General features: G+C 59.6%; 111 protein-coding genes, 1 tRNA gene and 4 pseudogenes (2 of these 116 only partly in view). 63 read left to right on the top strand and 53 right to left on the bottom strand.

Annotated features, from left to right (window positions below; all coding sequences use genetic code 11):
• Positions 1-183 carry the 3' portion of an acyltransferase gene (locus AB4Z52_RS08125; protein ID WP_442217407.1) on the top strand. It extends 351 nt beyond the left edge of the window, so 183 of the gene's 534 nt are visible here — the last part of the coding sequence; its start codon lies off the left edge, out of view; the stop codon is at positions 181-183.
• A gap of 45 nt (positions 184-228) precedes the next feature.
• Here the strand turns inward: AB4Z52_RS08125 and AB4Z52_RS08130 are convergent, their stop codons facing one another.
• Entirely contained in the window at positions 229-1,332 is a 1,104-nt protein-coding gene (locus AB4Z52_RS08130) for a COX15/CtaA family protein (protein WP_442217408.1), read from the bottom strand.
• A gap of 124 nt (positions 1,333-1,456) precedes the next feature.
• On the opposite strand from AB4Z52_RS08130, the gene AB4Z52_RS08135 reads away from it, so the two are divergent.
• Both AB4Z52_RS08135 and AB4Z52_RS08140 read left to right on the top strand, forming a co-directional pair.
• Positions 1,457-1,666 (top strand): DUF2842 domain-containing protein, encoded by a 210-nt coding sequence (locus AB4Z52_RS08135; RefSeq protein ID WP_442217409.1) that lies wholly within the window; start codon positions 1,457-1,459, stop codon positions 1,664-1,666.
• A 131-nt stretch (positions 1,667-1,797) separates the two neighbouring features.
• Positions 1,798-3,051 carry a GNAT family N-acetyltransferase gene (locus AB4Z52_RS08140; RefSeq protein ID WP_442217410.1) on the top strand — a complete coding sequence of 418 codons (1,254 nt, stop codon included), beginning with the start codon at positions 1,798-1,800 and terminating at the stop codon, positions 3,049-3,051.
• Positions 3,052-3,062: 11 nt separating this feature from the next.
• Here the strand turns inward: AB4Z52_RS08140 and AB4Z52_RS08145 are convergent, their stop codons facing one another.
• Positions 3,063-5,270, bottom strand: a complete 2,208-nt coding sequence (locus tag AB4Z52_RS08145; RefSeq protein WP_442217411.1) for a GumC family protein — start codon at positions 5,268-5,270, stop codon at positions 3,063-3,065.
• Between the two features lie 189 nt (positions 5,271-5,459).
• Between AB4Z52_RS08145 and AB4Z52_RS08150 the strand changes: the two genes are divergently transcribed.
• From AB4Z52_RS08150 to AB4Z52_RS08180, 7 genes are all read left to right on the top strand, one after another.
• Positions 5,460-6,035: a polysaccharide biosynthesis/export family protein gene (locus AB4Z52_RS08150; protein WP_442217412.1), complete on the top strand. Its 576-nt coding sequence runs from the start codon at positions 5,460-5,462 to the stop codon at positions 6,033-6,035.
• A gap of 6 nt (positions 6,036-6,041) precedes the next feature.
• Positions 6,042-7,187 carry a glycosyltransferase family 4 protein gene (locus tag AB4Z52_RS08155; protein WP_442217413.1) on the top strand — a complete coding sequence of 382 codons (1,146 nt, stop codon included), beginning with the start codon at positions 6,042-6,044 and terminating at the stop codon, positions 7,185-7,187.
• A 79-nt stretch (positions 7,188-7,266) separates the two neighbouring features.
• A complete protein-coding gene (locus tag AB4Z52_RS08160; protein ID WP_442217414.1) occupies positions 7,267-8,823 on the top strand; it encodes an undecaprenyl-phosphate glucose phosphotransferase in 1,557 nt (518 codons plus the stop codon).
• Positions 8,820-10,079 (top strand): O-antigen ligase family protein, encoded by a 1,260-nt coding sequence (locus AB4Z52_RS08165; RefSeq protein WP_442217415.1) that lies wholly within the window; start codon positions 8,820-8,822, stop codon positions 10,077-10,079. The genes AB4Z52_RS08160 and AB4Z52_RS08165 overlap by 4 nt, the downstream gene beginning before the upstream one ends.
• Positions 10,076-11,278 (top strand): glycosyltransferase family 4 protein, encoded by a 1,203-nt coding sequence (locus AB4Z52_RS08170; RefSeq protein WP_442217416.1) that lies wholly within the window; start codon positions 10,076-10,078, stop codon positions 11,276-11,278. Before AB4Z52_RS08165 ends, AB4Z52_RS08170 begins: the two co-directional genes overlap by 4 nt.
• Positions 11,275-11,565, top strand: a complete 291-nt coding sequence (locus AB4Z52_RS08175) for a DNA-binding protein (protein WP_442217417.1) — start codon at positions 11,275-11,277, stop codon at positions 11,563-11,565. Before AB4Z52_RS08170 ends, AB4Z52_RS08175 begins: the two co-directional genes overlap by 4 nt.
• Positions 11,566-11,658: 93 nt before the next feature.
• Positions 11,659-11,808 (top strand): hypothetical protein, encoded by a 150-nt coding sequence (locus AB4Z52_RS08180; RefSeq protein WP_442217418.1) that lies wholly within the window; start codon positions 11,659-11,661, stop codon positions 11,806-11,808.
• A 20-nt stretch (positions 11,809-11,828) separates the two neighbouring features.
• Here AB4Z52_RS08180 and AB4Z52_RS08185 read toward each other — a convergent pair whose 3' ends face one another.
• The 3 genes from AB4Z52_RS08185 to AB4Z52_RS08195 all read right to left on the bottom strand — a co-directional run bounded on the left by AB4Z52_RS08185 (position 11,829) and on the right by AB4Z52_RS08195 (position 13,914).
• Entirely contained in the window at positions 11,829-12,803 is a 975-nt protein-coding gene (locus AB4Z52_RS08185) for an extracellular catalytic domain type 1 short-chain-length polyhydroxyalkanoate depolymerase (protein ID WP_442217419.1), read from the bottom strand.
• A 331-nt stretch (positions 12,804-13,134) separates the two neighbouring features.
• A complete protein-coding gene (locus AB4Z52_RS08190; RefSeq protein ID WP_442217420.1) occupies positions 13,135-13,461 on the bottom strand; it encodes a hypothetical protein in 327 nt (108 codons plus the stop codon).
• 376 nt (positions 13,462-13,837) lie between these two features.
• Positions 13,838-13,914, bottom strand: a tRNA-Pro gene (locus tag AB4Z52_RS08195).
• Positions 13,915-14,276: 362 nt separating this feature from the next.
• Here AB4Z52_RS08195 and AB4Z52_RS08200 point away from each other — a divergent pair.
• A pseudogene (locus AB4Z52_RS08200) lies at positions 14,277-14,635 on the top strand (DUF3597 domain-containing protein).
• A 121-nt stretch (positions 14,636-14,756) separates the two neighbouring features.
• A complete protein-coding gene (locus tag AB4Z52_RS08205; RefSeq protein ID WP_442217421.1) occupies positions 14,757-15,104 on the top strand; it encodes a hypothetical protein in 348 nt (115 codons plus the stop codon).
• Positions 15,105-15,170: 66 nt separating this feature from the next.
• Here the strand turns inward: AB4Z52_RS08205 and AB4Z52_RS08210 are convergent, their stop codons facing one another.
• Positions 15,171-15,461, bottom strand: a complete 291-nt coding sequence (locus tag AB4Z52_RS08210; protein WP_442217422.1) for a hypothetical protein — start codon at positions 15,459-15,461, stop codon at positions 15,171-15,173.
• A gap of 178 nt (positions 15,462-15,639) precedes the next feature.
• On the bottom strand, positions 15,640-15,990 hold the full coding sequence (locus tag AB4Z52_RS08215) for a CAP-Gly domain protein (RefSeq protein ID WP_442217423.1): 351 nt from the start codon (positions 15,988-15,990) through the stop codon (positions 15,640-15,642).
• A gap of 300 nt (positions 15,991-16,290) precedes the next feature.
• On the opposite strand from AB4Z52_RS08215, the gene AB4Z52_RS08220 reads away from it, so the two are divergent.
• Positions 16,291-16,662, top strand: a complete 372-nt coding sequence (locus tag AB4Z52_RS08220) for a response regulator (protein ID WP_442217424.1) — start codon at positions 16,291-16,293, stop codon at positions 16,660-16,662.
• A gap of 10 nt (positions 16,663-16,672) precedes the next feature.
• On the opposite strand, the pseudogene AB4Z52_RS08225 reads toward AB4Z52_RS08220, so the two are convergent.
• A pseudogene (locus AB4Z52_RS08225) lies at positions 16,673-16,898 on the bottom strand (Crp/Fnr family transcriptional regulator); the annotation flags it as partial.
• A 283-nt stretch (positions 16,899-17,181) separates the two neighbouring features.
• On the opposite strand from AB4Z52_RS08225, the gene AB4Z52_RS08230 reads away from it, so the two are divergent.
• Complete coding sequence (locus AB4Z52_RS08230; protein ID WP_442217425.1) at positions 17,182-17,436, top strand: hypothetical protein; 255 nt, start codon at positions 17,182-17,184, stop codon at positions 17,434-17,436.
• 5 nt (positions 17,437-17,441) lie between these two features.
• Here AB4Z52_RS08230 and AB4Z52_RS08235 read toward each other — a convergent pair whose 3' ends face one another.
• On the bottom strand, positions 17,442-17,909 hold the full coding sequence (locus tag AB4Z52_RS08235; protein ID WP_442217426.1) for a YbaK/EbsC family protein: 468 nt from the start codon (positions 17,907-17,909) through the stop codon (positions 17,442-17,444).
• Positions 17,910-18,022: 113 nt separating this feature from the next.
• Between AB4Z52_RS08235 and AB4Z52_RS08240 the strand changes: the two genes are divergently transcribed.
• Positions 18,023-18,211 carry a hypothetical protein gene (locus AB4Z52_RS08240; RefSeq protein WP_442217427.1) on the top strand — a complete coding sequence of 63 codons (189 nt, stop codon included), beginning with the start codon at positions 18,023-18,025 and terminating at the stop codon, positions 18,209-18,211.
• A 72-nt stretch (positions 18,212-18,283) separates the two neighbouring features.
• Here AB4Z52_RS08240 and AB4Z52_RS08245 read toward each other — a convergent pair whose 3' ends face one another.
• From AB4Z52_RS08245 to AB4Z52_RS08255, 3 genes and pseudogenes are all read right to left on the bottom strand, one after another.
• Entirely contained in the window at positions 18,284-18,457 is a 174-nt protein-coding gene (locus tag AB4Z52_RS08245) for a hypothetical protein (RefSeq protein ID WP_442217428.1), read from the bottom strand.
• 193 nt (positions 18,458-18,650) lie between these two features.
• On the bottom strand, positions 18,651-19,763 hold the full coding sequence (locus AB4Z52_RS08250; protein WP_442217429.1) for a porin: 1,113 nt from the start codon (positions 19,761-19,763) through the stop codon (positions 18,651-18,653).
• A gap of 222 nt (positions 19,764-19,985) precedes the next feature.
• Positions 19,986-20,826 (bottom strand): annotated as a pseudogene (locus AB4Z52_RS08255) (hypothetical protein); the annotation flags it as partial.
• Positions 20,827-21,352: 526 nt separating this feature from the next.
• Here AB4Z52_RS08255 and AB4Z52_RS08260 point away from each other — a divergent pair.
• The gene (locus tag AB4Z52_RS08260) at positions 21,353-21,712 is read left to right on the top strand and encodes a response regulator (protein WP_442217430.1); all 360 of its coding nucleotides are present in this window, start codon (positions 21,353-21,355) and stop codon (positions 21,710-21,712) included.
• Positions 21,713-21,749: 37 nt separating this feature from the next.
• On the opposite strand, the gene AB4Z52_RS08265 is transcribed toward AB4Z52_RS08260, so the two are convergent.
• The 6 genes from AB4Z52_RS08265 to AB4Z52_RS08290 all read right to left on the bottom strand — a co-directional run bounded on the left by AB4Z52_RS08265 (position 21,750) and on the right by AB4Z52_RS08290 (position 26,229).
• Positions 21,750-22,289, bottom strand: coding sequence for a MerR family transcriptional regulator (locus AB4Z52_RS08265; protein WP_442217431.1), 540 nt, complete (start codon positions 22,287-22,289; stop codon positions 21,750-21,752).
• A gap of 187 nt (positions 22,290-22,476) precedes the next feature.
• Positions 22,477-22,815: an integration host factor subunit alpha gene (locus tag AB4Z52_RS08270; protein ID WP_442217432.1), complete on the bottom strand. Its 339-nt coding sequence runs from the start codon at positions 22,813-22,815 to the stop codon at positions 22,477-22,479.
• A gap of 109 nt (positions 22,816-22,924) precedes the next feature.
• Positions 22,925-23,896, bottom strand: a complete 972-nt coding sequence (locus AB4Z52_RS08275) for a beta-ketoacyl-ACP synthase III (RefSeq protein WP_442217433.1) — start codon at positions 23,894-23,896, stop codon at positions 22,925-22,927.
• Between the two features lie 19 nt (positions 23,897-23,915).
• Positions 23,916-24,962 carry a phosphate acyltransferase PlsX gene (gene plsX / locus AB4Z52_RS08280; protein ID WP_442217434.1) on the bottom strand — a complete coding sequence of 349 codons (1,047 nt, stop codon included), beginning with the start codon at positions 24,960-24,962 and terminating at the stop codon, positions 23,916-23,918.
• Between the two features lie 103 nt (positions 24,963-25,065).
• Positions 25,066-25,626: a YceD family protein gene (locus tag AB4Z52_RS08285; RefSeq protein WP_442217435.1), complete on the bottom strand. Its 561-nt coding sequence runs from the start codon at positions 25,624-25,626 to the stop codon at positions 25,066-25,068.
• 9 nt (positions 25,627-25,635) lie between these two features.
• Complete coding sequence (locus tag AB4Z52_RS08290; protein ID WP_442217436.1) at positions 25,636-26,229, bottom strand: ubiquinol-cytochrome C chaperone family protein; 594 nt, start codon at positions 26,227-26,229, stop codon at positions 25,636-25,638.
• Positions 26,230-26,449: 220 nt separating this feature from the next.
• On the opposite strand from AB4Z52_RS08290, the gene AB4Z52_RS08295 reads away from it, so the two are divergent.
• Positions 26,450-26,959, top strand: a complete 510-nt coding sequence (locus AB4Z52_RS08295; protein ID WP_442217588.1) for an outer membrane protein assembly factor BamE — start codon at positions 26,450-26,452, stop codon at positions 26,957-26,959.
• A 70-nt stretch (positions 26,960-27,029) separates the two neighbouring features.
• Here the strand turns inward: AB4Z52_RS08295 and AB4Z52_RS08300 are convergent, their stop codons facing one another.
• The 3 genes from AB4Z52_RS08300 to ribH all read right to left on the bottom strand — a co-directional run bounded on the left by AB4Z52_RS08300 (position 27,030) and on the right by ribH (position 30,417).
• Positions 27,030-29,165, bottom strand: coding sequence for a sodium-translocating pyrophosphatase (locus AB4Z52_RS08300; RefSeq protein ID WP_442217437.1), 2,136 nt, complete (start codon positions 29,163-29,165; stop codon positions 27,030-27,032).
• 310 nt (positions 29,166-29,475) lie between these two features.
• On the bottom strand, positions 29,476-29,958 hold the full coding sequence (gene nusB, locus AB4Z52_RS08305) for a transcription antitermination factor NusB (protein ID WP_442217438.1): 483 nt from the start codon (positions 29,956-29,958) through the stop codon (positions 29,476-29,478).
• 3 nt (positions 29,959-29,961) lie between these two features.
• Positions 29,962-30,417, bottom strand: coding sequence for a 6,7-dimethyl-8-ribityllumazine synthase (gene ribH / locus AB4Z52_RS08310; protein ID WP_442217439.1), 456 nt, complete (start codon positions 30,415-30,417; stop codon positions 29,962-29,964).
• A 182-nt stretch (positions 30,418-30,599) separates the two neighbouring features.
• On the opposite strand from ribH, the gene AB4Z52_RS08315 reads away from it, so the two are divergent.
• Positions 30,600-31,103: a cupin domain-containing protein gene (locus tag AB4Z52_RS08315; protein ID WP_442217440.1), complete on the top strand. Its 504-nt coding sequence runs from the start codon at positions 30,600-30,602 to the stop codon at positions 31,101-31,103.
• Complete coding sequence (locus AB4Z52_RS08320; RefSeq protein ID WP_442217441.1) at positions 31,100-31,654, top strand: GNAT family N-acetyltransferase; 555 nt, start codon at positions 31,100-31,102, stop codon at positions 31,652-31,654. The genes AB4Z52_RS08315 and AB4Z52_RS08320 overlap by 4 nt, the downstream gene beginning before the upstream one ends.
• Here the strand turns inward: AB4Z52_RS08320 and AB4Z52_RS08325 are convergent.
• The 7 genes from AB4Z52_RS08325 to AB4Z52_RS08355 all read right to left on the bottom strand — a co-directional run bounded on the left by AB4Z52_RS08325 (position 31,635) and on the right by AB4Z52_RS08355 (position 38,481).
• A complete protein-coding gene (locus AB4Z52_RS08325; protein ID WP_442217442.1) occupies positions 31,635-32,255 on the bottom strand; it encodes a riboflavin synthase in 621 nt (206 codons plus the stop codon). The genes AB4Z52_RS08320 and AB4Z52_RS08325 overlap by 20 nt on opposite strands.
• Positions 32,255-33,364: a bifunctional diaminohydroxyphosphoribosylaminopyrimidine deaminase/5-amino-6-(5-phosphoribosylamino)uracil reductase RibD gene (ribD, locus tag AB4Z52_RS08330; protein ID WP_442217443.1), complete on the bottom strand. Its 1,110-nt coding sequence runs from the start codon at positions 33,362-33,364 to the stop codon at positions 32,255-32,257. Before ribD ends, AB4Z52_RS08325 begins: the two co-directional genes overlap by 1 nt.
• Before the next feature lie 3 nt (positions 33,365-33,367).
• Positions 33,368-33,844: a transcriptional regulator NrdR gene (gene nrdR / locus AB4Z52_RS08335; RefSeq protein ID WP_442217444.1), complete on the bottom strand. Its 477-nt coding sequence runs from the start codon at positions 33,842-33,844 to the stop codon at positions 33,368-33,370.
• Between the two features lie 9 nt (positions 33,845-33,853).
• Complete coding sequence (glyA, locus tag AB4Z52_RS08340; protein WP_442217445.1) at positions 33,854-35,152, bottom strand: serine hydroxymethyltransferase; 1,299 nt, start codon at positions 35,150-35,152, stop codon at positions 33,854-33,856.
• 481 nt (positions 35,153-35,633) lie between these two features.
• Positions 35,634-36,938: a L,D-transpeptidase family protein gene (locus tag AB4Z52_RS08345; RefSeq protein ID WP_442217446.1), complete on the bottom strand. Its 1,305-nt coding sequence runs from the start codon at positions 36,936-36,938 to the stop codon at positions 35,634-35,636.
• Positions 36,939-37,396: 458 nt separating this feature from the next.
• Positions 37,397-37,912, bottom strand: a complete 516-nt coding sequence (gene ldtR, locus AB4Z52_RS08350; protein WP_442217447.1) for a transcriptional regulator LdtR — start codon at positions 37,910-37,912, stop codon at positions 37,397-37,399.
• 131 nt (positions 37,913-38,043) lie between these two features.
• The gene (locus AB4Z52_RS08355) at positions 38,044-38,481 is read right to left on the bottom strand and encodes a DUF6163 family protein (RefSeq protein ID WP_442217448.1); all 438 of its coding nucleotides are present in this window, start codon (positions 38,479-38,481) and stop codon (positions 38,044-38,046) included.
• A gap of 303 nt (positions 38,482-38,784) precedes the next feature.
• On the opposite strand from AB4Z52_RS08355, the gene hemB reads away from it, so the two are divergent.
• The 5 genes and pseudogenes from hemB to AB4Z52_RS08380 all read left to right on the top strand — a co-directional run bounded on the left by hemB (position 38,785) and on the right by AB4Z52_RS08380 (position 41,861).
• Complete coding sequence (gene hemB / locus AB4Z52_RS08360; RefSeq protein WP_442217449.1) at positions 38,785-39,801, top strand: porphobilinogen synthase; 1,017 nt, start codon at positions 38,785-38,787, stop codon at positions 39,799-39,801.
• A gap of 73 nt (positions 39,802-39,874) precedes the next feature.
• On the top strand, positions 39,875-40,333 hold the full coding sequence (locus tag AB4Z52_RS08365) for an RDD family protein (protein WP_442217450.1): 459 nt from the start codon (positions 39,875-39,877) through the stop codon (positions 40,331-40,333).
• Between the two features lie 141 nt (positions 40,334-40,474).
• Positions 40,475-41,239: an arginyltransferase gene (locus AB4Z52_RS08370; protein WP_442217451.1), complete on the top strand. Its 765-nt coding sequence runs from the start codon at positions 40,475-40,477 to the stop codon at positions 41,237-41,239.
• A gap of 13 nt (positions 41,240-41,252) precedes the next feature.
• Positions 41,253-41,474: an AbrB/MazE/SpoVT family DNA-binding domain-containing protein gene (locus AB4Z52_RS08375; protein WP_442217452.1), complete on the top strand. Its 222-nt coding sequence runs from the start codon at positions 41,253-41,255 to the stop codon at positions 41,472-41,474.
• Positions 41,471-41,861: pseudogene (locus AB4Z52_RS08380) on the top strand (type II toxin-antitoxin system death-on-curing family toxin). Before AB4Z52_RS08375 ends, AB4Z52_RS08380 begins: the two are co-directional and overlap by 4 nt.
• Before the next feature lie 23 nt (positions 41,862-41,884).
• On the opposite strand, the gene parC reads toward AB4Z52_RS08380, so the two are convergent.
• Positions 41,885-44,140 carry a DNA topoisomerase IV subunit A gene (gene parC / locus AB4Z52_RS08385; protein ID WP_442217453.1) on the bottom strand — a complete coding sequence of 752 codons (2,256 nt, stop codon included), beginning with the start codon at positions 44,138-44,140 and terminating at the stop codon, positions 41,885-41,887.
• A 227-nt stretch (positions 44,141-44,367) separates the two neighbouring features.
• On the opposite strand from parC, the gene AB4Z52_RS08390 reads away from it, so the two are divergent.
• Complete coding sequence (locus tag AB4Z52_RS08390; RefSeq protein WP_442217454.1) at positions 44,368-45,561, top strand: hypothetical protein; 1,194 nt, start codon at positions 44,368-44,370, stop codon at positions 45,559-45,561.
• Between the two features lie 78 nt (positions 45,562-45,639).
• Here the strand turns inward: AB4Z52_RS08390 and aspS are convergent, their stop codons facing one another.
• Positions 45,640-47,430, bottom strand: a complete 1,791-nt coding sequence (aspS, locus tag AB4Z52_RS08395) for an aspartate--tRNA ligase (protein ID WP_442217455.1) — start codon at positions 47,428-47,430, stop codon at positions 45,640-45,642.
• Positions 47,431-47,654: 224 nt separating this feature from the next.
• On the opposite strand from aspS, the gene AB4Z52_RS08400 reads away from it, so the two are divergent.
• From AB4Z52_RS08400 to AB4Z52_RS08420, 5 genes are all read left to right on the top strand, one after another.
• On the top strand, positions 47,655-48,893 hold the full coding sequence (locus AB4Z52_RS08400) for an MFS transporter (protein ID WP_442217456.1): 1,239 nt from the start codon (positions 47,655-47,657) through the stop codon (positions 48,891-48,893).
• A gap of 87 nt (positions 48,894-48,980) precedes the next feature.
• Entirely contained in the window at positions 48,981-50,372 is a 1,392-nt protein-coding gene (locus tag AB4Z52_RS08405) for a multicopper oxidase family protein (RefSeq protein WP_442217457.1), read from the top strand.
• Positions 50,373-50,456: 84 nt separating this feature from the next.
• The gene (gene rnd / locus AB4Z52_RS08410) at positions 50,457-51,602 is read left to right on the top strand and encodes a ribonuclease D (RefSeq protein ID WP_442217458.1); all 1,146 of its coding nucleotides are present in this window, start codon (positions 50,457-50,459) and stop codon (positions 51,600-51,602) included.
• A gap of 114 nt (positions 51,603-51,716) precedes the next feature.
• Positions 51,717-52,802 (top strand): adenylate/guanylate cyclase domain-containing protein, encoded by a 1,086-nt coding sequence (locus AB4Z52_RS08415; RefSeq protein ID WP_442217459.1) that lies wholly within the window; start codon positions 51,717-51,719, stop codon positions 52,800-52,802.
• Positions 52,803-52,873: 71 nt separating this feature from the next.
• Positions 52,874-54,232 (top strand): esterase-like activity of phytase family protein, encoded by a 1,359-nt coding sequence (locus tag AB4Z52_RS08420; RefSeq protein ID WP_442217460.1) that lies wholly within the window; start codon positions 52,874-52,876, stop codon positions 54,230-54,232.
• A gap of 389 nt (positions 54,233-54,621) precedes the next feature.
• Here the strand turns inward: AB4Z52_RS08420 and ppx are convergent, their stop codons facing one another.
• From ppx to AB4Z52_RS08445, 5 genes are all read right to left on the bottom strand, one after another.
• Positions 54,622-56,142 (bottom strand): exopolyphosphatase, encoded by a 1,521-nt coding sequence (gene ppx / locus AB4Z52_RS08425; RefSeq protein WP_442217461.1) that lies wholly within the window; start codon positions 56,140-56,142, stop codon positions 54,622-54,624.
• Positions 56,143-56,152: 10 nt separating this feature from the next.
• Complete coding sequence (locus tag AB4Z52_RS08430; RefSeq protein WP_442217462.1) at positions 56,153-58,354, bottom strand: RNA degradosome polyphosphate kinase; 2,202 nt, start codon at positions 58,352-58,354, stop codon at positions 56,153-56,155.
• Between the two features lie 61 nt (positions 58,355-58,415).
• The gene (hdaA, locus tag AB4Z52_RS08435) at positions 58,416-59,135 is read right to left on the bottom strand and encodes a DnaA regulatory inactivator HdaA (protein ID WP_442217463.1); all 720 of its coding nucleotides are present in this window, start codon (positions 59,133-59,135) and stop codon (positions 58,416-58,418) included.
• 1 nt (position 59,136) lies between these two features.
• Entirely contained in the window at positions 59,137-60,264 is a 1,128-nt protein-coding gene (locus tag AB4Z52_RS08440) for an AI-2E family transporter (protein WP_442217464.1), read from the bottom strand.
• A gap of 194 nt (positions 60,265-60,458) precedes the next feature.
• The gene (locus tag AB4Z52_RS08445) at positions 60,459-61,160 is read right to left on the bottom strand and encodes a DNA helicase (RefSeq protein ID WP_442217465.1); all 702 of its coding nucleotides are present in this window, start codon (positions 61,158-61,160) and stop codon (positions 60,459-60,461) included.
• A gap of 381 nt (positions 61,161-61,541) precedes the next feature.
• On the opposite strand from AB4Z52_RS08445, the gene purM reads away from it, so the two are divergent.
• Positions 61,542-62,615, top strand: coding sequence for a phosphoribosylformylglycinamidine cyclo-ligase (gene purM / locus AB4Z52_RS08450; RefSeq protein ID WP_442217466.1), 1,074 nt, complete (start codon positions 61,542-61,544; stop codon positions 62,613-62,615).
• Positions 62,612-63,307, top strand: a complete 696-nt coding sequence (gene purN, locus AB4Z52_RS08455; protein WP_442217467.1) for a phosphoribosylglycinamide formyltransferase — start codon at positions 62,612-62,614, stop codon at positions 63,305-63,307. Before purM ends, purN begins: the two co-directional genes overlap by 4 nt.
• Positions 63,308-63,313: 6 nt before the next feature.
• On the opposite strand, the gene AB4Z52_RS08460 is transcribed toward purN, so the two are convergent.
• The 3 genes from AB4Z52_RS08460 to AB4Z52_RS08470 all read right to left on the bottom strand — a co-directional run bounded on the left by AB4Z52_RS08460 (position 63,314) and on the right by AB4Z52_RS08470 (position 67,438).
• Positions 63,314-64,495 carry an alpha-D-ribose 1-methylphosphonate 5-triphosphate diphosphatase gene (locus tag AB4Z52_RS08460; RefSeq protein WP_442217468.1) on the bottom strand — a complete coding sequence of 394 codons (1,182 nt, stop codon included), beginning with the start codon at positions 64,493-64,495 and terminating at the stop codon, positions 63,314-63,316.
• A gap of 155 nt (positions 64,496-64,650) precedes the next feature.
• A complete protein-coding gene (locus tag AB4Z52_RS08465; RefSeq protein ID WP_442217469.1) occupies positions 64,651-65,247 on the bottom strand; it encodes an NUDIX domain-containing protein in 597 nt (198 codons plus the stop codon).
• Positions 65,234-67,438 (bottom strand): molybdopterin oxidoreductase family protein, encoded by a 2,205-nt coding sequence (locus tag AB4Z52_RS08470; RefSeq protein ID WP_442217470.1) that lies wholly within the window; start codon positions 67,436-67,438, stop codon positions 65,234-65,236. Before AB4Z52_RS08470 ends, AB4Z52_RS08465 begins: the two co-directional genes overlap by 14 nt.
• A 21-nt stretch (positions 67,439-67,459) precedes the next feature.
• Here AB4Z52_RS08470 and AB4Z52_RS08475 point away from each other — a divergent pair, with 21 nt between their 5' ends.
• A complete protein-coding gene (locus AB4Z52_RS08475) occupies positions 67,460-68,338 on the top strand; it encodes a 23S rRNA (adenine(2030)-N(6))-methyltransferase RlmJ (protein WP_442217471.1) in 879 nt (292 codons plus the stop codon).
• Positions 68,339-68,349: 11 nt separating this feature from the next.
• Positions 68,350-68,946: a glutathione S-transferase gene (locus AB4Z52_RS08480; RefSeq protein WP_442217472.1), complete on the top strand. Its 597-nt coding sequence runs from the start codon at positions 68,350-68,352 to the stop codon at positions 68,944-68,946.
• A gap of 265 nt (positions 68,947-69,211) precedes the next feature.
• Here the strand turns inward: AB4Z52_RS08480 and AB4Z52_RS08485 are convergent, their stop codons facing one another.
• Positions 69,212-69,844 carry an outer membrane protein gene (locus AB4Z52_RS08485; RefSeq protein ID WP_442217473.1) on the bottom strand — a complete coding sequence of 211 codons (633 nt, stop codon included), beginning with the start codon at positions 69,842-69,844 and terminating at the stop codon, positions 69,212-69,214.
• A gap of 371 nt (positions 69,845-70,215) precedes the next feature.
• Between AB4Z52_RS08485 and AB4Z52_RS08490 the strand changes: the two genes are divergently transcribed.
• From AB4Z52_RS08490 to AB4Z52_RS08510, 5 genes are all read left to right on the top strand, one after another.
• Entirely contained in the window at positions 70,216-70,983 is a 768-nt protein-coding gene (locus AB4Z52_RS08490; protein WP_442217474.1) for an SDR family oxidoreductase, read from the top strand.
• A complete protein-coding gene (uvrC, locus tag AB4Z52_RS08495; RefSeq protein WP_442217475.1) occupies positions 70,980-73,022 on the top strand; it encodes an excinuclease ABC subunit UvrC in 2,043 nt (680 codons plus the stop codon). The genes AB4Z52_RS08490 and uvrC overlap by 4 nt, the downstream gene beginning before the upstream one ends.
• 108 nt (positions 73,023-73,130) lie before the next feature.
• A complete protein-coding gene (gene pgsA, locus AB4Z52_RS08500; protein ID WP_442217476.1) occupies positions 73,131-73,718 on the top strand; it encodes a CDP-diacylglycerol--glycerol-3-phosphate 3-phosphatidyltransferase in 588 nt (195 codons plus the stop codon).
• A gap of 17 nt (positions 73,719-73,735) precedes the next feature.
• On the top strand, positions 73,736-73,990 hold the full coding sequence (gene moaD, locus AB4Z52_RS08505; RefSeq protein ID WP_442217477.1) for a molybdopterin converting factor subunit 1: 255 nt from the start codon (positions 73,736-73,738) through the stop codon (positions 73,988-73,990).
• A gap of 4 nt (positions 73,991-73,994) precedes the next feature.
• The gene (locus AB4Z52_RS08510; protein WP_442217478.1) at positions 73,995-74,480 is read left to right on the top strand and encodes a molybdenum cofactor biosynthesis protein MoaE; all 486 of its coding nucleotides are present in this window, start codon (positions 73,995-73,997) and stop codon (positions 74,478-74,480) included.
• A gap of 3 nt (positions 74,481-74,483) precedes the next feature.
• On the opposite strand, the gene AB4Z52_RS08515 is transcribed toward AB4Z52_RS08510, so the two are convergent.
• A complete protein-coding gene (locus AB4Z52_RS08515; protein WP_442217479.1) occupies positions 74,484-75,380 on the bottom strand; it encodes a branched-chain amino acid ABC transporter permease in 897 nt (298 codons plus the stop codon).
• A 64-nt stretch (positions 75,381-75,444) separates the two neighbouring features.
• Here AB4Z52_RS08515 and AB4Z52_RS08520 point away from each other — a divergent pair, with 64 nt between their 5' ends.
• Both AB4Z52_RS08520 and AB4Z52_RS08525 read left to right on the top strand, forming a co-directional pair.
• On the top strand, positions 75,445-75,996 hold the full coding sequence (locus AB4Z52_RS08520) for a CGNR zinc finger domain-containing protein (RefSeq protein WP_442217480.1): 552 nt from the start codon (positions 75,445-75,447) through the stop codon (positions 75,994-75,996).
• Complete coding sequence (locus tag AB4Z52_RS08525) at positions 75,993-76,505, top strand: hypothetical protein (RefSeq protein ID WP_442217481.1); 513 nt, start codon at positions 75,993-75,995, stop codon at positions 76,503-76,505. Before AB4Z52_RS08520 ends, AB4Z52_RS08525 begins: the two co-directional genes overlap by 4 nt.
• An 87-nt stretch (positions 76,506-76,592) precedes the next feature.
• Here AB4Z52_RS08525 and ndk read toward each other — a convergent pair whose 3' ends face one another.
• On the bottom strand, positions 76,593-77,015 hold the full coding sequence (gene ndk, locus AB4Z52_RS08530; protein ID WP_442217482.1) for a nucleoside-diphosphate kinase: 423 nt from the start codon (positions 77,013-77,015) through the stop codon (positions 76,593-76,595).
• A gap of 354 nt (positions 77,016-77,369) precedes the next feature.
• Here ndk and AB4Z52_RS08535 point away from each other — a divergent pair, with 354 nt between their 5' ends.
• From AB4Z52_RS08535 to AB4Z52_RS08550, 4 genes are all read left to right on the top strand, one after another.
• Positions 77,370-78,431, top strand: a complete 1,062-nt coding sequence (locus tag AB4Z52_RS08535) for a diguanylate cyclase domain-containing protein (RefSeq protein WP_442217483.1) — start codon at positions 77,370-77,372, stop codon at positions 78,429-78,431.
• A 117-nt stretch (positions 78,432-78,548) separates the two neighbouring features.
• On the top strand, positions 78,549-80,438 hold the full coding sequence (locus AB4Z52_RS08540) for an ABC-F family ATP-binding cassette domain-containing protein (RefSeq protein WP_442217484.1): 1,890 nt from the start codon (positions 78,549-78,551) through the stop codon (positions 80,436-80,438).
• A 78-nt stretch (positions 80,439-80,516) separates the two neighbouring features.
• Positions 80,517-81,413, top strand: coding sequence for a polysaccharide deacetylase family protein (locus AB4Z52_RS08545; protein ID WP_442217485.1), 897 nt, complete (start codon positions 80,517-80,519; stop codon positions 81,411-81,413).
• Positions 81,414-81,541: 128 nt separating this feature from the next.
• Positions 81,542-82,468, top strand: a complete 927-nt coding sequence (locus tag AB4Z52_RS08550; RefSeq protein ID WP_442217486.1) for a Gfo/Idh/MocA family protein — start codon at positions 81,542-81,544, stop codon at positions 82,466-82,468.
• Between the two features lie 84 nt (positions 82,469-82,552).
• Here the strand turns inward: AB4Z52_RS08550 and AB4Z52_RS08555 are convergent, their stop codons facing one another.
• Together AB4Z52_RS08555 and AB4Z52_RS08560 are read right to left on the bottom strand one after the other, a co-directional pair.
• Positions 82,553-83,002, bottom strand: coding sequence for a DNA polymerase III subunit chi (locus AB4Z52_RS08555; protein WP_442217487.1), 450 nt, complete (start codon positions 83,000-83,002; stop codon positions 82,553-82,555).
• Between the two features lie 19 nt (positions 83,003-83,021).
• Positions 83,022-84,518 carry a leucyl aminopeptidase gene (locus AB4Z52_RS08560; protein WP_442217488.1) on the bottom strand — a complete coding sequence of 499 codons (1,497 nt, stop codon included), beginning with the start codon at positions 84,516-84,518 and terminating at the stop codon, positions 83,022-83,024.
• A gap of 196 nt (positions 84,519-84,714) precedes the next feature.
• Between AB4Z52_RS08560 and AB4Z52_RS08565 the strand changes: the two genes are divergently transcribed.
• The 7 genes from AB4Z52_RS08565 (at position 84,715) to rsmA (ending at position 93,222) form a co-directional block, all read left to right on the top strand.
• Positions 84,715-85,485, top strand: a complete 771-nt coding sequence (locus AB4Z52_RS08565; RefSeq protein ID WP_442217489.1) for a phosphatase PAP2 family protein — start codon at positions 84,715-84,717, stop codon at positions 85,483-85,485.
• Positions 85,486-85,593: 108 nt separating this feature from the next.
• On the top strand, positions 85,594-86,769 hold the full coding sequence (locus AB4Z52_RS08570) for an LptF/LptG family permease (RefSeq protein ID WP_442217490.1): 1,176 nt from the start codon (positions 85,594-85,596) through the stop codon (positions 86,767-86,769).
• Positions 86,766-87,851 (top strand): LPS export ABC transporter permease LptG, encoded by a 1,086-nt coding sequence (lptG, locus tag AB4Z52_RS08575; protein ID WP_442217491.1) that lies wholly within the window; start codon positions 86,766-86,768, stop codon positions 87,849-87,851. The genes AB4Z52_RS08570 and lptG overlap by 4 nt, the downstream gene beginning before the upstream one ends.
• Positions 87,851-90,211 carry an LPS-assembly protein LptD gene (locus tag AB4Z52_RS08580; protein WP_442217492.1) on the top strand — a complete coding sequence of 787 codons (2,361 nt, stop codon included), beginning with the start codon at positions 87,851-87,853 and terminating at the stop codon, positions 90,209-90,211. Before lptG ends, AB4Z52_RS08580 begins: the two co-directional genes overlap by 1 nt.
• Before the next feature lie 198 nt (positions 90,212-90,409).
• A complete protein-coding gene (locus AB4Z52_RS08585; protein ID WP_442217493.1) occupies positions 90,410-91,357 on the top strand; it encodes a SurA N-terminal domain-containing protein in 948 nt (315 codons plus the stop codon).
• 12 nt (positions 91,358-91,369) lie between these two features.
• Complete coding sequence (gene pdxA / locus AB4Z52_RS08590; protein ID WP_442217494.1) at positions 91,370-92,395, top strand: 4-hydroxythreonine-4-phosphate dehydrogenase PdxA; 1,026 nt, start codon at positions 91,370-91,372, stop codon at positions 92,393-92,395.
• Positions 92,395-93,222: a 16S rRNA (adenine(1518)-N(6)/adenine(1519)-N(6))-dimethyltransferase RsmA gene (rsmA, locus tag AB4Z52_RS08595; RefSeq protein ID WP_442217495.1), complete on the top strand. Its 828-nt coding sequence runs from the start codon at positions 92,395-92,397 to the stop codon at positions 93,220-93,222. Before pdxA ends, rsmA begins: the two co-directional genes overlap by 1 nt.
• Here the strand turns inward: rsmA and gmk are convergent.
• The 7 genes from gmk to fabD form a co-directional block, all read right to left on the bottom strand.
• Positions 93,219-93,881 carry a guanylate kinase gene (gene gmk / locus AB4Z52_RS08600; protein ID WP_442217496.1) on the bottom strand — a complete coding sequence of 221 codons (663 nt, stop codon included), beginning with the start codon at positions 93,879-93,881 and terminating at the stop codon, positions 93,219-93,221. The two genes, rsmA and gmk, sit on opposite strands and share 4 nt — an antisense overlap.
• A 3-nt stretch (positions 93,882-93,884) precedes the next feature.
• Entirely contained in the window at positions 93,885-94,772 is an 888-nt protein-coding gene (locus tag AB4Z52_RS08605) for a YicC/YloC family endoribonuclease (RefSeq protein WP_442217497.1), read from the bottom strand.
• A 21-nt stretch (positions 94,773-94,793) separates the two neighbouring features.
• Positions 94,794-96,044 carry an endolytic transglycosylase MltG gene (gene mltG / locus AB4Z52_RS08610; RefSeq protein ID WP_442217498.1) on the bottom strand — a complete coding sequence of 417 codons (1,251 nt, stop codon included), beginning with the start codon at positions 96,042-96,044 and terminating at the stop codon, positions 94,794-94,796.
• Between the two features lie 103 nt (positions 96,045-96,147).
• Complete coding sequence (gene fabF / locus AB4Z52_RS08615; RefSeq protein ID WP_442217499.1) at positions 96,148-97,410, bottom strand: beta-ketoacyl-ACP synthase II; 1,263 nt, start codon at positions 97,408-97,410, stop codon at positions 96,148-96,150.
• 112 nt (positions 97,411-97,522) lie between these two features.
• Positions 97,523-97,762 carry an acyl carrier protein gene (locus AB4Z52_RS08620; RefSeq protein ID WP_442217500.1) on the bottom strand — a complete coding sequence of 80 codons (240 nt, stop codon included), beginning with the start codon at positions 97,760-97,762 and terminating at the stop codon, positions 97,523-97,525.
• 293 nt (positions 97,763-98,055) lie between these two features.
• Positions 98,056-98,793: a 3-oxoacyl-[acyl-carrier-protein] reductase gene (fabG, locus tag AB4Z52_RS08625; protein ID WP_442217501.1), complete on the bottom strand. Its 738-nt coding sequence runs from the start codon at positions 98,791-98,793 to the stop codon at positions 98,056-98,058.
• 27 nt (positions 98,794-98,820) lie between these two features.
• Positions 98,821-99,765 carry an ACP S-malonyltransferase gene (gene fabD / locus AB4Z52_RS08630; protein WP_442217502.1) on the bottom strand — a complete coding sequence of 315 codons (945 nt, stop codon included), beginning with the start codon at positions 99,763-99,765 and terminating at the stop codon, positions 98,821-98,823.
• A 190-nt stretch (positions 99,766-99,955) separates the two neighbouring features.
• Between fabD and AB4Z52_RS08635 the strand changes: the two genes are divergently transcribed.
• The 5 genes from AB4Z52_RS08635 (at position 99,956) to rplI (ending at position 103,822) form a co-directional block, all read left to right on the top strand.
• A complete protein-coding gene (locus tag AB4Z52_RS08635; RefSeq protein ID WP_442217503.1) occupies positions 99,956-100,999 on the top strand; it encodes an aldo/keto reductase in 1,044 nt (347 codons plus the stop codon).
• Positions 101,000-101,317: 318 nt separating this feature from the next.
• On the top strand, positions 101,318-101,767 hold the full coding sequence (rpsF, locus tag AB4Z52_RS08640) for a 30S ribosomal protein S6 (protein ID WP_111158624.1): 450 nt from the start codon (positions 101,318-101,320) through the stop codon (positions 101,765-101,767).
• Positions 101,768-101,780: 13 nt separating this feature from the next.
• The gene (rpsR, locus tag AB4Z52_RS08645; protein WP_004122103.1) at positions 101,781-102,029 is read left to right on the top strand and encodes a 30S ribosomal protein S18; all 249 of its coding nucleotides are present in this window, start codon (positions 101,781-101,783) and stop codon (positions 102,027-102,029) included.
• A gap of 214 nt (positions 102,030-102,243) precedes the next feature.
• Positions 102,244-103,224 (top strand): DUF2232 domain-containing protein, encoded by a 981-nt coding sequence (locus tag AB4Z52_RS08650; RefSeq protein WP_442217504.1) that lies wholly within the window; start codon positions 102,244-102,246, stop codon positions 103,222-103,224.
• 19 nt (positions 103,225-103,243) lie between these two features.
• Positions 103,244-103,822, top strand: a complete 579-nt coding sequence (gene rplI, locus AB4Z52_RS08655; protein WP_442217505.1) for a 50S ribosomal protein L9 — start codon at positions 103,244-103,246, stop codon at positions 103,820-103,822.
• A 76-nt stretch (positions 103,823-103,898) separates the two neighbouring features.
• Here rplI and AB4Z52_RS08660 read toward each other — a convergent pair whose 3' ends face one another.
• From AB4Z52_RS08660 to AB4Z52_RS08670, 3 genes are all read right to left on the bottom strand, one after another.
• Positions 103,899-104,963 (bottom strand): HlyD family secretion protein, encoded by a 1,065-nt coding sequence (locus tag AB4Z52_RS08660; RefSeq protein WP_442217506.1) that lies wholly within the window; start codon positions 104,961-104,963, stop codon positions 103,899-103,901.
• Between the two features lie 17 nt (positions 104,964-104,980).
• Positions 104,981-106,543: an MFS transporter gene (locus AB4Z52_RS08665; RefSeq protein ID WP_442217589.1), complete on the bottom strand. Its 1,563-nt coding sequence runs from the start codon at positions 106,541-106,543 to the stop codon at positions 104,981-104,983.
• A gap of 125 nt (positions 106,544-106,668) precedes the next feature.
• Entirely contained in the window at positions 106,669-107,112 is a 444-nt protein-coding gene (locus AB4Z52_RS08670; RefSeq protein WP_442217507.1) for a MarR family winged helix-turn-helix transcriptional regulator, read from the bottom strand.
• Between the two features lie 353 nt (positions 107,113-107,465).
• On the opposite strand from AB4Z52_RS08670, the gene AB4Z52_RS08675 reads away from it, so the two are divergent.
• From AB4Z52_RS08675 to AB4Z52_RS08700, 6 genes are all read left to right on the top strand, one after another.
• Positions 107,466-108,962, top strand: a complete 1,497-nt coding sequence (locus AB4Z52_RS08675) for a replicative DNA helicase (RefSeq protein ID WP_442217508.1) — start codon at positions 107,466-107,468, stop codon at positions 108,960-108,962.
• A gap of 118 nt (positions 108,963-109,080) precedes the next feature.
• Positions 109,081-110,247: an alanine racemase gene (gene alr, locus AB4Z52_RS08680; protein WP_442217509.1), complete on the top strand. Its 1,167-nt coding sequence runs from the start codon at positions 109,081-109,083 to the stop codon at positions 110,245-110,247.
• Positions 110,248-110,314: 67 nt separating this feature from the next.
• Positions 110,315-110,542 carry a type II toxin-antitoxin system ParD family antitoxin gene (locus AB4Z52_RS08685; protein ID WP_442217510.1) on the top strand — a complete coding sequence of 76 codons (228 nt, stop codon included), beginning with the start codon at positions 110,315-110,317 and terminating at the stop codon, positions 110,540-110,542.
• A gap of 60 nt (positions 110,543-110,602) precedes the next feature.
• Positions 110,603-110,848 carry a type II toxin-antitoxin system RelE/ParE family toxin gene (locus AB4Z52_RS08690; protein WP_442217590.1) on the top strand — a complete coding sequence of 82 codons (246 nt, stop codon included), beginning with the start codon at positions 110,603-110,605 and terminating at the stop codon, positions 110,846-110,848.
• Positions 110,848-112,251, top strand: coding sequence for a DNA repair protein RadA (gene radA, locus AB4Z52_RS08695; protein ID WP_442217511.1), 1,404 nt, complete (start codon positions 110,848-110,850; stop codon positions 112,249-112,251). Before AB4Z52_RS08690 ends, radA begins: the two co-directional genes overlap by 1 nt.
• 91 nt (positions 112,252-112,342) lie before the next feature.
• Positions 112,343-112,905, top strand: the 5' portion of a protein-coding gene (locus AB4Z52_RS08700) for a CvpA family protein (protein ID WP_442217512.1). Its footprint extends 73 nt past the window's final position; only the first 563 of its 636 coding nucleotides appear in the window; the start codon lies at positions 112,343-112,345; its stop codon lies beyond the right edge, outside the window.

Consider the following 112,905-nt stretch of genomic DNA (forward strand, 5'->3'; position numbering starts at 1 on the left):
ACCATCAAGGACGGTGTCTGGATCGGCACCGGGGCGATCATCATGCCGGGATGCACGATCGGCGCGGGCAGCGTCATTGGCGCCGGTTCGGTCGTGACGAAGGACACGCAGAGCCACGGACTGTACGTCGGCGTTCCCGCCCGCCTCATGCGGCAATTGCCGACGAAGCTGGTGGATGCCTGAAAAGCTCGCAAGGCCGAGGCCGCGCCGTGTTCCGGTCGTGGCCTGTCAGTGGCGCACTTGCAAGACCGTCTCGCGAGGATACTCGCCATAAAAGCCGCGCCAGTTGGCAATCGCAAAGCCGAAGACGATGAGCGCGCCGGCCTGGTGGGTCAGCGCAAGATCCAACGGCACCTGCATGACCAGGGTCGAAATTCCGAGGCCTGCCTGGATCAGCACCAGGGCAAGGAGAACAGCCGAGCGGCGGGCATGCGTCGTGCGCGCGGCGGCGGCGAGCGATATGATCATGTTGATGAAGACGACGGTCAGCAGGGCATAGGCGCCGAGCCGATGGACAAACTGGACCATCTTCGGGTTTTCAAAGAAGTTGATCCAGGCGGGCTTTGCAGCAAACAGGCCGTCGGGAATGACAGCGCCGTCCATCAGCGGCCAGGTATTATAGGAAAGGCCGGCGTCTAGCCCTGCGACCAATGCCCCTAGATAAATCTGGAACAGTGCCATGAAGGCGATCAGGCCAGCAATTGCTGCCGAATAGCGCGTCGGAGCAGCGTCGCTCGAATGCGGCGACAGCGCCCGCATGATCCACATGCAGGATGCGAAAATCAGACAGGCGGTCACTAGGTGCGTCGCCAGCCTGTATTGGCTAACATCGGTGCGCGCCTCGAGCCCAGACGATACCATCCACCAGCCGATCGCGCCTTGAAGACCGCCAAGAAGGAAAATGCCGATCAACGGCAAGCCCAGGCGCTTTTCAATGCGCCCGGTCAGCCAGAAGAAGATCAGAGGCACTGCGAAGATGACGCCCATGGCGCGGGCGATCAGCCGGTGCGCCCATTCCCACCAGAAGATGCTCTTGAAGTCTTCGACGGTGATGCCCTTGTTGATCAGTTGAAATTGCGGAATTCGCTTGTAGAGGTCGAACTCTTCCTGCCACTGCGTCGCGTTCAATGGCGGGATCACGCCATGGATCGGCTGCCACTGGGTGATCGAAAGGCCGGAGTTGGTGAGCCGCGTCGCCCCGCCGACGATGACGAGACAGAAGAGTGCCAACAGCACGAAACCTAGCCAGATGCGCACGGCCCGCCGATTGCGATCCTGCCGCGCCATTTCGCTAAGGACGGCCTGTTCCGACGTGAAATTTGCGACAGCCATGATGTCTCCTTCGATCCGCCTGTTGATTTGCCTCATAGGGCGGTGCAAAACAAGGGCCACGCCTTTGCGGCATGCCGTCGCGGAGCGAACCGGCAGAGCCGCCGACCACGAGAGAATGCCGCCCATGCCCATTCGCCTGCGCAAATTCATCGGCACGATCCTGTTGATCGTCTTGGTGCTTGCCTATGCCTTCATTGCAACGACGGTGGCGGTCAATGCGCTCGGTACGTCACCTTGGTGGATACATCTCACCTATTTCTTCTTGAGCGGCCTGCTCTGGATCCTGCCGGCGATGCTGCTGATCAAGTGGATGGCCGGTCCCAAACGGCAGTAGCCAAGGTGCCGCCATTAACGCCGGAATAACCCTAGTCTACGGAAATTCCGCGCCGGGCGGGGCGCGTAAACCTTAGATGCGCCCTTGCCGTCTATTATCCGCGCCGAACCTTCCTGATCGGAGACGCCTCGGTGCAGATGTCGCAACTGGATGTCGGGCAGACCGCAATCATCGCTGCGGAAAGTGTCCACGCGTCTGCCGATGACACAGCGTCCGACGCCCTTCAGATCGAGATGTTCGGCAGCATGCAGCCGCTCGAGGCCGAATGGCGGGCGTTGGAGGCGGATGACCTGGCATCGCTGCACCAGAGCTACGACTGGTGCCGGACCTGGGTCGACATCTACCGCAATCCGCTGGCAATCCTTCGTGGCTCGCTCGGCGGCCGCACTGCGTTCATCCTGCCGCTCGAAATCGTTAGCGCCAAGATGGTGCGCTATGCCCAGTTTATCGGCGCCCAGCGCAGCAACATCAACACCGGGCTATTCTCCGCCGATTTTCTTCAACGCTCCGATGACTTGACGGCGTCACATCGCGATCAGATCGTCCGGGCGTTCAAGGGCAAAGCCGACGTCCTCCTGCTGCAGAACGTGCCATTCGATTGGCGTGGGCGGCGCAGTCCGCTTGCGAGCCTTCCAAGCATCGAGAACCAGAACCGCGCATTCCAGCTGCCGTTTCTCGACTCGTTCGAGACGACGCTGAAGCAGGTCAACGCCAAGAGACGACGCAAGAAATACCGCCAGCAGACCCGCATGCTCAAAGAAAAGGGTGGCTATACTCATCTGATCGCAGCGACGGAGACGGACAGACGGCAACTGCTGGATTTGTTCTTTCGACTGAAGACCGAACGCTTCAAGGCTGCGGGGCTTCCTGATGTGTTCCGCTCGCGCCAGACACGCGATTTCCTGCACCGGCTCACGGACATTGAAGGCGCAGACGGAGGCTATTCCGCCCTGCAAATCCATGCCCTGCAGTTGAACGGCGAGCATCAGGGGCACATCTGCGCGATCGCCGGCGTATCGCGCAAGGGCGATCACGTCATCTGCCAGTTCGCAGCGATCGACGAAACGCTCGTTCCTGAGGCGAGCCCAGGCGAGCTGCTTTTCTGGCTGATGATCGAACATTTTCACCACCGGAAGATTGTGCTGTTCGATTTCGGTATCGGCGACCAGACCTATAAGAGGTCCTGGTGCCCGGTGGAGACCGTTCAGCACGATGCGATACTAGCGATCTCGGCGCTTGGCCAGGCTGCCGCGCTCGCGCAGAGAAGCGCTACGCGGGCAAAGGCGGTCATCAAATCCAATCTGCAAATATACGGCTGGATCCAGCGGCTGCGGGCGCAGACGGGCCACCGACCGATCGCGGACGATGCTGCCGACAAGGACTGAGCTCAAGCCACTCAGGCGGCGTGGCGTTCCGACCCCGGCGCGTTCTTGCGCCAGCCAGACATCAGGATCAGATGTTCGTATCCGGCCTTCTGAAATTCCTTCATCGCTTCGATGAACTGCTCTTCGTCCGGATCCGGCATCGAAAGAATGATTTCGGTATCCTTGCTTTCCGTCAGTCGCGCAACACCATCGACATCGGCGGCTCCACACTCGACCAGCACCAGATCATAGGCGGAAGACATCGCCTCCAGGATCAGCGACAGGCGATCAACACCACGCATGGCGCGTTTGACATCACTCGTACCCTGCGGCACAAGATGCGCGTCGGAAAGGCGATCCGGGTGGATGGTATCGCCAAAGGCTGCCTCGCCGCAAAGAAGATCGGTGACACCGGGCAGGCCGGGTTTCTCCGCCATCAGTCGCGTCGGGCAAGCGGTACCGGTCATATCGACGAGAACCACGCGCCGGCCGGCATCGGCGATCGTCCGGGCCAACATGACCGTCGCGGTCGACCCATTGTCGCCCGTCGGCGAAATGGCGAGCACGACGCTCGGATTGTGCTCCATCAGATAATCAGCGACCGACTGGATCGAGAAATCCTCGTCCGGCTCTGCCGGCGGGACTGCCTCGGGCGCAGCGGTCGGGCGCGCAACGACGTCAACGGACTTTTCCATCTCGCGAGCCAGTTCGTCATCGGCGGCAACGGAGAGTAGGCTCGCCGAGGCATTCGGATTGTTGGCTGACCGCGGGGCGGCTTTGCGGGCGCGCAGGGGCTTCGCACTTTCGGACGCCGCCTCCTCGTCCATCAGCCGAACGGGCCGCAGCGCGCGGCCGCTGAAAAGCTCCATCAACATGATTGCGATGGAACTCAGGATGAATGTGGCAAGCGTTGCGACCACGACAATAGGCACGACCTTCGGGAAATAGGGATCAGCGGGCGCGCTCGCAGTCGAGACGATACGGGCGTCCGCTGGGCTTGAATTCTTGTCGGATCTGGACGCCGCCTCGCGGTACCGCGCCAGATAGGTCTCCAGCAACTGCCGCTCGGCCGTCGCCTCACGCTCGAGCGCGTTGAGGCCGACGGTATCTTCGCCGGCCTTGGCGCTATCGGCCTTCAGGGCGTTCGACTGCTGCAGCAGCTGCTGCTCGCGCATCTGCGCCACCTTCGCCTCGTTCTCGATGCTGGCGAGAATCTTCTTGGTTTCCCGGTCGACCTGCAGGCGAATATCGGCAAGCTGGGCACGCAGGCTCTTCAGCTTGGGGTGGCCTTCCATTAGGGTCGTCGAGAGGTCCGATATCTGGGATTCGAGACCGGATTCGGTCGCCTTCAGGCGCTGCATGTTCTGCGACCCCGAGACGTCGGACAACGTATCGGTGGAGCGTCCGGACGACAGCGCGTTTCGCACGGCCTGGGCACGCGCATCGGCGTTGGCCCTTTCACCACGCACCTGGGCGAGCTGGCCCGAAATATCCGTCAGCTGCTGGTTCGAAAACGTGTTTGTATCGCTTGTCTGCAGCAGGCCGTTGGCGGTGCGATAGTCGGCAACTTTCTTCTCCGCCTCGCTGACCTTGTCACGAAGCTTGGCGATTTCCGGTTCAAGCCAGCGGGTTGCTTCGGAATTGCTGTCGAGCTTTGCGCCGCTCTGCATCGAGAGATAGACCTTGGCCATCGCATTGGGCACGCTTGCGGCCAGGTCGGGGTCGCGCGATGTGAAGCTGATGCCGATGACGCGCGACGTGTTGATCTGGTAGACCTGCAGACGCTCGACGAAGGCATCGAGCATCTTCTCCTCAGGCGCCTTTTCTAGCGGGCTCTTTTTGAGATGCAGGACGACGAGAATATCGGAGAGCGCGGAGCTTTTGCCGCTCGCTTCGAATTCCGGCCGGTCATAGAGCTTCAGATCGGTAATGACCTGCTTGATCAGATCCGCCGATTGCAGGATCTGCACCTGGCTGGCAATGTTCAGCTCATCAAGCAGCGAACCGGCATTGGCATCGGTGCGATCAGTCGTCGTCGTTGCGAAGGCAGCCGCCCGCGGCTCGATCAGTATCCTGGTCTCGCTGCGATATTCAGGAGAAATGATCTTGGCGGCAGCAAGCGCCAGGCACGCGCCGACCAGCGTAATAACAAGCACCCTCGCCCGCCGTTGCCAGACGGCGCGAAAGAGTTGGCCAAGATCGATGTCGACATCTTGCTGCTGGTTGCTTGCGCCGGACATACCGCACTCCGAGATATATTTTAGCGGCACCGTAAACGAGTATGGTAACCCAAGCGTTAAAATAGCCGTCTTGCAGGCGTTCCGAGTAAAACGACAAGGCGTCCAATTTCCCGCTGCCAAGTTTACCGCGCGTTAACCCTAACGGATGGATAACGGCGTCTGTGATTTCCACTTTTCTGTGAGCGCATGATGGCCTTCGCAAAGCCAAAATTCCTTCTGGCAGTCTGCATGGCGAGCTTGAGCATCGGCTTGAGCGGCTGCATGAGCTATCAGCCGGCGCCCAGAGCCTTCAGTCAGGCTACGATCCAGCCCTATACGCTCGACAGCGGCGATCGGCTGCGCATCACCGTGTTCGACAGCGAGGGCATGTCCAACACCTACACCGTCGACCAGGCGGGCTATATCTCGTTCCCGCTGATCGGTCAGGTCCCCGCCCGCGGCAAGACGCCGCAACAGCTTTCTGGCCAGATCGCCCAAAAGCTGAAGCAGGGTTACCTGCGAGACCCCGACGTCACGATCGATGTCGATCGCTACCGCTCGGTCTACATCATGGGCGAGGTCGGTCAGCCCGGGCAGTATTCCTATGTACCCGGCATGACGATACAAAACGCCATCGCGGTTGCCGGAGGCTTTTCGCCCCGCGCCTTTCAGGGGAACGCCGATGTCACGCGCAAAATCAACGGCCAGGTCATGACCGGTCGCGTCAGGATTTCCGATCCGGTGCTGGCAGGTGACACGATCTACGTTCGCGAACGACTGTTCTGATCGTTCATGGCAAAGCCGCTGCGCATTCTCCATTGTTTCAGATCGCCCATCGGAGGAATTTTCCGCCATGTGCGCGATCTGGCGGAGGAGCACAGCAAGGCAGGCCATGAGGTCGGCATACTCTGCGACAGCATGACCGGCGGCGACTACGAGGAGGAACTGTTCGATGACATCAGTCCTTTCCTATCCCTCGGCCTGACACGGATACCCATCGCGCGGTCTGCGGGCCTTGCCGATGCGGCGACGTTGTGGAGCGGCTACAAGACGATCAAGAACTTGCGGCCGGACGTGCTGCACGGGCACGGCGCCAAAGGCGGTGTGCTGGCGCGCGTCATCGGCTCAGCCTTGCGGGTGAACAGGTATCGCGTTGCCCGCGTTTATACCGCGCATGGGGGAAGCCTGCATTTCTCCCGCTCCTCCCTGGCCGGCCTGCTCGTGCATTGGTCGGAACGGCGATTGGAGCGGCTGACCGATGCGCTGATCTTCATTTGCAATTTCGAGCGTCAGGCCTACGAGAAAAAGATCGGGGTGCCGACCATCCGCTCCCAGCTGATCTACAACGGCATTGGTGAAAGGGACTTTCGGCCCATACCGACCCGCTCTGATTCAGTCCATTTCATCTACGTCGGCATGCTGAGGGACCTTAAGGGTCCCGATTTGTTTGTGGATGCTTTCGCGCGAACCGAGCGACGGGTCGGACGGCCGCTATCCGCGCTGATGATCGGCGACGGGCCGGACCGGGAGAAATACGAAACGATGATGGTTGAGCGGGGCCTCGGCCGCAGAATCGGCATGCTGCCTGCCATGCGTATCGACGAGGCCTTCGCAATGTCGCGCAATATCGTCGTACCCTCGCGAGCAGAATCCATGCCCTACATCGTGCTGGAGGCCTTGGCGGCAAGCAAGGCGGTGATCGCGACGCGCGTCGGAGGTATTCCAGAAGCGCTCGGGCGAACGAGCGCAGGTCTCGCCGAGCCTGACGATGCCGACGACCTGGCGCGCGTAATGGCGGAATCGATCACGGAACCCGGCTGGCAGGAAAGGGCGATGCCGCAGGTAAAAGCGATCCAATCTGTGTTCTCCGCTACTGTCATGGCACGTGATGTCTTAAAACTGTACAATGAAATACTTGGCTTTCCCGTTGATATCTAAGATTTTACCAATCTCCGTAAGCGGACGTTAGCGGCCTTTTGCTAGACCTTCGCCTGGGCAACGACCAGGTGAAAAGTCCATGACCAAAATCGAAAAGCGCGATCAGTTCGACGTCGACAGCCTGCGCAGGCAGGTGGCGCAAGTTCGGGCCCGCGAGGCTGGAGAAACGGTCGAAGAAGACAACGGCATCAATCCGTTCGCCCGCCAGGTCGCCGATCAGCTTCGGGAAGGCAATTATACGCCGACGATGATCATCGGGCAGTTTCGCCTGTTTGAATTCCTGTCGCTGGTGATCATCAGCCTCGGTGTTTTTCATCTATACGTCGGCTTTGACGCGGAACTCTTCGTCGTGCAGGCGTCGGTCGCCTCTGCGGTCTCGGCACTGTCGATCGCAATCCTCCAGATCGGCGACGGCTACCGGCTAATGGCGTTGCGCGCACGCATGCGCTTCATGCCACGCATCATCATGTCCTGGGGCGTTCCTATCGCCATTCTTGCCGCGGCAGCGACCCTGTTCGGCGCCGGCAATGTCTACTCCTTGCCCATGCTTGGCGTGTGGTTTCTGGTCGGGGCCGCATTTCTTGTCATCGAACGCGTTCTCTTTGCGATCAGCATTCGCCATTGGGCGCGAAACGGCATCATGGAAAGGCGCGCCGTGATCGTCGGCGGCGGACAAGCCGGCAAGGAACTGATCCGCGCGCTCGAAAGTCAGGCAGACAACGATATCCGTATCTGCGGCATCTTCGATGACCGCGGCGAGAAGCGCTCGCCGGTCGTGGTCGCCGGCTATCCGAAGCTCGGCTCCGTGGCCGAGCTCGTCGAATTCGCGCGGCTGACGCGCATCGACATGCTGATCATCGCACTGCCGATGAGCGCGGAGGCACGGATACTTCAGCTCCTGCGGAAGCTCTGGATACTGCCCGTCGATATCCGGCTGGCGGCGCATTCCAACAAGTTGCGGTTCCGTCCGCGCGCCTATTCACACGTTGGCGCCGTGCCGATGCTCGACATATTCAACAAGCCGATCCGCGACTGGGACTCCGTCGCCAAGCGCATCTTCGACGTCGGGTTCAGCCTGCTTGCGCTTGCCCTTCTTTGGCCGGTGATGGTTGGGGCGGCCATTGCAGTCAAGGCGACGTCGAAGGGGCCGGTGTTCTTCATGCAGAAGCGTCACGGCTTCAACAACGAGATCATCAAGGTCTTCAAGTTCCGCTCTATGTATGCCGAGATGGCCGATCCCACTGCACGCAACGCCGTCACCAAGAACGATCCCCGCGTCACGCCGCTCGGCCGCTTCTTGCGCAAGTCCTCGATCGATGAGCTACCGCAGCTGTTTAACGTCCTGCTCGGCGACCTGTCTCTTGTCGGCCCGCGGCCGCATGCCGTTCTGGCGCAGACACAGAGCCGGACCTATAGCGATGTGGTCGAGGGCTATTTTGCGCGCCATCGCGTCAAGCCCGGCGTCACCGGTTGGGCGCAGATCAATGGCTGGCGCGGCGAGATCGACAATGACGACAAGATCAAGTTCCGCACCGCCTATGACCTCTACTACATCGAGAACTGGTCGCTTCTGTTCGATCTGAAGATCCTGCTTCTGACCCCGTTCCGCCTCCTCAACACGGAAAATGCATATTGAGCGCGATCGCCCCCATCCATGCCAGGGTCGCGCAGCCGCAGCTTGCCACGCTGCGGCTAATCGGGACGGCCTGTGTCGCGCTCGGCGTCCTTCTCTCAGGCTTCGTGATTGCGGAACCGGCGCCCTATGAGCTGTGGCTTGCCCTCATCATCGGGCTCTGGTTCATCCTCGGCCTCAAGATTTCGCGCAGCGTCGCACCGCTGCTGGCGCTGTTCCTGACCTTCAATGTCGGCGGGATGCTGTCCCTGACACAGATGCGCGATCTCGGCGGCGGCCATCTCGACGGTCCGATTTACGTTGCCGTGTCAACGTTCCTGGCTCTCAGCGCCGTATTTTATGCCGCGATCATCGAAGACAACGCCAACCGGCTCAAACTGATCTTCAATACCTGGGTCATCGCCGCGATCATTACCGCAAGCCTTGGCATCCTCGGTTATTTTCATGCCTTCCCCGGCTTCGGCATCTTCACGCGCTACGACCGGGCCATGGGGGCGTTCCAGGACCCCAATGTGTTCGGCCCCTACCTGGTGGCGCCGACGCTCTACCTGATCCACGGCATCCTGATCGGCGACCTGAAGAAGGCCCCGCTGAAGGCGTTCGGCCTCTCGATCCTTGCCTTCGGCATTTTCCTGTCGTTTTCGCGCGCTGCCTGGGGCCTGTTCGGCTTTTCGGCCGTTGCGCTCATCTTCTTCATGCTGCTCAAGCACCGCAGCAACAGGTTTCGGCTACGCATCCTGGTCATGTCGCTGGCAGCGATCATGCTGATGGTCGTCGGACTGATCATAGCACTGCAGTTCCATCAGGTGAGCGACCTGTTCTCGACGCGCACCCAGCTGGTGCAGGACTATGACGGCGGCCACCTTGGGCGCTTCGAACGCCACCGGATCGGCTTCATGCTGTCCATGGAGCGGCCGCTCGGCATCGGGCCGCTGGTATTCAGCACCCTCTTTCGCGAGGACGAGCACAATATCTGGCTGAAGACGCTGACCACCTATGGCTGGCTCGGCTTCACCTGCTGGGTCAGCATGATCTGCTGGACCATCTATATTGGCTTCCGCAACCTTTTGAAGGAGCGGCCCTGGCAGCCATTCCTGATGATCGCCTGGATCGTCATCCTCGGCCATGTCGGCATCGGCAATGTCATCGATACCGACCACTGGCGACATCTCTACATGTTGATCGGCATCGTCTGGGGCTGCGGCGCGCTGGAGCAGCGCTACCAGCATCGTCTCGCACAGGGAGGATTTGCGACATGAACGTCAATGTCCGTATCAGGCGGTTGTCGCTGCTTCAGGTGCTTGAACCAAGCGGCGGCGGCTCGGGCCGCCACTTTCTCGACCTGTGCCGGGCGATGCAGCGTCGCGGGCACTCGGTTACGGCGGTCTATTCACCAGTCCGGGCCGAAGAAAAATTCGTTACCGAGCTCGAGGGCATGGGGCTCGATGCCGTGCATCCCGTCGCCATGCAACGGTCTCCCGGCCCGTCCGATCTACGGGCCTGGAGGCAGATCAGGAATATCGTGCGGCGGCACGGGCCTTTTGATCTGATCCATGGCCATAGTTCCAAGGCCGGCGCCCTCACCCGCCTACGCCTGCCCGGTCCGCACATCCCTGTGATCTACACGCCGCATGCCTTCCGAACGATGGACCCCTTTCTCAACTCGAGGGGACAGACGATCTACGGTGGCATCGAACAGCTGCTCGGAACGCATTTTTCAGACCGCATCATCTGTGTTTCCCACGATGAATATAATCATGCCGTGTCGATCGGAATTCCCGAGGATCGGCTTCGCGTCGTCGTCAATGGCGTGGCGTCCCCGCCCGTCGGCCAGCGCGCCGGCATCCGTGCTCGCTACGGTATTCCTCCAGACGCCCTCCTCTTCGGCTTTGTCGGCCGGCTGACGAGCCAGAAGGCACCCGAGCGCATCGTCAATGCCTTTGCCAGGATCGCGAACAGCTTGCCAGACGCCCGTCTGCTGATGATCGGCACCGGCGAGATGGTTGCCGACATCGAAGCGCTGATCGCTCGTGCCGGACTGACCGGCCGCGCGCAGCTGCAAAGCGATATTTCAGGTGCTGCGGCAATCGATGCATTCGACGTCGTCGTCATGCCGAGCCGCTACGAGGCCATGTCTTACGTCATGCTCGAGGCTGCCGCCGGCGGCAAACCGCTGCTGCTTACCGACGTCGGCGGCGCGAGGATGGTTCTCGATCCTGGTCGGAATGGGCTGCTGATCGAAAACACCGACGATCCAGCGCCTCTCGCCAACGCGATGCTTGCTTTTTCCGACCTCGAACGCCTGCGCTCGTTTACGGTGCAAGCCCGAAGTCGCAAGGACCGCTACACGCTCGGCGGCATGGCCGACCAGACGGAAGAAATCTATTTCGATCTGGTGGGTCATCGTGTGCCTGGCCTCTTGCGAAAGTCGGAAAGAGTCCTAGAATTTCACGCATGATCACAGCAGCACAAATTCGTGGCGCCCGCGCCATGGTCGGACTAACTACGGAAGACCTGGCGGCCGACAGCAAGCTGCCTCTCTCTTCCATCGAGATCATCGAAAGCGACATCGCAGCGGCAGACGCTAAGGCGATTTTGGCCGTTCGCGCAGCCTTGGAGGCGCGCGGTATCCTGTTTCTGGCAAGCGGCAGCCAAGATCCAGGCGGCCCGGGCGTACGATTGAAATCCTGGGACGAGGACGACGGCATTCGGCCTGAAGACCTGAACGCCACCAACGACGATTGATCGTCCTCAAGCGATAAACTGTGACGGCGACGGAACGAAAGCGCCGCGAAAGCGTTTCCGTTGCGAAATCATATTGTTATCAGGGGAAAATCATTGAATCGTTCAAACGGGCTTTATCTCATCATCGGTGCACTCGTGGTCGTCGTCATCGGTCTTGGAACCTATCTCTATCGCGACGAAAAGAAGCCCGAGGGAATACAGATGAACATCGACAAGAACGGTGTGTCCGTCCAGCAGAATTGACGCCGGCCGGTTGAGCGGCTTCAGGTCCTGATCAGCTTCCAGGACTTGGCCAGTTCTTCCGTCGTCGAAAGCGGCGCCTGCAGCATGAAGCGCTCGGCATCATTGGCTGGACGTCTTGTCTTTGCGCGAGAGCCAATCGGCATGCCGTGGCCAAAGCCGTCCAGAACAACCGATTCGACGATCGGTGTACCGTTGGCATCCAGCCATTGTTGCCGGATTCCACCGTCGAAGCTTTGTGTTGTCGGTTTGGTTGTTTTCTTCGATCCGTGAACGCCAAGCCACTGCGCCACCGACGCATCCGCGTTGGTAACCGACACAACAGAATCGGCGTTTCCATGCCAAATCGAAACGCTCGGGAATTTTGCAGCATCGGGCGAAACCTGTTTCACCAAATTAACCCATTCCCGCTGAGTCCGGCTCGGAGCATTTTTCATCACGGAAAGGGCCGACATGGCATCGCGCGCAGAGCCGAACGGCAGGCCGGCAACGATAGCCCCGGCCTTGAAAAGCTCCGGATAGGTGGCGAGCAAAGCCGATGCCATGGCTCCCCCGGCCGAAAGCCCAACCACGAAAATCCTGCTCACATCGATCGCGTGCCGCTTGCAGGTGAACTCGATCATCTCCCGAATGGAGCCGAGCTCGCCGCGATCGCGTGCGACAGCGCTTGGACGAAACCAGTTGAAACAAAGATTGGAATTGTTGGACGACTTCTGCTCGGGATAGACAACGGCGAAGCCCCCGGCAGACGCCAGCGCCGTCCAGCCCGCGGCAGCGTCGAAATCCTCCGCGTTCTGCATGCAGCCGTGCAAGACGACGACGAGCGGTGCTGAAGAGGCAATCTCTTCCGGCACATATTCCAGCATGCGCAGATTGCCGGGATTGCGCCCGAAACCAGTCACCTCTTGAAGATGCCGGGCGGCTCTGCGCGGTTTTGCCTTGGGTGCCGAGAGCAAGCCAGGAAAGGCCAATTTCTGAAAGGCCATGGGGTCGGCCATAAGACGCCTCACCTGGCTCGGAATTTTCAAACGCATGAGCGACGGTAACCTCTGAGAGCGGGCACAAACCGACGCCACCGGCAACGGCCTCGAAGGACTTCCCCCGAACCACAACGATATTTGTGCGATGCAGCATCAATAGGGCAATGTGAGGCCCATGAACAGGAAAATGGAAAATTGCCGTTACAAATTCTAGGAGGAACCAATTTTGAAGCTGAGCGTCGAACTCGCCGGCCCTGAGATGCTCCAGGACGCGGGGAGCACGCCGCCTTCTGACGTGAGAGGAAAACGATCCTCTCTCTCCTGTCATCGGCCGGCGCGAAACAGTGTTTCAGGCGCTGGCGGCGAAATAACGTTCCTGTGGAGCGTGCCTGTTCAGTTCGGCGTTCATTTTCCGCAAGACAAACGCGGCGTCAAGAAGAAAGGCGGCAGTCTCGTGGTCGGGAGCACTGGACATTCCCTCAGCCAGACTTTCCAATTTGTTTGCCGCCAAAGATGTCGGTACAGCAAATCTCTCAATATGACTGCGCGCCGCCGCATCCGACAACTCTCCTACCATCACGGCAGCATGACGAACGAGAAATCTTCTTTTGTCGGTCGGCGTGCCCTGAAGATCAGCGGCAGCGTTGAATAAGACTCCAATAAACTCGGAAAGCATACCAAACTCCTGACACAACTCGCCTTACGTTAGGCATCACTACATTACGTAAGGTTAAGCAAAAGTAAATGTGTTTTCTCGCCGCAGTTGGCAACAAAGAGTTTATACTTAATCCGCGGCGTGCGGATTTGTACCGAATTGGGATTACGTCTTATGAATAGTCACCTTTCTCCCGGCTGCAGTGTCCCAATTTGATACACAATTCGTCGCATCGACGAGTTCGCGTTTAGAGAAAAAGCATTTAGGCGGATTTATTTTTGATTGGGGCGTTTGCGGGCGACGCCATTCTTTACGCAGGCAGCGTTCTGCAGAACAGAAGATGCGATTTTGTTCAGTGGCAAAGTATGATTTTAACCAGGGATATCAAGGAGATAAATGGTCGGGGCGACAGGATTTGAACCTGCGACCCCTTGACCCCCAGTCAAGTGCGCTACCGGGCTGCGCTACGCCCCGACCTGCCGAAACGGCTTGATGGCATTAGTATTTTGGGTTTGGGAGCGCAAGCGAAAAATGCGATCGGTGGAATCAAAATGGCGCAAAGGGCGCCAAGACCGTGCCTGCCTGTCCGTAGAATAGCCCGAAGGTCAGAAATCCGCGCCTTTGCGCCGGTTGTAGATCGGTCCATGGGATGCTCGCCCCCACAGGTAAACTTATTCCGTGTTTTTACCCGCTCTCACAACTTTTATCTATCATTCAGGCCTTTGCCTATTGGCAATGCCCGCGGCTGGTCCACATCGTTTTGATGGCGACGGTTGGGAGGCAGACCTCCAGTTACGAGCGCCGCCGCGATGGCTCAAAAAGGAAAGAAGCCTATCATGGGAATTTTCTACAAGATCAAGCGCGCGATCTTCGGGGGTCCGGGGAATGCGACGCAAGCAGCTACTGCGGCAGCTCCGTCGCCATCAACTGCGCCGGCCGCGGTCGATGTGACTGCCATTCTCGATCAGGCGGTCGCCAGCAGCGGACAGAAACTTGATTGGCGCCATTCCATCGTCGATCTGATGAAGGCTCTTGAGATGGACGCGACCCTTGCCGAACGCCGTGAACTTGCCGCCGAACTCCATTATATCGGCGACACGCAGGATACAGCGACAATGAACATTTGGCTGCACAAGGCTCTGATGAAGAGGCTTGCAGACAAGGGGGCAAGGTGCCGGCCGATCTTACCGATTGAGCCAAGCCGGTTATCGGGCAAACATTCAGCCCGGCGCCAAGCGTCAGGCTTTTGAATTGGCATTCACTTTGGAACATTGGAGGCCCCCCATGGATTCCTCCATTCAATGTAGGAGAGAGACATGGCCGACACGACATCAACTATGCGAAAACCCGCGCGCGACGATCTTGAGCAAGACGGCGATAGAGACCGGGAGGTCTTTCACCAGGCAGCTGGCGAGATCCTTGATGAAAGGCCTGCTTCGCCGAGGAAAGGCAACCGCGTCAAGCTCGACGCCCGCTCGCGAGGCTCGCTCGCTCTGGATGCACAGAGCAAGCCCGCAGCGCTTAGGGCCGAAAGGCAAATCAAGAAAGCAACAGTGGGCCGCGAGCCCGCCTCCCAAGTTCCGACACTCGGCAGGGATGTTTTGCTGGCGCTTGCGGCGGGTCTTGCCGGTATCATTGTGGGGGGGTTGCTTGCCAGCCGTTGAAAACGCACATCCTGGTGGACCGCCAGATGTGATCGACGGCCATCCCCACCAACGCCGGCCTGTGCCTTAGTTTGCCGCGCGATTGGTCGTCGCCTTGTGGGAGCCAGTGAGCTCACCCATGACGAAGGCCTTGAACAGGGTCCCGTTGGCGTCGTCGGTACTGTAATAGTCGTCATAACCGTGCGCCTGATGGCCGCGCCGGTGGCAATTGTGGTGGTGGTCGCTGACGTTCAAAACGTGCGAGGGCGTCGGCGCTGCCAAATCGGGCATCGTTATCGCCCTTGCGGGTGCAGCGGATGTCGCGGTGACGAACGCGACGACGATTGCTGTCATTGTCAATCCGGCTCGCTTTTGCATGTCTTTACTCCGTGAACGATCGCGAATGAGAAACGTGGAGAGCGCGGCCAAGGTTCCAGCAAGCGCTTGCACCGGAATTCCGTGATTGGGGCGTTCAGGCCTGGCCGACCAACGCCTCCGATCTCGAGCAGAAGGGATGCAGGGTGGCAGGCAGGTTGTCCGCTGCCGCCCCACGAGTTCAGACTTTTTCTTTTTTCTTTACGGGCGCCTTTTGGACCGGCTCGACGGGGGCATCTGGCTTGGGCGCCAGCAGCTTGCGCAGCGAACTGATCTTGTCCTCCACCAATGGGCGGAAACGGCTGGCGCGATAAGGCATGTCGGCCGCACCATAGCCTTCAGGTCCATCGTCATTGCCGCGATGGATTTCCTCGACCTTTATGCCGAGGAATTCGCCGTCGACATAGTGCTTGTACATGCCAACCCAGCGGATCGTGTAAATCTGTCCCTTGCGAATGATCTGGTCGATGCTGACATTCTTGAACTTGTCATCGATGCAGACGACCTTCTGGCCGACGTAGAAATCATTCATGCTGCGATCCTCGTGTCCTTTTCATCCCCAGGTCATTGCTACATATAGGATGCAGCGGTCAATATTTCCGTACTATCATTCGCAAGGAATGGAGATGCCAGTGACATGCTGCGACCGCGTTTTGCACGGCGGAGGATGGCTTTGAAAGCGCCTTAAATAACCCAGCCTCCATCTACCAATTTTCCAATGTTCCCCTAATTCAGTACGTTGCCGTACAAACTGATGCCGAGAGCCATACAATTTTCGCTTGCTGTGATTGCCCCTGGCCTCAAGCAATCCCACGGTCGAATCGAGCCGACAATGTCAACGGAACGCATCGCAGTGCTGGTGGTTGAGGATGAAAGTCTGGTGCGTATGGACATCGTCAATGCGCTGGAAGAGGCGGGCTTCGAGGTGTTCGAGGCGAATAACGCCAGACAGGCGATCGAAGTGCTGAACCGCAACGATCGGATAGACGCGCTATTCACCGATATCGACATGCCTGGCAGCATCGACGGGCTGAAGCTTGCAGCTCTCGTGGGCGACCGCTGGCCCCCTATCAGGATCATTATCACCTCAGGACAAAAGACGCCCCGAGCGCATGAATTGCCGATAAAGGGGGCATTTCTGCCAAAACCTTACACGCCGCACAAGGTCATCGCGACGATCCGCGAGATGGTGGCCGGATCGTAACGGTCGATCTTTACATCTGACCGAACGGCCGCCGATATTCGGCCCCCGGCGCGCCGAAGGCGTCTTTGGCGAAAGCTTCCATACCTCGGCGGTCTCGGACAATAATGCGGCTGCGCTCCGAGGTTATGAGATGGTATCCCTCCAGCACATGCAGTGGCGCCGTTACGCTTGGCCGCCTGATAGCCAGCATTCAGGAGCTCGTGCGTCAGGGCGATCCGATAGCTATCGGTTCTGTCGTCTGTATCGAAATGGTCTGGGCGAGCGGCTGAGCTGCGTGCGCAAGGCGGCGCTTTTCGCCGGACATCCAGCAAAACTCGGTTTTCTATCCAGTGGCCGTGGCCGGCGACCTGATGAATATCGAATAGGGGTCCGACGACGCCTCCAATACCAGAGCTGTTGGCGAGGTGCGCTATCGAACAAATCGCTAATTCGTGACATTCAATTTCTATTCGCTTGCCGAGCATGGAAGGAACCGATGGCGACCTAGACGGTTTACTCTTGCGTAAAAGGAGCAATCCCATGGCAAGAGACGACAAGACGCTTCGCGCCGGCTTTACGGGCTCTCCCGTTGACAAGCAGGAAGGGTTCAAAGGCAGGGCGAAGAGCGCTGCGGCCTTGGTAAAAAGCGAGGCGGGAGCTGTCAGCGCCGTTGCTGCAGACCATCCTCACACCACGTCTACCTTGCTGATCGGGATAACTGCCCTCGCCTTCGGGCTCGGCTATGTTCTGGGGCGGTCGGCCGGTATCGACAGAGCCCCGCGATCCTGGCGATAGAAGCGTCACGCCAGCGATTGACAGACATCCACCCATCTCGCATCGACCAACTCCGCCATACGGTCAGGCGAAATCCGAACGGCCGCATTGATCGCACCGGCGGCGGGAACAACTTCGCCAAAGCGCCGCAGCGATGTATCGCAATAGATAGGGAGTTCGCATATCAGGCCAAAGGGACAAACGCCGCCAACCGGATGGCCGGTCGCAGCCACCACCTCTTCCGCATCCAGCATCCGGGGCTTGCCACCAAGGACATCCCTGAACTTTTTGTTGTCGAGCCTGGCAATGCCGCTGGTGACAATCAGCATGATCGTCTTGCCAACTCTGACGCAAATCGTCTTCGCAATTTGCGCAGGCTCAACACCATGTGCTTCCGCCGCCAGCGCCACCGTTGCGGAGCTGGAGGTCGTCTCGATGATACTGATGTCAGGGGCGCGCAACGAAAAGAAGGCATGGACCGATTGCAAGCTCATGCCGTGAGAATAACCATGCCTTGTGCCTCCCGCAAGAGATGTGCATGTGATAACCTTCCGGGGAACCTTCTCGCCTCTCACGCGTTATAGTTTCAAATTCGGAAGGTGCGCTTATGACCGAGGCGATTGAGACCAACAATATTGAGGAACCGGTGTTTCGCCGCATCTGGAGTGTCGCGGACTTTGCGCGACGATACCGGCTGGGCAAGGAAGAGGAAATAAAATTGATCGCCCGCTTCGGCCCGTTTGCCAGCGAGCCCGAGCTTTTGAAGACGGCTCGTCGCCCTGCCCCATTTTACTGAATAATTGCGTCACCAATCAATTGGACGACCCGCACCGACGAGCGCGGGTCATGCCAATGCGTCGCACCGGGATCAGTGCTTATTCTTGTTGCTCCGCTGCCCGCCCTTCGATTGCTGGTCTCGGCCACCGGCGCGATGATCGGTCGACTGGTCGCTGGAGCTCGTCTGGTTCTTGTCGACAGCACTTTTGTGGCTCTGCTGACCGGCCTTGACGTGCTGTTCGTGGGTACCGCCTTGATTGGCCATTTCTGCTCTCCTTGGGTTTTGACGTGAGACCGGCACCGGTCTCGGGAATAACAACCAAGGTGCGTTGGCCCGGTTCCAAAATTAATATTTCGTGATCGGCCTGGTCTTCGTTCAAGACGCCGGAGCCGCGAAGAAAAAGACCCGGCGCACGTGGCCGGGTCCTTCCTTCCAACCGAACGGAGGTTTGATTAGGTCAGAAGTTGCGCTCGAACCGCAGTATCCCCGCCCACTGATCGGTGTCGGCAGCGTCCCAATTGGTATAGGACACTTCCGGCTGGATCAGCAGGTTCTTGACCGGATACCATTGAACGTTTGCCGTTGCCGCGAAGATCTTTGAGTCCGTGTAGGCGAACTGGGCGTTTGCGGAGAGCTTGTCGTTGATGGGAGCCGTAAAGCCCGTCCAAAGGGCCCAGTCACCCCAGCCGCAATCGGCGCGGTTGGTTGGGCAAGCCGCTCCATCGGAGTTGAGGTTGGTGCCGGCATATTGGTTCAGCTTGCTGCCTTCGGTGTTCCAACCGGCCATGAAGAAGGCCTTGAAGCCGCCGAACGTGGCATCCAGGCGGGCCTTGATGGCGCCCTCTTCGACGATCGAGTCGTAACCGCCGATGACCTTGATCCCCCAGGTGCCTGCCGAATATCCTGCACCCGCCACGACATCCGGCGCATAGTGATTGCCCTTTGCCGTGACCCAGTCATGCGTCGCGGCAGGGTCGGCATCGCCGAAATAGGTGCCGTTGCTGGCGGAATTGGAATCTTCGAGCGAGATCACGGCGGTGAAACCGTTGCCCGCATCGTAGTTGTAGGTGAGCTGGTTCAGCTCATAGGGTCCGTCATAGATGACGTCGTCGTTGGCGACATTGCCCGCATAGCCGACATAGAGATTATACTGACTATCGAGCTTGCCGACGGTCAAGCCGCCAAGGCTTATATTTGCAAACAGAAGCTTCGAGTTCGTGCTGCCCCCGTCGTTCCACTCCCAACGAAAGATCGTGTTCGTTTTCAGCGGGCCATACTCGGTATCGGTAGCAGTATCGATATTGAGTTCGGTTCGATCGTGCCACATCGTCCCGACATGACTTTTCGCATCATAGGCGTCATACCATTCGCCTTCGGTGCGAACCTTCCCGCCAACCTTGAGGCAAGTCTCGGTGCCTGGAATATAGAAGTAACCCTTGCCGTACGCATCGCAAATGCGAACATATTCGAGCGGCTCAGGTTCGGCGCCAACAATGGCGTCAGCCGCCTGCACACCCGATGCAGCTGCCAAAGCGGCCGCAGAGCCGAAAAGAAGGCCCTTTATGTTCATGATAGCTCCCATTCGAATATCCATCGGGCGTGGGCTTTGCGTCTGAGAAGCGACGTGCCGACCAGTGCCCCGATTTGATGATCCTCTACGGATAAAACGAAGCGCCTTGGCTTCGGCGCCGAAATTGAGCCCGCCCCCTGCGGTTGACAAGTTAATAAGTGAAACGAACTATATGCTGCCTTCGCACTTGGCCGCGCCTGTTGCAAAAACGTCACGTACTTTCTAAGCTGCTAAAATATAACAGTTTCGCCGCGCTTTATGTGGGGCCGCTAGCACTTCCCGTGGCTTATGCGCGAATTGCTCCAGGTTGAACGGCTTGGGCAGGAGCGAGCACCAGGGTCGAGGATGCCGTTGTGAATAATGGCGTTGCGCGGATAGCCAGCTGTGTAGAGAGTCTTGATCCCCAGCACATTATCGGTTGCCATGTCAGCCAACTGGCGGCCATTCATCTCCGGCATGACCATATCGGCAAGTAGCAGGTCCACACGCGGCTGAAGGCCCAGCAGTTCAAGTGCCAACTTTGCGTTCCCGGCAGCGATCGCCGTCCGGCATGGCATCGCGCGGATTAACGGCAAGGTTCAGCATTGCGTTTTCAAGCTGGCTCAGATCGGCATATGTCGACCACGGGCCGGCTGCAAGCACGGTCTCGATCCGGATGTTCTCGCCCCGCGACCGACGCCGGAGCTCGGACTCCCCACCGACAAACCTGTTGGCAGCGACCGTCTCCGGAGCCAGGGGCTGGCGGCGAGAAAATGCCAGGAGCCGCCCGCTCAGAACCGCCCCCCGTTGCGCGCCTGGCATTCTTCAACGACCGAATAAGCTTGGGATCCTCCGTGCCGACAAGCCGGCGTTCAACAAGGTCGATGCCGCCGATTATGATCGCGAGCATATTGTTGAAATCATGCGCGACGCCGCCCGTCAGGTGGCCGATCGATTCCATTTTCAGTTGGTGCACTTGCGCCTGGGAAGCCTCGCGCTCGGCAATCTCCTTCTTCAGCGCCGCCGTCCGCTCTTCAACCATGCATTCCAGCAAGCGATTGAAATCAACAAGCTGGGAACGCAGTTCGGCCTGTTTGCGATGGGAGTTGAGAACTATCTGCAGCACCCCAACCATCTCTATGGCGTTGATGACTACCAAACCCGAGCCACTGATTGGCCCCAATCAGTAAAAAGGAACTAAACGGCGGAAGGAAAAATCTCAGAACAATGAAGCCTGTCAGGCAGGCCACAACAATACCCGGCTCCGGGCCGCACAGAAAGCTCGAGATCAAGAAGGTCAGAAACGGGAAGCCATTGAGAGCCTCACCGATCGCTATTCGTATCGCAAGGTCACCGCGATGACGCAGATAGCGATCGGGTAGCTCAACCACGGGTTCCGGCCTGTGGGATCGGTTGCCGCGATCAGATCCATCTAGCGAAATTCCTTTCCCTACAACCAATAGCATCAAACCAAGCGGGAAATCTTTTGCGTATCACCGGAGCGCGAGCAATATAGGGTTGCAAAAATGCTCGCAAACAATCACAGCAGAGCTTGACGCTGTTGCTTCGGGCGCCAATTAAGGCCGTCGTGCGAGTAGGAGAGAGCAGCCATGGGTGAACTGAACGGAAAAATTCTGATCGTCGAGGACGATGCGCTCATCGCCATGCTGCTGGAGGATATGCTTTCCGAATTGTCTTACGAGATCGCCGGCGTTGCTGGCGGTGTTGACGCGGCCATGGCGCTTGCTGAGCGTGTCGCTTTCGATGCAGCCATTCTCGATGTCTCCCTTGCCGGCGACAGCTCTTTGCCAATTGCCAAATTGCTCGACGAGAAGGGCAAGCCGTATATCTTTGCCACCGGCTATGACAGTCTGCCTGAAGACATGGCTCGGAACGGCCGGCATGTCCTTCAAAAACCCTATCAGCTTGACCAGCTTCAATCCGCTCTTGCCAAATTGCCGATCAATTGAAGACCCGCTGCATGGCTTGCACGGCCTGCGTTGGGCCTCAGCGGACTTGATCGAGCAGGCGTTTGCATTCGAGCAGATCGTAGAGCGCCTCCTGCAACAGGGCGCGATCCTCCTTGCCGACACTCGATTTGCCGATCGATATCTCCGACGCATCCTCGTCACCGCTAACGAAATTGAAGAAGCGCCTGCTGATCGGCGCCTTTGCGCGCCCGACGATCTGATCGTCATCGGGGTTGGCTAAGCGCGGCTCGGAGGAAGTCGCCTCCTGTGCGGCCGCCAATGCCTCGACACTTGCAAGATCACCATGGCCGACGGCGACGACAAACTTGTTGCCGTTGGTCTTCAGGAGCTTCTGGACGCCCTTGATCGTATAGCCGTGGTCATAAAGAAGATGTCGGATTCCCTTTAAGAGATCGACGTCTTCCGGCCGGTAATAGCGCCTGCCGCCGCCGCGCTTCATCGGCTTGATCTGCAGAAAACGCGTCTCCCAGAACCGCAGGACGTGCTGCGGCAGATCAAGGTCATCCGCGACTTCGCTGATCGTGCGAAAAGCATCCGGACTCTTGTCCATCGTCAAACTCCCAACCGGACGTCATCGCACCAGTCGCGCGACGACTCACCATATTTCAACGGTTTGACGGGGGAAATTCAAGTTGTTTGTTGGCGTGTTCACAGCAAAGCGGCGACAGGCACTTTGAAACTATCCGAAAATCAACGGCGCCGTCCCTATTCGAAACAGCAAAAATCTCTTGGTAAAACCATCTTCAGGGAGCGGGAATTGCCGGGCGCGCCTTGGTTTTGCGAACCGTATGAGCCTTCAGAATACGGGTCTTCAGCACGTTCGACGCCTTGAACGTCATCACGCGCCGTGGCGAGATCGGCACCTCTTCGCCGGTCTTCGGATTGCGACCAATGCGTTCATTCTTGTCGCGCACCTGGAAGGTCGCAAAGGATGAAAGCTTAACCGTTTCGCCACGAACGATTGCGTTGCAGATCTCGTCTATTACAGTCTCGACAAGCTCCGCCGACTCAGTCCGGGACAGGCCAACTTTCCGGAACACCGACTCAGCCAAGTCTGCGCGTGTCACTGTCTTCGCAGTCATTGTTCCCCGCCCATATTTAAACGAATATCCAGTAAGTCGCACGAGACTATTGCCCTTGCGCCAAACGGTCAAGCTCTTGTTCGGAATCAGATTTTGGTGGTCGACGCGGTTACCAGCGTAGGAGAACCGCGCCCCAGGTGAAGCCGCCGCCCATCGCCTCGAGCATGACCAAATCGCCCTTTTTGATCCGCCCGTCGCCGGCTGCCGCGGCGATGGCAAGAGGGATCGAAGCGGCCGAAGTATTGCCGTGGAGATCGACCGTAATCACAACCTTTTCGGGTGCAATTCCCAACTTGCGGGCCGACCCGTCGATGATGCGTCGGTTGGCCTGGTGCGGCACCAGCCAGTCGAGGTCGTCGGCGGTCGTTCCGGTTGCATCGAAGGTCGCCTGTATGACATCGGTGATCATGCCGACCGCATATTTGAAGACCTCGCGGCCTTCCATGCGCAAACGGCCAACGGTTCCCGTCGATGACGGCCCGCCATCGACGTAGAGCTTTGCCTTATGGGCGCCATCAGATCGCAGGCTCGCCGTCAACACGCCGCGGTCAGAGGTCTTCCCCTCGCCTTCGCCTGCCTCGAGGATCAGCGCGCCGGCGCCGTCGCCGAAGAGGACGCAGGTCGTCCGGTCCGTCCAGTCCAGGATGCGCGAGAAGGTTTCCGCACCGATGATGAGAACGCGCTTTGCCAGGCCGCCCTTGATATAGGCGTCGGCGGTCGTCACTGCGTAGACAAAGCCGCTGCACACGGCCTGCATGTCGAAGGCAAAACCGTGGTGCATGCCGAGACGATTTTGAATATCGACCGCGGTGGCTGGAAAGGTGTTGTCCGGCGTCGACGTCGCAAGGATGATCAGATCGATATCATCAGGGGTGAGGCCGGCATTGTCTAGCGCTGCCCGTGCTGCCTGCTCGCCGAGAGATGCCGTCGTCTCCCCCTCGCCTGCGACATAGCGTTGCCGGATGCCGGTGCGCTGGACAATCCAGTCGTCGGACGTATCCACAACGCCTTCCATCTCGCGATTGGTCATGACACGCTTTGGAAGTGCCGCCCCAAAACCGCGAACTACTGAACGAATCATTCTAACTTTACCCTGTCGATCATGCTACTTCCGGGCCGACGGTCGGCAGACGTCTTGCATGATATCTCTTGAGATCGTTTTCTATTTTCTGAGTAAGGCCATTCTTAGCCATGTCGTAGCCGACATCGATGGCGGCTGCGAAGGCTTCGGCATTGGCGCCGCCGTGGCTCTTGATGACAATGCCGTTGAGGCCGAGAAAAACTCCTCCGTTGACTTTACTCGGATCGAGCTTTTCGCGCAGCATGTCGAAGGCACCCTTGGCAAAGATATAGCCTATCCTTGCCAGAAGGGTGCGGGTCATTGCGGCGCGCAGATATCCGGCGATCTGCTTTGCCGTGCCTTCGGCCGTCTTCAGCGCGATATTGCCCGAAAATCCTTCCGTCACGACCACGTCCACGGTCCCCTTGCCGATATCATCACCTTCGACGAAGCCAGCATATTCAAGCGATTCGAGGTCAGCCTCGCGGATCAGGCGGCCGGCGTCCTTGACGTCTTCCTGGCCCTTCATCTCCTCGACACCGACATTCAGCAGACCAACGGTCGGACGGTCGATTTCGAACAGGGCGCGGGCCATTGCGCCGCCCATCAGCGCGAAATCCAGCAGCTGCTGCGAATCGGCGCCAATCGTCGCGCCGACATCGAGCACGATGCTCTCGCCGCGCAACGTCGGCCAGATCGCCGCGATAGCCGGGCGTTCGATATTGGCCATTGTGCGAAGACAGAATTTGGACATCGCCATCAGCGCGCCGGTGTTGCCCGCAGATACGATGACGTCGGCGTCGCCCGTCTTCACCGCTTCGATCGAGCGCCACATGCTGGACACGTAGCGGCCGCGACGCAGTGCCTGGCTCGGCTTCTCGTCCATCCCGACCGCGACGTCGCAATCGTGAAAGACGGATTTTGCCTTGAGTTTCGGGTATTTGTCGAGGACCGGTTCGCACTGTTCCTTGAGGCCGTACATCAGGAACGTCATGCCGGGATGTCGCTCCAACGCCTTGGCTGCGCCGGGAATGACGACCTCCGGTCCGAAGTCGCCACCCATAAGGTCGAGAGAAATTCTGATCACGCGTCTCTGATCCTTTTTTTCCACCACAGCCGGCGAAATTTGGGCCAAAATACCGTTTTCCCTTCGGGTTACAACTGAATTTTGTCTAAACCCCAAGCGAAAGCTATTCCTTCTTCCAGGCCTTCAAAGCCGCAAAAGGTGACGGCTTGCGATCATCTTCCGCGGTGTCTTCGATATGGGGTTCGAAGTCGAGACCGGGCTTGCGGGGATAGGGATCGATGCCCAGAGCCGCGAATTCCGTAACAACGACGCCGGCGTCGATGGCGTCCCCTTCGAAGGTCTCTGGAATATCAGGACCATCCGGATCGAGGACGATTTCAGCCGTATCGGCCGACGGCGCACGCGCGAGTTTCGATCCCTCGGGAACGAACAACTCGTCGAATTCCTCGTCGATCTCAGATTCGACCGGATCGAGCGATACGACGCAGGCCTGGACCACCTTTGCCGTAACGCGCCCCTTGACGCGGACGCCGTCACGCTTCCAACGCGAAAGCTTGATATTCGCGTCCAGGCGCTCGACGGAGAGCACGCCCCAGAGCGTTGCCAATCCTTGCAGCTCTTGTGCGTTGGCCTTCAGATGCATTTCGACGGGACCGCCCGAAATGCGCCCGACTTTCACCGGGTGCGAAAATGGTCGTTCCGCGTCAACTTCAATGTTCTTCATTTGCGCCTCCTATTCAGGCTTTGGCAGCGTCGCGGAGCCGGTGGCAATGTCCGCTTCTGAAATTGTGGCAAGGTGCGCCTCGGCAGACATCACCCAAGCGGCCAGACCGAGCATTGCCGGAGCACTCTCGTCCGGCTCGGGGTGGATGTTGCGCCGAAGCGCGTCCGCCAGTGCATCAGGATCGTTGCGATCCATTGCAGCGGAGTAGGATTCCAGCCGGCCATAGAACATGCCGGCAAGTTTCTTCATGCGCTTTGGCACGCCGTTGTCACCAATTCCAAGTTCGCGGATCGAATAGTCGATATCCTGGAAAAAAGCATCGACTATTTCCTGGGCGATTTCCTGCCCGCTGGTTTCGGACGATCGCGTGCGGCGAAAAAACAGGATCATGACCAAAGACAACATCTCGAAACGGCCCATGACCGTGTCCGGGACATCGAGCTCGGCATAGAAAGCCTGAAAGCGCGCCGCAGCGTTCAGTGTGGCATATTGCCTGTCGACGATTGCGCGATTGTGATTTCTTTTGCCAAAGAGCCCAAAGATCATGAAAATTCCCGGAATTGGCTCATTCTGATCGCGCTCGAGCGCGTGGCCGTGTTGCATCCATTAGAAAGCTGGTTTACCGAAGCAGGCGCGAATTGCAATGCCGATTGTGCCCGCTTCTGGACCCGCCCCGACCTGTCGTCACGCACCTGCCGCGATTGGTAATGAAGAGTGCCCAACAAACATCGATGGACGTTCCGCTAATCCCGGAAAGGCCATAATGATGTGCACAGCAAGGTATACGGTCGTTCCGGCCATAGGATTGAATACATTAGGGGAGATGTCGTTGAAGCGACGGGATTTCAAGTCTGACAGAACTTTCATCAGCAGTGCCGCCATCGCCTTGATGATCGCCACCGCAGGGCTCACAGGATGCCAGACCGGAGAGGTCCTGAACGGGGGTTACATCTTCGATCAGCAATCGCTCGATCTGGTTCCGGTCGGGTCGAGCCGCGAGCAGGTCCTGCTTTCGCTCGGCACGCCCTCGACCACCGCCACCTTCGACGGCGAGGTCTTCTATTATATCTCCCAGAAGCGCGATCGCCCCGTGGCCTTCATGAAGCCGAAGCTGATCGACCAGAATATTCTGGCGATATATTTCGACAAGGACGGCGTCGTGAAGTCCCGCGCGAACTATTCGCTCAAGGACGGCAAGGTGTTCGACATGGTTTCGCGCACGACCCCGACAGGCGGCAAGGACCTCACCTTCCTGCAACAGATCCTGCTCGGCAGCGGCAACGGCGCAAACGGCGCGAAGAACTTGCTCAACAATCTCAATCCGGGCCAATAACCCGCTCTGGATGGAATGAAAAAACCCGCGAGTTCACCTCGCGGGTTTTTTATTGGCTGCGGGATGCGTCTCAGGCGAGGATAGCGAGCAAAAGCAGCGCGACGATGTTGGTAATCTTGATCGCCGGATTGACCGCTGGACCCGCCGTATCCTTGTAGGGATCGCCGACAGTGTCGCCGGTGATGGAGGCCTTGTGGGCTTCCGAACCCTTCATGTGGCGGACGCCGTCCTTGTCGACGAATCCATCCTCGAAGGATTTCTTGGCATTGTCCCAGGCGCCGCCGCCCGAGGTCATCGAGATTGCCACGAACAGGCCGTTGATGATGACGCCCAAGAGTGACGCGCCAAGCGCTGCAAAGGCTGAGGCCTTGGAGCCCGAGATCAACAGAACGCCGAAATAGACTTCGAGCGGGGCCAGAACCGGCAACAGCGAGGGGATGATCATCTCGCGAATGGCGGCCTTTGTCAGTATATCGACGGCGCGGCCGTAGTCCGGACGTTCGGTGCCCTGCATGATGCCGGGCTTCTCGCGGAACTGCCGGCGGACTTCCTCGACGATGGCGCCTGCCGCACGGCCGACCGCGGTCATGGCGATGCCGCCGAAGAGATACGGAATGAGGCCGCCGAACAACAGGCCGGCCACGACATAGGGGTTCGACAGATCGAAGGAAATCTCACCGATGTTGGCGAAATAAGGAAACTGATCGCCATGTGCTGCGAAATATTTGAGATCGTTCGAATAGGCGGCGAAGAGGACAAGCGCGCCGAGGCCGGCAGAGCCGATAGCGTAGCCCTTGGTGACAGCCTTGGTGGTGTTGCCGACGGCATCGAGCGCGTCGGTCGATTTACGCACTTCAGGCGGCAGGTGAGCCATTTCGGCAATGCCGCCGGCATTGTCGGTGACGGGACCGAATGCATCGAGCGCGACGATCATGCCGGCGAGACCAAGCATCGCGGTGACTGCAATGCCAGTGCCGAACAGGCCGGCAAGCTGATAGGTCAAAAGGATGCCGCCGACGATGACGAGTGCGGGCAGCGCGGTTGATTCAAGCGACACCGCCAGACCCTGAATGACGTTGGTGCCGTGGCCGGTGACCGACGCCTGGGCGATGGACACCACCGGCCGCTTGCCGGTGCCGGTATAGTATTCGGTGATGACGACGATCAAAGCGGTGACGAGCAATCCGACCAGGCCGCAATAGAACAAGTGCGTACCGGTCACGTCAGCGCCGCCGACTGTGCCGATCGAACCCCAGCCGATGGTGAGCGACGTGGCGGCTCCCAATCCGAGGATGGACAGCAGGCCGGTTGCAATCAGTCCCTTGTAGAGCGCGCCCATGATCGAGCCGTTGGCGCCGAGCTTGACGAAGAAGGTGCCGATGATCGAGGTGATGATACAGGCGCCGCAGATCGCCAGCGGATAGACCATCGCGGAGGCAAGGATCGGCGTGCCGGCAAAGAAGATCGAGGCAAGGACCATGGTCGCGACGACGGAGACGGCATAGGTCTCGAACAGGTCGGCCGCCATGCCGGCGCAGTCGCCGACGTTGTCGCCGACGTTGTCCGCAATCGTTGCCGGGTTGCGCGGGTCGTCTTCCGGAATGCCGGCTTCCACCTTGCCGACCAGATCGCCGCCGACGTCTGCACCCTTGGTGAAGATACCGCCGCCAAGGCGGGCGAAGATCGAAATGAGCGAAGCACCGAACCCGAGCGCCACCAGCGCATCGACGACGGCACGAGACCCGACGGGATAACCGACCAGGTTGGTCAATACGAAATAATAGATGGAGACGCCAAGCAGCGCGAGGCCGGCAACAAGCATGCCCGTGATCGCGCCGGACTTGAAGGCGATCTCGAGGCCAGCAGCCAGGCTGTGCGAGGCGGCCTGGGCTGTGCGGACATTGGCGCGAACGGACACGTGCATGCCGATAAAGCCGGCCGCACCGGACAGCACAGCGCCGATCAGGAAGCCAATCGCGGCGGCGCCCGAAAGCAGGAGCCAGGCGGCGATGAAGACGACGATACCGACAATGGCAATGGTTCTATATTGGCGCGTCAGGTAAGCCTGCGCTCCCTCACGAATATATCCGGCAATTTCCTGCATGCGAGCATTGCCCTGATCGGCAGCCAGCACTGATTTGGTTGCCCAGGCGGCGTACAGCACCGAAAGCAGGCCGCACGCAATAACGCCCAACAATATGATCATTTCGCTCTTTCCTCCAATTGGCCGGTAGCTCACTCCTTCCCGGCAGCAAGCAACATCAGCCCGTCTCCTCCTCCAAGGACGGCGGGTTTTTGTGCAAGGCGAGATTGCGTGCGGGAAAACGTCGCGTCAAGACTGCCCGCGAGCAAAACTCGCTAGGTTTCAAAAGAATATTGGGAAATGCGTCGCTCGACGAAGATGCTGCAATCTCTGCGTTTTCGCGATGGTGCCCTACATCCGAAAACGCCTTGCAGGATCGCGCCGCTCAACCTGGAGCTGACGCGATGGCAGCGATAAGAATCACTGCGAAACGCTATTTCCTGGTCTCGCCGCGGACCTGTTTGGCGATGCGGTCGAGAACGGCGTTGACGAGCTTCGGCTCGTCCTCGTCGAAGAAGGCGTGTGCGATCTCGACATATTCCGTGACGATGACAGGGACAGGGACATCCTTGCGATCGAGGATCTCGAAGGTGCCGGCGCGCAAAATGGCGCGAACCGTACTGTCGAGCCTGGAAAGCGCCCAGTCATCCTGCAGCGCCGAGCCGATCAGCGGGTCGAGACGGACCTGCTCGCGCACGACACCTGAAACGATTGAGCGGAACCAGGAGGCATCGGCCTTGAGATAGGTCTCGCCATCGAGCTCCTGGCCGAGGCGATGGGTTTCGTATTCGGCAACGACTTCGAGCACGCCGGTTCCGCCGACATCCATCTGGTAGAGCGCCTGCACGGCGGCAAGACGCGCTGCGCCCCGCTGGTTCGCTGTTTTGGCCGGCCGCTCGATATCGTCGTTGCTCATCTCTTATGCACCCAATTTTTGCTTCAGCGCGATCATGGTCAGCGCAGCGCGGGCAGCAAAGCCGCCCTTGTCCTTTTCCGTCCGACGCACACGCGTCCATGCCTGCTCGTCGTTTTCAACGGTCAGGATGCCATTGCCGATCGCCAGCGACTCGCTGACCGACAGGTCCATCAAGGCACGCGAAGACTCGTTCGAGACGATATCGAAATGATAGGTCTCCCCGCGAATAACCATACCCAACGCCACGAAGCCATCATACTCCGTTCCGCCGTTGTCCGCACCATCAAGCGCCATGGCGATAGCGGCGGGGATTTCGAGCGCACCGGGAACCGTGACGATGTCATAGGTGGCGCCGGCTTCTTCGAGCGCGACCTTGGCGCCGTCGAGGAGTGCATCCGCCATGTCATCATAAAATCGCGCTTCAACGATCAAAATATGCGAGTTGGAAGAACCGGACATATGACACCTGAATGTGGGAGGGGGCTGGGGAATGCCTGCGGCGGGTCAAACCATGCCGCACCGCGCTTGGCAAGTGTTTTTCAGCCTTTGTGAGCCATTAGGAAGATTTGGATCGCGCAATTTGCGTCTTCCTCCGAACCATTCGCTCAGGTAACAATCAACCCCCATGATGGAGGCACCTTGTGACAGACACCGTCAAATCCACCGTCAATATCGGCGAACTCCAGCTTGATCACTGGCGCCAGGGGGAGTTCTACGAAGGCCGTGACGTCTCCTTCGGCGCTCTTCTCGGGCTGAAGGATCTCGGCATCAGCTATAACGAGGTGCCGCCCGGCAAATCCGGCTGCCCGTTTCACAATCACCATGTCGAGGAAGAGCTGTTCTTCATCGCCGCGGGAGAAGGCGAATATCGCATCGGTGAAAGGCGCATCCCTGTCGCGAAGGGCGACGTTCTCAGCGCTCCGGCCGGCGGCCCAGAGACGGCGCATCAGCTGATCAATACCGGCGCGGTGCCGCTCGTCTATCTCGCCATATCGACCACGGCAAAGACCGAGATCGTCGAATATCCCGATTCCGGCAAGTTCCTCGCCAAGACCAATCGGGGCGCTGACGGAAAATCGCATTTCCGTTTCATCGGTCGCGACCACGTGTCCGTAGACTACTGGGACGGGGAACCAGGCGCTTGACTAGGGATATCGGACCTCTCGACGCCGAGGCGGGACTTGTCTCCATTCCCACCATCAATACCGAGCGCCTGATCCTTCGACCGCATCGGCTCAGCGACTTCGAGGCCTGCGCCGCACTTTGGGGCGATCCCGATGTGGTGCGTTTTATCGGCGACGTACCGTTCAAGCGCGAGCAGAGCTGGGGGCGGCTGCTTTGCTACAGGGGTAGCTGGCATTTGCTTGGCTTCGGATTTTGGGCGATCGAGGAACGAGGTAGCGGCACCTTCATTGGCGAGGCGGGGTTCCTGGAGGCAAGGCGGAATATGACGCCGTCGATCGAAGGGACGCTTGAGACCGGCTGGGTGTTGCGGCCGGCCGCTCATGGAAAAGGCTACGCCACGGAAGCACTGAGCGCGATCGTCGACTGGGGCCAGACACGCTTCCCGGAAAAGACGATGAACTGCATCGTCGATCCTGAAAACGCTGCGTCGCTTCGCGTCGCGGCGAAACTCGGCTTCCGCGAGGTTACGCGCGCAAACTACAACGGCGAGGTCATCCTTTTGTCGCGCTAGGAAACTCTGCGAGCCTTGCGGCATAGCGGGCCATGGTGTCGACTTCGAAATTGACGAAATCGCCCGCGCGCCGTTCGCCCCAGGTCGTAACCTCGAGCGTGTGGCGGATGAGGAGGACGTCGAAATCGGTGCCGTCGACCGCGTTCACCGTCAGCGATGTTCCGTCGAGCGCAATCGAGCCCTTGGGAGCGACGAAGCGAGCGAGATGCTCTGGCGCCCGCAGACGATAACGCGTGGCCTCGCCTTCTTCCGTCACCGACAATATCTCGGCTTTACCGTCGATATGACCGGAGACGATATGCCCGCCGAGCTCGTCGCCGATCTTGAGCGATCGCTCGAGATTGACGTGCGTGCCGGATGCCCATGTCCCGATGGTGGTCAGACGCAGCGCTTCTTCCCAGGCTTCGACCTCGAACCAGCGATCGTTGCTGCCATCCTCCGGCAGGCCGGTCACGGTCAGGCAAATGCCGGAATGGGAAATCGACGCGCCCATATCGATCGTCTTTGGATCATAGCTTGTCGCAACGCGCAGCTTGATGCCCTCCTTCATCGGAGACACCTGTTCGACCGTACCGACGTCAGTGACAATTCCGGTAAACATCAATTCTCTCTTTCGTATTCGTCGCAACGATCTTCGCCATAAAAGCGGGTGCCGACGGAAGTGAAACCCGACGGGATATCGGTTCTGGTGACGGGCGATTCAATACCACCCTCGCCGATCGTTCCCGGTCCTTGAAAGAGCAGGATGCGGTCCACTAGCCGGGCGTCGAGGAAATTGCGCGCAGCCCGCGCGCCGCCTTCGATCAGCAGCGAGGAGAGGCCGCGAGAGCCGAGTGCCGTCAGAAGATTGCCCGGCTGCCTCGAATCGCATTGCAGCACCTCGACGCCAGCCGCATCCAGAGCGGCGCGCCGCGCCATGAAGGCCTCGTCCGTGCTATCGTCGAAGGAGGGTGGCTCGGCTGCGACGGCAATGACGGGCACCTGCCTAACTGTTCGCACCAGCCTGCTTGTTAGCGGCAACCTCAATTCGTCATCGAGGATGATGCGGATCGGCGATCGGTCCTCGAGGCGCGGCAGACGGCAGGTCAATTCCGGATCATCCGCTATCGCGGTTCCGATGCCGACGAGGATCGCGTCGCTTTCGGCGCGCAGGTGCTGCACTGCTGAGCGCGACTCGACGCCGGTGATCGGCACCTGCCCCTCGCCTATCCGGCCGATCATTCCATCTGACGAAACGGCAAGTTTCAGAGTCACATAGGGACGGCCGTTCGTCTGGCGCATGAGATAACCGGCGAGCGAGCGACGACCCTCCTGCTCGAGCACGCCGGTAACAACCTCGATGCCTGCCTTGCGGAGCATATCAAGGCCGCGGCCCGCCACCCGCGCGTCAGGATCGATGACGCTGACAACGACGCGGGCAACGCCGGCGGCGATCAGCGCATTGGCGCAGGGCGGCGTCTTGCCGAAATGGGAGCAGGGTTCGAGTGTCACATAGGCCGTCGCGCCGCGGGCGCCCTTGCCCGCTTCGGCCAGCGCCTGTGGCTCGGCATGCGGTCTTCCGCCGACGGCGGTCACGCCACGGCCGATCTCGATGCCGTCTTTGACGATGATGCAGCCGACGGAGGGATTGGTCGACGTAAGACCAAGGTGTTCCAGGCCAAGGGCGATCGCCTCAGCCATAAACCTTTCGTCATCAGCCGCGCTTGCCATCGGTCATGTGTCCAGCGGATCGCGGGCGATCTTGGCATTGATCTCGTTGATGACGTGTTCGAAGTCTTCCGCATGGGAAAAGTCGCGATAAACCGAAGCATAGCGCACGAAGGCGACGTCATCCAAGCTCTTCAACGCTTCCAGCACCTGGAGGCCAATCTGTTCCGAGCTGATTTCGGTTTCGCCGGAACTCTCGAGCCGGCGCACGATGCCCGACACGGCGCGATCGATACGATCGCGGTCCACCGGTCGCTTGCGCAGCGCAATCTCGAAGGAACGCACCAGCTTGTCCCGGTCGAAAGCCACCTTGCGGCCATGCTTCTTCATGACCATCAGCTCGCGCAATTGCACGCGCTCGAAGGTCGTAAAGCGTCCGCCGCAATCCGGGCAGATCCGCCGCCGGCGGATGGAGGTGTTATCCTCCGCCGGGCGCGAATCCTTTACCTGTGTGTCTTCCGTCCCGCAATATGGGCAGCGCATCCGTTCTCCTCAGGCCATGTAGCCATACATGGGGAAGCGGTTGGTCAATGTCATCACCTTTTCGCGGACAGCAGCTTCAACGGCAGCGTTGCCTTCGTCGGAGTTGGCAACCTTCAGGCCGTCGAGCACCTCGATGATGACATTGCCGATCTCGCGGAACTCGGCTTCCTTGAAGCCGCGCGTCGTGCCGGCCGGCGTGCCGAGGCGAACACCTGACGTGACGAAGGGCTTTTCCGGATCAAAGGGAATGCCGTTCTTGTTGCAGGTGATGTAGGCCCGGCCGAGCGCCTGTTCGGCGCGCTTGCCCGTCGCGTTCTTCTTGCGCAGGTCGACGAGCATCAGATGGTTGTCGGTGCCGCCCGATACGACGTCGACGCCGCCGGCCATCAGGGTTTCGGCGAGCGTCTTGGCGTTCTTGACGATCTGTGCGGCATAGTCCTTGAAATCGGGCTTCAGCGCCTCGCCGAGCGCGACCGCCTTGGCAGCGATGACATGCATCAGCGGGCCGCCCTGCAGGCCTGGGAAGACGGCCGAATTGAACTTCTTTGCCAGATCCTCGTCGTTGGTGAGGATCATGCCGCCGCGCGGGCCGCGAAGCGACTTGTGGGTGGTGGTGGTGGCAACGTGGCAATGCGGAAACGGCGACGGATGCTGGCCGCCGGCCACCAGGCCCGCGATATGGGCCATGTCAACCATCAGGTAGGCGCCGACGCTGTCGGCGATTTCGCGGAAGCGCTTCCAGTCCCAGATGCGGGAATAGGCCGTGCCGCCGGCGATGATGAGCTTCGGCTTGTGCTGTTCGGCCTTGGCGGCAACGTCGTCCATGTCGAGCAGGTTGTCGCCTTCGCGCACGCCGTAGGAAACGACGTTGAACCATTTGCCGGACATGTTGACCGGCGAACCGTGTGTCAGGTGACCGCCAGAATTCAGATCAAGACCCATGAAGGTGTCGCCCGGCTGCAGCAGCGCCAGGAAGACCGCCTGGTTCATCTGGCTGCCCGAATTCGGCTGGACATTGGCGAAATCGACGCCGAAAAGCTGTTTGGCGCGATCAATCGCCAGCTGTTCGGCAATGTCGACGAACTGGCAGCCGCCATAATAGCGCTTGCCCGGATAGCCCTCTGCATATTTGTTCGTCATGATCGAGCCCTGCGCTTCCAGCACGGCGCGCGAGACGATGTTTTCCGAGGCGATCAACTCGATCTCGTGACGCTGGCGGCCGAGTTCCTTTTCGATCGCGCCAAAAATATCGGGATCGGTGTCGGCAAGCGAGCGATTGAAAAAGGTTTCTGTGGACGCGTTTGTCATCGGGAAAGCTCCTGAACGGGAATGCCTGACGGTATTAGCGTTGCGGTCGCCGGAGAGCAATACGATCAGCGACATTTGCTAGGCAAACTACGGTGCGGGGTCGGTGGAGATGGGAAAGCGGCTCCCAGGGCCGCTTGACGGAGACCTTTGAGAAGTTGCGGTCTCGCCAGAGTTTTCAGACATCGGCGGCTCCTTGATCCCGATCAGTCCTCAAAACCTATCCCATAGACAAGGCCGCATTGTTTCCGATGCGACCGCTTTCAGTAATTTTCGGGCCCTCAGGCGCAGCTTTGCATTGGGTTGCACAAGCTCATCCGGCTGACGCTGCCACAGTGGCGGGGGTCGGCACCGCGTCAAGCACGCAAAGCAATTCGATCTTGCCGACGTCAATCTCACCAGTAAGCCGTCAAGTGGCCAAGACGAAAATAAAAAGCCGCACCCGAGGGCGCGGCTTCAGCAAAAGATACGATTAAAGGTTGGATTACTGGACCGGCTGCTCCATACCAGCGGTCGTGTCGAGGGCGAGCTGGGCATTGCCGTCGAGCTGATAGATATCGTCGCGGAACTGGACGACGCCGTTGCCTGCACCCCAGGCGGAGATATAGGCGAGGTAGACAGGCACTTCTTGTGGCAGTTCGATCGGCGTGTTGACGCGGGTGGCGATGACGCTTTCGACGCGCTGGCGCGACCAGTCCGGGGATTCGGCGAGCAGCCAGACGGCAAGGTCGCGCACGTTCTGCACGCGGACGCAGCCCGAGCTGTCGAAGCGCATCAGCTTGTTGAACAGGCCCTGTTCCGGCGTGTCGTGCATGTACTCGTTGTTGGGATTGTGGAAATTGATCTTGGTGGAGGCCATGGCGTTGTTCTTGCCCGGATCCTGGCGGAACATCAGGTTCGGCGCCTTGTCGGCATTCCAGTCGATCGACTCGGGCGCGACTTCCGTGCCCTTCGGGTCGAAGAGGCGGATATTGTTCTTCGTCAGGTAGGTCGGATCCTTGCGCATCAGCGGCACGATATCCTTCTCGACGATCGAGCGAGGCGCCGTCCAGTACGGATTGAGGATGACCTCGAAGATCTTAGAGTTGATGATATGTGTCGGGCGCGACAGGCGACCGACGATCGCCTCATGGCGCAACGCAACCTGACCGTCCTGAACGGCTTCGACATAGGTCGCCGGAATGTTGACCATCAAGTGGCGACGGCCGAGATCTGCCGGGAAAGTCTGAAGGCGAACGAGATTGGTATTCAGCTGCTGCAGTCGAACTTCAGCGGGGATATTGAGGGCCTTGACCGTGTATTCGCCAAGGACGCCATCCGGCGGCAGGCCATGACGCGCCTGAAAACGCTTGACGGCGCCGTCGACATAGCTGTCGAAGGAAGGGGACATTCCGGCCTCGCGACCGAGGTCGCCTGTGATCGCCAAACGTTGGCGCAGCGCCTGGACGGCAGGGTCGCTAACGCCAAGCTGCAGCTTGGTCTGGCCCGGATTGATCTGAGGCCAGCCGCCGTTCGCTGCGATGCTCTGATACTGTGCGATCGCCTGCTGAATGTTGGGAACTGAACTTGGGCTGAGGATTGGCGTGTTGGAGACCGCGATCGACGCCGTGCGAGACGCCGCCTTGGCATCGAACTGTTCGTCCCAGTTTCCGCGCGATGGAGCGCTGAGAAGATCGTTGAGCGCCGATTGGGCGAGGGCCGGAGCTGCTACAGCCGCCGCACCGAAAGTAGCCGCTGACCGCAGGAACGAGCGGCGCGAGAAAGGTTCAATTCCGTTTTTCTTCGACATATCCCTACCATTCAACGCTGAGCCAACCATCATCCGCAGCCAGGGGGACAAGCGACGCGCGACCCGTGCAATATCTAAACGCAGTTCACTACCAATTTCTTGCGGTCACACCATGGAACTTCACGCCGGGGCATCACAATATTGCGAGCCCAGAGCGCAGATGACATGAGATTGACCTGCTGAAATGCGCCGTTTGCCGTGCCTTTTCGCTGTCACACCAATATGGCCAATTCGTGTCGCCAACCATTTCAGACGCGCCAGGCACCCCAATTGCCCACAGGCGTTGAAAAGTCGCGACATGAACGACGCTAGATAGCGTCAAGCGGTTTGGCGTCAATCGCCAATGTGGCGCAGGCCAGGGTTGCACCGCAACATCGTGCCGCCAAGTGGCAAAAAGCCCACAGGCCGGATACGCAGGGAATGCGTCCGGCCCGGGCGACTGGAGGGGATGCAGCGCCTTAGAGGCGATACAAGATCTGGTCGTTCCAGAAGCGGTCGAGGCGCTGGAGGAGCTTGTTCATCTGGGTGAACTCGTCGGTGCCGATGCCGCCGACCTTGTCGATCGAGGCGATGTGACGCTCGTAAAGCTTGGCGACGGTTTCAGCGATGTCCTGGCCGGTTTCAGTCAGACTGATGCGGACCGAGCGGCGATCGATACGCGAGCGCTGATGGTTGATGAAGCCGAGGTCGACGAGTTTCTTGACGTTGTAGGAAACGTTGGAGCCGAGATAATAGCCGCGTGAGCGAAGTTCGCCGGCGGTCAGCTCCGAATTGCCGATGTTGAAGAGGAGAAGAGCCTGGATGGCATTGACGTCGCTGCGACCCTGGCGATCGAACTCGTCCTTGATGACATCGAGGAGACGGCGGTGCAGACGCTCGACCAGGTGCAGGGATTCCATATAGAGATCCCGGATTTCTCCGACCTTGAGGTCACGCGGGTTGGCAACGGCCTGCGGCTTGATTTTCGTGTTCATGATGACTGCCTCACTGTTTTGTTTGGCGGTGTTGGTTTTCTTCCCGCCTTGAGTGAGACCCTATCGAATACACATAAAATTCTACTTAAACTGCAGGCTTAACAGCGCCTTACCAATAACGCTCAGTTGTATCAGGGTAAATCAACCCTTACTGGCTCGCGCCGGCGCCTTTTCTCGATGAAAAGCACGATCCGGAATATGCAGTAAAGCACCGCCACGCCGGAATGAAGAATGATGATCAGCGGATTAAAGCCAAAGATCACCGGCCAGACGCCGTACATCAGGCACTGGACGGCAGCGGCCAGCACCCAGATGACCGGTCCCCAGGACACAGTCAACCACAGCCCGAGCGCTGCGACGGGGAAAAGGACGGCAAGCGTCGTGCTCGCCACCTTCCACGGCAGATCGAGCAGATCGAAGCGGGCATGGCCGTTCAGCGAATAGCCGACCAGCATCGACCAATATTGCATGCCGAACCAGAACGACGAGATCGCGATCAGTCGCAGGAAGACCACGAACAGGATGTTGGTCAGAGATCGTTTCGGAATAGTAGAAGAATCAGGTTCCATGGGCGAACCATACGTGCGACGTCCCGGTCTCGCCATAGCGATCGAGCGCGCTTGCCTTGTGAAAAAGCAGTGTCAACGACCAGCATCCATCGATCGAAACGCTATCCATCTCTCTTTCCTCGATACCATTGAGGCAGAAGGCTGGCATGCCGCTGCGGCCTTTCGCCTGGTTTTGCATCATGGCGCGAGCGTGATAAGCACGGCGCCAAGAGACTAAAGCTTTTGCATTCATGCATGCCGCCCAAAACCGCGGCGCGGTTTTGGCCGGCATGCATTATAGTATCCAAAAAGGACGACGGGACCATGCAGGACAAGACGCACCTCGTTGACGAAATCACCGGCCATCGTCGCATGCGCCGCAACCGCAAGGCCGACTGGACGCGCCGACTGGTACAGGAAAACCGATTGACGGTCGACGACCTGATCTGGCCTATTTTCCTCATTCCAGGCAGCGGGATTTCCGAGCCCATTCCGGCGATGCCCGGCGTCAACCGCATGACGATCGACAGGGCCGTCGAAGCAGCGAAAGAGGCGGCCGATCTCGGCGTGCCGGCGCTTGCGACCTTCCCCAACATCGAAATGCATTTGCGCGACGAGACGGGCTCCAACAGCCTTGAGCGCAACAACCTGATCAACCTTGCGACTGCGGCGATCAAGAAGGCAGTGCCAAACATCGGCGTCATCACCGATGTGGCGCTCGACCCCTTCACCAGCCACGGCCATGATGGCATCCTGCGCGGGTCGGAAATCGTCAACGACGAGACCGTCGAACAGGTGGCGATGGCAGCCGTCATCCAGGCGGAGGCTGGGGCCGATATTATTGCACCATCCGAGATGATGGACGGGCGCATCGGTGCGATCCGCTGGGCGCTCGATGCGGGCGGCCATCAGAATGTGGGCATTATGAGCTATGCGACGAAATTCAGCTCCGCATTCTACGGCCCATATCGCGAGGCGATCAGCACCGGCGGCCTTCTAAAGGGCGACAAGAAGTCCTACTATATAGATCCCGCCAACGGCACCGAGGCGTTGCGCGACGCGGCGCTCGACGTGGAGGAAGGCGCCGACATGCTGATGGTCAAGCCGGGGCTGCCCTATCTCGACATCTGCTGGCGGATGAAGGAAGCCTTCGGGCTGCCCACATTCGCCTACCAAGTTTCAGGCGAATATTCGATGATCAAGGCCGCGGCCGCCAATGGCTGGATCGACGGCGAGCGCGTGATGCTCGAGACGTTGCTCGCCTTCAAACGCGCCGGCTGCGATGGCATCCTTACCTATTTTGCACCTGAAGTCGCAAAACTACTGGCGAAGAAGGGATAGCTGGGCCAACGCTTATTGTATTCCCCCCGGCTTCCACCATATCTCGTTTATGTATCCCGAAAGGACGAAAATAATGAGCCTGAACCAAAACCCGCTCTATGCAGCTCCGGACGATTGGCGCGCTTATAGCGGCGTGTTGAGCCGGCGCGTCTTCGCCTTCCTGCTCGATTACATCATCATTGCGCTGCTTTGCATTCCCGCTGCCATCATCTTGTTCTTCCTGTCAATCGTAACGCTTGGACTGGGCTTTTTCCTGTACCCGGCTCTCTACGTCATTGTCGCTGGCATCTATTTCGGCCTCACGGTCGGCGGGTCGGGCCAAGCCTCGCTCGGCATGCGGGCGATGGGCGTCTCGATGATGCGGGTCGATGGACAGCGTATCGATTTCCTGACGGCGATCGTGCACCTGGCCCTGTTCTGGATTCTGAATTCGGTACTGACGCCACTCGTTCTGCTTGCCGGGCTTTTTACCGAACGCAGCCGCCTGCTACATGACCTCTTGATTGGCACCGTGACAGTCCGCGCCCTTTGAGCGCGGATTGGCTTGCTTGGCACATTTTGCCGAATAAAGCGCGAATGCCTATCGGTCAAACCAGTCATGTAGTTGACGTTTTCTAATCTTACGCCATGCTTGCAAGAGCATCACGTCGAGCGAAAGGTTGATCGACGGCAAATGAACACGCAGGCGACGCCATCTCCCCAGTTTTACCTGACGGCTCCCGCGGCTTGCCCGTATCTGCCGCACGAGATGGAGCGGAAGGTTTTTACGCATCTGGTCGGCCCGCGCGCTGCCGAGATGAACGACATCCTGACCCAGGGCGGTTTCCGCCGTTCTCAGAACATTGCCTATCGTCCCGCCTGCGAAGCCTGCCGTGCCTGCGTCTCTGTGCGCATTCTCGCGCAGGAATTTCAGCCGACCCGCTCGATGAGGCGAATTCAAACCTCGAACTCGGATATCATCGCCACCGAATTTTCAGCCCAGCCCTCCAGCGAGCAATATTCCCTTTTCCGCCGCTATCTCGATTATCGCCACCAGCAGGGTGGCATGTCCGATATGACGGTTCTCGACTATGCAATCATGGTCGAGGACACCCACGTCAATACGCGCATCATCGAGTATCGCCTGCGCGAGGAAGGTTCGGGGCTTGAAGAGCGTCCGAAGGGCGAATTGCTCGCAGCGGCGCTAACCGATGTCATGAGCGACGGACTGTCCATGGTCTATTCCTATTTCAATCCCGATTATGAACGGCGCTCGCTCGGGACTTACATGATCCTCGATCACATCAAGCGCACCCGCACCCTCGGCCTTCCCCATGTCTATCTCGGATATTGGGTCAAGGGTTCGCGCAAGATGGACTACAAGACGCGCTTTCAGCCGCAGGAGCATTTGACCCCACGCGGATGGGAACGGCCGGATCCTGCGGACCTGCGGGATTGACCGCTTTCGGCGCATGAACGTGGTCATTCGAAAGATCGGCAATTCGGAGGGGGTTATTATTCCTAAGGAGATTCTTGATCGCTTCGGCTTAAAGGCCGGAGATCAGCTTGAAATTATTGCGAAGAACGGCGGCATGCATCTGCAACCGGTCGAAGAAGACTTTTCGAGGCAGATGGAGCATGCCAGGCGGTTTATGGACAAGTATAAAGTTGCGCTCAAAAAGCTTGCCGAATGATCGAAATCCGCTTCCTTTCGCGACCACTTGTTGAAGAACTTCACAAATATCAGATCGAGCGCTTCGGCGGGTCCCATGGCCTAAGAGACGAGGGAATGCTGGAATTCGCGCTTGCGCGCCCAATAAACAAGGCTGCCTGCGGCTGCGAGGATATTGCCGAACTCGCAGCTGCTTATCTATACGGTCCAGTCAAAAACCATGCCTTTATCGACGGCAACAAGCGTCGCGATTTCGGCTGCGGCTGTCTTTTTGATGGACAACGGCTATGAGATCGAGACGAGCGATGTCCGCCTCTACACGTTTGTCATTGCCGTTGCCGCTGGCGAAATTGACGAGGACAGGGCATTTCGCTTTCTGAAGGACGTGACCATTACCCTCCCCGGCTGACATCTAAGTCAACCTGGAACTCATCACCCCGAAAATTTACCCGTCCGCGGGAAACCCTTCGGTACCAATCTGCCAGCCGACGCCCTATCAGCAAGCCATTCGGTCAGTTCTTCCCGTGTCTTGGTAAAGGTGCGGCCGGCGCTGTCGGCCCAGGTCAGGCCGTCGGCCATGGAGAAGAAGCGGACGTCGGATATGCCGCCATCCTTGAAGCGCTGCAAGCGGACACCCTTGCCACGCGACATTTCCGGGATCTGAGCGACTGGAAAGACCAGCATCTTGCGGTTTTCACCGACGACAGCGAGATGATCACCCTTGACCTGCAGCAGGAGTTTCGCCTCGTCGGGCATGGCGACGTTCATGATCTGCTTGCCCTTGCGGGTATTCGCCGCCATTTCCGTTTCGCCGACGATGAAGCCGTTGCCTTCTGCCGACACGACCAGCATCTTGCGGGCCGGATCGTGGACGAAGGCGGTCAGCACGTCCTGGTCGTTTTCCATGTCGACGATGATGCGCAACGGCTCGCCGTGGCCACGACCGCCAGGCAGCTTGTCGGCACCGAGCGTGTAGGCCTTGCCGCCGGTTGTGAAGATCAGGATCTTGTCGGTCGTCTGCGCAAAGAAGGCGACCTTCAGCGCGTCACCCTCCTTGAATGTCAGGGTCGACTTGTCGGCGATATGCCCCTTGAGAGCGCGGATCCAGCCTTTTTCCGAGACGACGACGGTGACCGGCTCCTTCTCGATCATTGCCTGCTGGATGGCTTCGAGATCGGCTTCCGGCGCGTCGGCAAATTGCGTGCGGCGCCGGCCGAGTTCGGTCGCCTTGGCGAATTTCTTCTTCACTTCGCCGATTTCCCAGGCGACGGTCTGCCATTGTCGATCGTCGGAGGCGAGCAACGCCTCGATCTCGGCCTTCTCCTTGGTCAAGGCGTCGAATTCAGTGCGGATCTCGAATTCTTCCAGCTTGCGCAACGAGCGCAGCCGCATATTGAGGATCGCCTCGACCTGATTGTCGGTGAGGCCCCAGCGCGCCATCATTATCGGTTTCGGCTCATCCTCCTCGCGGATAATACGGATGACCTCATCGATGTTGAGATAGGCGACGAGGAAGCCCCCGAGGATCTCCAGGCGCTTGTCGATCGCAGCAAGCCGGAAGCGCGAGCGGCGCTGCAATACTTCACGGCGGTGATCGAGCCATTCCTTCAGCACTTCGTTGAGCGCCATGACCCTGGGGATGCGGCCCATCGACAGCACGTTCATGTTGAGCGGGAAGCGGCTTTCGAGCTCCGTCAGCTTGAACATCGATTCCATCAGGATCGTCGGATCGACGGTGCGGCTCTTCGGCACCACCACGACGCGGACGTCTTCGGCGGATTCGTCGCGAATATCTTCGAGCAGCGGCAACCGGCGCGCAATCAGCAGCTCGGCGATCTTTTCGATCAGGCGCGACTTCTGCACCTGGAACGGGATTTCCGTGACGATGATCTGGTAGCCGCCGCGACCGAGGTCCTCGATCTCCCACTTGGCACGGACGCGGAAGCCCCCTCGCCCGGTCTTGTAGGCGTCGATGATGCTTTCGCGATTGTCGATGATGATGCCGCCGGTCGGGAAGTCCGGCCCGGGAATAAACTCGACGAGCTTTTCGACGGTTGCATCCGGGTTCTTGATCAGATGCAGCGCCGCGTCGCAGAGTTCGTGGGCATTGTGCGAAGGGATCGAGGTCGCCATTCCGACGGCAATGCCGGACGAACCGTTGGCAAGAAGGTTCGGGAACGCGCCTGGAAGCACGATCGGTTCGTTGTCTTCCTCGTTATAGGTCAGGCGGAAGTCCACCGCATCCTGATCTATGCCTTCGAGCAGCAGCGAGGCCACTTCCGTCATGCGGGCTTCGGTGTATCGATAGGCCGCAGCGCTGTCGCCGTCGATATTGCCGAAGTTCCCCTGACCATCGACGATCGGATAGCGCTGCGAGAAATCCTGCGCCAGACGTACGAGCGCGTCGTAGACCGACTGGTCGCCGTGGGGGTGAAACTTCCCGATGACGTCGCCGACGATGCGGGCGCATTTCTTGAACGAGGAGTTGGAGCGTATGCCCATCTCGCTCATCGCATGAATGATGCGCCGATGCACGGGCTTCAATCCATCGCGAACGTCGGGCAGCGCACGATGCATGATCGTCGACAGTGCATAGGCCAGATAGCGCTCTTCGAGCGCCGCCTTCAGGTCAACCGGAAGAATGCTGTCATCGTCGCCACCGCCGGGCGGCAAAATCTCTTGTCCCATAGGCTCTGCCTAGCCGAGAAGCCGCGCTCGGGCAAGGAATCGCTGCAAGCGGACTGTGGATGAAGCGCCATTTGGACAAAATTTGGAGATCGATGTAACTCTATCGCAATTGCAACCATTTCTAACTCGGCCTTCATTGGAATTTTAGGAAAGGGCGATTAGAACGTCCTCCTAATGCAGATTAAACTCCGCACCGATTTCACCAGGCTCAACGAGGAAATATCATCATGACTTTCTACCGGACAACGCGGCTCATGCTGTCGAGCGCTGCCATCCTGTCATTTGCCAGCTCGGCATTCGCGCTGGACGGGGCCGATCTTCTGAAGAAGATCAACGCCGCCTATACCATGCAGGGTGGATCCATTGCAGCTGACGGCGTCGATGTCGACGGCACGACCGTGACGCTGAAGGGCGCCAGCTTCAAACCATCAGGCGCCACCGGCGCCGGTGCCCAGCTAGGCAACGTCACGATGACCGGCGTCGAAGAAGATGAAGACGGTGGCTATACGATCGAGCAAGTCGCATTCCCCGACGTCTCGGTCACCAACGAAGGCGTATCGGTCAGCGCCACCGACATGTCGATCGGCGGCGTCTCCGTTCCTGCCGATGCGAGCGCCGAGGGGCTCGACGGCATGCTCCTCTACGAAAAGGCCCATACCGGCCCGATCCGCATCGTCAAGGACGGGCTCGAAGTCTTCTCCCTGAAAGGCGTCGATGCCAATCTTACTCTTCGTGACGATAATTCTGCTTTCGACTTCGATTCGAATATCAGTGAGATCAAGGCCGATCTTTCCAAGGTCAATGATCCGAGCTCCCAGGATACGATCAACAAGCTGGCGCTGCAGCACGTTGACGGCAATGTCACCATGAAGGGAAGCTGGGCCCTGGAACCCGGCACGATCGACATCAAGGATTTTGGCATCGACCTCAACAACATCGGCCGCCTCGACCTCGCGTTCGGCATTTCGGGCTATACGCTGCAATTCACGAAGTCGCTGCAAGAAGCGATCAAAGCGTCCTCGGCCAACCCGGACAAGGCTGCAGCCCAGCAGGCGACCGGCCTTGCCATGCTCGGCCTGATGCAGCAATTGACGCTTAACAACGCGGAAATCAGCTTCAAGGATGCGTCGATTACCAAGCGCGCGCTCGACTATGCAGGCTCGGCGCAGGGCGTATCCGGTGCTCAGATGGCCAATACGCTGAAGGGCCTGACCCCGATCATGCTCGCTCAGTTGAACATCCCGGAACTGCAGACCGCCGTATCGGCAGCCGTCAATAGCTATCTCGACAACCCGAAGAATTTCACCATCACCGCAGCTCCGGCCAAACCGGTTCCCTTCCCGATGATCGTCGGTGCCGCCATGGGCGCGCCGAACACCATCCCATCGGTCATCGGCCTGAAGGTCTCGGCCAACAACTGATCGGGAAACATCCCGCCGAAATGAAAAACGCGGCGATTTTGAAATCGCCGCGTTTTTTATGTAAGGGTTCTTGAGACCTCAGTCCTTCTTGACCGGCGGCAGCGGCCGGATTGCGAGTTCGCGAAGCTGGGCCTGACTTGCCGGCGAGGGCGCGCCCATCAGGAGATCCTGCGCCTGTTGGTTCATCGGGAACAGCGTGATTTCGCGCAGGTTCTTGGCGCCGACGAGAAGCATGACGATGCGGTCGATGCCGAATGCCGCGCCGCCATGTGGAGGCGCGCCGTACTGGAAGGCGCGATAAAGGCCGCCGAACTGGTCTTCGACCTCCTGCGCAGACTTGCCCGTCAGCTCGAACGCCTTGACCATGACTTCCGGCAGCTGGTTGCGGATCGAACCCGAAGCGATTTCGAAGCCATTGCAGACCGCGTCATATTGGAATGCCTTGATCGTCAAGGGATCCTGGCTTTCCAGCGCCTTCATGCCGCCCTGCGGCATGGAGAAAGGGTTGTGCGCGAAATCGACCTTCTTTTCATCTTCCAGCCATTCGTAGAACGGAAAGTCGATGATCCAGCAAAGCTCGAAGCGATCACGGTCAACGAGGTTCAGTTCCTCGCCGGCGCGGGTGCGGGCTTCGCCGGCGAACTTGTAGAACTTGGCTGGGTCGCCGGCGACGAAGAAACAGGCATCGCCGTCGTCGAGGCCGAGTTGGTTGCGGATTGCCTCGGTGCGCTCTTCGCCGATGTTCTTGGCGAGCGGGCCGGCGCCTTCGAGCTTTTCGCCTTCCTTGCGCCAGAAGATATAGCCAAGTCCCGGCTGGCCGGTCGACTGTGCCCAGGCGTTCATGCGGTCGCAGAAGGCGCGGCTGCCGCCGGTTTTGGCGGGGATCGCCCAGATCTCGACCTTGGGGTTCGCGGCAATCATGCCGGCGAAAACCTTGAAGCCGGAACCGGCGAAATGGTCGGTAACCGCCTGCATGACGATCGGGTTGCGCAGGTCCGGCTTGTCGGATCCGTACTTGCGGATCGCTTCGTCATAGGGAATGCGCGGCCATTCCTTGGTGACCGGCTTGCCATCGGCAAACTGCTCAAACACACTGGTCATCAGCGGCGCCATCGTGTTCCAGATATCTTCCTGCTCGACGAAGCTCATTTCGAGGTCGAGCTGGTAGAATTCGCCTGGCAGACGGTCGGCACGCGGATCTTCGTCGCGGAAGCACGGTGCGATCTGGAAATAACGGTCGAAGCCGGCTACCATCAACAGCTGCTTGTACTGCTGCGGCGCCTGCGGCAGGGCGTAGAAATTGCCCGGATGAATGCGGCTCGGGACAAGGAAGTCGCGCGCGCCTTCCGGCGAGGAAGCAGTCAGGATCGGCGTCGAATATTCGGTGAAGCCGATCTCGCCCATCTCACGGCGCATGGCCGAAATGACCTGGGTGCGCTTGACGATGTTCCTGTGGAGCGTCTCGCGACGCAGGTCGAGGAAGCGGTACTTGAGACGGATGTCTTCCGGATAATCGGGCTCGCCGAAAACCGGCAGCGGCAGTTCCTTGGCGGCGGACAGGACTTCGATTTCCTGTGCGTAAAGTTCGATCTCGCCGGTCGGCATCGCCTTGTTGACTGTGTCCTCGGTGCGGGCCTTCACGAGGCCGTCGACGCGGACGACCCATTCGCCGCGCACGGCCTCAGCCTGCTTGAACGCGGGCGAATCCGGATCGACGACGATTTGCGTCATGCCGTAGTGGTCGCGAAGGTCGATGAACAGCAATCCGCCATGGTCCCGGACGCGGTGTACCCAGCCGGAGATGCGGACAGTCGACCCGACGTCGGACTTGCGCAGAGCGGCGCATGTGTGGCTGCGATAGCGATGCATTTTATCATTCCTGGACTTGGCGGACGGCGGTCGCAGAGGGCTTGAAGCCGCTTGCTCCCCGTCAAGAAAATCGGGCGGAAAAGCGCATGACCGGCCTGATTTGTCAAGACTTGCCACAGCCCGTCGCGTTTGAGGCTGTCTTTATAACCAAAGCGTGCGTAGAAAGACAATCATGCTTCGCGGGGGATCGATTCCCGCTCTGACGTCGCACAGGCCCCTCCCCGATGAGCCATATCAAACCGCTAATTCCGCTGCTCGTCACCGCCGGCATCCTGATTGGCGGCAACGGATTGCAGGCCACCTTCATTTCGCTTCGAGCGCTGCAGGAAGGCTTCTCGGCCTCCACCATCGGCCTAGTCGGCACGGGATATAACATCGGCTTTGCCGTCGGCTGCGTCTATGTCACCCGCATCATGCGCTCGATCGGCCATATCCGCACCTTTTCCGCCCTGGCTGCAATCGCGTCTGCCGCTTCCATTGCCATGGTGCTGTTGATCGTGCCGCCATTCTGGTTCCTTATGCGCCTTGTGCAAGGTCTTTGCTTTGCCGGGCTGTTTGCCGTCGTCGAAAGCTGGCTCAATGCGCGGGTGACGAATTCAAACCGCGCCCGCACGCTGTCCATCTACCGCTTCGTCGACCTTGGCTCGGTGACGCTGGCGCAATATCTGATCCCGTCGGTCGGGATCGACGGTTTCCAGCTCTTCGCCATCATCTCAATGGCGCTTTCTCTCTCGCTGGTGCCGATCTCCTTTGCCGACCGCTCGAGCCCAGGCGCACCCGAGGATATCCGTTTCGACATCAAAACGCTCTGGAACATATCGCCGCTCGCGACCATTGGCTGCATTGTCGTCGGATTGACAAACTCCGTCTTCCGATCGCTGGGGCCGGTCTACGCCAAGGGCATTGGCCTTTCGGTCACGGAAATCGCCACCTTCATGAGCGTCGGCATCTTCGCAGGCATCGTGCTGCAATATCCCCTCGGCGTCTATTCGGACCGGCTGGACAGGCGGCTGATCATCCTGATCTCGTCGCTCGGTTCGCTTGCCGCCTGCCTGTTCCTGTCTTCTCTCGCCGGCAGCAACGAATGGCGCAACTTTGCCGGCATCTTCGTCTTCGGCGCATTCTGCATGCCGCTTTATTCGCTCTGCTCGGCCCATGCCAATGATCATGCAGCAAAGGGCCAGCACGCCCTGGTCTCTGCAGGCACGCTGTTCTTCTGGTCGGTCGGGGCAATCGTCGGTCCGCTCTTTGCGTCCTTCATGCTCGATATCTTCGGACCGCGCGTGCTCTTTGCCTATATGGCGGTCGTGCTGTTCCTGTTCATGGTCTACACGCTGCAGCGCATGATGGTGCGCGAAGGCGTGCCGACCGAGCGGCGCAGCATGCGGTTTCGCAACCTGCTGCGCACCTCCACCTTCTTCAACAAGCTGGCAACCCCACCCTCCGAGCGGGACGGACAATAGATCGCCTGCACCTCGGCGAATCGCTATTGCTGAACACTGAACTCAACTTTAAACAGGGACAAGGAATTTGCCCTGTCCGGAGTTCGCATGTCCGTCTTCACACGTCGCAATCTGCTCAAGGCCTCCGCAGTCGCCGGTGTCTACGGTGCCGGATTTGGCCTTGCCGGCAGGTTCAGTCAAGCAGAGGCGGTGCCGGAGCCGCAGATCCTCAAGACGACGAAGATCGATGCCAACCTCACCGGCACCGGGGCAACGAAGGATGTTCTGAGCTACGGCACCGACGGAATGCCGCCGGTGTTGCGAATGCGCCAGGGAGAAGCCTTCGCTGCCCGGTTGATCAACGGCATTGACGAGCCGACGACGATCCACTGGCATGGCTTGCGCATCCCCAACAACATGGACGGCGTGCCCTTCCTGACGCAGCCCTACGTCTATACCGGCTGCAAATTCGACTACGCCTTCACCCCGCCCGACGCCGGCACCTTCTGGTATCATCCCCATTGCAATACGCTGATCCAGATGGGTCACGGCATGACCGGCGTCATCGTCGTCGAGAATCCCAAGGATCCTAAGTTCGATTCGGAGATCGTCATCAATCTCCGCGACTGGCGACTTGGCGGCGACGGGCAGTTCATCGCGCAGTTCCGTCCGCGCGACACCGCAAAATCCGGCACCTACGGAACCGTCCGAACGGCCAATTGGCAGCTGGAGCCACAATACGACGCCCCTGCCGGCGGACTGGTGCGTCTGCGGCTCGCCATTACCGACGTCACCCGCATCTATTCCTTCAGGATGGAGGGCGGCGAGGCGACGGTCATCGCCATCGACGGAAATCCAGTTCCGAAGCGCTTTCCACTCGACCTGCTGCAGCTCGGACCCGGCCAAAGGCTCGAGCTTGCCGTGCGCATGCCCGACAGCGAAGGTGCCGTCGCGACGCTCGTTGATGTTCGGAGCTCCAACCCGAAGACGCTCGCAACCCTGCGGGCCGTCGGCAACTCGCTGAAGCACGATATCGGTGACCTCGCACCGCTTGAGGCAAATCCGGTAAAATCCGTCGATCCGTCATCAGCCGAGCATATTCAGCTGATCCTGAGCGCGACGGCCGAAAATACCGCTGAAAACAGCATCTGCGGTTCGCTCGGCTACAGCTTCTGGGCGATCAACAAGGTCCCATGGCAGGGCGATACGTCGGATCCGACGGCGCCGCTCTCCGAGCTGAAGCTGGGCAAGAGCTATGTCTTCGACATGGAGAACGTCACTCCGCACGCCCACCCGATCCATCTGCATGGAATGAGCTTTTCCGTGCTCTCGTCGTCTGTCCGGGATGTCATGCCGTTCGTATCGGACACCTATCTCATTCAACCGGACGAGAAGGTGCAACTGGGTCTCGTCGCCGACAATCCGGGCGATTGGCTGCTGCATTGCCACATCATAGAGCATCAAAAGACTGGTATGACGAGTTATCTGCGTGTGGTTTAAGTGTGTGACGCCGCAATGATATTGACTTCTCCAACCGAAAGAGGAAGGAAGGTTAACGAAGTATTTTCCGATGAATGTGTCCAGATGATCGAAACAACTGCCGAATTGGAGGCGGCCTGCAAAGAGCTGGCCAAGTCAGAATTCATTACCATCGATACCGAATTCCTCCGCGAGACGACGTTCTGGCCGGTGCTGTGCCTGGTCCAGATGGCGAGCATGACGACCGAAGTTCTGGTCGATCCGCTGGCCCCCGGCATCGATCTCCAGCCGCTCTTCGATCTGATGGCAAACCCCTCGGTGCTGAAGGTCTTCCATGCATCGCGCCAGGACATCGAAATCATCTACAATCGCGGAAACCTGATCCCGCACCCGATCTTCGATACGCAGGTCGCCGCCATGGTCTGCGGCTTCGGCGACTCGGTCTCCTACGACCAGCTCGTCAGCCGCATCAAGGGCGAGCAGATCGACAAGTCGTCCCGATTTACGGACTGGAGCCGCCGTCCACTTTCGGAAAAGCAGCTTGACTACGCGCTGGCGGACGTCACGCATCTGCGCGACGTCTATATATCGCTTCGCGACCAGTTGGAGCGTGAAGGCCGCGCCTCCTGGCTTCAGGAAGAGATGGCGATCCTTGAATCGCGCGATACCTACGACATTCACCCTGACGATGCCTGGCAGCGCCTGAAAATGCGTCTGCGCAAGCCGCAGGAGCTGGCGGTCGTCAAGTATGTCGCAGCATGGCGCGAGCGAGAAGCACGCAGCCGCAACGTGCCGCGCTCGCGCGTCCTCAAGGACGATGCGATCTACGAAATCGCCCAGCAACAGCCGAAGGATATCGAAGCGCTGAGCCGCTTGCGCACCATTCCGAAAGGCTGGGAACGATCGTCTTCGGGTACCGCCGTGCTCGAGGCCATTAACGAGGCGCTGGCCTTGCCGAAGGCGGACATGCCGCATGTCCCGCGCCACAACCAGGCCCCCGAAGGGACTGCTGCTGCAGCCGAGCTCTTGAAGGTTCTCCTGAAGTTGATCGCCGAAAAGCATGGCGTCGCGCCGAAGGTCATCGCCAATAGCGAAGACATCGACAGGATCGCCGCGGAAGGCGAGAAGGCCGATGTCGCCGCCATGCATGGCTGGCGTCGCGATCTTTTCGGGGAAACGGCGCTGCAGCTGATCCAGGGCGAGGTCGCGCTGCGTTTCGTCGGCAAGAAGGTCGAAACGGTCAGCCTCTAGGTGGCAGTCTGTCGGATCACGGTGTCGTGGCCCCGTGATTGAATCCGCTTGACGGCCTTATTATAGCGGAAACAATAGGACCACAGGCGTCAAAGGCCGCACGGAGCCGCAACGATGAGAAACCTATCCTCGGCGCTGAGCTGGATCTTCATCGCGATCTTCGTCGCCGCATCGGGCGTGCTCTACAATCTGCTGTTTCAGGAAACACCCCACATCTATACGGGGGCGATATTCGCGCTTTTCTGCGGCTTGCCGATGCTGGCCTTCGAACGGCGCCTGTTATTTGCGCCCGTTCACAGCTGGATACATCGGCTGCCGACACCGCTCTATATTGCTTGCGCGTTGGCTATCGATTTCGGGTTTATCAGCGTTGGATTTGCAAGCGCAGGCTCGTTGCTGAAATGGATGGGCATAATCGCCGGCACATGGGCGCAGGTGACGATATTGCCGCTCGACGTGTTTCTTTATGCTTTAGCGGTAACGGCCCTGCTTGTCTTTGTGCTGCGGGTGCGGGAGCTTCTTGGGCGCGACGTGTTCTTCAGCCTTCTTACCAGCCGCTATCGCAACCCTGTTCCCGAGGAGCGGGTATTCCTTTTCATCGACCTGGCGGGCTCAACCGCATTTGCCGAAAAGTACGGCGATCTCAGGACCCAGCAATATCTGGGCTCGCTGTTCAGTGCCTATGCGGAACAGGTCTGGCGGCATCGGGGCGCCATTGACGACTATATCGGCGATGCTGCGATCATTACCTGGCCGCTCGAGCGCGGTATCAAGAATGCGCGCTGTGTCCGCTGCATCTTTGATATCCTTGCCGACATCGAGAAGAAATCGGATTTCTGGCTGGAGACCTATGGCCAGGTGCCTAGGGTCCGGGCAGCCCTGCATGGCGGGTTCATCATCACCGCCGAAATCGGCGTCGACCACCACAAGATCACCTATTTCGGCGACACGGTGAACACCACGGCCAGGCTCGAGACGTTGTGCAAGACGCTGGAGAGACCGGTGCTGATATCGACTGATCTCGTAAACCGGCTGACGCTTCCCCAAGACGTTATTGCCGAAAATCTCGGCGAACATGCGCTCAAGGGCCGCGGTCAGTCACTTGGCGTTGTTGCACTGGCTCGCGCAGAGCCTGCCCTCTCCAATCAATCGAATCTCCGACGCCTTGGCGTTGTGCACCGTCACGGAAGCTTCACCTGACCGTCAACCGTTCGACATCACTCGCCTGCTAACCGGGATTGCTTGCCAATCCTAATTAACAAGGTGACATCATGATCCAGCGGTTTATTGCCTCAACGGCGCTTCTCATTTTGATTGCAGCTTCGGCGTCGGCCGAGGAAAAGGCCTTCCCCGCCAGGCTCGCTGCCCAAGCCATACTTCCGGCAAACACGATCATCGCCGCTCCTGCCGATGCACCTGAGGTCTTGAAGACGTCGGGCAAATTCACGACGCCTGATCGCAAGCGCGCGCAGGGCCTCGGCACTGTTCCGGGCATGGACGGCATTCGACCCACCGGCCTGCCGCTGCCGTTCGACGGCCAACCTGTCCAGGGCTTCTCCGGCATCAAGACGATGCCCGACGGCACGTTCTGGACGCTCACCGACAATGGCTTCGGTTCGAAGGCGAACTCCAGCGACGCCGCCCTGGTGCTGCATCTGATCAAATTCGATTGGGGTAACGGCAAGGTGGAGGTTGTCAAGAACCTGTTCCTCTCCGATCCCGACATGAAAGCACCGTTCCCGACTGTCCTACAGGGCACGGACAAACGCTATCTGACCGGCGCTGATTTCGACATCGAATCGATCCAGCCAGTGGCAGACGGCTTCTGGATCGGTGACGAATTCGGCCCCTACCTGATTAAGATCGACACCGAGGGAAAACTAACTGACGTTATCTCGACAACGGTCAATGGCAAGCCGGTGCTTTCACCCGACAATCCGCTGATCAGCCTGCCTGCCAATCCAACGCTGAAAATGCCGGCTTTCAACCTCAAGCGTTCGGCCGGTTTTGAAGGGCTTGCCATGTCCAAGGACGGCAGGACGCTTTATGCCCTTCTCGAGGGCGCGCTCTTTCAGGACGACGGCACGGTTGAAACGGTCGACGGTCACCCTGCCCTGCGCATCATCGAATTCAATGTCGCCTCGAAGAACTGGACCGGGCGGACCTGGCTCTATCCGTTCAGCGACCTTGGCGAATCCATCGGCGACTTCAATATGCTGGACGCAACGACAGCGCTCGTCATCGAACGCGACAATGGTGAAGGCACCGCCGACAAAGCCTGCGCCGATCCGAAGGCACCGAAGCCGGATTGCTTTGCCACGCCCGCCAAGCACAAGAAGGTCTACAAGATCGAAATGAATGACGCGAATGTCGGTAAGGCGGTGCGCAAGATCGGCTATATCGACCTAATGCATATCGACGACCCAGACAACAAGAAGCATCAGGGCGGCGGGCCGGGCTTCTACGACATGCCGTTCGTCACGATTGAGAACGTCGACCGCGTCGACGATACGCATATCGTCGTTGCCAACGACAACAACCTGCCCTTCTCGGCGGGTCGTTCGCTGAACAAGCCCGACGACAACGAGTTCAACCTGCTGGAAGTCGGCGATTTCCTGAACGCCAAGTAGCTTTGCGAACAGCCACTTTAGCAAGCAACCTGCCGCGCCTTTGACCCGAAAGCGCGGCAGCCTGCTACGGGTTAGCCGGAAGCCGACTGAAATGCGTAGGCCGGATCCTGACCCTTATCGAATGCCCCGATCGTCCGCGCGGAAGCCACCGACGAACACTGAACGACGCGCGGTGATGCTCCAAGACGTACGCTCTAGATTTTGCTGTTATCCGGCGTCGCGGCAGATCTATTGGCCAGCGCGATGTCGCCGGGCCTCGTCTCACATATATCGAAGCGGCCTTGCCGTGGCCGCCAACGGTCGGGCAACCCTCAGAACTTTCCAACCGCTCACGGACGTACTGCAACCTTCTTCGCCAATGGCTAACCAACCAGAGATTGCATATGAGGTTATTCGAACTGAAAAATCAACCTTTTATTGGTGAGTCTTCCGAGTTGTTGCAACCTTCCGTCGAGACGCTCGCCGGCAAAATCGTGATATTCCGGAGGAACGACAAATTCCAGGTCGACATCGGGGCTTGAAGAGCGCCGGAAGGTCAGATTTCGCACCACGCCAGGCATCGATGCCGAGAACAGGTAGACGACCCTTAAAAGACCACCGAGAAGCTTGGCGCGCTCGATGAGTTGGGGAGTTGCAATCGTCGCCAGCGGGCCAGTCGAGCTATCGTCGCTCAACCCCTCGTAACGATAGTAGTTCGATAAGGCGATAAAGGCGCGGCCGGCATGGGTGATGCCGACAAAGGACGAGTGAGCAATGACGTTCAGCGACTGCAGGCCTCGATAATCCGGGTGGGCGCGCCAGCTGATATCGGCGAGAAGACAGGCGGCCTGGCGATATCGGCTCTCTTCTTCCGTCTCGGTGACGCCGAAAAACGGCATCATGCGGCCAGTCCACTCGGCAAGTTCGCGCGCGTGTTCCGGCGAGCGGGCTCTCAGGATCGCCAGCTCGCCTGCTGCGGCAAGCAGCGGGTCGGAATGGCGCTCGTGTTCGGTCAGCAACGAATAGAGATAGCCTTCTCGAACACCCTGCGCCGAGAAGGAGACCATCGCCGGCTTCATCGACATCAACACTTCCTGCATGGCGATGGCGCCGAACGGCAGCAGCGAACGTCTATGCTTCGACACGGCCTGAAACGCCGGTTCCTTGCTGTCCTTGGCAAGCGCCACCTGATCGAGAAAACGCAGCATCTCCTCGAGGGGCAGTTCGTAGCCCTGCATCATGTGCAACGGATATTTGCGGATTTCCATGTGCAGCTTGGCGATATTTCGCCACGTGCCACCGACGGCGTAGAAGGTGCGTCCCTCGCCCTTGGCGAGAAATCTGGCGGTCTTGACGTGCTTGCGGGCAAAACTGTGCGCCTTCGTCAGAGACCCCGCTGCATATTCGGACAGGCGCAATCCGCCAAGCGGAAGCGTTATGCCTTTGCCGATCTCCTTGCCCTTGATGTCGATCAACTCCAGCGAGCCGCCGCCAAGGTCGCCGGCGATGCCATCGGGACTGAAAAAGCCGCTGATGATGCCGAGCGCGGAAAATCGCGCCTCCTCTTCACCGGACAGCACGCGAACCTTGCGGCCGAGGATCGTCTCGGCTTGATGGATGAAATCGGGTCCGTTGCTGGCTTCACGGGCTGCAGCCGTTGCCAGGACATACATGGTGCTGGCGCGGGCCTGATCGGACAGCGCCTTGAACCGATGTAGGGCGCCCAGCGCACGCAGGACGTTGTCTTCGTCCATCTTGCCGGTCAGTGCTATGCCCTTGCCGAGGCCGCAAAGCACCTTCTCGTTGAAAAGAATGGTGGGCGACCGGGACAGACCTTCATAGACGACCAGGCGGACGGAATTCGACCCAATGTCGACGACGGAAACAGGGGCAATTCCGGGAAGGCGCCCCTGAGCTTCTGATTCCACCATGCAATTCCAGTTATGTCTTGCGGCCCGACAACAGTCCGGCAATGAGTTCGGGCGCACTGGATTTCAAGGCTTCACCGCGGCCGGAAAGGCTCGGATTGGTCATGAAATACTGCTGCGCGTTGAACGGCTCCTCACCCTTGCGCACTTCCATGCGCCGGGACGTACCATCCGGCAATATCTCGTAGCTCTGCTGGTTGTCAATCAAGTTGCCCAGCATGATTTGTGACAAAACCTGCTCGTGAACGGTCGGATTGGTCAGCGGAACCAGCGTCTCGACACGCCGATCGAGGTTTCTCGGCATCATGTCGGCAGAGCCGATGTAGACCAGCGCCTTGTCGGATGGAAGACCGTGGCCGTTGCCGAAGCAGAAGATCCGGCTGTGCTCAAGGAAGCGGCCGACGATCGACTTGACGCGGATGTTCTCGGAAAGTCCTGCGACCTGGGGCCTCAGGCAGCAGATGCCACGGATGACGAGGTCGATTTCGACGCCGGCCAGGCTCGCGCGGTAAAGTGCGTCGATGATCTCCGGATCGACCAGCGAGTTCATCTTCATCCAGATTGCGGCGGGCACGCCGTTTTCCGCGTTGACGATCTCTTCCTCGATGTGCCTGACGATGCGGCTGCGCAACGTATAGGGCGAAACCGCGATCTCCATTCCTTCCTCCGGTTCGCCGTAGCCGGTGATGAAGTTGAAGATATTCGCCATATCATGGGCGATCTTCGGATTGCAGGTGAAGAAGGACAGGTCGGTGTAGATCTTTGCCGTTACCGGGTGGTAATTGCCGGTGCCGAGGTGACAATAGGTCCGCAGCTTGCCTTCCTCGCGGCGAACAACCAGCGACATCTTCGAATGCGTCTTCAATTCGATGAAGCCGAAGACCACCTGCACACCGGCGCGTTCGAGGTCGCGCGCCCAGCGGATATTGGCTTCCTCATCGAAGCGCGCCTTGAGTTCGACCAGCGCGGTCACCGACTTGCCCATCTCGGCCGCGTCGATCAGGGCGCGCACAATCGGGCTGTCGTTGGATGTGCGGTAGAGCGTCTGCTTGATCGCCAGGACGTCGGGGTCACGCGCTGCCTGAATCAGAAACTGGACCACCACGTCGAAAGATTCGTATGGATGGTGAACCACCATGTCCTTTTCGCGGATGGCTGCGAGGCAATCGCCGGCATGTTCGCGGACGCGTTCGGGAAATCGCGCATTATAGGGGTGAAATCGAAGGTCATCGCGCGGCGCCTTGGTAATTTCGGACAGCGTGTTGAGTGCGAGCAGACCCGGCAGAACCGCGACGCGATTATCGGGCACGTTGAGTGCGGTGACGACGAACTGGCGCAGCGACGCCGGCATCTCACTATCCGTCTCGATGCGGATCACCGAACCTCGGCGACGGCGCTTCAGTGCAGTCTCGAAGAAGCGCACGAGATCCTCGGCCTCTTCCTCGACTTCGATATCGCTGTCGCGGATGAGGCGGAACGTTCCCGAACCCTTGACCTCGTAGCCGGGATAGAGCCGGTGGATGAAGATGTTCACCACATCCTCAAGCGTAATGTAGCGAATGACGCTGCTTGCGTCTGGCAAGCGCACGAAGCGATCCAGCGCCGGCGGCAGGCGCAGCAGGGCCGTCATCGGCTCGCGGCCGTTCATGCTGGTCAGTTGCAGGCCGATGGAAAAGCCGAGATTGGGGATGAAGGGAAAAGGATGCGCCGGATCGATCGAGAGCGGCGTCAGAACCGGAAAGATCGACTGGTCGAATTCGGTTGCGAGCCAGCTCCGGTCGGCTTCTGAAAGCGCTGCCGGGCGGACGATCAGGATGTCCTCCTTGGCGAGATATTGCTGTAGTACCGCGAGCGAGGCCTGCTGCTCCATCTGCAGATTGTCGATCTCGCGCAGGATGTCGTCGAGCTGCTCTGCCGGCGTCTTGCCGTCGGGGCTGCGCATAACGATGTTCTGGCGCACCTGGCCTTCGAGGCCCGCCACGCGCACCATGAAGAATTCATCGAGGTTGGCGGCCGATATTGAAAGGAACCGGACGCGCTCAAGCAACGGATGCGCCGTGTTCAGCGTCTCTTCAAGGACGCGGCGGTTGAACTGCAGCCAGGAGAATTCGCGATTGATGAAGCGTTCTGGGCTCGAAAGAAGCTCGCTGATGGCAGGCTTCGGCACTGGCGCCAGTAAGCTCGTATCTTGATGTTCCGCCACTGACGAATCCATGTCCACCTGCCTTTATTGCTTTTCTTGCGAGTATATCAGTTTGACGACGGAACTGTGACAGTCAATCCGATCGATCGGAATTATCCAATTCATTCAATACTTCTGCCGCGAGCGCACGCGTGATGCGGGTCCCGCGCGCAAGCGCCAGGCGATCCAGCCGGTCGACGATCGTCTGGGCGGCATTCAGCGAGCGCTCCATCCTGGAGACAACATAGAGTATTAGTTTGTCATCAATATAAAGCTGCCGGTCGGCAAACAGCTTGACGATGACTTGCGAGAGCAGTTCCTCGTCCGGCTTGCCGATTTCGACGACCGTCGCCGCTTTCAAGCGGGACAACAGGTCGGGCAATTCGACCGGCCACGACATCGGCCAGAGGCGGCTTGTCATCATCAGGCTCGTGGCGTTTTCACGGACGCTGTTGATGACGTGGAAGAGTTCGGTGTTGTCAAAGCCTTGCCGGTCGACATCCTCGAACACGACCGGGCCTTTCGCCGCTGTCGCGGCAGCGCCCGAACCCGAAACGGGGTGTATGGAGGCAGCGCCGCTGTGCTCCCGCCAGATGCTCGCCAGATGCGATTTGCCGGAGCCGATCGGCCCCGTCAATATGACCACGGGAGACGGCCAGTTCGGCCAGGAATCGATGATCTTGACTGCAGCGCTCAGCGGCTCGGACACCAGAAGGTCATCCCGACCGCTCGCGGTATCGTGCGTGAATGCCAGAGGTAGCTGCTCAGCGCCCTTCCGCCTCGGATAGGCGTCGTTGGGGTCGTTCGGTTCCATGTTATTTCTCAGGAGTGCGGGCCTTCGTCCGGCGTGCCGGACCGGTCGCCGAGCGGCCGTAATAAAGGTCGCTTTGAAGGTAACGCGAAAGTGCGAAGCGGACAAGCACACCGCAGGCCGCCGCTGCCGGAACCGCAATCAGCAGGCCGACGAAGCCAAACAATGCGCCGAAGGCAAAAAGGGCGAACATCAGCCAGACAGGATGCAGGCCGACGCTGGAACCGACCAGCTTCGGCTGAAGAACATTGCCCTCGAGGAACTGGCCGATGAAGAAGACCGCCAGCACCAGGCAGACCCAGAGGTAATCCGGCCAGAACTGCACGATGGCGATGCTGACAGCCAGAAAAAGGCCGACCAGCGAGCCGACATAGGGAATGAAGCTGATCATGCCGGCAAAAAGCCCAATCAGAAGCCCGAAGTTGAGACCGACCAGCGACAGGCCGACGCCATAATAGATGCCGAGAATAATGCATAGCGAGCCCTGCCCGCGGATGAAGCCGGCGATCGCCTGATCGATCTCGCTGGCAATCTGGCGCACGGTCGCCACGTGATCGCGCGGGATCCAGGCATCAACCTTGGCGATCATGCGATCCCAGTCGAGCAGGATGTAGAAGGCGACGACCGGGGTGATGACCATCAGCGATATGATGTTGATCAGCGCCTTGCCCGAACTCCAGATCTGCGCGAACAATCCGGCGACGAAGCCAAGGCCATCCGACATGATGGTCGAGAGATTGTTCTTCAACGCACCGGCCTGGCTGCGTATCCACTCCGGGACGATCGTGTTCTGTGTGTTTGTTATAAACTGTTGGAATTGCTGCACATATCCAGGAATATGCATCATGAAATCGTTGAACTGGCTGATGATGACGGGGATCAGCAATGTCAGCGCCAGGGCAAATACCAAGACGAAGACGATCAGGATCACCAGTGTCGCCATCATCCGGCTGAGGCCCAGCAGCTCCAGCCGATCGGCTACCGGATCAAGGAAATAAGCAATCGCCATGCCGGCGATGAACGGCAGCAGGATCGAACTGAAGAGGAAAAGAAAGCCGATCACCAGCACAAGCACGATCAGCCAGAAGATGACCTGCTGCCGGAGACCCGATCCGCTGAGTTTCTGCTCCATCATTTTCCCCGATTGCCTTGCCGTTCGCCTAAGCACATAGGATGGCGTCTTTACTAAGGTCAACCGGTTTATCTGCCCTGCGCAGATAGGGGAAGCACCCGGAGAATGGGCGGAACATCTGGATATCACGCCGTGTTCCGCCCCTGTTGCGGGCGATCATAGAACCCGCAACACAATAGGATCGAACCGAAGCGTCAACCCGTCGCTTGGAACTGAATTTCGCCGTCGTTCAAAAAGCAGGTCTTGTTGAACAATCCCAGATCCAGCGGGTTCGGCAACCGAACGTCATTGAGATCAGGGCACGACTTGCGCGACGGATCGTATGATCGATCGATCTGGGAGATGAAGACCATGATCAGCCCCCTGTCGCGCGCGAAGGATTTCAGCGCGCGAACCTGAACCATCAGCTCCGGGTTTTCCCGCTTCTGATCGAGCAGCTGCAGATAGTCGATGACCACCAAAGTGCCCGGCAGTGCGAAAGCCAATCTCTCCATGACGTAGTCGGCGGCCATAACATCGGAGTTGTCGAACTCGAACAGACCGGCGAAACGCGTCGCATCAATGCCGATATCTCTGAAGCGATCAGCGATATCTCTTTGCGTATATTCCAGCGTAAAGAACACGCTTCGCTTGCCGGACCTCATAGCCTCCGCTGCCAATTCAAGGCTTAGCAAGGTCTTGCCGTGACCCGGCCGGGCGCCCACCAGCACCATGTCACCCGGTTCCATCCGGGCATACAATCGGGTGGTGGCCGTGGCCGCGGGTGCCTTGGCGATGAGCAGGCCCCAACTGCCGAAGCCCTCCTTGAGGGCGATGCGGCCAAGAGCTTCGTGCAGCGGAATCTTTTCTTTGATGGCTCTTCGTTTAAGATGATAAACAGGCGCAGACAGTTTCATCCAGAAACCTCCTATTGCGAGCAATTATCGCAATCCCTCCTGATGCTTTGTGCTCGAACAGTCGGTTCAAAAGACAAGTCGCCCGACATGAAATATGCTTTCCCGGGCGGAGGGGGGAGGCGTGGGCTGCGCCAGAATCAAATCATAGCCCAATCTTTGCCGTTATAGAATTGCGGCGATGGCGTTTGCGCGAAAATTGGCTGCGCTCATCTCAGTTGCAAGGTATCCTCGTCCCATTCAAGAGATACGAGGAACTCTGACGAAGCGGGGAAAATACCGTCCTTTCCTTGGCAATGCCTTGCATAAAGGGTCTTGTCATGCAATTGCGACCCGATCAAAACCATATGCCAAGGCGCGCGCGCGAGCATCGGAGGCGGAAGCATGAGCCAGTCGGGGAAAAACGGCCTGACCTATAGCGACGCTGGCGTCGACATCGACGCGGGCAACCTTCTCGTCGAAAAGATCAAGCCTGCGGTGCGCTCGACGCGACGCCCGGGCGCTGACGGCGAAATCGGTGGGTTCGGCGGATTGTTCGACCTCAAGGCGGCGGGCTTTACCGACCCGGTGTTGGTGGCTGCCAATGACGGCGTCGGCACCAAGCTGAAGATCGCCATCGACGCGGATTATCACGATACGGTCGGCATCGACCTCGTGGCCATGTGCGTCAACGACCTCGTGGTCCAGGGCGCGGAGCCGCTGTTCTTCCTTGATTATTTCGCTACCGGAAAGCTCGACCCGGATCAGGGTGCGGCGATTGTCGGCGGCATTGCCGCCGGTTGCCGCGAGGCTGGCTGCGCGCTGATCGGCGGCGAAACTGCAGAAATGCCTGGCATGTATTCGGATGGCGACTACGACCTTGCAGGCTTTGCTGTCGGCGCCGCCGAACGCGGCCAGTTGCTGCCCAAGGGCGACATATCAGAGGGCGACGTCATTCTCGGCCTCTCCTCCTCCGGCGTGCATTCCAACGGATTTTCGCTCGTGCGCAAGATCGTGGCGCTGTCCGGCCTCGACTGGAAAGCTCCTGCCCCATTTGAAGCGGGCAAGACGCTCGGCGAGGCCCTGCTGACCCCGACCCGCATCTATGTGAAGCCGCTGCTGAAGGCGATCCGCGAAACGGGAGCGCTCAAGGCGCTTGCCCACATCACCGGCGGCGGGTTCCCCGAGAACATTCCGCGCGTGCTTCCGAAACATCTGGCAGCCGAAATCGACCTTGCGGCCGTGAAGGTTCCGAGCGTCTTCTCGTGGCTTGCCAAGTCCGGCGGCGTCGAGGCCAAGGAGATGCTGCGCACCTTCAACTGCGGTGTCGGCATGATCGTCGTTGTCGCCAGGGAGGATGTCGGGGCCGTGACCAAGGCGCTTGAGGCCGAGGGCGAGAGCGTGGTAGCGCTCGGGCGCATGATCGCCCGCGCCGAAGGCGCTGCTGGTACGGTCTACAAGGGTACGCTCGCACTATGACGACAGGTTCGGCGCGCAAACGCGTCGTCGTCTTTATCTCAGGCGGCGGCTCCAACATGATGTCACTGGTGAAGGCTGCCTCGGCTGCGGACTATCCGGCTGAGATCGTCGGGGTCATTTCTGACCGGGCCGATGCCGGTGGTCTTGCCAAGGCCGAAGCAGAGGGCATTCCCGCCTTCTCCTTCGTTCGGAAGGATTTTCCGAGCAAGGAAGCGCATGAGCAGGCAATCCTTGCCAAGCTCGATCAGCTACAGCCGGATATTCTTTGCCTGGCCGGTTATATGCGTCTTCTAACCGGCGCCTTCATCAAGCGGTACGAAGGCCGGATCATCAACATCCACCCTTCCCTGCTGCCGCTTTTCCCGGGCCTTCACACGCATCAGCGGGCCCTCGACGCAACAATGAAAATTGCCGGCTGCACCGTGCATTTCGTCACGGAAGGAATGGACGAGGGACCCATCATCGGGCAGGCCTCGGTGCCGATCCTCGTCGACGACACGGCCGAGACGCTTGCCGCGCGCGTACTAACCGTCGAGCACCAGCTCTATCCGCTGGCGCTGACGCTGCTTGCGGAAGGCAAGGTCCGGATGGAAAACGGCGCAACCGTTGCCACGATCGAGGCCGGCGGCACGCTTGTCCCGCCTGCGCTGAAGCAGTTGATTTCGCTGCTGGTCTCTCCTGACAAGTCGTAAACTGCCTTACGCAGCCAACGCGCGATGCGGACGCAGGGGATGCAGCGTGCCGTCGCTGTAGACCACGCGGCCGCCCCTGAAGGTTGCCCGGATGCGCGGCACTTCGCCAGCCTCCACCACGATCAGATCGGCCTTCTGGCCAATGGCGATCTCGCCGCGGTCCATCAGCCCTGCCGCCCTTGCCGGGTTGCGGCCGGTCATCGCGACGGCCTTGGCAAGGTTGCCGCCGGATACTTCGGCAATCTTCAAGGCGCCGAGAAGGAATGCTGCCGGGTGGTAATCGGCCGCAAGGATAGTCAAAAGCCCGGCGCGTGCGGCGTCAAGCGCGCTGAGGTTTCCCGACATAGAGGTGCCGCGCAACGCATTGGGCGCGCCCATCAGGGTCCAGAGCCCGCGGCGACGCGCCTCTTCGGCGGCTTCCAACGTCACCGGGAATTCGCTGATCATCACGCCGAGGTCGTGCATCTCTGCAACCTTTTCGACGCTGTCGTCGTCATGCGAGGCGAGCGACAAATTGTGCCTCAACGACAGGCCGACAATGTCGCGCAGCCTGGCATCGACCTCGGCCGAATCGTGGCGAAGCGCAATCCGGCGGGCAACGATCTCTTCCGCCATCTCCCAGGTGATGGCACGGCGCTCGGAGATGCTGGCGATGTAGCTGTCGAGGTTGTTGTACTGTCCCTGCCCCGGCGTGTGGTCGGTCAGCGACACCATGTCGACAAGGCCGTTCTGCAGCAGTGCTTCGAGCGCGGGCGCCGCGTCGATATTGGTGATCTCGTAGCGGGCATGAACCCGGTGGTCGATCAACAGGTTGCCATTGAGGCGTTTGATACCTTCGATGATGGCACGGGTGTTTTCCAGCGATCGGATGTGGCCATAGACGCTTTCCGTGGCGAAGGAGACCGCCGCATAGGCAGTGGTGACGCCTGCCGAGGCCAGTTTCTTATCCAGCTCGTGGACGCCAAAATCGATCGGCATCATCGCATTCGGCCGGGGAGCAATCTCGCGCTCCACCATGTCGCCATGCAGATCGACGAAACCGGGCATCAGCAATCGCCCGCCGCCATCGAAGGTGGGCTGGACGACCGGACCCGCCCGGATCTCGGCAACCTCGCCATCCTCTATCCGCACCGAACCGCCCTCGATGATCTCGTCGGCAAGCACGAGGTTAAGGTTGCTGAGCCACATGCGCTTCTCCTGACGCCGGTTCGGTCAAATTTATATATCGGCGGGAGGGCTAATCCGCATTCGTGACAATTGAATGAAGGCTTTGATCACGCTTGCACCTATCGGCGAAATTTTCGCCCGACGCACCCAAAGAGCGTCGCTCCGGCGATCCCTAGTCACGCCGCAAGCAGATGCCGGTTCAACATGGCCCATTGCAGCAGGATGACGGTCTTGCCGTCGAATATCTCTCCTCGCTCGATCATCGCCATCGCGTCAGTGAGTGGCAAGACCATCACTTCGATGTCCTCGTGCTCGTCCGCCAGGCCGCCGCCCAAAGCTACGCGATCCGACGTATCGACGGCCGCGGCGAAGAAGTGGACGACCTCGGTCACGGCGCCCGGGGACATCAAGAGCTTGAACAGCGGCCGCACGCCTTGTACCCGATAGCCGGTTTCCTCGATCGCCTCGCGGCGGATCGCCTCTTCGGGATGTTCGCCGTCGAGCAGGCCGGCGGGGGTCTCGGCCATCCATGCCGCGTAGCCCTCGAGATAGGCCGGCAAGCGGAATTGCCGGACAAGAACGACAGTCTCTTTGACGGGATCGTAGAGCAGGATCGTCGCCGCTGGCGTGCGATGATAGATCTCGCGCTTCAGCCGATGCGTCTCGCCTTCGGAATCGGTGTAGTCGACGTCGAACATGCTCAGCCGCGTCCATTCGTCGGCAAGCGTCTTTTCGCCGACGATTTCGACATTCGCCTTCTCAAATTTCGTCATGCACATCCCTGCGAAGCCAAACCTTGTTATCGTGTACGGCGGCGCCGCCATAGGGCGCGACCGGATCGGCGCCAGTCAGCACGTTGATGCCCTCGCCGTCGACATGCGCCTTGTTCGGCCAAAGACCTTCGGCGATCAGCACGCCCGGCTTCACCTCGGTCGTCACACGCGCATGCAGCCGGATATCGCCGCGTTTATTGCCGAGCCGGACAAGGTCGCCGTCGCCGACATCGTTTTTCAAGGCATCCTCGGGATTGATCATCACTTCGGGACGGCCTTCCTTCAGGCGGGACGTCTTCGTCTCCGAAAAACTCGAATTCAGGAAACTGCGCGAGGGAGAGGTGGCGAGACGGAAAGGATGCTCGGCGTCGGCGACTTCGATCACATCGACCTGATCGGGAAAGTTCGGCAGTTCATCATGCGGGCCAAGCAGCCCAACCGAGCGCGGCGGCCTGTTCGGTGCCGGCTGGGTTGCCCAGTCGGGACGGAAGTGGAATTTGCCATCCGGATGGGCGAAGCCATTGATGAAATGGGCATCATCGAATTCGGGCTGGCGGGAGAACCACTTGTTTTCGAGGAAATAATCGAGATCCGGCAGGCCGCTCGATCCGAGGATACGTTCGACCATCTCCCGCGCCGTAAAGCCGAAGCCTGGGCGGTCGGCGACACCGAGGCGCTTTGCCAGTTCCTCGATGACGAAGAGGTTGGTGCGTACCGTGGGCGGCGGTTCGACGAGCTTCGGTCCAAGCAGGATATGGTTCTGGCCGCCGGCGCGGTAGATGTCGTCATGCTCGACGAACATGGTTGCGGGGATGACGATATCGGCCATTTCTGCGGTGTCGGTCATGAACTGCTCGTGCACGGCGACGAAGAGGTCGTTGCGGGCAAAGCCGCGTTTGACCAGCCGCTGTTCCGGCGCGATGTTCACCGGATTGGTGTTCTGGATCAGCATCGCCGTGACCGGGCCGCGACGGCGAAGCGCCACGGCATCGCCGGTGAGCGCCCTGCCGATCTGCGACTGGTCGATCATCCTGACACCGTCATCCTTCATGGCGCGGCCGGTCAGTTCAGCGCTGTTCATCTGGAAGATGTCGCTGTTTGAATGGAATGCCCCACCGCCCTCGTATTGCCAGGACCCCAGAACGGTCGCGATGCAAGCTGCGGCATGCATCGCAATCGCGCCATTGCGCTGGCGCGTGAAGCCATAACCGAGCCGGAAATATGTTTTCTTCGTCGTGCCGACAAGCGCTGCAAAAGCCTCGATCTCATCGACCGAAAGGCCAGTTATCGACGCGGCCCATTGCGGTGTCTTCGTCTGAAGATGGGCTTCAAGACCAGCCGGATCGTCCGCATATCGCGCCATATAGGCACGGTCGGCATGGCCGTCGCGAAAGGCGATGTGCATGACGGCGCAGGCAAGGGCTGCGTCGGTGCCCGGCTTGACGATCAGCCGCATATCCGCCTGCTTCATCGTCGGGTTATCGTAAATATCGACGACAACGATCTTGGCGCCGCGTTCCTTTCGCGACCGGATCGCGTGGGTCATGACGTTGACCTGCGTCGAGACCGCATTGGTGCCCCAGATCACGACGCAATTGGTTCGACCCATTTCGTGGGGATCCGGCCCGCGCAGCACCCCGGTCGCCATGGTGAAGCCAGTCCAGGCAGGGTTGGTGCAGATCGACGAGAAGAAGCCGGAGTAGCGCTTGGCGTGGCGAAGGCGATCGATCGAATCGCGCTGTACCCAGCCCATCGTGCCGGCGTAGAAATACGGCCAGACGGCTTCGCTGCCGTCCTTGGCCTCGGCCTTGACGAACTCATTGGCGATCTCGTCGAGCGCTTCATCCCAGGAGACCTCCTGCCAGCGCCCCTCGCCCTTGGCGCCTGTACGGCGCAGCGGCTTCATCAACCGGTCGGGATGATAGAGCCGCTCGGCATAGCGGGCGACCTTGGCGCAGATGACGCCCGCCGTATAGGAGTGATCGCCGGCGCCGCGAACCCTGCCGATGCGCCCATCCTCGGTGATCTCGACGTCGAGCGCGCAGGTGGACGGACAGTCATGCGGACAGGCGGTATGGCCTATTCTCGCCTTCGCCCCGCCGAGGGCCTGAATTGGGGTCGCAATGTTCATCGCATGTGTATATTTGATGCCGTGCCCGGCCAAAAGACAAAAACAGGCCCATCGCAACATTTCATGCAGGCTTCACCAACAATGAACTATCGGCATATCTACCATGCAGGCAATTTCGCCGATGTGCTGAAGCATGCGGTGCTTGCCCGGCTCATCCGCTACATGCAGAACAAGGACAAAGCGTTTCGCCTCCTCGATACGCATGCGGGCATCGGTGTCTACGACCTGTCGTCGCAAGAGGCCCAGAAGACCGGCGAGTGGCTCGACGGCATAGGGCGCGTCATCGCCGCTGACCTGAAACCCGACGTTGCAGCGCTGCTGGAGCCATATCTGACGGCGGTTCAAGAGCTTAACCCCGATGGCGGCTTGCAGTTCTACCCTGGCTCGCCAAAGCTTGCGCGCATGCTCTTCCGGCCGCAGGACCGGCTTTCGGCCATGGAGCTGCATCCCGAGGATCACAATCGCCTTCACCGGTTGTTCGAAGGCGACCATCATGTCCGCGTCACCGAGCTCGACGGCTGGCTGGCTCTGGGCGCCCATCTGCCGCCGAAGGAAAAGCGCGGCATCGTTCTGGTCGATCCGCCCTTCGAAGAGGAAGGCGAATATGATCGCCTCGCCGACGGGCTGGCACGAGCCTATCGTCGCTTTCCTGGCGGCACCTATTGCCTCTGGTATCCGTTGAAAAAGGACGCGCCGGTCAAAGCCTTCCATGAATCGCTGCAGGCGCTCGACATTCCGAAAATGCTCTGCGCCGAGCTCGTCGTGCGCAGCGATCGCGATACGACGGGGCTCAACGGTTCGGGTCTCGTCATCGTCAACCCTCCCTTCACTTTGAAGGACGAGCTACATGTGCTGTTGCCGGCGCTGAAAGAAATCCTGGCGCAGGACCGCTTTCCCTCGCACCGTGCCTTCTGGCTTCGCGGCGAGCACAAGTCAGCAGTCGATACCGAAAACGATTGAAAGGTAGATCCATGAAGCTTCTCTGCGCGCCGACTTCGCCGTTCTCCAGCAAGGTTCGAATGGCGGCACGCTATCTCGAGCTTGAGATCACCGAGATCAGGGTCGACAGCAATGCCGGCCCGGCGATTCTCGTCGACAACAATCCGCTTGGAAAGATCCCGACGCTGCTGACCAAGGATGGCATATCGATCTTCGACAGCCGCGGCATCATGCACTATTTCGACCGGATGAAGGGCAAGCGGCTCTACCCCGCCAAGCAACGCAAGCGAACGGAAGCGGAGGTGCTGGAGGCTCTTTGCGACGGCGCCTGCGACTGCCTGCTGTCGATCGTCTACGAGCGCCGCTTCCGCACGGAGGAAAAGGTCTTCCAGCCCTGGATCGACCGGCAGTGGGCGAAGGCCAAGCGGACGCTCGACCAGCTGAGCGCCGACGTTCCCAAGCTCGGCAAGAAGCTGCATGGCGGGCACTTCGCGCTGGCTGCGATGCTCGGTTATCTGCAATTGCGCTTCGAAGGACAATGGGAAGAAGAGCACAGCGACCTCATCGGCTGGCTCCGCACCTTTGAAAAGAAGTTTCCGGACTATCCGGCCATCAAGCCGCAAGTCTGACACGGTAAGGAAACGACGGAGCAAGCGCCCTCGCCCTTCGAGGCTCCGGCCTTAGGGCCTACGAGCCCCTCAAGGTGAGGTCTGAACACAGCGCCGGCGGGGCCCCTCCAGTCCTCATGATGAGGTGCGCGCTGCCGGAGCGAAGCGGAAGGCGGCGGGCCTCGAACCACGAGGACTGGCCCCGGGCTCGATGGCAACCAGGGCCCATCCGGCCATGAAAAAAGCCGGGCGAACCCGGCTTCTTTCAATGGTCTGACAGTCGATCTTAGAACTTGACGCCGATACCGAGCTTGACGCTGTTTTCGTCGAAGCCGCGCGAGACGCGGCCGGAATCGAGGTTGAAGTCCTTGCTGCCGTAGTCCGTGTAACGGTATTCGACACGAGCCGTGATGTTGTTGGTGATCATCGTTTCAGCGCCGACACCTGCGGTCCAGCCGACAGCCGTGTTCGAATCATGCGACGTGCCATCCGAAGCCTTGACGCGAGCAGCTGCGATACCAGCCGTTCCATAGAGCAGGAATGGGTTCAGGTCGTAGCCGAGGCGGCCGCGGAGCGAGCCGTTGGTGTCGTTCTTCGTGGTGATGCCGTTGCGGGTGTTGTCCGCGCCGGAATAACCTGCATCGCCTTCAACGCCATAAACGATGTTTCCGCTCTGCCAGTTGTAGCCGGTGTAAAGCGAGCCACCGAATGCATAGCCATTGCCACCGCCATGGGTGAACTTGTCCATGTTGTAGGTGCCTTCGGCGCCGAGGTAGTAACCAGCCCAATTGCTGACTGCCGGGGTTTCCTGTGCGACGGGCGCTTCCGGCACCTGTTCGACAGCGTCTGCGGCTTGAGCTGCAGTGAAGCCGGCGATGGCAAACGTGGAAGCCATGAGGGTCATCAAAATAGTACGCATACTTTCAGTCTCCTTATCAGTCTCGTGTTGTTCGTCGACTTTTTGTCGGCTTGTTGAAGCATCACGAGAAATTAATAAATGTCCCTCCCGGATCGAGGTGGAATTTGGAACTCAATTGAGGATTTGGAAGAGCCAAAATATGAAATCATTGTGGCATCGACATGGCTGAATTTCGATGTTGCTTTGCGGCAACAGAAAAATCATTAACCATAACGAGTTATTAAAGCAACAATACTTATTTTAAGATAACTATAACTGAAGCTTTACCCACAGCAACCCGGGGCCTCGCTTTGCAGCGACACCTTTTCAGATGGTCTATCGGCGCCCTATATGAGTGGCTAGATGGGTTATGACTGCGAAAAGGCAATAAGTTGAGCGAAGAAAAGCTACGCACCGCCCTCATAACAGGGGGATCGAGAAGAATAGGCAGGGCGATCGCGCTCGATTTGGCCGCGAACGGGTTTGCTATCGCAATTCACGCCAACGCGTCGCTCGCCGAGGCGGACGCGCTGGTGGCGGAATTGCGGCAACGCGGCAAAAGGGCAATTTCGGTCAAGGCGGACCTTCGAAATTTATCGGAGACCGCAAGCCTGATCGAAAGGGCGTCTGCCGCCCTTGGACCGATCGATCTCTTGATCAACAATGCCTCGACATTCCAGAACGACACCGCCCGGCGGTTCGATGCCGAGGCGTTCGACGCACATTTTGCCGTTCATGTGCGCGCGCCATCAATCCTAGCCGCCGCCTTCGCCGACCAGTTACCGACAAGCGTCCCCGGGCTCATCGTCAACATGATCGATCAGCGCGTCTGGGCGCTCAATCCGCGCTTCTTTTCCTATACCCTGTCGAAGTCGGCGCTCTGGACGGCAACGCAAACCATGGCGCAGACCTTCGCTCCGCACATCAGGGTCAATGCCATCGGTCCCGGGCCGACAGTGCCGAGTGTCCGGCAGACGCCTGAAGATTTCCAGGCGCAGATCGACGGGCTGATCATGAAGGCCGGACCCGGGCTCGATGAATTCGGCCGAACGATCCGCTTTCTTTTTGACACTCCATCGATCACGGGCCAAATGGTTGCCCTGGACGGCGGCCAGCACCTGAGATGGGAGACGCCCGACGTGGCGGAGAGCATGGAATGAACGGACGAAAGCTACCGGATGGCGGCGTTCTCTACGACGAATCAGACGAACCGGAAGACGACATCGAAGTGGACAGTGGCGATGTCGCCGCGGTCGCATCGAACGTGCCGGCGGTCGATTGGAACGAAGGCTGGAAGAACGAGACCGGGCTCAAGGGCGCCGATCTGATCGGCGAATTCGTCAAGCGGCTGCCGAACGCGCCGGGCGTCTACCGGATGTTCAACGAGGCGGGCGACGTGCTCTATGTCGGCAAGGCACGTAGCCTGAAGAAGCGCGTCAACAATTATGCGCTGGGCCGTGGCCATTCGAACCGGATCGCTAAGATGGTGCGCGAGACGGCGAACATGGAGTTCGTCACTACCCGCACCGAAACCGAAGCGCTGCTGCTCGAAGCCAACCTGATCAAGCGTTTGCGGCCGCGGTTTAATGTGCTTTTGCGCGACGACAAGTCTTTTCCCTATATCCTGATCACAGGCGACCACCGAGCTCCGGCGATCTTCAAGCATCGCGGCGCACGTTCGCGCAAAGGGGAATATTTCGGGCCGTTCGCATCTGCGGGCGCCGTCGGGCGGACGATCAATTCGCTGCAGCGCGCCTTCCTGATCCGCACCTGTGCCGACAGCGTCTTCGAAACACGCACCCGCCCCTGCCTGCTCTATCAGATCAAACGCTGTTCGGCACCGTGCACGCATGAGATCAGCGATGCGGGCTACGCCGCGCTGGTGCAGGAGGCGAAGGACTTCCTTTCCGGCAAAAGCCAGAACGTCAAGGCGCACATCGCCGAGGCGATGAACGGTGCGGCCGAGGACCTCGATTTTGAGAGCGCTGCCGTCTACCGCGATCGTCTGGCCGCACTTTCGCATGTCCAGAGCCACCAGGGCATCAATCCGGCCGGCGTCGAGGAAGCGGACATTTTCGCCATCCATCATGAGGGCGGCATATCCTGCATCCAGGTGTTCTTCTTCCGCACTGGCCAGAACTGGGGAAACCGCGCCTATTTCCCGCGGGCTGACCCTTCGCTTTTGGGTGCCGAAGTGCTGAATTCATTCCTTGCGCAGTTCTACGACGACAAGCCGGTGCCGCGGCAAATACTGCTGTCGGAGCCGGTGGAGGAAATGGAATTGCTGGCTGCGGCCCTTGGCGAAAAGACAGGACACAAGGTTTCCATCCTCGTGCCGCGGCGTGGAGAGAAGAAGGATCTGGTGGATCACGTCGTCGGCAATGCCCGCGAGGCGCATGGCCGCAAGCTGGCAGAGACCGCCTCGCAGTCTCGCCTGCTCGAAGGGTTCAAGGAGACCTTCAAGCTGCCCTATGTGCCGCAACGCATCGAGATCTACGACAATTCGCACATTATGGGCACGAACGCGGTCGGCGGCATGGTGGTGGCGGGGGCCGAGGGGTTCGTCAAAAGCCAGTATCGCAAGTTCAACATCAAATCGACCGAGATCACGCCGGGCGACGACTTCGGCATGATGCGCGAGGTGATGACGCGTCGCTTCGCCCGACTGCTGAAGGACGAGGGTAAGCCCGACCGGACGAAAGCCCCGGTGGAGGACGCGGACGATGCGCCCTTCCCCGCCTGGCCGGATGTCATCCTGATCGATGGCGGCCAGGGGCAGATGACAGCTGTGCGCGCAATCCTCGAGGAGCTCGACATTACCGACAGCGTCATCGCAATCGGCGTTGCCAAGGGCGTCGATCGTGATGCCGGTCGCGAACGTTTCTTCCCGCCATCCCGGGACAACTTCACGCTGCCGCCGCGCGACCCGGTGCTTTATTTTATCCAGCGGCTGCGCGACGAAGCGCACCGTTTCGCCATCGGCTCGCATCGGGCCCGGCGCAAACGGGAAATGGTGAAGAATCCGCTGGATGAGATCGGCGGCATCGGGCCCTCTCGCAAGCGCGCGCTCCTGCAGCATTTCGGGACCGCCAAGGCCGTATCGCGGGCTGCGTTTTCGGATTTGCTCGCCGTCGAGGGCATATCGGAAGCGGTGGCGAAGCAGATTTACAACCACTTCCACGACGACGCCGCGAAATAGGCTTGGCGGGTCGCAAATTCCACGCAATGACGATGGAAAAAAGAAACAATGTTGACGGTGCCGGTCAAACACCGTCATCTGTCCGGACGCTCCAACGAAATGATTTCCATGGCTTCCCGCGCATATAATATCCCCAACCTGCTCACCTATGGCCGTATCCTGGCCGTGCCACTGATCGTTCTCTGCTTTTTCGTCGAGGGCAAGCTTGCGATCAGCAACACCGCCCGATGGGTTGCGCTGTGGATATTCGTCATCGCTTCGCTGACCGACTTTCTCGACGGCTATCTCGCGCGCATCTGGAACCAGACGTCGAATATCGGCCGGATGCTGGACCCTATCGCCGACAAGCTGCTGGTCGCCTCGATCCTGCTGCTGGTGGCGGCGGACCAGACAATCGCCGGCTGGTCGCTATGGGCGGCGATCATCATATTGTGCCGCGAGATCCTGGTTTCGGGCCTGCGCGAATATCTGGCCGCCCTGAAGGTCAGCGTTCCGGTAACGAGGATCGCCAAATGGAAGACGACCGCGCAGATGGTCGCCATCGCTTTCTTGCTGGCTGGACCGGCAGGTGACGAGATTTTCCCTTATACGACCTCGCTTGGTATATTGTTGCTCTGGATCGCGGCGCTGCTGACGATCTACACCGGCTACGACTATTTCCGCGCCGGACTGAAGCACATCGTGGACGATGAGTGACTGACAAGGTGAGAGCGATGACGAAGCTGGTCTATTTCGCCTGGGTGCGCGAACGTATCGGCAAAGGAGAGGAAGAGCTAACCCTGCCCGAAAGCGTCGTGACGGCGGGCGATCTGCTGGCGCATTTAAAAACGCTCGGCGAAGAATACGAGATGGCGCTTCAGTTTCCCGAAGCGATCCGCGTCGCCATCAACATGGAACATGTCGATCATGACGAACCGATCGGCGATGCCCGCGAGATCGCGCTTTTCCCTCCAATGACTGGGGGGTAAGCAGATGGCTCACGCCTCGAAGGCCGTTTTGCCAAAAGTCAGCGTGCAGCGCGAGGACTTCGACCTTCAGAGCGAAGTCAAAGAGCTCTCGGCCGGACGCCACGATATCGGTGCGGTGGTTACCTTTTCCGGTCTGTGCCGCGATGAGGGCGGCAGGTTGGAGGCCCTGGAGCTGGAACACTATCCCGGCATGGCGGAAGCCCAGATCATCAGGATTGCCGGTCTCGCCATCGAACGCTTTCAGTTGAACGGACTGACGACCATCCATCGCTATGGCAAGATCCTGCCGGGCGAGAATATCGTTCTGGTCGTCACCGCAGCTTCGCATCGCCAAGCCGCGTTCGACGCTGCCAATTTCATGATGGACTATCTGAAGACTTCGGCTCCATTCTGGAAGAAGGAACACGGGCGCAACGGCAAGGCCGGCGATTGGGTGTCAGCTAGGGACGCCGACGATGCTGCTCAAGCCAAATGGACCGAAGAAAGATAGCTCTCAGGGAATGGCGCGCTCGCGGCGGCTGAGAATTAGCAGGAAGACCAGCAGCGAGAAGACTACCAGGTCGCGCCAGACCAATGGGCCGTAGGCGCTCCAGATGGTCTCGACCACGCCAAGGCCGGCCGCCCCGCCTGCGGACTTCAAAGGGTCGGAATAGCCGCCGACCGCCGCGATCAACAGCACCTTGAGGCCGAACATCAGGCCGGCGCCAAAATCCATCGTTCCATAGTAGGAAGTCGACAGGATGCCGCAAAGCGTGGCGACGAGGGCGGACGAGCCGTAAGCCATGAGGAACACGCGGCTAGCACTGGTGCCGCAGAGTTCAGCCGCCAGCGCGTCGTCTGTCACCGCCCGCCAGATCCGACCCCATGAGGTGAAGCGTAGGATCGCGCCGCCCGCCACGACGATTACCATCATAAACCCTATGTTTATCAACTGGATTTCGGTGAGCGTCACCTGGAAGCCGCCATCCTGCCAGAAGACGACCGAGGCATTTAGGAACGGCGGCAGCCAGAGCACCCGCATATTCGCGGCGAGCCAGGCCGATTCCATCAGGACGATCGTGACCCCGAGGGCCGCGACGATCACCGTGTTGGGGGACTTGGCGACCAGCGGCTGTATGATCGACCGACCGACGAAAAGGCCAACCCCCATTGCGTAGAGAAATGATATTGCCGCGCCGAAGGCCAGCGCTGCCGGCAGGATGAGGATCAGCCTGTTGTAGCCGACATCGGTGAAGAGTAGCAGCATCTGGCCGGAAAAGGCAAAGAGCGCACCATATGTGATGTCCGCCCGCCGCGTGACGCCGAAGGCAATGGAATAGCCGAAGGCAAGCGCTGCATAAAGCGCTGCAAGCGGGACGGCATTTGCCAATTGCTGTAGCAGATAGGCCACGAGAACTCCCAGGACGAGGCAAATAATAACTGGCAAAATTGGTTTTACCAGTTATATTTTCACAATGAGCTTTACCTGGACCCCGCACCGTTTCTCCGGGGGCGCGCTTGCCCTCGACGTCGCCAACAGCGTCATTTTACGCCATGATGACGCGCGCCGGCTCGACCGTTTTGCGGCGCCTGGGCATTTAGACAGCTTTTCGAAGGCGGCGGCGAACTTCTGCGCCGAACGGGCGCTTTTCGGAGATGTCAGGCCTGTACCGCCAGAAAACAAGGCGACGTTCGTCAGGCTGCGCGAGGCGATCGACGGTTATTTTCGCGCCCGCATTCTTGCCGAGGCGGCGGATGGCCTGCTGGCAGATCTGCTCGACGCCTTGTCTAGCACGATGCGGCTGGCCGCCGCGCCGGATGGCCTTGACGCAGCGACGGTGCGCTCGACGCTCCGGCTGCTTGTAATGCCAGAAGAGGATAGGATGAAGATCTGCGGCAATTGCGGCTGGCTCTTCATCGACCGCAGCAAGAACAAGAGCCGGGCATGGTGCGACATGGCGGTCTGCGGCAACCGCGCCAAGGCAACCCGGCATTATCAACGGAAGAAAAGGGAGAACGCGCCATGAAAATTGCAGCGATCACCGCAATGGCATTGTTCGCGACCCTGGCGCTTTCAAGCTGCCAACGCCAAGTGGATAATGGCCCGACGGAACTCAGCGGCCGGATCTTCGTCTTCAACTATCGCGTCTCGATCGCGACCTATGTCGTAACTCTGCGAAAGAAGGCTCCGATACCGGACGGCAGCTATGCGGTCGCGGAATTCGAAAACCCGATGGGCGGCGATCCGCTCGTCGTCAAGGAGAAGATCTTTCCCTTCTGGGACAAGATCACGCTGCAAAGTCCCGCCATCCATTGCGTCCGCAAGGATCGCCCCTATTCGGTCTCGATATCGCTGGTCGATGCCGACGGCAAGACGATACAGTCCATCAAGACCAGCGTGACATCCGATGTCGACCAGACGATGCTGGCGGCAAAGCCGCTGATAATCGGGCCGTTTTACAACAGAAACCCCGAGGTCTTCAAACCCGACGGCAGTGTCGACTTTTCCCCTGAGACCGGTTGTCCTGTTAGCTAGGCTCGCCGACAGCAAAAAGCCGGGCGCAAGCGACCCGGCTTTCGTCATTCATTTCAATGCATTCAGCCGGTTGGCTGCGCGATGGATTCAGCCGACGATTTCGGTGCCGGAGAACCAGTAGGTGATCTCTTCGGCAGCCGTTTCCGGAGCGTCCGAGCCGTGAACCGAGTTTTCGCCGATCGACAGGGCGTGAACCTTGCGGATCGTGCCTTCGGCAGCGTTTGCCGGGTTGGTCGCGCCCATGATCTCGCGGTTCTTGAGGATGGCGCCTTCGCCTTGAAGAACCTGAACGACAGTCGGGCCGGATGTCATCGTTTCAACCAGCTCGCCGAAGAATGGGCGGTCCTTGTGAACGGCGTAGAAGCCTTCGGCTTCGCGCTTGCTCATCCAGACGCGCTTGGAGGCGACGACGCTCAGGCCGGCATCTTCGAGCATCTTGGTGATGGCGCCCGTGAGGTTGCGCTTGGTTGCGTCCGGCTTGATCATCGAAAAGGTGCGTTCAATCGCCATGGGAACAAATCCTTTGTTTCACCTGAAAAGTGGGGGGTCTTTACCCGCCCTACCGGCTGAAAACAAGGGGCCCGCGCCAATTTCACGATTGCGTCACAGTCCGCTCTCGCCTGTCGTTCGCGATGACGAATGCGTTGGCTTTGCTGCACGAAGACAAACCGACGGATGGGCTCGCCCATGAAATCGCGCGAGCTTTTGCCACCGACCGCAACCGTACGTTAACCCCGCCTGCAGATTGGCATCGGAAAGGCGTCCGATATTGCCTCATGTTTATGCTGCCTTAACCGCCGCTCCTGCAAACGTGGTGCATAAATCAAAATTGCATATGCCGCCTATGTCGACCGAGGACCTATTATGAAACAATCTCAGCCAAGTACCGTCGGGCATGCTTTGAACCAGGGCACGAACGCGCCGGCCGATTTGCAAAAGATCGGTCAGTACATGGCGAAGCTCAAGGTGCAGGGCCTGCCGAGGAACTATCAGCTTTTTCACGAGGCCCTCTTCGGTCATGACCGGCAGATCAGCGTCGAAATTGCAGCGCTCGGCCTCGATCCTTCGCAGCCGATGTTGGACAGGATCGGCTTGAAATATCGGCTGGTGAGCCATTGTGGCCTCGTGGCCGACAAATCGCAGACCGATGCGGCGCAGATGTTGCGAGAAGTTGCCGAACAACTGGCGGACGGACTGCAGAGAAAACGCGGCTTCGTTCGCGCCGTGGAAACCGTGTCGCAGTCCGTGGCAGGGGAGCAGGATCAAAGCCTTGCGACCTTCGTTGCAGAAATGGATTTCCTCAACACCACGCTTGCAAACCTCATGCTCTACGAAACCGAGCTTACGGAAAAGCTGCAGAACGGAATGGAGCGGCTGGAGACGCTGGGCAAAGGTCAGGCGGCGATGCAGGTGGCGACCCTTACCGACAGGATCACCGGCTTGCCTAACAAGATTGCGCTCAACAACCGCCTGGCGGAGCTCTATGAAAGCGATGCCGGCGCCGCAGGAACGGCGCTCATTCTGGTCGATATCGACGATTTCGGGGCGTTCAACAGCAAATTCGGCCCGCAGCCGGCAAACCAGATGCTGAAGAAGCTCGGCGGCATATTCCGCAAGGCGATCAAGAAGCATGACTTCGTTGCTCGCATGAGCGGCGACGACTTCGGCTTCCTCTTTCCCGGTGTCGATGCGCATGGGGCCGTGGCAATTGCCAAGAGACTGCGCGCGTCGGTCGAGGAGAACCTTGTCTACGTCACGCCCGAAATGGGCCACTCCGGCAAGCTGACGATCTCGGTCGGCATTGCGCTCGGCAGCGACGCCTGCTCGGCCTTGCAGCTCATGGCACATGCCGAGGCAACACTTGCCACCGCCCAGAGCAACCGCCGGCAGCCGCTTCAGCTGTTCTCGCACGAAATCCGTCCCTAGCGATCGGACGATCCGATCAAAGCTGCAGACGTCCGCCTTTGAGTGCATCGCAGCAAAGATCGACTGTGTTGCTGCATCACACTTGCCTTCCGTGTCGAGTTCGGCCAAAACCGCGCCATGATCACGCTGAACAATATTTCGGCCCGCATTGCCGGGCGACTTCTCATCGACCAGGCGAACGTGGCGCTTCCGGCAGGAACGAAGGCAGGCTTCGTCGGCAAGAACGGCGCCGGCAAATCGACGCTTTTCCGCATCATCACCGGCGACATGGAAAGCGAGACCGGCACGGTCTCCATTCCCAAGAATGCCCGCATCGGCCAGGTGGCGCAGGAAGCACCGGGCACCGAGGAGCCGCTGATCGAGATCGTTCTCAAGGCCGACAAGGAGCGCGAGGCGCTTCTGGCCGAAGCCGAAACCGCAACCGACCCTCACCGCATCGCCGATATTCACATGCGCCTTGCCGATATCGACGCCCACTCGGCTGAATCGCGGGCGGCGAGCATCCTTGCCGGCCTCGGCTTCGATGCGGAAGCGCAACTGCGCCCTGCCTCGAGCTTCTCCGGCGGCTGGCGCATGCGCGTGGCACTCGCGGCCGTGCTGTTTTCCGAGCCGGACCTTTTGCTGCTCGACGAGCCGACCAACTATCTCGACCTTGAAGGCACGCTGTGGCTGGAAGACTATATCGGCCGCTATCCGCATACGGTCATCATCATCAGCCATGACCGCGATCTTCTGAACACGGCCGTCAACGCCATCATCCATCTCGACCAGCAGAAGCTGACCTTCTATCGCGGCTCCTACGACCAGTTCGAACGGCAGCGTTCCGAGGCGAACGAGCTTCAGACAAAAGCGAAGGCCAAGAACGACGCGGCCCGCAAGCATCTCCAGGCCTTCATTGACCGCTTCAAGGCCAAGGCCTCGAAGGCGCGGCAGGCCCAATCGCGCGTCAAGGCGCTGGAGCGCATGGGCACTGTCTCCTCCGTCATCGAAGACCACGTCCAAGGCTTCAAGTTCCCGGATCCCGAGAAGGAAGCAGCCTCGCCGATCATTGCGATTGAGCATGGCTCAGTCGGCTATACACCGGGCCATCCCATTCTTCAGCACTTGACGTTACGGATCGACACCGACGACCGGATCGCGCTGCTCGGCTCGAACGGCAACGGTAAATCGACATTCGCCAAGTTCATCTCCGGCAGGCTCGATGGCTCACCGGGTTCGGTCAAGGTCGCCCCCGGCCTGAAGATCGGCTTCTTCGCGCAACACCAGCTCGACGACCTCATTCCGGAACACACGGCCGTAGAACATGTGCGCCGCCGGATGCCGGGTGCGACCGAAGGCAAGGTACGGGCCCGCGTGGCGCAGATGGGTCTTGCGACCGCGAAGATGGAAACAGCCGCCAAGGACCTGTCGGGTGGCGAAAAGGCGCGTCTGCTCATGGGGCTTGCGGCCTTCGATGCGCCTAACCTGCTCATCCTCGACGAACCGACGAACCATCTCGACATCGACAGCCGCAATGCGCTGATCCAGGCACTCAACGAATATTCCGGCGCCGTCATCCTGATATCGCATGATCGCCATTTGATCGAAGCGACGGCCGACCGCCTTTGGCTGGTCAAGGACGGTACTGTCTCGAACTATGACGGCGACCTTGAGGACTACCGCAACGTCATCGTCGCAGGCGCACGCGGCAAAGGCGGCAAGGGCAAAGGCAACGGCGGAGAAGACAATCGCAGCAAGGCCGAGCAACGCAAGGCCAATGCCGACAAGCGCGCCGCCTTTGCGCCGCTGAAGAAAAAGATCAACGAAATCGAGTCGTTGACGCAGAAGCTGCAGAAACAGATTCAGCACCTCGACAAAGAGCTTGAAGACCAGGAAATCTACGACAAATTCCCTGACAAGGCAGCCGCCAAAGTCAAGGAACGCGCTGACGTCATCGCAAAACTTGCCAAAGCCGAAGCACACTGGATGGAGCTTGCTGACGAATACGAAAGCGCCATGGCGGGATGAATTTTAGCCTACTCTAAACTGATCATTAACCATAATCGGGAAATATGCGCTCAAGAATCAATGACATGAGCGCTCCCGATGTTCTCTCGCCTTTTGCTGGCAGGCCTTGCACTTACACTTTCGCTCGCCGGCTGCGCTACCAAGCCAACGGGCGAGACTTCCCTGAAGACCGCCTATGGGCCGAGCGCTGCGCCACAAAAGCCCCTTGGCGCCCATGATCCAGTCGCCATGCAGCCTGATCGATGGAAGTCCAGCGACGCTGACGGCCTCGACTTGACCGCAACCCATTCGATCCCGTGGACGCATCATCTGGCGGGACGCACCATGATCGTGTCATCGCTGCGCGATATTCAGCTCGAGGACAAGGAAGTCATCCTCACCTTCGACGACGGTCCGATGCCCGGAAAGACCGACCGAATCCTTGCCACACTCGACCAGTTCGGCGTCAAGGCGGCTTTCATGATGGTCGGAGAGATGGCGGCCGCCCATCCTGAAGTCGCCAAGCGCGTGCTCGCCGCCGGCGATGCCATCGGTAGCCACACCTATCGCCATTCCGACCTCGACAAAATGAACTTCGATGCCGCCGTGGCCGAGATCGAGCATGGCCGAACCGCCGTCTCGAAGGCCGTCGGCACCGACGTCTCGTTCTTCCGCTTCCCCTACCTTGCCGATTCGAAGCGTCTGAGAGCGGCCGTATCGATGCGCGACATGGTCATTATGGACGTGGATGTCGACAGCAAGGACTATTTCAGCGTCAAACCGGCTGCCGTCATGCGGCGGACGCTGGACGAGCTGCGCGCCCGTGGCCGCGGCATCATCCTGATGCACGACATTCACCAGCGCACCGCCGCGATGCTGCCGACCCTACTGACACGCCTCGAAAGCGAAGGCTACAAGGTCGTCAACCTCCAATACCAACGCGGCCAGGCCCCGAGCAACGTCGTGGCCATGGCGGATATCCACGAAGCGCGCTGAGGTGATGGCGAATTCTGGGCAGCTCTCTTCGCGGCGCCGGTCCGTAGCTCAAAGCCAGCCTTGTCCCCCGGCTGCTTTCTGCTAAAACAGCGCCCATAAATCATACTATAACAATCGAGCGAAGCACCATGTCCCCTATCAATCTCGCCATCGTCGGCGTCGGTAAGATCGTTCGCGACCAGCACCTGCCTTCGATATCAGCCAATCCGGATTTCAAGCTCATTGCCACGGCAAGCCGTCACGGCACCGTCGACGGCGTTGAGAGCTTCACCGCCATCGAGGATATGCTGGCTGCAGTTCCGGCGATCGATGCCGTATCGCTCTGCATGCCGCCGCAATATCGCTATGAGGCGGCGCACAAGGCGCTTTCCGCCGGCAAGCACGTCTTTCTCGAAAAGCCGCCAGGGGCGACGCTGAGCGAAGTTGCCGACCTCGAAAGCCTTGCGAAATCAAAGCGCGTATCGCTGTTTGCCAGCTGGCATTCTCGTTATGCGCCGGCCGTCGAAACGGCCAGGTCCTTTCTAGCAGCGACCAGGATCAACAGCGTCCACGTCATCTGGAAGGAAGACGTTCGCCACTGGCATCCGAACCAGGAATGGATCTGGCAGGCGGGCGGTCTGGGCGTGTTCGATCCGGGTATCAACGCACTCTCGATCGTCACCCACATCCTGCCGAAAGCGATATTCCTCACCGGCGCAACGCTGGAATTCCCCGAAAATCGCGATGCGCCGATCGCAGCCGACTTGCATTTCAAGAACGCCGACAACCTGCCGGTTCACGCCGAATTCGACTGGCGCCAGACCGGCAAGCAGAGCTGGGATATCCTTGCCGAAACCGATGCCGGCCAGATGGTTCTTGCCGATGGGGGCGCAAAGCTTCTGATCAACGGTGAGCTCAAGTCTTCCGAGCCGGAACAGGAATATCCGTCGCTCTACCGCCGCTTCGCCGAGCTCGTCAAGGCAAGCACCTCGGATGTCGACCTCGCTCCGCTCCGCCACGTCGCCGACGCCTTCATGCTCGGCAGGCGCAAGTTTGTTGAAGCGTTTCACGACTGAGAGAATGCGGACATTTCGATAGATGAAAGGCCCGGCTCTATCACCGGGCCTACTGCTTTCTGGTCGGGGTTCAAAGCCAGGCGACTACGCCTTCTTCTCCCAACGCCCTTCCTGGGTCTGCTGCCAGTAGGTGAGCGCATGGCCCTCGCCCTTCAGCTTTTTCCACTGGGCGCGGGCGGCTTCCAGCTGTTCCTGGTCGTAGCCGTCGAACATGAAGACGATGCGGTCGTAGGTATCGATCGAGGCGGCTTCGGCGCCATCGACGAAAAAGCGCACCGTGGCGTTGTTGAGGTTCTCGTCCGACGTTGTCAGCAGGACCGGCTGGCGGTCCGGCTGGTCGCCTTCGTCGGTGCCATGCGGCAAGAAGCTGTCCTCGCGAAACGTCCAGAGATGCGCGTCGAGCATGTCACGCCTTGCCGCATCGCGCGCCTTGACCGCGACGCGCCAGCCGCGTTCGACGCTCTTGTCGATGAGCGGCGGCAGCGCGTCTTCCAGCTTTGATTCCGTCAAGTGATAGAAGAGAACCTCGGTCACGCCGATACCCGCATGTCGATCACTGCTCGTAATTCGCCCGGACCAGTTCGTCGAGCAGGCGCACGCCAAAGCCCGACCCCCAGGATTGATTGATCTCGTCCTGCGTCGAACCCATCGCGGTACCGGCGACATCGAGATGCGCCCAAGGCGTCTCTTGGACGAACCTCTTTAGAAACTGCGCAGCGGTGATCGATCCGGCATTGCGACCACCGGTGTTCTTCATATCGGCAAACTTGCTGTCGATCAGTTTGTCGTAGTCCTTGCCGAGCGGCATGCGCCAGAGGCGTTCGTTGGTCGCAAGGCCAGCAGCGGTCAGTTGCTCGGCCAGCTTGTCGTCATTCGAGAACAGGCCGGCATGCAGGCCACCAAGGGCGACGACGATCGCGCCGGTCAGCGTTGCCAGATTGATCATGAACTGTGGCTTGAAACGGTCGTTGGTGTACCAAAGCGCGTCGCCGAGCACCAGCCGGCCTTCGGCGTCGGTGTTGATGATTTCGATCGTCTGGCCGGACATCGAGGTGACGATGTCGCCGGGACGCTGCGCATTGCCGTCAGGCATGTTTTCGACGAGGCCGATGACGCCGACCACGTTGACCTTGGCGCCGCGGCTTGCAAGCGTGTGCATCAGGCCGGTGACGGCGGCGGCGCCGCCCATGTCGCCCTTCATGTCTTCCATGCCGGCGCCGGGCTTGATGGAAATGCCGCCGCTATCGAAGACGACGCCCTTGCCGACGAAGGCAACCGGCTTGTCCTTGGACTTGCCGCCCTTCCACTGCATGACAGCCAGGCGGGGCGGACGCGCGGAGCCCTGCGAAACGCCAAGCAGCGCGCCCATTCCGAGCTTGCGCATTTCCTTCTCGGTGAGGATTTCAACTTCGACGCCGAGTTTTTCGAGCTCCTTGGCCTTTGCTGCAAATTCGACAGGGCCAAGCACGTTCGGCGGCTCGTTGACAAGGTCGCGGGCAATGTTGACGCCGGCGGCAATCGCCTCGGAATCAGCGAAAAGTTTTTTTGCCGCAGCGGCATTTTCCGTCACGACTGTGACCTTGATTGGCTTCTGGCCGTTCACCTTATCGTCGTCGTCGTTTTTCTTGGTCTTGTAGGTATCGAAGCTATAGGCCCGCATCAGCATGCCGAGCGCAAAATCAGCGGCGGCCTTGCCGCTGGCCTCACCGCCCGGAACGTCCAGAAAGACTGCAACTTTGTCGACATGCTTGACGCGCGCCGCAGCGCTGCCGCCGAGCTTCAGCCAGTCGTGAGCGGACAGCTCCTGATATCTGCCGGTGCCGATGATCACGATCCGATCCGCCGGCGAGCCCTCGGGCGCGACAATATCCAGCGAATTGAGCCCCTTGCCCGTATAGCGCGCCACCCGCGCCGCCTTGGCAAAGACGTTTGCCGGATCGACGATCGTAGCGCCTGCCGGCAGTTCAGTATCAATATCTTTGAGGAGGATGGCGAGGCCGCCGTTGAGCCGCGCCGATTTGGCAAAGGAAATCTCGAATTTCAATGACATGTCTGCTCCGGTAAATGCGCATATGCACAATATCTTGGTGCTGCGATCATTCAGGGTTTCGAAAACGAATACAAGCTTGCGGCGAGCGATACAGCCAACAAAGGCGTTGACTTGTTCAAATCCCCGTCATCTTAGATTGCTACGTTAGATTGCGTCGTTTCTTATATTTGGCATAGATTTTATATGGGGCCTTGTTTTGATCATCAATCTTAGCGGCGCCGACAGCCCCGGCATGTTTAGATGGCGCAGCGCAGGCGATGCGTTCGTAGTCCTTTTTTGCTTCTGGTGGACGCTCCTCATAGTCTTCAGCGCTTTTCCAGGGATCGATCTCGCCCTTGCCCACATGTTCTTTCAACAGCAGCAATGTTCGACCGCTGCGGCAACGTCGAAGATTTGCGGATATTTCCCCTATAACGATAGTCCGATCTTCAACTTTCTGCGACAAATCCTGTTTGCGCTTCCCTATATTGCGGCCGGGATACTCTGCTGGGTGCTCTTCAAGTGCCTTCGCCAGCACGGTTCGACCTGCGACGTCATTAAGGTCCGGAATCTGAAGATCACCCTGGGCGCGTTGATCATCGGACCGATCATCCTCGTCAATGTTTGGCTGAAAGCATTTTCCGGCCGCCCTCGGCCACGCCAGACCGATCTGTTCGGGGGGACGCTCGATTTCGTGCAGGCGGGATCGTTTGCCGGAAAATGCGTCTCCAACTGTTCCTTCATTTCGGGTGAGGCCGCATCGGCCGGGTGGCTGTTGTGCCTGATCTTCATCATCCCGCAGCCGGCGCGCGCGGCGCTCGCCCTGCCGATTGCCGCGGCTTCCATCCTGATGCCGGCCTTGAGGGTCGCGTTCGGCGCGCACTATCTCTCTGACGCCGTCCTCGGCTGGCTTTCATCGCCTGTCGTATTCGCCGGACTATTCGCGCTATCTCAAACAGCACACGGTGTAAAAATTTACAAAGATTAACGAAATTTTCTCAAACCGGTTGTCGCAAAAAAATAACAAAGAGCGTAGAGGAGATGAAACCTCGCTGCCGCTTCGCGCTGCAGCAAGGCGTCGCATTCAAGGGCCGGCATGAAGTTACTCGAGACATATATAGTTCGGCGTGTCGGCCTGATGTTTCTGGTGGCGCTGTTGCCGGTGCTTGCGATCATCTGGACCACCCAGGTGCTGCAGCGAATCAATCTCGTGACGGATAGCGGCCAGTCGATCGGTTCCTTCGCAAAGCTCGCGACCCTTATCCTACCGACCATCATTCCCATCGTCCTGCCGTTTGCCCTCGTCATCGGCATCACCCAGACGCTGACGGCGATGAACAACGATTCGGAACTGACCGTCATGGAAGCGGCCGGCGCCAATCGGAGCGTCATTTTCCGGCCGATCATGCTGCTTGCGATCGGCATCAGCCTTTTCTCCTTCGTGGTCGACAACATGGTCGAGCCGAAGGCGCGTGTCGTTGCCCGCCAGATGGTGGCCGAGGCCTATGCCGACCTGCTCTCTACCGTCATCGAGGAAAAGAACTTCCGGCGCATCGAGGACGGCCTCTATGTGCAGATATCACAGCGGCTATCGGGGCGGATCCTGAAGGGCCTCTTCGTCGCCGATTCGCGCGATCCGGCATTCGATCTCCTTTACTATGCAAAGGAAGGAGCCGTGGACCCGAGCGGCACGTCGCTGCTGATGCGCGACGGCGAGGTTCACCGCAAGACGGTTGACGGCAACGTCTCGGTGATCAAGTTCGATTCCTATTCCTTCGATCTTTCCGACCTGACGCAGAGCCGCGGACAGGCGACGCTGAGGTCAGGCGACCGGGGTCTCGGCTTCCTGCTCAACCCTGACCCGAGCGACGCGGACGTCAAGGCAAAGCCCGGCAGCTACAGGGCGGAACTGAATCGCCGCCTGACCGAATGGGCGCTTCCGGCCATTTTCGCGCTCATCTCGCTGGTGATCGCCGGCGATGCGCGCTCGCACCGCGAAGCCCGCCTTCATCCGATGGTTTCGGCGCTGACGATCGCCTTTGCGCTACGGTGGGCGGATTTCTATGTCGCCAACCAGATCGAGAATTCCGCGACCTACATCGGTTGGCTCTACGCGCTCAATATCGGCGCCGTGATCGTGACGGTGATCCTGCTCGTTCGCACCAAGAAGCGCGCCATGCCGATGACGGTTCGCATGCGGGTCAGCAGGATTCTCATCAAGCTCCAGGAATTCTTCGTCGCCCGCGGCAGTTCGACCGGAGGCGGCGCATGATTTTCGGCACGCTTGGTCGCTACTTCTTCGTGCGCTACATGGTCACGACCTTCTGGTTCTTCCTGGGGGTAATTTCGATCGTCTTCCTCGTCGATTTCAGCGAAACGGCCGGTCGACTCGCCGGTCTTCCAGGATATAGCGTGAGCATCGGGCTGCTGATGACAGCCGTCCGGCTGCCGCTGATCATCCAGCAGACGGTTCCGTTCATCGCCCTCTTTGTCGGGATGACCGTTCTCATCGCTCTCAACAGGCGTTACGAACTGGTCATTGCGCGGGCTGCCGGCATCTCGGTCTGGCAGTTCATGACCCCCTTCGTCGTCGGCGCCCTCCTGATCGGCCTTTTGACCATGCTGGCACTCAATCCGGTTGCCGCCTGGGGGCAGAGACAATCGGAAGCGATGGAGGGAGACCTGCGTGGCGACCCCTCCTATCGCAACACGCTGACCGTTCCGTGGCTGCGCCAGATCAGCGGCCGGGACGACGTGATCATCGGCGCAAAGGCCTTTACCGAGAACGGAATGAGGCTGACGAACCCGGTCTTCATCCACTTCGACAGTCACAACGATATCGTGCTCCGACAGGATGCTGTGTCGGCTAAGTTGGAAGATGGTTACTGGTTGCTTAAGACAGTTGTCGAGCGCCGGCCTGGGGAAATCCCGACCCATCTAGGCGAGGCCAAGGTTCGCACCAATTTGAAACAGGATTTCGTGGCGCAGCGCCTGACGCAGCCTGAAACCATTGCTTTTTATGATCTTTCTAATCGAATATCGATTGCGAAGTCTTTCGGCATCTCAACCAAAGCGCTCGAAACGCAATTTAACTCGTTGCTGTCGCAGCCATTCCTTCTGGTAGCAATGACGCTGATCGCAGCAACCGTGTCCCTAAAATTCAGTAGATTCAACCAATCGCGTTCCGTGATTCTGGGTGGAATCCTCTCAGGCTTCGTGCTTTATGTTGTCACCGTGCTTGTAAAAGCATTCGGAAGCAGCGGAGTGGTTCCCCCCTTTGTGGCGACCTGGATCCCAGTGATCGTCGCCATGGCAATCGGAGCGACGATCCTGCTTCATCAGGAGGATGGCTAGTGGCGGTAGTGAACCGCAAACCTATCGGGAAACTCATGGCTGCCCTTTTGACGGGCGCGGCACTGAGTGCGTATGTCGTGGGCAGTTCCTCGGTCGTGTTCGGCCAGGACAGCTCGCAGGTGAAATCGATGAACGTCAAGGTCCCGGCGGATGCCAAACTTGTCCTTTCGTCAAACGAGCTGATCTACAATAAGGACGAGCAGACCGTTACCGCCAAGGGTGCGGTGCAGATCAACTATGGTGGCTACAAACTTGTCGCCCAACGTGTTGAATACAATCAAAAAACCGGCCGGATGACGGCGACCGGCAATATCGAGCTGGTCAGCCCCGACGGCAACCGCATGTATGGTGACAACATGGATGTCACCGACAATTTCTCCGATGGCTTCGTCAATGCGATGCGCATCGAGATGCCGGACAATACCCGCCTGGCCGCCCAGAAGGGCGAGCGCGTCGGAGGCACGCAGATCGTCCTCACCAAGGGCATCTACACCGCCTGTCTGCCGTGTACGCAGGTCGGCAAGGCGCCACTATGGCAGGTCAAGGCGCAGCGCGTCGTGCAGGACGGCGTGACCCACACCGTCCGGCTTGAGCATGCAAGGTTCGAACTCTTCGGCCAACCGATCGCCTATATTCCCTGGATGGTCGTGCCCGACAATACGGTGAAGCGGAAATCCGGCTTCCTGTTCCCGAGCTTCAGCGTGTCGCAAAATCTCGGTTTCGGCGTCAAGGTTCCGTATTACTACGTCATCTCGCCGAGCATGGACGCGACGGTCAGCGCGACCGGATATACCACCCAGGGCTTCCTGCTCGAAGGTGAATTCCGTCAGCGTCTTGAAAACGGTACCTATACGATCCGTGCCGCCGGTATCGACCAGAACAAGCCGGATGCGTTTACCGCAAATACCAGTGATGCCGAGGCAAAGACCCGCGGCATGATCGCCTCGAAGGGCGATTTCCAGATCAATCCACGCTGGTCCTTTGGTTGGGACGTGATGGCGCAGAGCGACAACAACTTCGCCCGCACCTACAGTCTCGAGGGTCTCAGCCAGAGCACCCACACCAACGACATCTATTTAACCGGTATCGGCGAGCGCAACTATTTCGATATGCGCGCTTTCTACTACCAAGAGCAGAACGCCGATAACAACAGCGTAGCGCAAAAACAGCAGGCAGTCGTTTATCCCGTCATCGACTACCACTATGTCGATCCGAAACCTGTCGCCGGCGGCGAGCTATCCGCGAACTTGAACTTCACCAACCTCAGCCGCAACACTGCCTCGGCACTGGATCTCAGCTCGCTTACGAGCAAGGACCGTTTCCTCGGGCTCAAAGGCGACACGAGCCGCCTCAGCGCCGAACTCCAATGGCAGCGCACCTTTGCGACCGAACAGGGCCTGCTTTTCACGCCGCTTCTGGCTGCGCGTGGCGACGCCTTCGGTCTCAACATGGACTCGCCGAGTACCCTCGGTTCGGCCTTCACGTATGACGGCAATTACGACGACAACAGCACCGCCACGCGCGGACTGCTGACGGCAGGGTTCGAAGCCAAATATCCGATCCTGGTCTCGACGAGCAACAGCACGCATGTCTTCGAACCGATCGCACAATTCTACGCGCGGAACGACGAACAGCTTGCCGGTCGTCTGCCGAATGAGGATGCGCAGAGCTTCGTCTTCGATGCGAGCAATCTGTTCAGCCGCGACAAGTTCTCCGGCTACGACCGCGAGGAAGGCGGCACACGCGCCAATGTCGGCATGCGGTACACCGGCAGCTTCGACAGCGGCTATCAGATCCAGAGTATCTTCGGCCAATCATATCAAGTGGCCGGCAAGAACTCGTTCGCCAGCGACGACCTCGTCAACGCTGGCGCCGAATCGGGCCTCCAGGACAGCGTCTCCGACTATGTCACGATGGCGAGCCTGACCACACCTCAAGGCATATCGCTGACGGGGTCCTACCGTCTCGACCACAAGAACTTCGATTTCAATCGCGGCGATACGACCCTTGGCTATTCGAACCCGGATTTCCAGACGTCGGTGACCTACACCCATATCAAGGCGCAGCCGGAATATGGCTTCACCACGAATCAGGACGAAATCCAGACCCGCGCGCAGGTCAACTTCAAGGATTATTGGGCTGTGTTCGGCACGGTCAGCTATGACCTGAACAGCAACAACATTACCCGGCGCGGCATCGGCATGTCCTATTCGGACGAATGCACGGTCTTCAGCATCGCCTGGCTTGCAAAGAGCGATACCGCCAACCAGACCGCCAGCGACTGGTCGATTGGTGCACGCCTGACGTTCCGCACGCTCGGCGACGTCAACGTTGGCAATGTGGCTGATACGACGTTCTGATATCGAAGATTGCGAAACGATCGGGCATTTCGGCCCGATCGACGTAGTCATACGCCTGTCGGAACCACAAAAGCTCCCAGAACACTGTCATTGTTTCGCCGCAAGGATTGTGCAATTCCACATGCTTGCTGTAGACGTATGGCACAAAAAATCGCCTGCATCGCAGACAGGACAGAAGACCTTTCGGAGGGGTTGTTGATGTTTTCTACAAGGACACCGATGCGCGCCATCGTGCTCGGCGCAATCGCATTGACGATGGCTACCTTTGTCGGACCGCAGTCATCAAGCGCAGCACCTGCCGATAGCGGCGTGAAGGCGATCGTCGATGGCAACATCATCACCAGCAGCGACATCGCCAAGCGCACCAACTTCCTGAAATTGCAGCATCAAAAGGGTGATCTGGCCAAGACGGCCAAGGAGCAGCTGATCAATGAGAGTTTGAAGCGCGCGGAAATCAGCCGCGTGCGGATGTCGGTGACGACACAGGAGGTCGATGCTGCCTTTGGACGCTTTGCCAGCAGCAACAAGATGACGCCCGCCCAGCTTACCCAGGTGCTGGACAAGACCGGTGTCACAGCTGATCATTTCAAGAGCTATATCGCGGTATCGATGAGCTGGCCGCGCGTCGTCAATGCGCGTTTCGGCTCCTCTAACCGCATGTCGAATGACGAACTCGTCAAGCGCATGACCGAAGAAAAGCAAAAGCCCGTCACGACGGAATACTTCCTCAAGCAGATCATTTTCGTCATTCCGGCCGCCAAGAAGGGCGCCATCACCGGGCAGCGCAAGGCCGAAGCTGAAGCCTCGCGCTCCAAATTCCCCGGCTGCGATCAGGCAAAGGTCTTTGCAGCAACGATGCACGACGTTTCTGTCCGTGATCTCGGGCGCGTCCTTGCACCCAATCTTCCGGAAGCCTGGAAGCCTCTCATAGAAAAGGCGAGCGGCAATACAACACCTGCCCAGGTAACGGACCAGGGCGTTGAATATCTTGCCATCTGCTCGCAGCGGCAGGTCAGCGACGACGTCGCGGCCGCAGCTGTGTTCCGTGCGGAAGATCTCGGCAAGAAGGGCGAAGACGAGGTCAGCGCGAACGACAAGAAATATCTCGACGAGCTGCGCTCAAAGGCGCAGATCGTCTACCGCTGATCCTTAAGAGCGATGCCCTCCCTCTTCTCCCGACCTCTCGCCCTGACCCAAGGCGATCCTGCGGGTATTGGTCCAGACATCACGCTGGCTGCGTGGCTCCAGCGCCGGCAGCTCGGCCTGCCGCCTTTCCTTTTTGTCGGTGATCCTGAAGTCCTTGGCGTGCGCGCGCGGCAACTTGGTCTCGACGTACCGCTTCGCGAAGCCGACGCATCGAACGCCTGCGCCGTATTTGCCGCTGCGCTGCCGGTACTTGCCGTGCCGGCCGGCGTCGACGTGGTTGCCGGCGAGCCGCATGTCGCCACCGCGAGGGGAACGATTGCCGCCATCGAGATTGGGGTGTCGCTGAGCATCAAGGGCGACGTGCTCGGGGTCGTTACCAACCCGATCGCCAAATCGGTTCTCTACGAGGCCGGCTTCGGCTTTCCTGGTCATACCGAATTCCTCGCCGACCTCGCTAGCCGCGCCACCGGAAAGCCGGTCTTCCCGGTCATGATGCTCGCAGGGCCGAAACTCAGGGCTATCCCGGTTACGATCCATATCCCATTGAAGGAAGTTCCGAAGGCGTTGACGACCGAGTTAATCGTTGCGACCTGCCGCATTGCATCAGCCGATCTTCGGGCGCGGTTCGGCATCGAGCAACCGCGGCTGGCAGTTGCCGGACTGAACCCGCATGCGGGTGAAAGCGGTGCGATGGGTACGGAAGACATGGATATCATCGCCCCGGCGATACAGGTGCTGCGCGCGGAGGGCATCGACGCCTTCGGACCACTGCCTGCCGACACCATGTTCCACGACGACGCCCGAAAGCGCTATGACGTGGCCGTGTGCATGTATCACGATCAGGCGCTGATCCCGGCCAAGGCGCTCGGCTTCGACGATTCCGTCAACGTGACGCTGGGCCTTCCTTTCGTGCGGACTTCGCCGGACCACGGGACCGCATTCGGTATCGCCGGCAAGGGTATCGCCAAGGAGCAAAGCCTCGTCGCTTCCTTGAAGCTTGCCGCAGAGATCAGCCGCATCATTGGAAATCGGCGCTGATGGCCGCACTCGACGGGCTGCCGCCGCTGCGTGACGTCATCGAGCGTTTCGGCCTCGACGCACGCAAGGCCCTTGGCCAGAACTTCATCCTCGATCTCAACCTGACGCAGAAGGTCGCGCGGACTGCCGGGCCGCTCGACGGCGTCACCGTCATCGAGGTCGGCCCAGGCCCAGGCGGTCTCACCCGCGCGATCCTGGCGCTCGGAGCTAAGAAGGTCATCGCTATCGAGCGCGACCCCCGCTGCTTGCCGGCGCTTGGCGAAATTGCCGATCACTATCCCGGCCGTCTCGAGGTAATCGAGGGCGACGCGCTCAAAATCGATTTTGCAACACTGGCGACGGACGGTCCCGCCCGCGTCATCGCCAACCTGCCCTACAATGTCGGCACCCAGTTGCTGATCAATTGGCTGTTGCCGCCCCAGTGGCCGCCATTCTGGCAATCACTGACGCTGATGTTCCAGAAGGAAGTGGCCCAGCGCATCGTTGCTCGGGAAGATGACAACCACTACGGCCGGCTCGGTGTGCTCTGCGGCTGGCGTACGGAGACCTATATGGCCTTCGACATCTCCCCTCTGGCCTTCACGCCGCCGCCGAAGGTGACGTCGACCGTGGTGCATCTCACGCCGAAGCTGGAGCCGATCCCCTGCACCGTCGCCAGGCTCGAACGGGTCACCGAAGCCGCGTTCGGCCAACGGCGCAAGATGCTGCGCCAGAGCGTCAAGTCGCTCGGCGGCGAGGCCCTGCTCGCCAAGGCCGGCATCGATCCGACCCGTCGCGCCGAGACGCTTTCCGTCGAGGAATTCTGCCGATTGGCGAACTGCCTTTAGAGCTTGGGTGTCTCTTCCAGCAATCCGCGGACGAAATCGAACATTCCGTGGCGCCGGTCGCGGCGGAGGCGTTCTGCCTTGACGATCGACTGAACCGAATCGAAGGCTGCGTCCAGGTCCTGATTGACGATCACGTAGTCGTATTCGCGCCAGTGTTCGATTTCGGAGCGGGAATTGGCAAGGCGCGTGGCGATGACCGCTTCCGAATCCTCGGCGCGGCGATGCAGCCGGGATTGCAGCTCCGTCATGGTCGGCGGCAGGATGAAGACCGAGACGACATCGGCCGACATTTTCTCCTGCAATTGCTGGGCGCCTTGCCAGTCGATGTCGAACAACATGTCGCGACCCTCGGCCATGGCCGTCTCGACCGGCTCACGCGGAGTTCCGTAGAAATTGCCGTGGACTTCCGCCCATTCCAGCAGTGCATCGGAATCGCGCAGACGCTCAAATTCGCGCTGCGAAACGAAGTGGTAGTGGACGTCGGCAATCTCGCTTGGCCGGCGCTGCCGCGTGGTCACGCTGACGGAGAGGCTGAGCTGCTTGTCGATGTCCAGCAGCGTACGGGCGATGGTCGATTTACCCGCGCCCGAGGGCGAGGAGATAACGAGCATCAGCCCCCGGCGGGCGATCTGCGTGGGGGAGGAAGTCGCCGGTTTCATGCCTTACTCCAAGTTCTGAACCTGTTCGCGGAACTGGTCGATGACAACCTTCAATTCGATGCCGGCGGCCGTGATTGCCACCGCGTTCGACTTCGAGCAGATTGTATTTGATTCGCGGTTAAATTCCTGTGCAAGGAAATCGAGCTTGCGACCGACGGGACCGCCCTTTGCCAAAAGATCCCGGGCCGCAGCGACATGCGCTTTCAGCCTGTCGACCTCTTCGCGCAGATCGGCGCGGGTTGCGAGCATCGCTGCTTCGGCATGAATCCGGTCGCGATCGAGGCCCTGCGTGCCGTCCATCAGCAACGCCACTTGCGCCGCAAGCTTCGAGGCTATCTCCTGTGTCGAGCGGGATGGGTCATGTTCCACCACCGCTGTCAGGGTGTCGATCGTTTCGATCTGGTCGAGCAGAATGTGGCCAAGCGCCCGCCCTTCATGTTGACGCATGGTCTTTAGATCGAAAAGCGCGCCTTCGAGGCCCGCCATGATGTCACCGTCGCGCGCGGCGATCACGTCCTCGCCATCTTCCGCCTCGCGGAATTCGACGATGCCGCGAATGGCAAGCAACGTATCGAGCTTCAGCGGTGCGGGATCGATAATACCTGCCAGCTGGTCACGCATCGCAAGCACTGCGGCAAGGGCATCCTGGTTGATCACGGCTTCAAACCGATTTTCGCCCATATTGAGCGACAAGCCTGCCTGGATGTTACCCCGGGAAAAGTGGTCGGAAGCAAGGCGGCGAATATCGGTTTCGAGGCGCTCGAGCCCGGGGGGCAATCTCAGGCGCAGGTCGAGCCCCTTGCCGTTGACCGAGCGAAGCTCCCATGCCCAGCGATGCCGTCCGCTCGTACCTTCACGCCGGGCGAAACCGGTCATGGACTGCAGTGCCATGCGAGCCTCCGATCTTCTGGTTCAGTTTGTCTTCTTCTTCTGCGGCGTCGTCGTGGCGCCACTCGTCGGTGCGTTTTCCTCAGGCTGGCCGTCCACCGCCAGATTGGTCGAATCCTGCCCCTTCTCGGCGAGTGTCTTGCGCCAGCGCTTCACGTTGGCGTTGTGCTCTTCCAAGGTGGCTGCGAAAACATGGCCGCCGGAACCATCGGCGACGAAATAGAGGTCCTGGCTCTTCCAGGGATTGGCGACGGCTTCGAGCGCATCCTTGCCCGGATTGGCGATCGGCGTCGGCGGCAGGCCCTTGATGATATAGGTGTTGTAGGGCGTTTCTTTCTTCAGGTCCGACTGAAAGATCGGCCGGTCCGCAGGCTTTCCATCACCGCCGAACAGGCCATAGATGATCGTCGGGTCCGATTGCAGCCGCATGTTCTTGTTGAGCCGATTGAGGAAGACGGACGCGACATGGGCGCGTTCGTCGGATAGCCCGGTTTCCTTCTCGACGATCGAAGCCAGAATTACGAAATCCTGCTTGCTGGAGACCGGCAGGCTCGGATCGCGCTTGTCCCAGATCTGGTTTACGAGTTTCTGCTGGGCGCCGGCCATCTGCTCGACGATCTCAGAGCGCTTGGTGCCGCGGGAGAACTTGTAGGTATCTGGCCGGAGGCTGCCCTCGGTGGGCAGGGCGGAGGGAAGATCGCCTTCCAGGACCGGATCGGCCTGCAGCTTGTTGAACATTTGTCGAACGGTCAGGCCTTCGGGAAGCGATATCGAATAGAGGATCGATTTTCCTGATTTCATCAGATCCACGATGTCGCTCATCGAAGCGCCGGCCTTGATTTCGTATTCGCCTGCCTTCAGCGTGTCGCCGTCTTTGAGATGCGCTGTTGAAAGGTAGCGGAATATGCGTGCATCAGAGATGATGTTGCTGGCTTCCAGTCGCGTTGAAATCTCGGCAGGGCCGGCGCCGCTGCGGACGATGAAGTTGGTGTTCGTGGTCAGCGGCCCCGGGGCCTGATAGACCGAAACCGCGTAGTAGAAGCCAGCGATTGCGAGCGCAAAAACGAATACGACAAGCGTCATCAGGAAATTGAGGAAAATGACGATCTGTCCACGAGCCTTGCGAGAGCGTCGCGGCGGCTCGGGAACGCGCTCCGGACGCAGCGCTTCGTTGGCCGATTTTGGAATGATCGGCCCCTTTTGCGCCGGCTGGCCCTCAGGGCCACCCGGATTGTCGCCGTTCTGGTTCGTGTCGTTCACCGGCAATCCCTTCATCTTGTCATCGCCTGATTCTTGCCAAGCAATGCGGCAGAAAACAGGTCCAAAGACAGTGCTGGGTCCAGCCGACCCCTCGCCTTCGATCGATCAGAAACTGTTGTTATGCCTCATAGCGCCGCAGAACAAGCGAAGCATTGGTACCGCCAAAACCGAACGAGTTCGACAGGGCCACGTTTATTTCTCGTTTACGTGCCTTGTGCGGGACAAGATCAATTGCCGTTTCCCGCTCCGGATGGTCGAGATTGAGCGTTGGCGGAGCCACGTTGTCGCGGATGGCGAGCACGGCGAAGATCGCCTCGATGGCACCGGCCGCGCCCAGAAGGTGACCGGTGGCCGACTTGGTGGACGACATGGAGATCTTCGACGCAGAATCGCCGACGAGGCGCTCGACGGCCCCGAGCTCGATCGTATCGGCCATCGTCGATGTGCCATGGGCATTGATATAGTCGACATCAGCGGCGGTCAGTCCGGCGCGCTTCAGCGCAGACGTCATGCAGCGGAAGGCGCCGTCGCCGTCTTCGGACGGAGCAGTGATGTGGTAGGCGTCGCCTGAAAGGCCGTAGCCTACGACTTCGGCATAGATCTTCGCGCCGCGGGCCTTGGCGTGCTCCAGCTCTTCGAGAACGACGACGCCGGCGCCCTCGCCCATGACGAAGCCGTCGCGGTCGCGGTCGTAGGGGCGCGAGGCCTTCGAGGGGTCGTCATTGTGTTGTGTGGATAGCGCCTTGCAGGCGGCAAAGCCCGCCAGCGATATGCGACAGACAGGCGCTTCCGCGCCGCCTGCCACCATGACGTCGGCATCGCCGAACGCGATGAACCTGGCGGCATCGCCAATCGCATGGGCGCCCGTGGAACAGGCGGTGACCACGGCGTGGTTCGGGCCACGCAGCTTATGACGGATCGACACCTGGCCGGAGACCAGGTTGATCAGGCGGCCGGGAATGAAAAAGGGCGAAATGCGCCGAGGGCCCTTGTCGCGCAGCGTATAGCCGGCTTCGACAATACCTTCCAGGCCGCCGATGCCGGAGCCGATCATCACGCCGGTGGCGATCTGGTCTTCGTCGGTCTTTGGATGCCAACCGGCATCGTTCAGCGCCATGTCGGCGGCTGCCATACCATAGAGGATGAAGGGATCAACCTTGCGCTGTTCCTTCGGCTCCATCCAGTCGTCAGGATTGAACGTACCGTCGGTGCCGTCGCCGACCGGAATGCGGCAGGCGATCTTGGCAGGAAGATCCGAGACTTCGAATTCGGTTACCAGGCGGGCGCCGTTGTGTCCTGCAACCAACCGCTGCCACGACACCTCGGTGCCGCATCCCAAAGGTGATACCATGCCGGTACCGGTGATAACGACACGTCTCATCGCCCGCAGCCCCCGTCTTCATGCATGCCATGCGTAAGCAAATAAATATCCGGCAATAGCCGGACGAAAAAAGGCGGACTCGAAGAGCCCGCCCCTTTATGAATGGAAAAGATTAGGCCGCCTGGGCTTTTTCGATGAACTTGACAGCGTCGCCAACCGTGAGGATGGAGTCGGCAGCGTCGTCCGGAATTTCAACGCCGAATTCTTCTTCGAAGGCCATGACCAGTTCGACGGTGTCGAGCGAGTCCGCACCGAGGTCGTCGATGAAGCTGGCGCCTTCAACAACCTTGTCGGCGTCGACGCCAAGATGATCAATAACAATTTTCTTTACGCGTTCTGCGATATCGCTCATGTCGGTTTCCTCGACCTTATGTCCTGATCAGAATGCCGTTTGACATCCCTACCCTGTTTTAAACCTGCAGCGCCCTTTATCGGCGCCATTGGCAAACTCGTTCAACCCGACCTTCAAACAGGCTCTGCCGCTTCAAGAAAAACGACACGACCCGCCTGCATTTTCGGGACGACTGTTCACAGTCATGGCCCGCTTAACACGGTTTAACTCCGTCGCAAAGCCAGAAAATTGACAGTACCGGGTTGGTCAACATGCGTTTGGTGGGAAATGGCCCTCCCAACGCAAATTACTTTTTAGATCATGGCCATGCCGCCGTTAACGTGCAGGGTCTGACCCGTCACATAACCGGCCTCAGTGGAGGCGAGATAGGCAACGGCAGCAGCGATCTCGGCGCTTGCGCCCATGCGCCGCATCGGGATCGCGCCCATGATCGCTTCCTTCTGCTTGTCGTTCAGCTTGCCGGTCATGGCGGATTCGATGAACCCCGGCGCGACGCAATTCACCGTCACATTGCGGGTTGCAATTTCAGCGGCCAGCGACTTGGTGAAGCCGATCATGCCGGCCTTGGAAGCGCAGTAATTCGCCTGGCCGGGATTACCCGTGACGGCGACGACCGAGGTAATGTTGATGATGCGGCCAAAGCGTCGGCGCATCATCGGATGGGTCAGTTCCCGCGTCAGACGGAAGGCGGAGGTGAGGTTCACCTCGATCACATTGTCCCAGTCCTCGTCGCTCATGCGCACGAATAGGCCGTCCTTGGTGATCCCGGCATTGTTGACCAGGATATCGACACCCTCGAGTTCTGCTTCCGCCTTCGCCCCGAGCGCTTTGACGGCGTCACGATCCGAAAGGTCGGCAGGGTAGAGTCTTACCCGGTCTCCGAGTTCGGCCGCCAGCGTCTCCAGCTTTTCGACGCGTGTTCCATGCAGGCCGACGGTTGCGCCCTGCTTGTGCAGGAGGCGCGCAATCTCTTCGCCTATCCCGCCGGATGCGCCGGTTACCAGTGCCTTGCGGCCGGTCAAATCAAACATGTGCGTTTCCCTCGTTCTAGTTCGCGTTCAGCCCAGCAGGCCGGTAAGCGCCGCGTCGATGTCGGCCGATGCGTTGACTGCGATGCCGGCGACTGACTTGTCGATGCGCCGGGCAAGACCCGTCAGCACCTTTCCAGTGCCAATCTCATACAATGTCGTCACATTATTGGCAGCAAACCATTCCACTGTTTCGCGCCAGCGGACCTGGCCGGTCACCTGCTCGACGAGCAGCTTGGCGATCACGTCGGCCTCGGTCACGGGGGCCGCGCGAACATTTGCGATCAACGGCACGACCGGATCCTTCTTCGCGACGCCCGCCAATGCCTCGCGCATGGCGTCGGCGGCCGGCTGCATCAGCGTCGAATGGAAAGGTGCGGAGACCGGCAACAGGATGGCGCGCTTGGCGCCCCTGTCGGTGGCAAGCAACGCCGCCTTCTCGACGGCTGCCTTCTCGCCGGAAATGACCAGCTGGCCGCCGCCATTGTCGTTGGCGATCTGGCAGGCGCCGAGCACCGAGGCTTCTTTGCAAATCGCAACGACGTCGCCATGTTCAAGGCCGATGATCGCGGCCATGGCGCCAGCGCCGACGGGCACCGCCGCCTGCATTGCATTGCCGCGGATACGCAGCAGCCGGGCGGTGTCGGCAAGCGAGAAGGTGCCGGCAGCGCAAAGTGCCGAATATTCGCCGAGCGAATGGCCGGCCACATAGGAAACCTTCGACTTCAGATCGAGGCCCTTTGCCTCGAGGACCTTCAGCACCGCGATCGACACGGCCATCAGCGCAGGCTGGGCATTGGCGGTCAAGGTCAGCTTGTCTTCAGGGCCGCTGAAAATCGTTTCGGAGAGTTTCTCGCTAAGAGCATCGTCGACTTCGGCAAATACGGCGCGGGCCTCGGGGAAGTTCTCGGCAAGGTCCTTGCCCATGCCGACGGATTGGCTGCCCTGGCCGGGGAATGTGAAAGCAACGGTCATTATATCAGGTTTCCCTTGGGGTTTGCTCCCAATTGACATTCTTTGTGCGGGAGTCAATAGCGCGGGCCTAGCATTCCCAGGCTTTTGCGGCTGCGAGGAGAGCGCAATTTCCTCTTGCGCTTGCTCAATTCCAGCCTAAATTCGCGCCGTCATTCCAAAATGCCGTATCCCGCCAGCACCAAGGTTCCCAATGAAGTATAACCACTTAGGCCGCACCGATATCGCGGTTTCCGAAATTTGCCTCGGCACGATGACCTGGGGCTCGCAAAACACGGAAGCCGAAGCGCACGAGCAGATGGACTACGCCGTCGAAAAAGGTGTCAACTTCGTCGATACCGCGGAGCTCTACCCGACCACCCCGTTGTCTGTGGAAACGCAGGGCCGCACCGAGGAATATATCGGCAGCTGGTTTGCAAAGACCGGCAGGCGCCGCGATATCGTCCTTGCCACCAAGGTCGCAGGCAAGGGTCGCGACTATCTTCGCAACGGGCAAGGCGCCGACGCCGCCAACATCCGGGCTGCGGTCGATGCCAGCTTGAAGCGGTTAAAGACCGACTATATAGATCTCTACCAGGTGCATTGGCCGAACCGTGGCCATTTCCACTTTCGCCAAAGCTGGCATTACAATCCCTTCACGCAGGATCGTGAAAAGGCAATCGCCAACATCACCGATATCCTCGAGATCATGGGAGAGCTCGTCAGGGCCGGCAAGGTGCGCGCCGTCGGTCTTTCAAACGAGACGACCTGGGGCATCCAGAAATATCTTTCCGTCGCCGAAAAGACAGGCCTACCGCGCATCGCCTCGACGCAGAACGAATACAACCTGCTTTATCGTCACTTCGATCTCGATCTGGCGGAACTGTCCCATTACGAGGATGTCGGGCTGCTCGCCTATTCGCCGCTTGCCGGCGGCATTCTCAGCGGCAAATATGTCGGCGGTGAACGGCCGGTGGGTTCGCGCGGGTCGATCAATCACGATATCGGCGGTCGCCTGCAGCCGCTGCAGGAGCCTGCGGTCCTGGCCTATCTCGAGATTGCCACACGGCACGGGCTCGATCCCTCGGCCATGGCGCTCGCCTATTGCCTGACCAAGCCTTTCATGGCCTCGGTGATCATCGGCGCGACGTCGATGCCGCAGTTGAAGGCCGATCTCAGCGCCGTCGTTCTCGAGCTTTCGGCGGACGTCCTGGCCGAGATTGCCAGGGTTCACCGGCTCCATCCGATGCCAATCTGATCTTTTGCGGGCGGTGAAAGGCCATCGCTCGCAAAACCGCTGCGATCGAATAGTTGCAGCGTCCGGCTTGCGTTTCTAAGAAAAACCAGTATAAGCCGCCCTGTTCGCAAACCCGGTCTTCTGGCTGGTGGCTGAACGGAGGGCCGGTTTCCTTTGCGGAGATCGTTCGGAACTGAAGCGTTCCAGCCTCCCGTGTCTCCGCTCTCGACCGTCTCGGATTAACGCTTTCTTGCTTGGGGTCCTACCCTCTCAGGAGCAGTCGTTGAGGCTTAGCCGCCGAAACCGGGTTTCACAAACGCAAGAAAGGCAAAGCACATCATGGCTCTTTACGAACATGTATTCCTTGCCCGACAGGACGTTTCCGCACAGCAGGTCGATGCCCTCGTAGAACAGTACAAGGGTGTCATCGAAGCTAACGGTGGCAAAGTCGGGCGTATCGAGAATTGGGGCCTCAAGTCCCTGACCTATCGCATCAACAAGAACCGCAAGGCTCACTACGCCCTGATGGACATCGACGCTCCTCCTGCCGCCGTGCAGGAAATGGAACGCCAGATGCGCATCAGCGAAGACGTTCTGCGCTACATGACGATCGCTGTCGAAAAGCACGAGGAAGGCCCGTCTGCCATGATGCAGAAGCGCGACCGTGACGATCGTCCGCGTCGTGATGGCGACCGTCCGGATCGTGGTGGCTTCGGCGACCGTGGCCCGCGCCCGGATCGTGGTGATCGTGAAGACCGTCCGCGCCGTCCGCGCGAAGATCGCGTATAAGGAGATCTGAGAGATGTCTGAAGTTTCCTCCGCTCCGGTCCGCCGTCCTTTCCATCGTCGTCGCAAGACCTGCCCGTTCTCCGGTGCAAACGCTCCGCGCATCGACTACAAGGACGTACGCCTCCTGCAGCGCTACATTTCTGAGCGCGGCAAGATCGTTCCTTCTCGCATCACGGCCGTTTCCCAGAAGAAGCAGCGCGAACTCGCCCAGGCGATCAAGCGCGCCCGTTTCCTCGGCCTGCTGCCCTACGTCGTCGCCTGATCGGCTTCGATCGTTCTAAAAATGAGGGAAGGCAGCAATGCCTTCCTTTCTCCCTTCCGCGTTGGGCGCGGATCGGAACCTCAATGCCCCGGATCGATTTCTGAAGCTTGGCTCAGTGCGACTCGTGGTGAAACCCCATGTTGGGGATCTGTTTTCTGAGACACTGATTCAGGAAACGTCCTCTAACTGCTTGATTTTAAGCAGGACAGCGACCGTGAAAAGACTGAACCCAAGACTGCTGCTGGTCGGCGCCCTTGCCGGCCTCACCGCTACCCTGCTTGTGCTGGGTGCGAATGCGCAGCCGTCTTTCAGCTCGGTTCTCTATGCTGCCTCCGCGCTGCCGATCCTGATTGCCGGCCTCGGCTGGGGCAACATTGCAGCGATCGTTTCGATCGCAACCGCATTCGTCCTCGGTGCCGTCGCCATCTCACCTTCCTTCGCGCTGATGATGACGCTGGTGACGCTGGCGCCTGCCGGCTGGCTAAGCCATCTGGCCAACCTTGCCCGCCCGGCGTCCGAACTCGGCGGCCCCGACCATTTGACGGCATGGTATCCGCTGTCGGACATCGTCGTGCAGCTTTGCGCGCTCGTCGCCGTTGCGGTGATCGTCGTCGGCATCATGATCGGCTATGGGCCCGACCTCACCAACCGCATGGTCGACGCATTGATGAGCGCTCTTCAGGCACAGGAGCCCTCCTTCGTTGCGGATCCACTCGCAACGGCGCAGACCAAATCGCTGATCGTGCTGATGCTGCCGGCGCTGCAGGCCGGTATCTGGGTCGTCATGCTGTTTGCCGCCTATTATCTGGCGAGCCGGATCGTAACCACTTCGGGGCGCAATTTCCGGCCACGCGAGGATATTCCATCGGCGCTGCGCATGAACCGGAATGCGATCTTCGTTTTCCTTGCCGGCCTCGTCGCCTGCTTTATCGGCGGCGTACCGGCGATGATTGGCGCTACGGTCTTCGGTGCTTTCGGCGCCGGCTTCCTGATTTCCGGCTTTGCGGCCCTGCACTACCGGACCCGTGGCAAGGACTGGCGTCTTCCCGTCCTCGTCATCTGCTATCTGGCAGCGACGATGGTCCTGCCCACCCTATTCATCCTCGTTCTTGGCCTGTCTGACACGCGAAAAGCGATCGCGCTGACCCCGAACAAGGATGTGGATGCCTCGAAACAACCCGATATCAAACCTTAAGAATTGAAAGGACACCAAGATGCAAGTCATACTTCTCGAACGCGTACCGAAACTCGGCCAGATGGGCGAAGTCGTCAAGGTTCGCGACGGCTTTGCCCGCAACTACCTCCTGCCGCTCGGCAAGGCGCTGCGCGCCAACGCTGCCAACAAGACCCGCTTCGAAGCCGAACGTTCGACGCTCGAAGCCCGTAACCTCGAGCGCAAGAGCGAAGCCCAGAAGGTCGCCGACGTTCTCGCAGGCAAGTCCTTCATCGTTGTCCGCTCCGCCGGCGAAACCGGCCAGCTTTACGGCTCGGTCGCTGCCCGCGACGTCGTCGAGATCCTGGCTGCCGAAGGCTTCAACATCGGCCGCAACCAGGTTCACCTGAACACACCGATCAAGGCCATTGGCCTGCACAACGTCGTCATCGCCCTCCACGGCGAAGTCGAAATCTCGATCGAGCTCAACGTTGCACGCTCGACCGAAGAAGCAGAACGCCAGAAGAAGGGTGAAACCCTCACCTCCGCCGACGCCATCTACGGTGTCGACGAGGACGCGCTGCGTCCTGAAGACTTCTTCGATCCGGATGCCGACGGCAACGCCGAAGACGACGCATAATATCGCGTTCTCCACTGGCGAAACGAATAGCCCGGATCTCGCGATCCGGGCTTTTTTGTTGAGATCTTGTCGCCTGCTATTTTTGTGCGACCGGCTGCTGCGGCTGGGAATTCTTGTCGACCGAGACCACCACGGAAAGGCCCGGCGTCAGGCTTGCAGCCAGCGGCTGGCCAGCGTCGATTGCGACGCGGACGCCGACGCGCTGGGCGATCTTGGTAAAATTCCCCGTGGCATTGTCAGCTCTGATCACCGCAAATTCCGAGCCGGCGGCCGGAGAGAACCGCTCGATATGGCCGTTCAGCCGCTGGTGCTCGAGGGCATCGACGGAAATCGAGACCGGCTGGCCGATCTTCATGCCGTCGAGCTGCGTCTCTTTGAAATTGGCGATGACCCAGACGTCGCTCGGAACCAGCGACATGAGCTGCGTGCCCGGCGTGACATACTGGCCGACGCGCACGCCGACTTCGCTGACGCGGCCGGCTCGCGCAGCGCTGATCGTCGCATTCTGAAGGTCGATATCGGCGAGCTGGACTGACGCTTCCGCGCCGCTGACGCCAGCCTCGAGCGAAGCGCGGTTGACGATGATCGTCGTCAGGTTCTGCCTTGAGACCTCGAGCGCTGCCTGGGCCTGATTGACGGCGGCCTTTGCCTGCTCGAGTGCTGCCTGCGCCGTCTCGGAATCGCTTGCGGTCGATACGCCCTTGTGAACCAGGGTGTCGATGCGATCCCAGGCGAGCTGCGCTCGCTTCAGGCCGGCATTGGCACTGTCGATCTGAGCCTGGCTGGAGGCTATGCCGGCACGGGAGGCGAGCTCCTGCTGGCGCGAGTTGTTAAGCGCCGCCTTTTGTCCGTCTAGCGCAGCATGGGCCTGCGCAAGTTTCTGCGAATAGATGCGGTCGTCGATCCTCGCCAGCACCTGGCCCTGGCTGATGGTCTCGTAGTCCTTGACCGGCACTTCGGTGATGTAGCCATTTACCTGTGGGCTGATGATGGTGACGTAGCCTTTGACGTAGGCGTTGTCGGTAGTCTCCACCGAGGTCTCGAACGGCGGTAGGTGCCAGGCATAAAGCATCAGCATGACGCCGCCGACGCCGGCAAGGGCGGCAACGACCTCAATGGGGGAACGGACAAGCTTCGACATCGAGCGACTTAACTCCCTTATGGATTGGATGCAACGGCTGCCGCCTGCCCTGCGCTGCGAGCCTGGAAAGCCTCAATGAGAAGGTGCACGATCAAGACGGCAAGCGCCATCAGGGCGATCGCTCCGGCTGTAAAAAATGCGTCTGCATAGGCAAGCGTATTGGCCTCGCGGGTGACCTGCAAACCCATCAGCGCCAGCCCCTCGCCGTTCAGAAGCGCGCTGTCACCGATGACCTTGCCGTAACCCGCGGCCAGCTGGGCGGCGCGCTGGGCGACCACCGGGTCCGTCAGGAGCACATGCTCCACGAGGACGTTTGAATGGAATTTTTCCCGGATGATCACAAAGGTGCCGTAGAACGCGGTGCCGATCAGCCCGCCGATGCTCTGCGTAAACAGGAAGATCACGAAGAAGGTGGAGAGATAGGGCGGCCCCTTGGCGAAAGCTGCCCGAAAGCCCACGGACATCGACGGCGGCAGGAAGAGTGCTATGCCGGCGGAAAGAAGCGCCTGGCTCAGATACATCTGGTCAGGCCGCGTCAGGCTCGTCAGCTGGCTGTCCATGAAGGCTCCGATCGCCATCATGATTAGCGCCACGAACTGGATCTGCCAACCGTATCCGCGGTTCATCAGGGCGGCGCAAACGAGCCCGCCGATGATGGTGAAGCTGAGGATAATCCAATAAAGCAGCTGCAATTGATCATAGAGCAGGCCGACGTTCTGGTAGAACGTCGTGATGATCGCGGTTTGCTCCCCGGCGATGAGGCGAAAGACCAGCAGTATCCCGGTCAGCAGCAGGTTTTCACGCCTCAAGAGCCAACGCACGTCGATCAGAGGCGTCGGTCGATTGAGATCCACCATAATCGCAGCGACCAGCGTGGTGATGCAAACAACCATCAGAACCCCGAGCCAGGGCACGTCGAACCACCAGTAGGCCTTGCCAACAGACAGGACAACGGCGAGACAGCCGAAGCCAACGGCGATCAGCAGGTAGTTGCCGATATCGCCGAAATTGATCACCTTGACACGCGGCGGCGCCGTCAAAGGCAGGAGATAGATGATCGGCATCACCAGCAAGGCAAGCGCCATCTCAAGGGTATAGAGCCCGCGCCATTCTCCGAAATCCAGCAGTGCCGGCGACACCAGGCGCGTGATCGGAGCGGCCAGCGCCGTGTTCATCATCGCAAGGCTGACACCAACGGTCAGTTTCTTCGCCGGCTGAAAGGCCTCGAGCATATAGAGAAACCCAAGCGTCGACAGGGGTGCTGCCGCAATGCCGCTGAGGAAACGGACGACGATTGCCGACTGCAGATCGGAGACGAACAGATTGAGCAGAGAGGCCACGACGAGCGCAATGATGCTGATTTCGGCAAAATTTCGCACGCCATACTGCATCCGGATTTTCACGAGCCCGATTGCAAGACTGACATTGGGCGCCATGTAGGCCGCTGACAGCCAGGCGGATTCGGTTGTCGTCGCCGCGATGGAGCCCTGGATCTGGGTGAGATTGGCAAGGGCGAGGTTCAAACCCAGGCCCTGGGTTAGAAAGAACATCACCGAGGCAAAGAAATAACACAGCGCCATCCACCACGGGATCGGCGGGGAAACCGGGGCGGCCGGCGCTGCAACCGGCTCCTCAGACAGAGGTTCTCTGGGCTCGCCCGTTGTACCTCCACCGATCCGAGCCTGCCCTGCGCTCATCCTCAACCTCAGCCCTTGACCACCTGCTGCAGATTGGCAGCCATCGCGCGGATGACCTTCAGCGTCACGGCGGCATCCTCGTCGGATATTCCTTCCATTATCTCCGCCCGGACGCGCGTAGCAAGAGCGTCTATTTCCGCAGCGATGACCTTGCCCGCTTCCGTCGTGTGGATCTGCTTGGCGCGACGGTCCGTCTGCGTGCTGCGACGCTCGATAAATTTCTGCGCTTCCATGGCGTCGAGAATGCGAACGAGCGTCGGTGTCTCGAGCTCAAGTTCGTCGGCAAGTTCGCGCTGATTGATGCCATCCCTTTTCGACAGCGCGAAAAAGACCCTCGCTCTTGCCAGCGTCATGCCGCGTTCTCTGACCAGCGCATCGAAGCCCGCCCTAAGCTTTCTGTTGAAAGCGGAAAACTCGTCGAACAACTCGCGATTTGTCGGTGTCTTGGACATCAGGGTCGCTTCATATGATTAGCATGCTAATTTATTCCAGAMGATGTAACCCGGTTTGACGCGCTTTTCAACGTGAGACCTGCCGGATGGACGGCGTATGGCATGGAAGCGAACGCTAGGCTACCATCTATCAGATTCCAAGAGTGAGTCGCGTCCGGTGATTCGTTGCAGCACGGCCACATCGGCTTTTTTTCACAAAATGCCGATGCCCCTGTGGATGAGTGGAACAACGTGTATAGCTCGGAGGAAGTAGCCTTCTACACTGAAGTCTGTACCCGGCGCCATTGACCGGAAAGCGAGATCGCTTCACACCTCGCAGCAGCTAAAAACAATAAGATAAGAAACGGAAGACGATGAACGAAGCAGCGCGAAAAATCGCCGCCATTGCTCCAACCGAACAGCATTACCGCGAAGCTCCGAACAATATCGAAGCGGAACAGGCCTTGCTCGGTGCGATCCTCGTCAACAACGACGCTTATTATAGGGTTTCCGATTTCCTCAAGCCCGTTCATCTCTACGAGCCGCTGCACCGGAAGATCTTCGAGGTTGCCGGCGACATTATCCGCATGGGCAAGATCGCCAATCCGGTGACGATCAAGACCTTCCTTCCAGCCGACGAGAAGGTCGGCGACATGACTGTGGCGCAATATCTCGCCAGGCTTGCGGCCGAAGCGGTCTCGATCATCAATGCCGAGGACTATGGCCGGGCCATTTACGATCTGGCCCTTCGCCGGGCGCTGATCACCATCGGCGAGGACGTCGTCAACATCGCCTACGACGCACCGCTGGACATGCCACCGCAGGCGCAGATCGAGGACACGGAACGACGCCTGTTCGAGCTTGCGGAAAATGGGCGCTACGATGGCGGTTTCCAATCGTTCAACGACGCTGTCGCCATGGCGATCGACATGGCAGCCGTCGCCAAGGAGCGCGACGGCGGCCTTTCCGGCATTTCAACCGGCATCCACTCGCTCGACAGCAAGATGGGCGGCTTGCAACGCTCCGACTTGATCATCCTTGCCGGCCGTCCCGGCATGGGAAAGACCTCGCTTGCCACCAATATCGCCTATAACATCGCTGCTTCCTATGAACCCGATGTACAGGCCGACGGTTCGACGAAGGCGAAGAACGGCGGTATCGTCGGCTTCTACTCGCTCGAAATGTCGTCCGAACAGCTGGCAACCCGCATCATCTCCGAACAGACCGAGGTCTCCTCCTCGAAAATCCGTCGCGGCGACATCAACGACGCGGATTTCGAAAAGCTGGTCGCCTGCTCGATGATGATGCAGAAGGTGCCTCTCTATATCGACCAGACCGGCGGCATCTCGATCGCCCAGCTTGCCGCACGGGCTCGCCGCCTCAAGCGGCAGCGCGGCCTGGACGTCCTGATCATCGACTATATTCAGCTGATGACCGGCTCCAAGAAGGCCGGCGAGAACCGTGTCCAGGAAGTGACCGAGATCACCACCGGCCTGAAGGCGCTGGGCAAGGAGCTGAACGTTCCGATCATTGCGCTGTCACAGCTGTCGCGCCAGGTGGAAAATCGCGACGACAAGCGCCCGCAGCTTTCAGACCTTCGCGAATCGGGCTCGATCGAGCAGGACGCCGACGTCGTGCTCTTCGTGTTCCGCGAGGAGTATTACGTCAAGAATTCCGAGCCGCGCGACCCTGCCGATCCGAAATATGCGGAATGGGAAGCGCTGTTTGAAAAGGTCAAGGGCACCGCCGACGTCATCATCTCGAAACAACGCCATGGACCGACCGGTACCGTCCGGATGGGCTTCCAGGCGGAGTTCACGCGCTTTGCCGATCTCGCCGATTCCTCCTTCATCCAATATGAGGAACATTGATTATTAGCGTCCGCGCAGGGCTGACATGCGGGCGCGGCCTTTCTCTTGACGTCTATCACCTTTACTCTGGCCGGAGATGCATCCCCTCTCCGGCCACTTTTTTATTCACGGCGGTTCCATGACTGACATTCCCGACGAGTTCGACGACACCTGTGACGCCTTCGAAACCGCCGGGTTGCGGCTGACCGTCGATCTCGGCGCACTGGTCGAAAACTGGCGCGACATGGCCCGCCGCTCCGGCAGCGCCCGCACAGCAGCTGTCGTCAAGGCGGATGCCTATGGCATCGGCATCGAGGACGCGGGAGAGGCGCTCTATCTTGCCGGCGCGCGCGACTTCTTTGTCGCCACTGCGGAGGAAGGCGTGACGCTTCGGCTTTATGCGCCCGATGCACGCATCTTCGTTCTTGCCGGTATCTGGCCCGGAATGCAGCGGCTGTTTTTCGAGAACGATCTGGTTCCGGTGATCTCGTCTGATGAGCAACTGGCGTTCTGGATGGCGGTTCTCTCCGACTACGGCGACTATCCCTGCGCCCTGCAGGTCGATACGGGCTTCAATCGGCTTGGGCTGGCGGTGGACGATGCGATTGCGCTTGCCGACGATGTCTCGCGGCCTGCGAGCTTTTCGCCGGTTCTGGTCATGAGCCATCTTGCCTGCGGCGACGAACCCTCATCGACGATGAACCGGCAACAGCTTGAATCTTTCCGGCGTGTTAGCGCGGCTTTCGAAGGCATCGATTCAAGTCTTGCCGCATCGGCCGGCATCTTTCTCGGATCGGATTATCATTTCGACCTAACCCGGCCCGGCATCGCGCTTTATGGCGGCGAGGCCGTTAACGGCATGGCCAACCCGATGCGTCCCGTCGTCACCGCCGAAGCGCGCATCATCCAGGTCCGTGACGTGAAGGCCGGTGAAGGGGTAAGCTATGGCCGCGCCATGCAGCTGACCCGCGACAGCCGGCTGGCAGTGGTGTCAGCCGGTTATGCGGACGGATACATGCGCAGCCAGTCGAGCGGCGGCGTGCCTTTGCGGCAGACGGGATTGCCCGGCGGACAGGGCTTCATCGCCGGACATCGCGTGCCTGTGGCCGGCCGCATCACCATGGACATGACGATCTTCGACATCACCGATGTTCCCGGCGGCCTCGTTCGTGCCGGCGACTATGTCGAGCTCTTCGGCAGCAACATCCTTGTGGACGACGCTGCCCGCGCCGCCGGCACGATAGGCTACGAAATGCTTGCCGGCATGGGGCTGCGCCATCAACGGCGCTACATCGCCGAAGAGTAAGAATATTCTCCCTCCAATGTTATGTAGCGGAGGCCATTGGAGATCATCATGGCGATCATTTATCTGGATGAGCCGGAGAGGGCCCTCAAAGCAGGTGCAATCCGGCTCTTACAGGGATGCCGACGAGGTGGTTCGCGCGGGGCTGAGGCTTCTTCGCAAGCGCGAGGCAAAGGTCGCGGAACTGCGGGAGCTGATCAAGGAAGGCGAAGACGACTTCGAAGCCGCACTTTACCACACCTACGATAGCGCCGAAGAAATGCTCCAGGATATTTCCAGACTGGAGTTTGGCCATTAGATCGCGAAAAGTCTCCTGGTCTACATCCGCGAGAGCGGACCTTCGGGCATTTACCGGCAAATCGGCAAGGACAATCCCGGCGCTGCAAACACATTCATTTTGGAGCTTCATGCGAAAGCTCATTCCTGTGCCCAACTGGGCCTGACCGGTATCGGTGGCGATGCCCTCGGCTTGGACACAAGGGCATTTACTTATCGCGACCAATGCTTCTATTTCCGGGTAACACAGGAAGCTCTACTGATTCTCCGCGTCGTTCATGGGCGGCAGGACATCGCGCCTGAAGACTTCACCGAAAGCAGCATTTAATGGCCAAGGCCAGAACACAGTTCATCTGTCAGAATTGCGGCACCATCCATAATCGCTGGGCGGGAAAGTGCGAATCCTGCGGCGCGTGGAATACGATCGTCGAGGAGGATCCGATGGGGGGGATCGGCTCGGGTCCCGGCAGGGTTCCGAAGAAGGGCCGGCCTGTGGCACTGACGCCTCTTTCTGGGGAGATCGAGGAAGCCCCGCGCATCGAGACCGGTATTTCGGAACTGGATCGCGCCACCGGCGGCGGCTTCGTGCGCGGCTCCGCCGTGCTTGTGGGCGGCGATCCGGGGATTGGCAAGTCGACCTTGCTGATGCAGGCCGCGGCAGCGCTTTCGAGGCGCGGGCATAAGATCGTCTATGTCTCCGGCGAAGAAGCGGTGGCGCAGGTCAGACTTCGTGCGCAGCGGCTCAATGCCGCCGATACCGACGTGATGCTGGCTGCCGAGACCAATGTCGAGGATATCCTTGCAACGCTTGCCGAGGGCAAGCGGCCGGATCTGGTGATTATCGATTCCATCCAGACGCTGTGGAGCGAGCTTGCCGAATCCGCACCGGGAACGGTGACGCAGGTGAGGACTGGCGTGCAGGCGATGATCCGCTTTGCCAAGCAGACGGGTGCTGCCATGGTGCTCGTCGGACATGTCACCAAGGACGGGCAGATCGCCGGCCCCCGCGTCGTCGAGCACATGGTCGATGCCGTGCTCTATTTCGAGGGCGATCGCGGTCATCACTACCGCATCCTGCGAACCGTCAAGAATCGCTTCGGCCCGACGGACGAGATCGGCGTGTTCGAAATGTCTGACATCGGACTGCGCGAGGTCGCTAATCCATCCGAGCTTTTTCTTGGGGAGCGTAACGCCAAATCACCAGGTGCCGCCGTCTTTGCCGGGATGGAAGGCACAAGGCCGATCCTGGTCGAGGTTCAGGCGCTCGTGGCCCCGACGTCGCTCGGCACCCCGCGCCGTGCCGTCGTCGGCTGGGACTCGGCGCGGCTGTCGATGATCCTTGCGGTGCTCGAGGCCCATTGCGGCGTGAGGCTCGGTGGCCACGACGTTTACCTCAATATCGCTGGCGGCTATCGCATTTCGGAACCGGCAGCCGACCTTGCCGTTGCATCTGCACTGGTTTCGTCCCTTGCCGGTCTTGCCCTTCCGGTCGATTGCGTCTATTTCGGCGAAGTCAGTCTGTCAGGCGCGGTTCGGCCGGTCGGGCATACCGCCCAGCGTCTCAAGGAAGCCGAGAAGCTGGGATTTTCCGCAGCGCTTCTGCCATCCGGTTCCGCCGAGTTGCCAAAAGGCAATGGCGGGCGCTGGAGCGAAATCGGCAGCTTGCCCGACATGGTGGCGCGTGTTGCGGGATCGAAAGGCGCCTTGCGCCAGGCTGAGGATGAAGACTGATTTGCAACTCGCCGGATTGGCGATGATGCGGGACAGGCATGAAGGCAGACGGTAGCCATCCTGTGATGGCAGGTCTTGGAGTGGATTTTATATGCCCATTACGATTTTCGACGGTATTGTCATCGGCGTCGTGCTGTTTTCCGCGGTGCTGGCAATGGTTCGGGGCTTTTCCCGCGAAGTTCTTTCGATCGTGAGCTGGGGCGGCTCCGCTGCCGCAGCCTATTACCTCTACCCGATGCTCGTTCCCTATGCCAAGCGCTACACCGACGATGAGCGCATCGCGATCGTCGGTTCGGCGGCCGTGGTTTTCTTGGTCGCGCTGATCATCATCTCTTTCATCACCATGAAGATCGCCGATTTCATCATCGACAGCCGCATCGGTGCGCTGGACCGCACACTCGGCTTCCTTTTCGGCGCGGCCCGCGGCGTGCTGTTGCTGGTCGTCGCTGTTGCCTTCTGGAATTGGCTGGTCGATACCGCGCACCGGCCTGACTGGGTCAACAATGCCAAGTCGAAGCCATTCCTCGATTCGATGGTGGTGAAGCTCGAGGGGATGCTGCCGGAGCAGTTCGCCCAGATGATCCGCACCAACGTTATCGACAAGATTCAGTCGCCGCAGAAGAAACAGCCGGCCGACGAGAGCGGAACGACGAA

Source organism: Rhizobium sp. 2YAF20 (assembly GCF_052114685.1).
Classification (GTDB): Bacteria; Pseudomonadota; Alphaproteobacteria; order Rhizobiales; family Rhizobiaceae; genus Rhizobium.

Bases quoted from the DNA above. Each gene is read 5' to 3' on its own strand.
- AB4Z52_RS08130 (WP_442217408.1), bottom strand. From the start codon at position 1,332: ATGGCTGTCGCAAATTTCACGTCGGAACAGGCCGTCCTTAGCGAAATG.
- AB4Z52_RS08135 (WP_442217409.1), top strand. From the start codon at position 1,457: ATGCCCATTCGCCTGCGCAAATTCATCGGCACGATCCTGTTGATCGTC.
- AB4Z52_RS08145 (WP_442217411.1), bottom strand. From the start codon at position 5,270: ATGTCCGGCGCAAGCAACCAGCAGCAAGATGTCGACATCGATCTTGGC.
- AB4Z52_RS08150 (WP_442217412.1), top strand. From the start codon at position 5,460: ATGGCCTTCGCAAAGCCAAAATTCCTTCTGGCAGTCTGCATGGCGAGC.
- AB4Z52_RS08155 (WP_442217413.1), top strand. From the start codon at position 6,042: ATGGCAAAGCCGCTGCGCATTCTCCATTGTTTCAGATCGCCCATCGGA.
- AB4Z52_RS08160 (WP_442217414.1), top strand. From the start codon at position 7,267: ATGACCAAAATCGAAAAGCGCGATCAGTTCGACGTCGACAGCCTGCGC.
- AB4Z52_RS08170 (WP_442217416.1), top strand. From the start codon at position 10,076: ATGAACGTCAATGTCCGTATCAGGCGGTTGTCGCTGCTTCAGGTGCTT.
- AB4Z52_RS08175 (WP_442217417.1), top strand. From the start codon at position 11,275: ATGATCACAGCAGCACAAATTCGTGGCGCCCGCGCCATGGTCGGACTA.
- AB4Z52_RS08185 (WP_442217419.1), bottom strand. From the start codon at position 12,803: ATGGCCGACCCCATGGCCTTTCAGAAATTGGCCTTTCCTGGCTTGCTC.
- AB4Z52_RS08190 (WP_442217420.1), bottom strand. From the start codon at position 13,461: ATGCTTTCCGAGTTTATTGGAGTCTTATTCAACGCTGCCGCTGATCTT.
- AB4Z52_RS08205 (WP_442217421.1), top strand. From the start codon at position 14,757: ATGGCCGACACGACATCAACTATGCGAAAACCCGCGCGCGACGATCTT.
- AB4Z52_RS08210 (WP_442217422.1), bottom strand. From the start codon at position 15,461: ATGCAAAAGCGAGCCGGATTGACAATGACAGCAATCGTCGTCGCGTTC.
- AB4Z52_RS08215 (WP_442217423.1), bottom strand. From the start codon at position 15,990: ATGAATGATTTCTACGTCGGCCAGAAGGTCGTCTGCATCGATGACAAG.
- AB4Z52_RS08220 (WP_442217424.1), top strand. From the start codon at position 16,291: ATGTCAACGGAACGCATCGCAGTGCTGGTGGTTGAGGATGAAAGTCTG.
- AB4Z52_RS08230 (WP_442217425.1), top strand. From the start codon at position 17,182: ATGGCAAGAGACGACAAGACGCTTCGCGCCGGCTTTACGGGCTCTCCC.
- AB4Z52_RS08235 (WP_442217426.1), bottom strand. From the start codon at position 17,909: ATGAGCTTGCAATCGGTCCATGCCTTCTTTTCGTTGCGCGCCCCTGAC.
- AB4Z52_RS08240 (WP_442217427.1), top strand. From the start codon at position 18,023: ATGACCGAGGCGATTGAGACCAACAATATTGAGGAACCGGTGTTTCGC.
- AB4Z52_RS08245 (WP_442217428.1), bottom strand. From the start codon at position 18,457: ATGGCCAATCAAGGCGGTACCCACGAACAGCACGTCAAGGCCGGTCAG.
- AB4Z52_RS08250 (WP_442217429.1), bottom strand. From the start codon at position 19,763: ATGAACATAAAGGGCCTTCTTTTCGGCTCTGCGGCCGCTTTGGCAGCT.
- AB4Z52_RS08260 (WP_442217430.1), top strand. From the start codon at position 21,353: ATGGGTGAACTGAACGGAAAAATTCTGATCGTCGAGGACGATGCGCTC.
- AB4Z52_RS08270 (WP_442217432.1), bottom strand. From the start codon at position 22,815: ATGACTGCGAAGACAGTGACACGCGCAGACTTGGCTGAGTCGGTGTTC.
- AB4Z52_RS08275 (WP_442217433.1), bottom strand. From the start codon at position 23,896: ATGATTCGTTCAGTAGTTCGCGGTTTTGGGGCGGCACTTCCAAAGCGT.
- AB4Z52_RS08285 (WP_442217435.1), bottom strand. From the start codon at position 25,626: ATGAAGAACATTGAAGTTGACGCGGAACGACCATTTTCGCACCCGGTG.
- AB4Z52_RS08290 (WP_442217436.1), bottom strand. From the start codon at position 26,229: ATGCAACACGGCCACGCGCTCGAGCGCGATCAGAATGAGCCAATTCCG.
- AB4Z52_RS08295 (WP_442217588.1), top strand. From the start codon at position 26,450: ATGTCGTTGAAGCGACGGGATTTCAAGTCTGACAGAACTTTCATCAGC.
- AB4Z52_RS08300 (WP_442217437.1), bottom strand. From the start codon at position 29,165: ATGATCATATTGTTGGGCGTTATTGCGTGCGGCCTGCTTTCGGTGCTG.
- nusB (WP_442217438.1), bottom strand. From the start codon at position 29,958: ATGAGCAACGACGATATCGAGCGGCCGGCCAAAACAGCGAACCAGCGG.
- ribH (WP_442217439.1), bottom strand. From the start codon at position 30,417: ATGTCCGGTTCTTCCAACTCGCATATTTTGATCGTTGAAGCGCGATTT.
- AB4Z52_RS08325 (WP_442217442.1), bottom strand. From the start codon at position 32,255: ATGTTTACCGGAATTGTCACTGACGTCGGTACGGTCGAACAGGTGTCT.
- ribD (WP_442217443.1), bottom strand. From the start codon at position 33,364: ATGGCAAGCGCGGCTGATGACGAAAGGTTTATGGCTGAGGCGATCGCC.
- nrdR (WP_442217444.1), bottom strand. From the start codon at position 33,844: ATGCGCTGCCCATATTGCGGGACGGAAGACACACAGGTAAAGGATTCG.
- glyA (WP_442217445.1), bottom strand. From the start codon at position 35,152: ATGACAAACGCGTCCACAGAAACCTTTTTCAATCGCTCGCTTGCCGAC.
- AB4Z52_RS08345 (WP_442217446.1), bottom strand. From the start codon at position 36,938: ATGTCGAAGAAAAACGGAATTGAACCTTTCTCGCGCCGCTCGTTCCTG.
- ldtR (WP_442217447.1), bottom strand. From the start codon at position 37,912: ATGAACACGAAAATCAAGCCGCAGGCCGTTGCCAACCCGCGTGACCTC.
- AB4Z52_RS08355 (WP_442217448.1), bottom strand. From the start codon at position 38,481: ATGGAACCTGATTCTTCTACTATTCCGAAACGATCTCTGACCAACATC.
- hemB (WP_442217449.1), top strand. From the start codon at position 38,785: ATGCAGGACAAGACGCACCTCGTTGACGAAATCACCGGCCATCGTCGC.
- AB4Z52_RS08365 (WP_442217450.1), top strand. From the start codon at position 39,875: ATGAGCCTGAACCAAAACCCGCTCTATGCAGCTCCGGACGATTGGCGC.
- AB4Z52_RS08370 (WP_442217451.1), top strand. From the start codon at position 40,475: ATGAACACGCAGGCGACGCCATCTCCCCAGTTTTACCTGACGGCTCCC.
- AB4Z52_RS08375 (WP_442217452.1), top strand. From the start codon at position 41,253: ATGAACGTGGTCATTCGAAAGATCGGCAATTCGGAGGGGGTTATTATT.
- parC (WP_442217453.1), bottom strand. From the start codon at position 44,140: ATGGGACAAGAGATTTTGCCGCCCGGCGGTGGCGACGATGACAGCATT.
- AB4Z52_RS08390 (WP_442217454.1), top strand. From the start codon at position 44,368: ATGACTTTCTACCGGACAACGCGGCTCATGCTGTCGAGCGCTGCCATC.
- aspS (WP_442217455.1), bottom strand. From the start codon at position 47,430: ATGCATCGCTATCGCAGCCACACATGCGCCGCTCTGCGCAAGTCCGAC.
- AB4Z52_RS08400 (WP_442217456.1), top strand. From the start codon at position 47,655: ATGAGCCATATCAAACCGCTAATTCCGCTGCTCGTCACCGCCGGCATC.
- AB4Z52_RS08405 (WP_442217457.1), top strand. From the start codon at position 48,981: ATGTCCGTCTTCACACGTCGCAATCTGCTCAAGGCCTCCGCAGTCGCC.
- rnd (WP_442217458.1), top strand. From the start codon at position 50,457: ATGATCGAAACAACTGCCGAATTGGAGGCGGCCTGCAAAGAGCTGGCC.
- AB4Z52_RS08415 (WP_442217459.1), top strand. From the start codon at position 51,717: ATGAGAAACCTATCCTCGGCGCTGAGCTGGATCTTCATCGCGATCTTC.
- AB4Z52_RS08420 (WP_442217460.1), top strand. From the start codon at position 52,874: ATGATCCAGCGGTTTATTGCCTCAACGGCGCTTCTCATTTTGATTGCA.
- ppx (WP_442217461.1), bottom strand. From the start codon at position 56,142: ATGGTGGAATCAGAAGCTCAGGGGCGCCTTCCCGGAATTGCCCCTGTT.
- AB4Z52_RS08430 (WP_442217462.1), bottom strand. From the start codon at position 58,354: ATGGATTCGTCAGTGGCGGAACATCAAGATACGAGCTTACTGGCGCCA.
- hdaA (WP_442217463.1), bottom strand. From the start codon at position 59,135: ATGGAACCGAACGACCCCAACGACGCCTATCCGAGGCGGAAGGGCGCT.
- AB4Z52_RS08440 (WP_442217464.1), bottom strand. From the start codon at position 60,264: ATGGAGCAGAAACTCAGCGGATCGGGTCTCCGGCAGCAGGTCATCTTC.
- AB4Z52_RS08445 (WP_442217465.1), bottom strand. From the start codon at position 61,160: ATGAAACTGTCTGCGCCTGTTTATCATCTTAAACGAAGAGCCATCAAA.
- purM (WP_442217466.1), top strand. From the start codon at position 61,542: ATGAGCCAGTCGGGGAAAAACGGCCTGACCTATAGCGACGCTGGCGTC.
- purN (WP_442217467.1), top strand. From the start codon at position 62,612: ATGACGACAGGTTCGGCGCGCAAACGCGTCGTCGTCTTTATCTCAGGC.
- AB4Z52_RS08460 (WP_442217468.1), bottom strand. From the start codon at position 64,495: ATGTGGCTCAGCAACCTTAACCTCGTGCTTGCCGACGAGATCATCGAG.
- AB4Z52_RS08465 (WP_442217469.1), bottom strand. From the start codon at position 65,247: ATGACGAAATTTGAGAAGGCGAATGTCGAAATCGTCGGCGAAAAGACG.
- AB4Z52_RS08470 (WP_442217470.1), bottom strand. From the start codon at position 67,438: ATGTTGCGATGGGCCTGTTTTTGTCTTTTGGCCGGGCACGGCATCAAA.
- AB4Z52_RS08475 (WP_442217471.1), top strand. From the start codon at position 67,460: ATGAACTATCGGCATATCTACCATGCAGGCAATTTCGCCGATGTGCTG.
- AB4Z52_RS08480 (WP_442217472.1), top strand. From the start codon at position 68,350: ATGAAGCTTCTCTGCGCGCCGACTTCGCCGTTCTCCAGCAAGGTTCGA.
- AB4Z52_RS08485 (WP_442217473.1), bottom strand. From the start codon at position 69,844: ATGCGTACTATTTTGATGACCCTCATGGCTTCCACGTTTGCCATCGCC.
- uvrC (WP_442217475.1), top strand. From the start codon at position 70,980: ATGAACGGACGAAAGCTACCGGATGGCGGCGTTCTCTACGACGAATCA.
- pgsA (WP_442217476.1), top strand. From the start codon at position 73,131: ATGGCTTCCCGCGCATATAATATCCCCAACCTGCTCACCTATGGCCGT.
- moaD (WP_442217477.1), top strand. From the start codon at position 73,736: ATGACGAAGCTGGTCTATTTCGCCTGGGTGCGCGAACGTATCGGCAAA.
- AB4Z52_RS08510 (WP_442217478.1), top strand. From the start codon at position 73,995: ATGGCTCACGCCTCGAAGGCCGTTTTGCCAAAAGTCAGCGTGCAGCGC.
- AB4Z52_RS08520 (WP_442217480.1), top strand. From the start codon at position 75,445: ATGAGCTTTACCTGGACCCCGCACCGTTTCTCCGGGGGCGCGCTTGCC.
- AB4Z52_RS08525 (WP_442217481.1), top strand. From the start codon at position 75,993: ATGAAAATTGCAGCGATCACCGCAATGGCATTGTTCGCGACCCTGGCG.
- ndk (WP_442217482.1), bottom strand. From the start codon at position 77,015: ATGGCGATTGAACGCACCTTTTCGATGATCAAGCCGGACGCAACCAAG.
- AB4Z52_RS08535 (WP_442217483.1), top strand. From the start codon at position 77,370: ATGAAACAATCTCAGCCAAGTACCGTCGGGCATGCTTTGAACCAGGGC.
- AB4Z52_RS08540 (WP_442217484.1), top strand. From the start codon at position 78,549: ATGATCACGCTGAACAATATTTCGGCCCGCATTGCCGGGCGACTTCTC.
- AB4Z52_RS08545 (WP_442217485.1), top strand. From the start codon at position 80,517: ATGTTCTCTCGCCTTTTGCTGGCAGGCCTTGCACTTACACTTTCGCTC.
- AB4Z52_RS08550 (WP_442217486.1), top strand. From the start codon at position 81,542: ATGTCCCCTATCAATCTCGCCATCGTCGGCGTCGGTAAGATCGTTCGC.
- AB4Z52_RS08560 (WP_442217488.1), bottom strand. From the start codon at position 84,518: ATGTCATTGAAATTCGAGATTTCCTTTGCCAAATCGGCGCGGCTCAAC.
- AB4Z52_RS08570 (WP_442217490.1), top strand. From the start codon at position 85,594: ATGAAGTTACTCGAGACATATATAGTTCGGCGTGTCGGCCTGATGTTT.
- lptG (WP_442217491.1), top strand. From the start codon at position 86,766: ATGATTTTCGGCACGCTTGGTCGCTACTTCTTCGTGCGCTACATGGTC.
- AB4Z52_RS08585 (WP_442217493.1), top strand. From the start codon at position 90,410: ATGTTTTCTACAAGGACACCGATGCGCGCCATCGTGCTCGGCGCAATC.
- pdxA (WP_442217494.1), top strand. From the start codon at position 91,370: ATGCCCTCCCTCTTCTCCCGACCTCTCGCCCTGACCCAAGGCGATCCT.
- rsmA (WP_442217495.1), top strand. From the start codon at position 92,395: ATGGCCGCACTCGACGGGCTGCCGCCGCTGCGTGACGTCATCGAGCGT.
- gmk (WP_442217496.1), bottom strand. From the start codon at position 93,881: ATGAAACCGGCGACTTCCTCCCCCACGCAGATCGCCCGCCGGGGGCTG.
- AB4Z52_RS08605 (WP_442217497.1), bottom strand. From the start codon at position 94,772: ATGGCACTGCAGTCCATGACCGGTTTCGCCCGGCGTGAAGGTACGAGC.
- mltG (WP_442217498.1), bottom strand. From the start codon at position 96,044: ATGAAGGGATTGCCGGTGAACGACACGAACCAGAACGGCGACAATCCG.
- fabF (WP_442217499.1), bottom strand. From the start codon at position 97,410: ATGAGACGTGTCGTTATCACCGGTACCGGCATGGTATCACCTTTGGGA.
- AB4Z52_RS08620 (WP_442217500.1), bottom strand. From the start codon at position 97,762: ATGAGCGATATCGCAGAACGCGTAAAGAAAATTGTTATTGATCATCTT.
- fabG (WP_442217501.1), bottom strand. From the start codon at position 98,793: ATGTTTGATTTGACCGGCCGCAAGGCACTGGTAACCGGCGCATCCGGC.
- fabD (WP_442217502.1), bottom strand. From the start codon at position 99,765: ATGACCGTTGCTTTCACATTCCCCGGCCAGGGCAGCCAATCCGTCGGC.
- AB4Z52_RS08635 (WP_442217503.1), top strand. From the start codon at position 99,956: ATGAAGTATAACCACTTAGGCCGCACCGATATCGCGGTTTCCGAAATT.
- rpsF (WP_111158624.1), top strand. From the start codon at position 101,318: ATGGCTCTTTACGAACATGTATTCCTTGCCCGACAGGACGTTTCCGCA.
- rpsR (WP_004122103.1), top strand. From the start codon at position 101,781: ATGTCTGAAGTTTCCTCCGCTCCGGTCCGCCGTCCTTTCCATCGTCGT.
- rplI (WP_442217505.1), top strand. From the start codon at position 103,244: ATGCAAGTCATACTTCTCGAACGCGTACCGAAACTCGGCCAGATGGGC.
- AB4Z52_RS08660 (WP_442217506.1), bottom strand. From the start codon at position 104,963: ATGTCGAAGCTTGTCCGTTCCCCCATTGAGGTCGTTGCCGCCCTTGCC.
- AB4Z52_RS08665 (WP_442217589.1), bottom strand. From the start codon at position 106,543: ATGGCGCTGTGTTATTTCTTTGCCTCGGTGATGTTCTTTCTAACCCAG.
- AB4Z52_RS08670 (WP_442217507.1), bottom strand. From the start codon at position 107,112: ATGTCCAAGACACCGACAAATCGCGAGTTGTTCGACGAGTTTTCCGCT.
- AB4Z52_RS08675 (WP_442217508.1), top strand. From the start codon at position 107,466: ATGAACGAAGCAGCGCGAAAAATCGCCGCCATTGCTCCAACCGAACAG.
- alr (WP_442217509.1), top strand. From the start codon at position 109,081: ATGACTGACATTCCCGACGAGTTCGACGACACCTGTGACGCCTTCGAA.
- AB4Z52_RS08685 (WP_442217510.1), top strand. From the start codon at position 110,315: ATGAGCCGGAGAGGGCCCTCAAAGCAGGTGCAATCCGGCTCTTACAGG.
- radA (WP_442217511.1), top strand. From the start codon at position 110,848: ATGGCCAAGGCCAGAACACAGTTCATCTGTCAGAATTGCGGCACCATC.